The following is a 91,228-nucleotide window of genomic DNA, read 5'->3' on the forward strand; positions in this document are numbered from 1 at the left end:
TATAGTTTATTTTCTCTATATTAGAATAAATATTCTAATCTAAATTTTCTGATTTGTCACTATTTTACTTTCTTTTAGAATTCAATTACTACATTTGAAAACGCTTATTATCTTGTTTTCAGGGAAAAATACAGTAACGGTTGAAGAAAAATAGATTTTTTCAGAAATTTTCTTGCTATTTCCATATAATTCTATTGACTTCTAAATATTTTGTGAATTAAAATAATTACATAAATATCCGTTATACAGGATTAGGGGGAAACAAACATGGATGCAGCTTTAAAATTAGACAAAGCTGGAGAGCAACAATCACCAAAAAAACATCCACCAGGATTATATTTGTTGTTCTTTACAGAAGCATGGGAAAGATTTAGTTATTACGGAATGCGTGGCTTATTAGTTCTTTATTTAACAACGAGCTTAGTAAGTGGCGGTTTAGGATTTGATAAAGCAGTTGCAGTTCAAATTTACGGTATTTTCACAATGCTTGTATATTTCACACCGATTATTGGTGGCTGGTTAACTGACCATTTCATTACGAAACGACATGCCATTACCATCGGCGGTATCATTATGGCGATTGGTAACTTCGTACTATTTTCAATGAATACGAAAACTGGACTATTTTTAGGATTAGGATTATTAGTTATCGGTAACGGATTCTTCAAACCAAACATCTCGACTTTACTAGGTCAATTATATAGCGACAACGATTCTCGTCGTGATAGTGCCTTCACTATCTTCTACATGGGAATTAACTTAGGAGCTCTTATCGCTCCATTCATTTGTGGTTACTTCACAGATTATAGATACGGTTTCTTAACAGCTTGTATCGGTATGATTATTGGACAGATTGCCTTTAATTTCTTAGCACCTCGTTACTTAGGGTCTATCGGAACAACTGTTGTCGGTAAAAAATCTAAAGAACAAAATGCAAAACCTATTGAGAAAAAACCTTTAACAACACAAGAGAAAAAGCGTACAACTGCAATTTTAATTTTAACTTGTTTCGTTGTATTCTTCTGGGCAGGATTTGAACAAGCTGGTAGTTCTTTAACACTTTACACAGATAAGTTCGTGGATCGTACAATTGGTGGATTTACAATTCCAACACCTTGGTTCCAATCTGTAAACCCACTATTCATTATCTTACTAGCATTACCAGTTTCTGCATTATGGATTAAACTTTCAAAAACAAAAAATGGTGATTTAAAAATCCCTACAAAAATGGCTTTTGGTATGATTTTACTAGGAATCGGATACTTAGTTTTAACTTTAGCCGTTCTAAAAACTGGTAGCGATGAAGGTAACATTACAATGAAAGCAAACTTACTATTCATTGTATTCACTTACATGTTCCACACAATCGGTGAATTATTCTTATCACCAATCGGATTATCTATGGTAAGTGCAATCGCACCTCTTAAATTAGCATCTTTATTAATGGGTGTATGGTTAGCTGGTACTGGCTTTGCAAACTTATTAGCAGGACAATTAGCTGCTTTCACTCAATCTTTAGGATATTTAGAAGTATTCGCAAGCATCGGTGTTATCGTAATCGTGCTAGGATTAGTACTTCTTATGTTCTCTAAGAAAATTGCACATATGATGGAATAGTAAATAAAAAAGACGCTTCTACAATTAGAAGCGTCTTTTCTATTACATCTCTTCTAAAGCCGTGACATCCACGTGAACGCTCTCTCCTGGGTTGGATACGTCATACACTTGAGCACTACCCTTCTGCTCATCACAGCTCTCAATCCATACGGGGACTCCCTCGTATGTAACATCAATTCTACTTGAAGAAGATAATATCTGTTTCACACGTTTTACATCCATTATATTATTCCTCCTTTGGCTTACAACACTCCTTTCTATCTTTTCATATCCCTTCAGAATATATTCCGTCAATTTAGCACTTCAACCGATAGTTTGTTTCTTTCTAACGCGCTAATATATACGCTCTCAAATCTTCCTATTATTAGATCCTTTCCAAATAAAAAAAGACGTATATTTCACACGTCTTCTTTCCATAATATTCAAAAATTAAGAAAATAATGTTTTTACTACTTCACTTACTTTATCGTTATGAATTTGATAGTACACTTCTAACCCGCGTCTCTCAAAGCGTACTACTTTATTTTGTTTTAATTTCGTTAAATGCTGCGAAACAGTTGATTGCGGAATTTCTAATACCTCTTGTAATTGTGTTACATTACATGTTCCACGCTGCATCAGTTCCATTACTAAACGTAGACGCAATGGATGAGCTAATGCTCTTAACATCTGTACGTCTTCTTCTGAAATACGACAGTCAAATTGGTTTTGGTTCATAAAATTCCCCTCATTTTCATTTTTTATTTTCTCTTTATTTATTTATATATCTGTTCTTATATTTCCTGTTACGACATAACTTTATCAACCTATAATGCTGAGAAAATTTTCCGACTTTTATCAGCACACAGTTCAAGAAAAAATCCCACCTGATTTTGAATATTATACTATATGATACAATAAAAAAGCAAAACAAAGGGCTAGCAATACTTTGCTTACAAACGTTGTTTTATCAGGCTTTTTGTTATATTTTCACCTTACTGAAATGTACAGTAATGATATTGTAAAATATCGTCCATAATTGATAACCTATCGTAAAGTAATTTGACCATATTTAACCACTTTGTTACGATAAAAAGGAAATTTAAGTAAGGAGGATGATGTAATATTAAAAAATGGTTTATTTTTGCGTTAATTAGCATTGCGGTTGGCTGGACTATTATCAATCACTTCCTATTAGAAAAAAAAGAAGATATAGCTTCAAAATCAAACATCCCCATTGGAACTGAAGTTGGCAATGCTGCCCTCGATTTCCTTCTGGAAACAACCACTGGTCAAGAAGTTCGCCTTACAGACTATAAAGGAAAAAAAGTAATATTGAATTTTTGGGCAAGCTGGTGTGGTCCATGCAAAATAGAAATGCCTGATATGGAAAAGTTTTATCACGATACTAAAGATATGGGGATTGAAATTGTCGCTATAAATGCGACAGCTACTGAAAAAGACCCGAATAATGTAAAACAATTTCTTGAAGAAAACAAATATACCTTCCCCGTCCTATTAGATCAGAAAGGCCAGGCAAGTGCCGCATATCAAATCATCAGCATTCCAACATCTTTTGTCATCGATACAAACGGTGTCATTCAATATAAGCATGTAGGACCAATGACATATGAAAAAATGAAAGAATATGTAAATAATTTATAGAAGCGTAATCAAATCAATTTGATTACGCTTTTTGTCTACTTTATGAACAAAATGTTACTTTTAATACTATTATGGAATAATTATACTTTTTCACGTTGACAATAGTGTTGAAGGAGAATATACTAAGCATGTAAGTTGATTGTGAATAGTTTCACAAATAATGTGAATTTCTTCACATATAATAGATAGGAGTTGTCATTATTATGAGTACTTGGACACAAATTTATGACCCATTAAACAATATTTGGTTATCTGCACTAATCGCAGCGCTCCCAATTTTTTGCTTCATTATTTGTTTAGTGGGATTCAAAATGAAAGGTTACATGGCTGGGCTTTATAGTGTGATCGTCGCTATTATTCTTGCTATATTTGTTTATAAAATGCCCGCAACTGTAGCTGTAGCATCTGCCGGATTCGGTGTTTTATCTGGATTTTATCCAATTTGTACTATCGTTATCGCAGCTATCTTCCTTTACAAATTAACTGTTAAAACAGAACAATTCAATGTCATTCGTGATAGCATTTCAAGTATTACAAATGATCAGCGTTTACAAGTATTATTAATCGCTTATTCTTTCGGTGCTTTCTTAGAAGGCGCAGCTGGTTTCGGTGTTCCAGTTGCTATTACAGCTGCATTACTTGTAGGTATGGGCTTTAATCCATTAAAAGCAGCAGGTATTTGCTTAGTAGCTAATATCGCTGGTGGTGCTATGGGTGCTATGGGTATTCCAGTTACAGTACCTGCACAATTAACTGGGCTAGATGCATTAACTGTCGGTCGTCAAGCTGTTTACATTTTGCCATTCATTAGCATTGTTTTACCGTTCTTACTTGTTTCAATGGTAGATGGTTTTAAAGGCATTAAAGAAACTTGGCAAGGTATTCTTGTAAGTGGTGTTTCTTTCGCAATTACTCAGTTCCTTGTGACTTACTTCTTAGGCGCTGAACTTACTAATATTTTCGCAGCAGTCGTAAGTATGGTCGCTCTTACATTATTCTTACGTGTTTGGCAACCAAAATCTTCTGCTAAAGAAGAAAAACAAGAAGAAAAAGAATCTCATACATTCAATCAAATTTTATATGCTTGGTCCCCATTCGTATTCTTAACTGCATTTGTAACAATCTTTAATTTAAAACCAATTAAAGCTTTATTTGCTCCGGATGGTCCATTGGCAAACCTAGTATTTAACATTCAATTCCCTGGTCTTCATAATGCGGTTATGAAAACTGCACCAATTACAAAGGCTGATACACCTTTCGCAGCGATTTTCAAACTAGATGTATTCTCTTCTACAACTACTGCGATTGTATTAGCAATCATCGTTTCACTTATCGTCTACCGTGTAAACGGCAAAATGATTAAAGAATTAATGATCGAAACAATAAAAGAACTAAAAGTTCCAGTATATACAATTTGTAGCGTTATCGCTTTAGCTTACGTAGAAAACTACTCTGGTATGTCATCTACACTTGGACTTGCATTCTCTTCTACAGGAAATGCATTCCCAGTTCTTTCTCCAATCTTAGGATGGATTGGCGTATTCATTACAGGTTCAGTCGTATCAAGTGGTTCATTATTCGCACCACTTCAAGCAGTAACTGCCGATCAGTTAAACATCGTACCATCTACTCTCGTTTCATTAAACGTAGTTGGTGGTACAATCGCAAAAATGGTTTCACCACAATCTGTAGCAGTTGCTTGTGCAGCAGTTGGACTAGTTGGTCAAGAATCTGCTCTATTTAAAATAGTAATGAAATATAGTTTAATCTTCTTAGCTATTATTAGCTTACTTCAACTTAACTCTGTATTTAATATCTTCTAAAAAAAGCACCGATCCAAATGGATCGGTGCTTTTTACATTACATTTTTTTAGTCTTTAATAAAGAAGCACCAGCAATTTCAGGATGCGTCATTTCGTATGGATCCAAAATAATATCAAGCTCTTCTGCTGTAAGTACACCATGTTCTAAACATAGCTCCCTAACAGATTTTCCTGTCGCAATTGCTTCACGTGCAATGCGAGAAGCTGCTTCATAACCAATATGAGGATTCACTGCTGTAATAACTCCAACACTTTTTTCAACATATTGCTTAAGCAACTCTTCATTCGCTGTAATTCCCTTTATACAGTATTCACGGAATACACGGAAACCGTTATTCATAATACTGATGGATTGAATTAAATTAAATACTAATACCGGCTCCATTACATTTAACTCTAATTGTCCAGCTTCTGACGCTAAGCAAATTGTATGGTCATTTCCAATTACTTGGAAAGCAACTTGGTTAATTACTTCTGCCATAACTGGATTTACTTTCCCCGGCATAATAGATGAACCTGGTTGACGAGCTGGTAATTGAATTTCCGCCAACCCAACACGTGGACCAGACGCCATAATACGAAGGTCATTTGCAATTTTAGACATATTCATCATACATACTTTTAGTGCTGCAGATACTTCTGTATATGCATCTGTGTTTTGCGTCGCATCAACTAAGTGCTCTGCACCAACAAGAGGGAAACCACTAAAAGTTCGTAAATGCTTCACAACTTGTTCTATATAAGTAGGGTTTGCATTTAATCCCGTACCGACAGCTGTCGCACCCATATTAACTTCGTATAAATGTTGACGAGACTGTTTAATTCTTTTTATATCACGCTCTAGCACTCTGCTATATGCTTCAAATTCTTGTCCAAGGCGAATTGGAACTGCATCTTGCAAATGCGTACGCCCCATTTTAATAACGTGATCGAACTCTTTTGCTTTATCATGAAAAGCAGAGTGAAGTTCTTCCATTGTAACAAGAAGTTCTTCCAGCATCATAAGAGTTGCTATATGAATCCCAGTTGGAAACGCATCATTTGTTGATTGGGCCATGTTCACATGAGTGTTTGGGCTAATTTTCGCATATTCACCTTTTTCGTATCCCATACGTTCTAGCGCTCTATTAGCAATTACTTCATTAGTATTCATATTAATTGAAGTACCTGCTCCGCCTTGAATCGGGTCTACGATAAATTGCTCATGGAACTTTCCATCAACAATCTCTTGTGCCGCTTCTGCAATTTCTTGTCCGATATCTTTAGCTAAGTAACCTGTATCTATATTCGCAAGCGCTGCCGCTTTTTTTACAATTGCCATTGCCGTAATGAGTGACGGATGAATGCGGTATCCTGTAATAGGAAAGTTTTCTACGGCACGTAATGTTTGTACACCATAATAAGCTACACTCGGTACTTCCTTTTCACCTAAAAAATCTTTTTCTATACGTATATCCTTCGTTGCTATCATTTTTCATCACCTATACTTTTCATTCTAAATCCTTATCTAAAGAATTCGCCCTATAAAATACGAGTATCATTAAATGAATTCTTCAGTATCCACTTTCACTATATAGCACCTTTTTTGAAAGCGCAAACATTTATTTTTCTATATATACTTTTTATTAAAGTTTATATAATAGAAAATCCATTCATTCTTCTACTTTCTTTATTTCAACTCGCTTAATTTGATGCATATCCTTTTCAAGAACTTTAAAAGAAAAGCCGTGTTTTTCAATAATATCTCCTTCAGCAACGATTTGCTTTTGTACCATAATCCAGCCACCAATTGTATCTACATCATCAGCGATTAAGTGTATGCCAAATAAATCATTTACTTCACTAATAAGCACTTTTCCCTCTACGATTTTACACCCTTCACTTATATGCTCTATAGGCGGGTGTTCATCTTCATCGTATTCATCTCGGATTTCTCCAACAATTTCTTCTAAAATATCTTCTAGTGTAACGATCCCCGCTGTACCACCATATTCATCATATAATACAGCTAATGGAATTCGTTTTCTTTGCATTTGTAATAGCAAATCATGAATAGGGATATTTTCTAACACTTCAATAACTGGTCTTGTATATGGCGTAATCGAGCACCCCTCGTCTCGATTACCATCCATATAACGAATAAATAAATCCTTTACATTAACCATCCCAATAATTTCATCTTTATCTTCACCAAATACGGGATATCTCGTGTACTTTTCTTGTGCGATTATTTTAATATGTGTTTCAAATGGTTCGTCCTCATATAAACCTACAACTTCCGTACGAGGTACCATAATTTCCTTTGCGACTCTATTATCGAATTCAAAAATATTATTTACATATTTAAATTCCCTTTGATTAATCTCTCCACTCTCATAACTCTCAGATAAGATTAATCGTAATTCTTCCTCCGAATGAGCTACTTCATGTTCAGAAGCCGGATGTAATCCGAATAACCCTGTTACAAGCCTTGCAGAACCATTTAAAGCCCAAATAAACGGATACATTACTCGGTAAAAGTAAATAATTGGCTTCGATAATAATAAGCTAACTTGCTCTGCCCTTTGTATAGCGAGCGTCTTCGGAGCAAGTTCACCAATGACAACATGTAAAAACGTAATAACTGCAAAGGCAATAATAAATGAAACTGTACTTGCAATTGCAGGAGATAAGTGTAGTTTTAAAAACAACGGCTCGAGTATATGTTTTATAGTGGGCTCTCCTAACCACCCAAGCCCTAAAGCAGTAATTGTAATACCTAACTGACATGCTGATAAATACTCATCTAAATTCGAAGTTACTTTTTTAGCTGCCAATGCTCCTCGTCGTTTTTCACTGACGAGTTGATCAATACGACTGCTACGCACCTTAATAATTGCAAACTCAACAGCCACAAAAAATGCTGTTAACGCAATAAGGATGGCTACCATCAGTAATTTTAAAATATCCACATATGTCCTTTAGCTTTCTTAGCTAAAGTTACACCTCCTTTAAAAAAGAAGTTTCACTTTAGTTTCTTCATTTATTTGAAAGCAACCCTATATAAAATTCACCAATTTCAAGCCTCATACAATTCTAAAGGCAAGCCATCAGGATCTTGGAAAAAGACAAATTTTTTATCCGTAATTTCATCCATACGTATCGCTTCAGTCTCCACACCGCATTGTTTTAAATGGTTTACAGCTTCTTCTATATTTGTAACAGCAAATGCTAAATGTCTAAGTCCAGCTGCTTCTGGAAAACTTGGGCGCTCAGGTGGACTAGGAAATGAAAATAATTCAATTTGATACTCTTCCCCTACACATAAATCTAACTTATAAGAATCTCGTTCTTCTCTATATACTTCATTTATCGCTTTAAAACCTAATATCCGAGTATAAAAATCCTTTGACAGTTCATAATTCGAACAAATAATTGCAACGTGGTGCACTCTACATATATTCATGCTCTCTCTATTCCTTTCTTTACCAAAGATGCATATTCTCCCTTGAAATGAAAAACATATATAGCAGAATATCTCTTTTAGGGGGCTTACTATGAAATTTATTACTTTTTTCGTGGGACTTATCGTTGTTTTCTTCCTTGCTTATATTGCTAGCAACAATAAGAAACATATTAAATTTAAACCAATTTTTATCATGCTTATTATACAATTAATTTTAACCTATTTATTATTAAATACAGAAATTGGTCTCATACTTATTACGGTAATTTCTAGCCTGTTTACGAGGCTACTTGAGTATGCTGCCAGTGGTATAAACTTTGTATTTGGCGGTCTTGCAAATAAAGGGGAAATGCCATTTTTCCTTAACGTATTATTACCGATTGTCTTTATCTCCGTCTTAATTGGTATATTGCAACATTTCAAAATACTACCATTCTTTATTCGTTGGATTGGTTTCTTTCTTAGTAAAATAAACGGTCTTGGGAAATTAGAATCTTACAACGCCATCGCTTCCGCTATTGTCGGCCAATCAGAAGTTTTTATTACGGTTAAAAAACAATTAGCCCAAATTCCAAAACATCGACTATATACACTTTGCGCCTCTGCTATGTCAACAGTGTCTATGTCCATTGTCGGTGCCTATATGACAATGATTGAACCAAAATATGTAGTAACCGCACTCGTTCTCAATTTATTTAGTGGTTTTATTATCGTACTCATTATTAACCCTTACGACGTTAACGATGATGAAGACATTTTGGTAATAAAAGGGGAAAAACAAAGTTTCTTTGAAATGCTTGGAGAATACATTCTTGATGGTTTTCGTGTAGCAATTGTCGTCGGTGCTATGCTCATTGGATTCGTCGCATTAATGAGTTGCATTAATGACCTATTCCTCATTATATTCGGCATTACTTTCCAACAATTAATAGGCTATGTATTCGCCCCTATTGCATTTCTTATCGGCGTACCAAGTTCTGAAGTTGTCACAGCGGGTAGCATTATGGCAACAAAGCTTGTAACAAATGAATTTGTAGCAATGATGGATCTTAGTAAACTTTCCAGCACTCTCTCTATCCGTACAGTTGGTATTATTTCTGTCTTCCTCGTTTCTTTTGCCAACTTTTCTTCCATTGGAATTATTTCCGGTGCGGTAAAAGGGTTAAACGAAGAACAAGGAAATGTTGTTGCCCGCTTCGGCCTAAAATTACTATACGGCGCTACTCTTGTTAGTATTTTATCTGCGATTATTGTAAGTATTATGCTTTAATTAGGTAAAATTTTATCATTTTCTTATCCCTGTCTTTTGTATACAATAACGAATAGATGTCTTATAAATAATCAATACATCTATTTTTTATACATGTACAATACCTTTTATTTAGCGTAAAATATTTTTTATGTGTTTTAATACGCTTCTAGATGTATACACTTTGATTGTTTTAAAGGAGAAAAAATGATGAAATCCGACATTAACAACGAAACTCGAGCCAAAAAAGGACGTTCAAAGAAAAAGCGCCTACTTTGGTTCATTCTTATTCCCTTACTTATTGTAGCAATGGGAGCAGGAGGCTATTCCTTCCATATATACAGTAAAGCAAAATCCGTCTTAAGCAACGCTTATTCTGAACTCGGCCGAGGAGATAAATCCAGCAAACGTGAAAAAGCTGTTAAACCTATGACTGATAATATTTCTGTCCTGATCATGGGTGTTGATGAAAGTGATATCAGGGAAAAAGGTTACGGAAAAGCGACTCGTACAGATGCATTACTACTTGCAACAATTAATAAAAATGATAAATCTGTTAAACTAGTTAGCATTCCACGTGATTCACGCGTCTTCATTAAATCACGTGATAAATATGATAAAATTACACATGCACATGTATTTGGTGGTGTAGACAGCACAATTGATACAGTAGAAAAATTTTTAGATGTACCAGTTGATTACTATGTAAAATTCAATTTCAAATCCTTTATCAAGATTGTTGATTCTCTAGGTGGTATAACTGTCGACGTTCCAGTTGAGTTTACAGAACAAAATAGTAGCGACGAAGCAGATGCAATTCACCTAAAAAAAGGGCGTCAACATTTAAATGGAGAAGAAGCACTTGCACTAGCTAGAACGCGTCATATTGATAGTGATTATATGCGTGGTCAACGACAACAACTTGTTTTAGAGGCTATTGCTGAAAAAGCCCTATCTCTCAATTCCATTAATAAAATCGGAAGCCTATTAGATGCTGTCGATACAGACTTAAAAACAAATTTAACTTTTGATGATATGATGACTATTGCAAAAAATTCAATGGATTCAAATTTAAAAATGGATAAATTGCAAGTGGAAGGTACTGATAAATATATAGGTGGTATTTATTATTACGTTCCAAACGAAAAGAGTGTTAATGATATATCGACAACACTTCAAGAACATCTCGGTGTTACGAATAAAAATGAGCATAAAAAATTATAATAAAAAGGCTGCTAGATTTTTCTAAGCAGCCTTTTTATTATAATTTTCAACATATTTCTCATGCATATTGTGACAAAAAGAGACAATTATTACAGCAGTGTAACATTTTTTATGAAAACATTACACACGTAGTGAAAATAATAGTATACTAGGACGTACATAATGTTATTTTCATCATTTTTATACAAAAAATGTAATACATATATTTATAAAAATTTTTCTGGGGGGAAATAAATGAAGCTAAGCAAAATACTGATTGGTTCCGCTATTGCTGGTGGCATATTACTTTGTGTTGGTGGTATTGGTGGATATCAATATGTATCCAAATTAAATAATCAACTAAATACAACTGCACTACCAAACACTACATTTGAAGGTATTTCTCTTGATGGAAAAAATAAAGCAGATATTCAAGCCCTTGTTAATCAAAAGATGAATGAATTAAATCAAAAATCTCTTAACTACGTATTCCAAAATGATAAGCAAAATTACACGTGGAAAGATTTAGGAGTAGATTATAAAGAGAAGGATATTGTCGACAATATCTTTAAAGAACAAGAAGGGAACGTAATGAATCGTTACAACATGCGTAAGCAAGCTGAAAACGGTGAAGTAAAACGTGACTATAAATTAACACCACAATTAAATACAACAACTTATGAAACCTTTATAAAGGATAAATATAATGAAGCATTAAAAAATCCTGTCAACGCCGAATTAAGTGTTGAAGGCTCTACAGTAAATATTAGCCAAAGTCAAAATGGGGAAAAAATTGATAAAGGAAAATTAACCGATTTAACAAGCGCAGCTATTACTTCTGGCACACCCGATGTTGTATTACCAGTTACACTAATAAAACCTGAACGTTCTACAGAAGATATACAACAAATGGGGATTAAAGAAGTGATTGCTGAATACTCTACCCCAATGGCTGGCCGTAATGGAAATCAGTCCTATAACGTAAATAAGTCAGCTAATACTTTAAGTGGAGTTATTGTAGCACCTGATGAAACGTTTAGTTTTAATGGCCGTGTTGGCGTAACTGATGCTGCACATGGTTATAAATCCGCAGCAGTATATTCACAAGGTAAAGTTATACAAAGTGCAGGCGGAGGCGTTTGCCAAGTAAGTAGTACTTTATACAGCGCAGCTTTAAGGGCAGATTTAGGAATTGTTTCTCGAAGCAATCATTCTATGCCCGTAAATTATTTACCACTTGGGCAGGATGCAGCAGTGGCAGATTATGGTCCGGATTTAAAATTTAAAAACAATACAGGTAAGCATATTTACATTCAAGCATTTTCAAATGGCGGTAGTATTACTACACGTATTTTCGGTACAAATACTGGTAAAAATGTTGAAGTTTCTTCTCAAGTAATTAGTAATACTGGTGATAAAATAACAGCGGTTACGTATAAAAAAGTAACACAGAACGGTGAAGTACTCTCAAACGGACAAATTTCAAAAAGCGTATATAAAAGTGCCCCAAAACAATGAGATAATATCAAACGGACAAATTTCAAAAAGCGTATACAAAAAGGCGTGATCCACTCACGCCTTTTTCTTTTGCAATAATAGTAAAAAAATTTCCAGATGATCTTTCGTTTCTTCTAAAGACCACACACGATTGCCTTGCTTCGCAGCTAATACGCACGCTTCTTCCCACGCGTTCTTTTTCTTCATATTTACTAATTCATCGCGTAATTTCAAAACAATCTCTTCGTCCTCTTGCTCTATAAACTCTTCCATCACGCTTACTATTTCATCCTCATGAATACTTAACGTACAGTATGATTTAAGAAAGTATTGTAATGTTGGATACATATATACTCCCCCCTTTATTTATCTGATGGATAAGAAGTAATAATCTTAAATCCTAGATTTCCTGATTTATCTCTCGCTAAAACAGTAACAGTCTTTACTAGTTTGTCTTTTACAATCATATTTTTCTTTATTACTGTTTTTCCAACTGGGAATGAATGAGTTGTATTCAATACAAGACGAGCCTCTTTAGAGTTTTTCAACCAATCCTGAATTTCTTTATCATGTTGTTTTAAACTATCTTTCACAGCCTTTGTCGCTGTTTCCTTATCATAGTATGTACTTGCCGCTGAAACTTTATCTGTCTTCAAACGATTCTTCAAATCCTCTTCTGATTTGCCTACATGCCTTTCAATCGTATGACCATTTTTAGGTGGCCCTTCCATTTCATCTAAAATATTATCACTAATTTTTTCTACTGATGTAGAATGATCCTCTTTTGGTTTTTCTGTTTTTTGTTCTTTTCCTGCACATCCACTTAAAATCAGCATTAGTGCCAATAAACTACTCAAGAAAAGACTACTTAATCGTTTCATCGTATCACCTCTTCCATGATTATTATCGTAACTCCACTAAAAGTCAATTTCACAAAGAAAAAATGTATACAGTTTTAAAATCCTCATTCATTTTGCTATATTTTCCACCCCCCTTTCATCAAATCACTGTTTTTCGCTCTTCTTAAAATATACCCCCATGTTTTTATAATTATTTCCCAGATGAAAACACCAATCGAAACACTCCATAAACCCTTTAAATACAGGATTTATGGAGTGTTTTTTAAACAAAATAAATATACCCCTACTTCCATATACCCAATACCTATATACGGTATACAAATCCCTTTCTATCAACAGTTTCCTACATTATGTAAATTTGCACTTGCCTACACAATAGAAATATGGTGTAATGCAAAAAAAGATAAAGGATTTTAAACAATGGCTGAAACAATTCAAAACTTCTTAACAGACTATTATTCAATCGCAATTCCACTTAGTATCTTAATTAACATCATCATCAGTCTTTTAGGTTTTATCCCTAGTATTTTTTTGACCGCTATTAACATACAGCTCTTTGGTGTAACAAACGGAACCATTATTTCGATCGCAGGTGAGGCATTAGGGGCTATTATCTCGTTTTATATTTATCGTATAGGCCTTCAGAAATTCACTCACAACAAAGTAAATAAGTATCCAAAGGTAGAACGCCTACTTTATGTAGAAGGTAGAGAGGCCTTTCTACTCGTTCTATCGTTTCGATTCATACCTTTCATCCCATCAAGTATCGTTACTTTATTTGCAGCTCTAGGCAAAATGTCATTACTCTCTTTCAGTATTGCTAGCACAATAGGGAAAATACCGGCCTTATTGATCGAAGTATATTCTGCATATCATGTCATAAACGGAACAAATGAAGCGAAATGGATTATTACAATCGCAGGTTGTGTTGGATTATTTTATTTGTGGAAAAAATGGAGAAAAAAATAAAGAAGGAGCATAGGCTCCTTCTTTATTTTTGAAGTATTTTATTAATAACTATCCCTTAAAGCCTTAGTTTACACCAACAGCACTAAATGATTGCTTAACTGCTGCTACTTCTGCAGAGCTAGCACCATATAAATCAGCTGCAGCTTGTACTGCACCAGCACGAGCTTGACTAAATGTAGTAGATTGCGTGAAATACTGTGTATTTGCACGGTAGTAAATCGCACCTAATTTATCTTTACCGATACCAGTTACAGTTACACCAGAATGCGTACCACCATTTGCTAATAAATAAGCTTGTTTGTTAATAATACCACTGTTTGTATGAACGCCACCGTTATCACTTGAACCAGTGTAACGCTTAGAATAATGGTCTGGATCACCATATTTCGTTGGATCACTCATAGAACGCAGTGCATCTCCTGCTTTACCAGGCGTGTAAATATCTTCACCAATCTCCCAATCCGGGTTACGGTTATCATAGAATTCTACTAACGTACCAAAGATATCAGAAATTGCTTCATTTAATGCTCCTGATTCATTTTGATAAATTAAATTCGAGCTATTTTCCGTAACCGCATGCGTTAATTCGTGACCAATTACGTCAATACCACCAGATAATGAAGTGAATGTTACACCATCACCATCTCCGTATACCATTTGTGAACCGTTCCAGAATGCATTATTATACTTACTTCCGTAATGAACAGTTGATTTTAATGGTGCTCCTGCATCATTAATAGAATTTCGGTTAAATGTATCTTTATAGTAATCATATGTTTTACCTGCATAGTAATGAGCATCTACTGCTGCTGCATCATACGCTGCATTGAAAACATTATCTACATCTGCCCATAATGTTCCTGGTAACGTCGAACGATTTTTCGCATCATATGTGAAAATTGTTGCTCCGCGCATATTATCTTGCAAGTAGTAAGATGATCCAGATAACGTTGTATTAAGCGATTTCGTATCTCCTAATACACCTTTACCAGTTCCTACTTTATTCGTTCCTGTTACAGGCTTTATAACCGCTTTCGCATCCTGTTTAGGAGCATCTTGTTTAACAGGAGACTTATCATCATTTGTTACATGATCAATTGTATTAAACTTATTTAATACTTTACCGCTTTCCGCCTCAATGAAATAGTAGTAATTTCCTGGGCTTGGATCTAAGAAGTTTAGATTTACAACGTATGCATATGTCGTTTCTTCACCGTTTTGATATACATATAAGTCCGCTTTTGGTTCTACCTCATATTTAGGTGTTACTCCTAAATCTTGCTGCGCGATTTCAATTGCTTTTGCGCCTTCAATCTTATTTTTGTTTTTTAACTTTTCCTTTTTGTCTAAATCAGGCGCAACTGTTCCAGACAATACCTTTAAAGAACCATCTTTACTTACGTGAGCTACTTGAGTAGACCCCCATACAGGTACTCCCTCGTAAACTTGTTGCATACGTACTACTGTTGAATCAGTTACAGCATCTTTTTTCACTTGTTTTACTTTGAAAGAATCTTGCGCACTCTTTTCCCCTAACTTATAATCACCTTTTGCCGCGTTTAAGTAATCAAACACAACAGATTCCGCTTTCTTACCAGTCGCTCCAGTTAGATCACCAGAAATAAACTCAGGTGACTGTACCGTCTCATTGTACTTCTTAGTAGAGAGCACATTTTTAGAATCCGCAAATGCAGAGCCTGTCCCTCCGAACGTAGTAACTGCCATTCCTGCCGCTAACACTAACGCTAAACTCTTCTTTTTCATCTAACATTCCCCCTAATAAAAAATTTTTGAAAAAGAGTAGTTTCATATTATCATTATGTTTCCACTATTAATATACTAAAAATTCAATTAATTTCTTTCTCAAGTGTTGTAGAATTTTGAGGAACAAATATTGAAAAAAAACCCTTTCCGTTGGGAAAGGGTTTTTTTTTATAAATTAATTTGTTCAACTGTTTTAGCTTCTTGCCCTAGAGTATCCGGCTTCCAAGCATACTGAATATCCAATACTACAGCTGCAATTGCCATAACCACAAATGTTCCTGCAATTAACTTTTTCATACTATCCCTCCTCTTTACTCTTCTAATAAAGTAATCGCTAATTTATAATAGCGATTACTTTCTTTAAAATCTGAGCATTCTTCTAAGTATTCAGCAAGTTCTAAGTATACTTTCTTTAAATCTTTTATATTTTCCTCTGTTTTAAAGAAAGGAACTACTTCTGTTTCTAGAAATTTTTTATAGAGGTCTCTTTCTTCAAAATATTTATATCTTAAATTTAACAATAAATATAACATCCCTTTGTATCTATCATCTTTCCTTGCAGCAAGGATACCTTTTTCAATCCATTCAGCCGCTTCCTCAAGTTCTCCTAATTGAATACACTGTAACGAGAGCTCATACATGGCATCAATATAATTCATATCCTCTTCTTTTTTATACTTTAAGCATTCTATATAATACTCTTTCGCCTTGGCATAATTTTTTTGTCGGTAGTACAGATAACCAATATTATTTAAAGCAATAGAAAGAATATTATCTTTATCAGCAAAAGAAGTTGCTTCTCTTATGATATGATTATAGATTTCCATAGCTTCATTATATTGTTTTTTTCTAGTATAACTAAACGCAATTAAAAACTTACAATTAATTATATTTCTAAATTTATATTCACTTTTAAAACCTTCTAATGCCACATTAGCAAAATATAATGTCATATGGTCTATTTCCATCTGACTATATGTCAATGCCAAATTATAATATATTCCTGTTTCATAATATCCTAACTCTTTCGCCATCGATTCCGTCTTTAACAGATATTCCAATGCCTGCGTATATTTGTACTGCACAGAATATAATAATGCCTTATTATACGTATATAACATCTTCTGAAAAGGCGAGTATTTCTTATACACTTTCTTCAATCCATCCAATTCTTCTTCAACAGCAGGGAGATCCCGCTTCATCATTAAATAACGTGTATACAGCAGTTTATAATAATTTATAATTTCAAAATCCAACACATGCTTCATTTCACCTTGCAACTCTTCGTATATGCGCTCTACTTGTTGCTTGTCCAAATGAACTAATGCATTCAACCACTCGTCCAACTTCACCTTCACATCTTCTTCTACATCTCTCAAATCCGTCACAGCAATTTCTAGTCTTGTGCAGAGCAATTGTAGAATTTCTTCTGATGCTTCAATCTTTCCATTTTCGATCTTACTTAAGTATGAGACAGAACAAATGCCCTGACATAATTCTTCTTGTGTCATTTTTTGCTGTAGCCGTTTATAAAAAACTTGCTTGCCTATTTTTTCTAATGTTTGTTGCATTGTCCTCCTCCATTCTCATTACCCCCATTACTCTAATAATACATAAAATCTAGAGAAATATAAATTGATAAATGTAAATTTTCTAAAAAATATGCATTATTTCATTTTTTTCTCTCTTGACTTCAATCCCCTATTACTTCTTTGCTACGAAAGGGGAAAAATTGGTATACTATAACCAAATTACGGAGGTGTTTTCGCAATGAATCATTATAAAGACGATAGTTACGCCTTACATACAGATTTATATCAAATCAACATGGCTTATACATATTGGAAAGATGGTATTCATACTCGCCGTTCTGTTTTTGATCTATACTTTCGAAAGCTTCCATTCGAAAACGGCTATGCTGTTTTTGCTGGTCTTGAAAAAATTGTAGAGTACATAGAAAATTTCAGCTTTACCGAAAGTGACATCGCTTATTTAGCTGAGCTGCAATTTGAAGAAGACTTCCTCCATTATTTACAAAACATGAAATTTACTGGCACGATTCGTAGTATGCAAGAAGGCGAAGTTGTTTTTAATAACGAACCATTATTACGTGTTGATGCACCGCTTGGCGAGGCACAAATAATTGAAACCGCCCTCTTAAATATTGTAAATTACCAAACATTAATTGCTACAAAAGCTGCACGTATGAAGCACGCTGCAAATAATGATGAGCTTTTAGAGTTCGGTACAAGACGCGCTCATGAGTTTGATGCTGCCCTTTGGGGAACACGAGCTGCCTTTATTGGTGGTTTTTCATCTACAAGTAACGTTCGCGCAGGGAAACGATTTGGCATCCCTGTAGCTGGCACACATGCCCATTCTTTCGTACAAGCATATCGCGATGAATATGTTGCATTTAAAAAATATGCTGAAACACATAAAAAATGTGTATTTCTTGTCGATACATACGACACATTAAAATCTGGTGTTCCAAATGCGATTCGTGTTGCAAAAGAGTTCGGGGATCGTATCGATTTTTATGGCATGCGCCTTGATAGTGGTGATATGGCATATTTATCAAAGGAGGCCAGAAAACAACTTGATGCAGCTGGATTTACAAACACAAAAATTATCGCTTCTAGCGATTTAGATGAATATACGATTATGCACTTGAAATCTCAAGGGGCAAAAATTGATGTATGGGGTGTTGGTACAAAGCTGATTACATCCTTTGAGCAGCCAGCATTAGGGGCTGTCTATAAACTAGTCGCTATTGAAGATACTGACGGAAAATTAAATGATACGATTAAGATTTCATCTAATCCTGAAAAAATTACAACCCCAGGACTTAAACGAATTTATCGTATTATTAACCGTGTTAACGATCATGCAGAGGGCGATTATATTGCTTTAGAGTCAGAAGAACCCGGAAAAGAAGAGCGTTTAAAAATGTTTCATCCAGTTCATACATATATAAGTAAATTCGTAACAAGCTTTGAAGCACGGGAACTGCATCAAGATATTTTCATTAACGGTAAAAGAGCGTATGAATTACCTAATATATTAGATATTCAAAAGTATAATGAACGCAGCCTCTCACTATTTTGGGAAGAGTATATGCGAACTTTAAACCCAGAAGAGTACCCTGTCGATTTAAGCCAAGAATGTTGGGATCATAAAATGAATTATATTCAAACTGTTCGAGAACAGGTTGAAAAAAATATACAAAAATAAAGTGAAGCTTTAATCAGTGGGGTTTTGTCCCTCCCCCACTTCTCCATTTTTCAATACTATATGGATATTTGTAAAAAATATATTAAAATAATAAGAAGAATATTATATTTTTGTAAATTTATATATTAAATTATTTAAAAACAAAATAATATTTGATATTATTTTCTTGAGTCAATTTCAACAAAATAACCAATAAAAAAGAGGACGCAATTGCGTCCTCTTTTTTATAAATCTTTTACTCGTAGTACACGCATTGCATTTAATACTGCAAGTAACGTCACACCAACATCTGAGAAGACTGCTTCCCACATTGTTGCAATACCAAAGGCGCCGAGTAATAACACTAACCCTTTTACCCCTAATGCAAATATAATATTTTGCCATACGATGCTACGTGTACGTTTTGCAATTTTTACTGCTGTCGCAATTTTTGAAGGCTCATCAGTCATAATAACGATGTCAGCAGCTTCAATTGCTGCATCTGACCCTAAGCCGCCCATCGCAATACCAACGTCTGCCCTTGCTAGTACTGGCGTATCATTAATACCATCACCGACGAATGCAATCTTTTCTTTACCGCGTTTTGCTGCATCAATTTTTTCGATTTCTTCTACTTTTTGGTGTGGTAATAATTCGGCATGAACTTCATCTAAACCTAATTCTTTACCAACAGCTTCCCCGACTGATTTTGCATCACCAGTTAACATGACTGTCTTCTTAATACCTAGTTCTTTTAACTTTTGAATTGCTTGTTTTGAATCCTCTTTTACCTCATCAGAGATAACAATATACCCTGCATATTTACCATCTACAGCAACATGAACTAGTGTACCTACTGTATTTGGTTGCTTAAATGTAATGTTTTCTTTGCTCATTAATTTAGCGTTACCTACGAAAATTTCTTTTCCTTGTACTTTTACAACCGTACCATGACCAGAAATTTCACTATAGTCTTCAATAGCATTTTCATCGATTGATTTTCCATATGCATTTCGAATAGATTGTGCAATCGGATGATTTGAATATACTTCTGCAAATGCTGCATATTCTAATAGCTCTTCAGCTGTGATACCTTCACTAGGCTCCATCCTCGTAACTTTAAAGACACCTTTTGTTAATGTTCCTGTTTTATCAAAAACGATATATTTCACATCATTCAATGCTTCTAAATAGTTACTTCCTTTTACTAAAATACCACTTTTAGATGCCCCACCAATACCGCCAAAGAATCCAAGAGGAATCGATACAACGAGCGCACATGGACAAGAGATTACTAAGAACACTAAAGCTCTATAAATCCAATCGGAGAATGTAGCACCCTCTAAAATAAGTGGTGGAATAAATGCCATTATTGCTGCTGTTATAACTACAACAGGAGTATAATAACGTGCAAACTTTGTAATAAAGTTTTCTGTTGGCGCTTTTTTGCTACTTGCATTTTGTACTAGGTCTAAAATTTTCGATACAGTGGATTCACCGAACTCTTTTGTAACTTCGACAATTAATACACCATTTTGGTTTACAAAACCACTTAATACGTCATTACCAACTTCTACTTCCCTCGGTACAGACTCACCTGTTAACGCTGAAGTATCCATCATTGATGTTCCCTCAACTACTTTCCCGTCTAACGGTACTTTTTCACCTGGTTTTACGATAATATACTCACCAATTTGCACATCTTCTGGTGATACTTGTTTCGTTTCGTTTCCAACTTTCACATTCGCATAGTCAGGACGAATATCCATTAATGACGTAATTGATTTTCGAGAACGATTTACTGCAATACTTTGGAACAGTTCCCCTACTTGGTAAAATAGCATAACTGCTACCGCTTCTGGATATTGTTGAATCGCGAAAGCTCCTAAAGTTGCAATTGCCATTAAAAAGTTTTCATCGAACACTTGGCCGCGAGTTATGTTTCTTACCGCTCTCCAAACGATATCTCCACCTATTAATAAATAAGCAAGGACGAATAATGGAATTGTTATCATTTGCGGTAATCCGGCTAACGCAGCAATTCCTGTCAAAATTCCACCGACTACTAATCGTCCTATCATCTTTTTCACATTTCCATCACCATGATCATGGTCGTGTCCTTTTTCCTCTTCACGAACAACTTTTACATCAGGCTCTAACTTTTGAACAACATTTTTTATATTTTGTACAGTCGATTCAAGTTCTCGTTTATTTGCAACTTCTACTCGTAATTTCTTTGATACGAAATCAACAGTCGCTTCTGAAACTGTTGGCATTTCCTTTACCTTATTTTCAATCTTCATTGCACAATTTGCACAGTCTAAGCCTTCTAATACAAATACTTCTTTTACTGATTTTGTTTTTTGCTCTTCTTGCACTTTAATATGTGGCTCTAATTTTGTAACAAGTTGCTTCGCTTCCGTAACAACTTGATTTTCTTTATTTTGCGGTGTTTCTAAAAGCATCGTTTTTGTTGCAAAGTTTACGGAACAAGATGTTACCCCTTCTATATTCCCAACACCTTTTTCAATTTTCATTGCACAATTTGCACAATCTAAACCTTCTAGCATAAGTTTCTTTTTCACTAATGCTTCTGCCATCGTTCTCCCTCCTCGCTTTTTTATTCTTCCTCGTTTACGTGTTCAAACGCTTGCTCGAAGATATGAATTACGTGTTGATCAGCTAATGAGTAATAAACTACCTTTCCTTCTTTACGGTTCTTTACAAGCTTCGCTTGCTTTAATACACGAAGCTGATGTGAGATTGAAGATTGCGTCATTCCTAATAAATAAGCTAAATCACAAACACACATTTCAGCTTCAAATAATGCATGTAATATTCTCGTACGTGTACGGTCACCTAATACTTTAAATAATTCTGCTACTTTACTTAAACTTTCATCAGTCGGAATTGTTTGTTTTACTTGATCCACGATTTCCTCGTGAATTACCGTTTGAGAACATGCTTCCTGTTGCGTTTCTACTTTATTTTCAGCCATCACAGCTCACCTCTTTATTTGAACATATGAACAACTATTCATATGTCTTATATCTTTATTATATGAGCGTCCATTCATATGTGTCAATGAATTCTCATACATTTTTTAAAACATTTCGTTTATATTTCAAAATAAATATATAAATATTCTCCGCATCTATCATGCCCTTCATACAAAAAGGATGCACGAAAACTACCGTGCATCCCTTCTTATTTATCCCGCATTAACAGGCAGTAAGACTCCCACCTCAAAATGCAGCTGGAACAAAGAAGTTAGGTGGGAGATTAACTGCCCGTAAAAGCCCGATTGGTGAGGGCTAATAATCAGTGGGGGATGAAGCCCCCCACTGATTAAAGTTTCACTGCATCCACAATTAACGAAGCGAATCCTAACTTTCCATCCTGATTTCTATGATCAAAGCGTTTCGAACGATAAATAAGTCCACCGTTCTCTTTCCAATCACTATAATGAAACTGGCCATTCTCATCACAGTATTCTAAAAGCTTTACTTGAAAACCTACTGCTTCAAACATAGATATAATCGTTTTGTAGTTATGTACAATTTTATGACTTGCAGCTGGATGATCTAACGGGCCAGGTCCTCCCACTTGTACACCACGCTGATATTCTTCATTGGGGAAAAATGCATCCGGCACTGCACAACGAATATAACCATCATCTTGTAAAAACTCAAAGCATATTTTAGCTGCTTCTATACCTTCTTCATACGATAAATGCTCCCATACATGTTCAGCTAAAATTACCGATAAAGAATTAGGCTGAAATTTATTAAGCCACGTTTCTCTTTTTAATAAATTTAATTCATCCTCATTTGTATGTAACCAACCTGGGTTATTATTATATCTCTCTGCTCCAACGACAACTTTCGTCTCCATCTTTCCACCCCTTCTTATATTCCGACATAAAAATTCGACAACATAACATTGGTCTCCTTTATTTCCCCAAAAGAAAAAGCCTTGCGCGCTCCCTAGACGCACAAGGCTTACTAACTTTATATCCCTTTAATTAGCTTTTTCTAAACTATCTTGCGAACTTCCATCGTCTTTTAAATGACTATGTTTTTTCGAATAAACAAAGTATACAACCACTCCGATTGCTAACCAAACACCGAAGTATATCCATGTTTTTAACGGTAGATTTACCATTAAGAATAGACAGCTTGCAACTGAAATAATCGGTAAGATTGGTACAAGTGGTACCATAAATCCACGTTGTAATTTCGGGTGCGTTTTACGAAGAATGATGACAGTTACACCAACCATCGCAAATGTTAATAACGCTCCAATATTCGCTAAATTCGACAATTCTTTTAAATCGATAAATCCGGCAATTAAAGCACTACCAATTCCTGTTAACCAAACTGAAAATGTTGGTGCTTCTGTCTTCTTGTTAATTTTCGCAAAAGATTTTGGCAATAAACCGTCACGGCTCATAGCGAAGAATACACGTGTCGTAGCGTAGATGTATGCGAAAATTACAGCCATAATACCAATTACAGCTCCAATAGCGATTACACCAGCCACTTTATCTTGTCCTACAACTTCTAATACATAGGCCATCGCTTCAGGTACATCTAATTCCTTATAAGAAACCATACCTGTCATAACGAGACAAACTACAACATAAATGATTGTACAAATGACTAATGAAGCAATAATACCAATCGGCAAATCACGTTGTGGATTTTTCACTTCTTCAGCAGAAGTTGCTAATGCATCAAATCCTAAGAAAGCGAAGAATACTGCTGCTCCTCCGGCAAAGACTCCACTTAAGCCGTACGGTGCAAATGGTATCCAGTTTTCTGGTTTCACGTAGAATACACCAACTGCAATGAATAAAACAACAATACCAATTTTAATTAATACCATTATGTTATTCACACGCTTACTTTCTTTTGTACCTCGTGATAATAACCAAGTTATCACCAACGTAACGATAACTGCGGGTAAGTTCACCATACCACCTTGCGATGGAATCGTTAACAACGCTTTTGGAATTTCAAGTCCCAATCCACTCACTAAATTATTGAAATAACCTGTCCATCCGCCAGCTACTGCGGCAGTCGTTACGACATATACGGATAGCAATGTCCATCCCATTAAATGGGCAATAAACTCACCAATTGTTGCATATGAATATGTGTACACACTACCTGAAACAGGAAGTGCAGATGCAACCTCTGCATAACATAAAGCTGCAAATCCACAAACAATTGCTGCAATCATAAATGAAAAAATAACTGCTGGACCAGCATCTCTTGCTGCTACTAATCCAGTTAATACTAGAACTCCTGTACCAATTATCGCACCAATCCCTAGCATTGTTAGGTCAAATGCCCCTAGCGTTTTCGTCAAAGTTTTACTTTTACTTTCCCCTAACAATTGCGTAACGGATTTCTTTTTAAATAGGTTGGCCACGATGAATGCCCCCTTTTACCAAGAAGAGCTAAGAGGTATTATCTCTTAGCTCTTATCATGTTGTTTTATATATTGTTCGATTTTGTTTTGTATAATGCTTCTATTAGCAAGATACTGTTTCTGCTTCTAATAATTCTTTAGCACCTTTGTACTCTACACCGTGAGCTTCTGCAACTGCTTCGAATGTTACATAGCCTTCTAATGTATTAATACCTTTTAATAATGCAGTGTTGCCTAGGCAAGCTTCTTTGTAGCCTTTGTTAGCAATTTGTACTGCATATGGTACTGTTACGTTTGTTAATGCAAGAGTTGATGTACGCGGAACCGCACCTGGCATGTTTGCAACTGCATAATGCACAACGCCGTGTTTTTCATAAGTTGGGTTATCATGAGTTGTAATACGGTCAGTTGTTTCGAAAATACCACCTTGGTCAATCGCGATATCTACAACAACAGAACCTGGTTCCATTGATTTAATCATTTCTTCTGTTACAAGTTTTGGCGCTTTTGCACCTGGGATTAATACTGCACCGATTACAAGATCAGATTCTTTTACAGCTTCTGCAATATTGTAAGGATTAGACATTAAAGTTTTTACTTGGTTTCCGAAAATGTCATCTAATTGACGAAGACGTTCTGCACTTAAGTCGATGATTGTTACATCCGCACCTAGTCCAACTGCAATTTTAGCAGCATTTGTACCAGCTTGTCCACCACCGATAATTGTTACTTTACCACGTTTAACTCCTGGAACACCTGCAAGTAAGATACCTTTACCGCCTTTGTTTTTCTCAAGGAATTGCGCACCGATTTGTGCAGCCATACGACCAGCTACTTCACTCATAGGTGCAAGTAATGGTAATGAACGGTTTTCTAATTGTACTGTTTCATATGCGATAGCAACAACTTTCTTCTCGATTAACGCTTTTGTTAATTCTGGTTCTGGAGCTAAGTGTAAGTATGTGAATAAGATTAAACCTTCACTGAAGTGTTTGTATTCGCTTTCAACTGGTTCCTTAACTTTCATAACCATTTCCATGTTCCAAGCTTCTTCAGCTGTATCAACAATTTTTGCTCCCGCTTCAACATACTGAGCATCTGTGAAACCAGATCCTACACCTGCATCCTTTTGAATGAATACTTCGTGATTGTTACGAATTAAATGTACAACACCTGCTGGTGTCATTGCCACACGGTTTTCGTTGTTTTTAATTTCTGCTGGTACCCCAATACGCATAATGAAATGCCCCCTTATAATTAACAGAAAAAAGGAATTCTTTTTTCTTTTTGTAATAATTAATAACTTATGTCCTTATTCTAGCATAACTTAAAAATTATGAAAACGCTAACATACCATTTTTTAAAAGTTTATATATTTAGAATAGTGTAAATATAATAAACATTGATTCTATTGGGTTATTCGTACCATCGCATTATCTATCACTCTATTTACATTATATCCACTCAAAACGCATAGCAATTATTTATTATTTGACAATAATGTAACAATGCAAAAAACTAAGTAGTTACGTATACATATACACTTATTACTTTGTACAATACTTTAGAAATATATTCTTTTCATAAAAAAAACAGCTACTAGCATTTAGCCAGCAGCTGGATGGATCATAAATAACTTTGAAAGTAAATCTTCTGTCGTTTCAGTAATTTTATCAAATATATCACTTTCACGATCTTCTTGCTCTTTTAACATCTTAATTGTTTCACGTGCGTCTTCAGGGTAATCGGTAATGATACCATCCACGTTCAACTTATAATATGCCTTTAAACTTTCCATATCATTTACTGTCCACACGTAAATTGGCTTGTTTAACTTCCTTGCTTCTTTTACTAATTTCTTATTTAACATGTATTCTTCTGCTACATAAAAATCAGCCTTCACATTCTTTAAGTTAGCTCTACTCGCATACAGTATATATCCTACTTTTATATTTGGATTTACACGTTTAAACTCTTTAATAAGCGGATAGTGTAACGTTTGAATGACACATTGCTTCTCAAATTCATTATCTTTAATCACTTTTAATACTTTGTTTACGAAATCTTTTTCGCCACCATGAAGCTTCACTTCAATATTAAGTTTGATTTTTCCTTTTGCCAGCTTAATGATCTCATCAAGTGTACTTATTTGTCCTGAAAAACCATCTTGACTAAGGGTAAGCTGTCTTAACTCCTCCATCGTTAAATCTGACACATGTACATTAGCATTAGCAAGACGTTTTAGCTTCAAATCATGTATAACTGCTAGTTCACCGTCTTTTGTTTGCAGTACATCAATTTCAGCGTAGTCTGCTTTGGCATCAATAGCCCCCTGCACAGCTTCTTTCGTATTCTCAACACCTTTTGAAATATAACCACGATGAGCCATAATAATTGGTTCTTTATATGAATTTGAAATAAACGTTACAATGAAGGCAACGACCATTCCGGCGGTAATAATTCCTACAATATATACACCAATAAATTTCCAACGATGTTTTTGGAAGAAACATTTATCTGCTTTTGTTTTCGAATAATCTAATCCTTCTTCTAATAAAACATCTTCAACCGGAACCTTTTGTAAATACAATCGTGTTATTCCCATAATATAAAATGGCGTCACGATAAAACTAAATAAATACAATGTACTCGTTAAAAATACAGACATTGTTGATTCCGCTAATAATGCAAATGTTCCCTGTGGATTTGTAAATTCATACATGCCCCATAGACACAATAAATACATTCCCAAAAATACACCGTACACAATCCCTATTGAAATAAAAAATCCTACTAAAAAGAATAGTACTTTAAAAAAACTTTCTTTTACTAACGTTGCACTTTTACGTGCTGCTGTGCGAAACGGCTTTTGCTCTAAAACAACAATAGGTAGAACAAAAATCCAGCGAAGGTTCAAATACGCAACTACAGCAAAGAACGTGTAATAACCAACTTGTCCCATCGTTGTCTTAAACAGTTCTCCTGTAATAAAGTTAGGAATTTGAATTTGCGGAATTAATGCCGTTTCATATCCAAGATTTAAAAGAGGTAACAATACGACAGCATATAAAATAAATCCTGGTAAGCAATATGTGAAAAGAGTAGGTAAATACGTTACGGTTTTATATAAAATCGGACGTAATTTCACCTTTTGTCTTTTATGAGCGAAGTACGAAATGATAATAAGCACCGCAAATTCCGTAAAGATAAGAAACAGTGCTAACAATGATAAAATTACGATTGCCAAAATGCCGTATGGTGTCTTTAAAAACGCTAATAATTCATCATTCGTCGCATTTGCATAACCACCAAAATACAATAACTTATTAAAAATGATCCCAAATAGCGGGACAAATACAATCGCTGCTAATAATTTATAAGCAAGTTGAAAGGTTAATACATTCCAAAAAGCAAATCTAACTGTTTGAAAGGAATGTCCCATTACCCCTGGTATAGATAGTCTTTTACGGTGTTGCATATATTCCTCCACATTCTAAAACGATATTTGAGATGGATTCCACATTTCCAATTTCAATCCATCTTTTTAATAATAATAATATATTCCGCTTAACATGAACACTCTTATACATATAATGAAAAAAGTGATGGCTAATCCCATCACTTTTTTCACTCGCTCTATTTTTTCTCTAGTCCTTGTCCAAATGCTTTTAAGAAACTAAAACCAAATGTTATCGCCCTGTTGATATCTGGATCTTTTAATACCTTAAAGAAATCCATCACTTTTGTTTTCTTTCCATTTTTCAGCTCATCCGTTGCAAATTGTAATCCAGTGACTAAACTAGATGTTATTTGTTTCGTTATTTCTGGGTCCACTGAAGATAATGCCTCTCCTGCCCCCATCATATTGTTTAATGCGTTTTTTACTGGTTCACGATTTAATTGTTCAACAGCTATTTTGGAAACATCTTCTTTTGCGGCAAGTAAACTAATTGCTGCATCTAAAATTCCAGCTTTTTGCAACTGCGCTAATAGCTGCATCGTCTCTTCTACTGCTTCTCTATTTTCAGCTAGCTCATTTAGCAGTTCATCTGTTACTTGCTGTTTTTTTTCTTCTTCTGTTACAATCTTCTTTTTAATTAAAGTAATCTCTTTTGCCATTATCTCCGCCCCCTAATTCTGGTCCACAAGTGATACGTATTGTTTTCTTTGCCACTTTCGCTCGATTTCAACACCATTTTGCGGATGACGTTTTTTATCTCTCGGGTTTGAAGATGGTAACGGACGATTTCCTTTTTCACGTAATACGCGCAGTTTCACCATTGTTTGTTTATAAGCTGGTGTACACGTATAAATGTCTGTTGCTGTTCCTGTTAAAATATTGATTGCCTCTTCATTTACTGTCGCATGCATCGGCAAATATAACTCATTTCCAGTTACACGATCTGTAACAAGCGCTTGTACTTTGATTTTTCCAAATGGTGATGCTAACTCTACAAGACCACCATCTTTCACATTGCGTTCTTTAGCAAGTTCAGGTGAAATTTCAACAAATACTTCAGACACTTTAGATAAAATACCAGCCGACTTATTCGTCATATTCCCTTCATGGAAATGCTCTAGCATACGGCCATTATTTAATAGTAAATCATACTCATCTGGTGCTATAACTGGCGGAACCCATTCATCTAGTGATAAACGTGCTAGTTTGTCTGGGAAGTTAAATCCATCTACATATAATAATGGTGTATCACTACCATCATGGCTACCCCAACATAAACTATTCCAGCCTTCTAGACGGTCGTACGTCGCTTGAGAGTATAACGGTGCAAGCGATGCAATTTCATCCATAATTTCACTTGGACTTCCATAATTCCAGTCTCCGCCCAGTGCACGAGCTACTTTTTGTAAAATCCACCAATCTGGTTTTGAATCACCAAGCGGTTTCAATACTTCGTATAATCTTTGAATACGGCGCTCTGTATTCGTAAACGTTCCTTCTTTTTCTAAGCTTGGTGCTGCTGGTAAAATAACATCGGCGAAACGAGCTGTTTTCGATAAGAACATATCTTGAACAACAAGAAAGTCTAAATTCGCTAAAATATGTTGTACATGGTTGGCATTTGAATCTACTAAAGCCATTTCTTCTCCCATAACATACATACCACGCAGTTTTCCTTCTTCGGCCGCAAGTAACATTGCGATATTATTTAATCCCGGTTCTTTCGGAATGGTAGTACCGTATGCTTTTTCAAATTTCGCACGATGCACATCATCTGAAACAGCTTGGTAACCCGGAAGCCAGTTCGGTAATGTCGCCATATCACAAGCACCTTGTACGTTATTATGCCCGCGTAACGGATACGCACCGGCACCAGGACGACGGTAGTTACCTGTAACGAGAAGTAAATTTGAAATTGCTGCTGACGTTGTACTTCCTCCTGTATTTTGAGTTACACCCATTCCCCAAAGTACACAAGTACCATCTGCTTCATATACCATACGAGCCATTTCTTTTAACTGATCTTTAGAAACCCCTGTAATTCCCACAGTATAATCAAGCGTATATTTTTCTAGCATTTTGCTATATTCATCAAAATTCTTTACATTTTCAGCTATGAACTTTTTATCGTGCCAATCTTGATCGATAATGTATTTCGTTATCCCAGCAAGCCATACGTAATCCGTCCCTTGACTCGGGTGAACAAATATATCAGCACGCTCCGCCATTTCATGTTTACGAAGGTCTGCGACAATTAGTTTTTGTTCATGTAATTTATGAGCACGCTTCACTCTAGTTGCAAGTACAGGATGTCCTTCTGTTGGATTTGCCCCAACAATAATAACAAGACCTGCCTCAGCAATATCTTTCACTGTTCCAGCATCTCCGCCCATACCGACAGTTTTAAATAAACCGTCTGTTGCTGGAGATTGGCAATAACGGGAACAGTTATCTACATTATTTGTTCCATATATTTGACGAGCTAGTTTTTGCATAAGATAGTTTTCTTCATTTGTTACTTTCGAAGAAGAAATAAACCCAAACGCATCGCTACCATACTCTGATTTAATATGTTGCATATTAGATGCAACAACTTCAAGAGCCTCTTCCCATGAAGCCTCAACAAACATATCCCCTTGGCGAATTAACGGCTTTGTAATACGCTCTTCACTGTTCACAAAGTCCCATCCGAATTTTCCTTTTACACATGTGGAAATACCATTAACCGGTGCATCTGAAACAGGTTGCACTTTTAAAATTTGACGATCTTTCGTCCATACTTCAAATGAACAACCTACACCACAAAATGTACAAACTGTTTTTGTCTTATTAATTTTCGTCTTACGCATCGCGGACTCTACTTCTGAAACTGCTAAAATACTGCTATATCCAGGCTCTACATCTTTTACAAAATCAATCATTGGATTTAGCACATCTGGTTTTAAACCAGTCATAAATCCAGCTTCTCCTAGCATCGTTTTTTCCATTAATGCATTACAAGGACAAACTGTTACACATTGCCCACAGCTAACACAAGACGAGTCATTTATACTCACACCATTGTCCCAAATAACACGTGGACGGTCTAAACTCCAATCAATCGATAAAGTTTCATTTACTTGTAAATTTTGGCATACTTCTACACACTGCCCACAAGCAATACATTGATTTGGATCGTATCGATAGAATGGATGCGACGTATCCACTTCGCATGCACTTACTTTCGGTTCATATGGATATTTCTGTTCTTCAATCTCCATCATATGTACTGTATTATGGACTTTACAGTTACCATTATTGTTATCACATACTGTACAATACAATAAATGATTCTCTAATATTCGATCCATCGCTTCAGTTTGTGCTTCCTTTGCACGTTCCGATTGCCTCTCAATATGCATGCCATCTTCCAACTTCGTCGAACAGGCACGTAGTAAACTTCCATTCACTTCTACAATACATGTATCACAAGTTTGAATAGGATCTACCTCTGGTACATGACAAATTTGAGGATGTTCTAAATTACTTTCGTTAAACAATTGGAGTATCGTCTTTTCACCTGATACGAAAAATTCTTTACCATCAACGGTTACACGGACTGTCTGTTCTGTCATAGTTTCCCCTCTCCTTACAACTAACTGTACAACACAACTATGAATCCGTTTTCATAATTGTGTTGTACATATTTTTGAAGCGCCCTGTTGAAATACTTTCCTTTGGAAGTCGATTCTAGATGTTATAAGGTATAACTACGAAAGCTTGAAAATGTCGCTATTCTACAAATCTATTATATCGTACATATACAATAATAACCAAAATAATCTGCCATCTTCTTGTTAGTAGATGCTTTTGTTTTTTCGATGTTTTATGATAAATATGGAGAAAAATACATATAAAGGGGAATTTAATATGGGGCCTATTCAAGAAACATATACAATTGTACGTTATCAATCTGGTACATTTTCAAAACAAACCGATGAGGTTGTTACGGAATCTCCTATTACAATTAAATTAAATAGCGAAGAATACGTAACAGTTGTATGCACTCCTAATTACATTGAAGATATGGTAACCGGTTTTTTAATTTCTGAAGGAATTATTTCTTCTTATAAAGATATTGAAGAATTATGGATCCAAAAAGAAAACGGAATTGTCCATGTAAAATCATCAAAAATTAATCCGCTCTATCAAACTTTATATAATAAACGGTACGTAACTTCTTGTTGCGGGAAAAGTAGACAAGGTTTTGTTTTCGTCAACGATGCAGCAAAAGCAAAAAAGTTACATGATATACATATAACTATTACTCCGGAAGAATGTTTTCACCTAATGACTTCCTTACAACAATCTTCAACTACATTTCGCCAAACGGGTGGTGTGCATAATACCGCTTTATGTGATCGAAATAACATTCTTTTATCAAGAATGGATATCGGAAGACATAATGCGCTAGATAAAATATACGGTCATTGTTTACGAAACAATATCTCTGTTCAAGGGAAAATCATTGCGTTTAGCGGACGCATCTCATCTGAAATTTTGTTAAAGGTTTCAAAAATAGGTTGCGAAATTGTTCTATCTAAATCAGCTCCAACTAAACTAGCTCTGCAACTCGCCCACGATTTAGGTATTACCATAGTAGGATTTATTCGAAATGGATCTTGCAATATTTATACACATCCGGAACGAATCGATGGCTACAAAATAAACGATTGAATACGTAAAAAAAAGTGAAAATTTAATCAGTGGAGGATTTTTCCCTCCTCACTGATTATTAGCCCAACCAATCGGGCTTTTACGGGCAATCCGACTCCCACGAATATTTGGATAAAAATGACTCCTTTACAAAGCGGGAATTTTAGTTATAAAAATGTAACATATTAAAACCTTGAATAGTTAATGAAGTTAATATATAATTTCATTACATAAAGTGAAACTATAATCAGTGGGGGGTGTTCATCCCCCACTGATTATTAGCCTTCACCAATCGGGCTTTTACGGGCAGCAGGGCTCCCACCTAACTTCTTTGCTCCAGCCGAATTTTAAGGTAGGGGTTTTACTGCCCACAAATAGCGGGATAAATAAAATGAAAACATAGTAGCATAATCTTTTCATTCTTTTACAAATTAAGAAAGAATAGTCACAGAATACATTTAACTAAACTTAATCTTGCAAAGTTAATGAATTAAATCTGAATCAATCTAGGAGGTTACAACTATGGAAATTCGCTTATTAACAACAGAGGATGCAGAAATTTATTTGAAAGTGTGTATGGAAGGTTTAATGAAAAACCCTGAGGCTTTTAGCTCTTCTTATGAAGATGTTCTTAAACAGGAAAACCCTGTCGCTGCTATGGCAAAGCGATTAAGCAATCCGGATAAGTATACTCTAGGTGTCTTCAAAGATAATGATTTAATCGGTATTGCTACTCTAGAAACAAAGCCATTTATTAAGCAAGAGCATAAGGCAAAAATCGGCTCAGTTTTTGTTTCTCCAAAAGCGCGTGGCCTCGGTGCAGGACGAGCTTTAATTAAAGCGATTATTGAAAATGCCGATAAATTACATGTAGAACAGCTTATGCTTGATGTTGTCGCTGATAACACTGCTGCAAAAAAATTATATGAGTCCCTCGGCTTCCAAACTTACGGTGTGCAAGAACGGTCCTTAAAACATAATGGCCAATATTGGGACGAAGAGCATATGGTTTTATTCTTAAATAATTAACATTTTAATATAATTTTTCAAAAGCATCTTCTTATTAATTAAGATGCTTTTTTCATTACAACAATGTAATCTTCATGTCACCTTTATCGATCGTTCCAATCCTTTCCATTCGTTATACTAAAAATATAAAGTGAAACTTCACTCAGCGAGGAGGATCCGTCTCCCGCTAATTATTAAATGAACGTATAGCATGCAATTGATATGTAGAGGAGAATGTAACATGAAACAAAACAAACAAGCTATCTTTTTAATATTTGCTACAGCAATTGTAACTTCTGGACTGGCAATTCTACCCTGGTTTATTATATAGAACACATTAAAAAAGCTTATTGCTTCTTAAGAAGCAATAAGCTTTTTTTCTATTATAAAATCCCGAAAAATTTATTTACACAACTTATCATAATAAGCATAGATACCGCAACACACATTACAACCGCATTACGATCTTGCTTTTCTTTTTGTAAATGCTCTACTTTTTTACTCATGTGTACAATCCCCTTTTAAAAAAAGTGTGAGATAGGAAATTTTTCTTATCCGATGCGAGGTGAATACGAAAACCCTCTCTATCTCACATACACAATAGAATGGAATTGTCATTTTATAAATAAAATGACATGACGTTATGTCGCAACATAGGGTATTTGTGTCGCTACGTTTTCTATTATAAAAAATAGTTGTGCAAAACTAGTGCATTTTTTATGTCAATTGCCCTGATTGAAAAAATCAGCCATCCATTCAATCACATAAAAAGAGTTTTTTATTATTTTCATGTAAACTATACAAGTAGAATGAATAGTTTGGGGTGCACAAGATTATGGTGAAAATTTTATTAGTAGACGATGAAGAACGTATGTTACGATTGTTAGATCTGTTCTTAAGCCCTCGTGGCTATTTTTGTATGAAAGCTACTTCTGGCCTTGAAGCGCTAGAATTAATCGAACAAAAGGACTTCGATATTATTTTATTAGATGTTATGATGCCGAATATGGATGGGTGGGATACTTGCTATCAAATCCGTCAAATTTCCAACGTTCCAATTATTATGCTAACAGCTCGCAACCAAAATTATGATATGGTCAAAGGCCTGACCATGGGAGCAGATGACTATATTACAAAACCATTTGATGAGCATGTATTAGTCGCACGAATTGAGGCCATATTACGCCGTACGAAGAAAGACGGATTTGTTAGCTTCAATGGTATTGAGTGGGATAAAACGAAACATACTGTTACAGTTTATGGTGAAAGAATCTCACTAACTCCTATTGAATTCTCGTTACTTGGACTCTTTTTACAAAATACAAACCGTGCTTACAGCCGTGATGATTTAATTGAAAAAATTTGGGGATATCAAACAGACATCGAATACAGAACTATCGATTCACATATTCGTAATATCCGTGATAAATTACGCAAAAAAGAATTTCCAGTTGAAGATTACTTAGAAACCGTCTATAAAGTCGGATATAAATGGAAAAGTGAATAATTACTTTAATCAGTGGGGATGGATAAAACCCCACTGATTAAAGTTTCACTCTATATGAAATAAGGTATGGTGAGAAAATGAGCAAACTTTCCCTTAAAGTTGGGACATACTTTTTAATATTAGCTTTATGTATTGAGACAATTGCTTTCGTATCTTTTTATAAAAGTCTTTCAAAAATGCGGGTTGAAGAGGAAACCGTTGCTCTATTAGAGAAAGGCAATCGGTATCGTGACAAAATTGTAAACCGAGCAAAATGGAATGAACATTCTAAACAAACTCCAAACACCGAACGTCCTAAACGCCCTTGGTATCAAGAGTTCACTATCGAGCATGCAGCTGAAGAATTAATTGGATCAGAATTAATTGCTAATACCGATATCACTATCATTATAACTGACAATAACGGCAAAATCATTTCCACCTCAGAACCCGTAACGAAAGAAATGCAAAAACAACTTACTTGTAAAACGGAAACTATTCCTAAAAGTGGGTTGATTGTAGAAAAAAACTGGAAAAAATCGAAATTCATCTCAACAGTAAGCCCACTTGAAATAAATGGATTTCAAGGTAACTTACATATGTTATTAAAAACATCCTTCTTAGAAAATATGCTACTTAAACTCATGGATCAATTCATTATCGTGAGTATTTTAACACTTATTTTAACAACTATTTCTGTCTTTGTTTTTTCTCGTGTTATTACAGAACCGCTTATAAAAATGAAGCGGGCGACAGAAAAAATGTCGAAATTAAATAAGCCGATTCAATTAGGAATTAAACGAAATGATGAACTTGGAAGCTTAGCAAAAACGATTGAAGATTTATCTAGTGAACTTACGTATATGAAAAAAGAACGAAACGAATTTCTCGCTAGTGTAGCCCATGAATTACTAACTCCATTAACCTATATGAAAGGTTATGCAAAGGTAGCAAAAAGAGATTCTCTAACGAAAGAAGAACGTGAAGAATACTTACAAATCATTGAAGACGAAACGGATAGTGTAACTGATCTCGTACAAGATTTATTTATGCTCGTACAATTAGAGCAACATCAATTCGTTATTAAAAAACAAAAAATGCTCCTGAGGCCATTTTTAGAACGCATGGTTGAAAAAACAAAAACAACATTAACGAACAAACAAATGCAAATTCATGTATACTGTAAAAATGATTTAGAAGTTTGTATAGATGAAAGGCGTATGGAACAAGTGATGTTAAATTTATTGCATAATGCTTATCAACATTCGCTAGAAAACACTTCTATAACAATACGTGTACTAGCAGCCAGTGCGAATACTTTTACAATAAGTATACAAGATGAAGGTGAAGGTATTCCTGAAGAAGATATCCCACACATTTTCGATCGCTTTTATCGTGTCGATAAATCTAGAACACGAGCTACAGGTGGAAAAGGTATCGGACTGGCTGTTGCAAAAGAAATTGTAGAACTTCATAATGGTTCTATTGAAGTTAAAAGTGAAGTAGAAGTCGGAACAGAATTTATAATTGAATTACCATTTGAATAATATATGCGTGAAATCACCAGTAGTAGTCAACACTACTGGTGCTATTTTATTTATAAAACCAGCTCATATAAGCTAAGCTTTTGAAATTATTCTTATTTCAATATAAAATATAGGTATAACTGTCAAAGATTTGGAGGGTGATACAATTGGATATCCATGTATTAACAAAAGACGAAGCAGAAATTTACTTAGAACTTCGAGTAGAAGGATTAAAACAAAATCCGGAAGCTTTCAGCTCTTCTTATGAAGATATTATTAATAAAGAGTGTGCTATTGAATATAAAGCCCAAAAATTAGCACAAGATGAGAACTATACGCTAGGTGCATTTAAAGATGGCACTTTAATCGGAGTTGCAACACTGGAAACGAAACCATATGTAAAACAAGAACATAAAGCAAAAATCGGTTCAGTATACGTGTCTCCAAAAGCACGCGGACTTGGAGCGGGAAAAGCACTTATTAAAGAATGTCTTGAGCTTGCTAAATCTTTAGAAGTAGAGCAAGTTATGCTTGATGTTGTTGTCGGAAACGATGGTGCAAAAAAACTTTATGAGTCATTAGGCTTTAAGACATTTGGTGTGCAAGAACGTTCATTAAAATATAACGGACAATATTGGGATGAAGAGCATATGGTTCTTTTCCTAGATGAAGAAAAATAATAAAAAAACATCCTCCATTTATGAGGATGTTTTTTTACTTTCTTGTAAACCATGCTGTATATAATAATTGAATGGCCTCTTCAATTTCTTCCTCTAATAAAGTCGCAAATCCAAGCAATACTGTACTTTTGGGAGAAGTCCCTTCCTTATAATATATCGAAGCAGGATACACTTTAATACTCCTTTCAGCTGCAGCTTCCATTAATTCTTTCTCTTCCATCCCATTATGCACTTTTAATAAAATATGTAGGCCGGAATCTTCCCCTATTACTTCAATGCGATTAGAAAAATATTTTTCTAATACCGAAACAAGACGGTCTCTCTTCTTTCGGTACACAACACGCATTTTATGAATATGTTTTTCCCAATGCCCGTCATTTAAAAATTTCCTAATGATCTCTTGATCCATTCTTGAAACGCTTTGTGTGTAAAATAAATATTGCTCTTGATACTGCTTAATAAGGGATTTTGGTAACACCATGTAACTCATCCGTAATGATGGCAATAGCGCTTTAGACAGCGTCCCCATATAAATAACTTTCCCATCTCTATCTAAACCTTGCAGCGCCGGAATTGGCTTTCCTGAATAGCGAAATTCACTATCATAATCATCTTCAATAATATATCTTCCTTCTTCTTTTTTCGCCCATTGCAAAAGCTGCATTCTTCTCGTGATAGGCATAATCATCCCATATGGAAACTGATGAGAAGGTGTAACAAACACAATATTAGCTGAACTATTTTCTAACTCTGAAATACAAATACCATCTTTATCTAAAGATAACATTTGAACATTTTGTTCACCCTGTTCAAAAACAACCATCTTTCGGTGGTAGCCTGGATTTTCAACTGCATAACCACTTCCTTTTAACAATTGAAATAACAACTTCACTAATATTTGCGTACCAGCTCCGATTACAATTTGACTAGCCGAACATCGCACACCTCTAGATTCATACAAATAGCTCGCGATTGCTTCTCGTAAACTTACCTCCCCTTGCGGATGTCCAATAAAAAGTAAATCTTTATTTTCAAATTGCCATACCTCGTTCGTAATTTTTCGATATACATGAAACGGAAAAGTGCTAGTATCCACACCCGTTTGAGTGAAGTCAAATTTATACACCTGCTCTTGAAAAGGTATTTCCCCTATTACCTCTTCGCTACCTTCCGCATGAATCATTTGCTCGATTTCACATACAAAATAACCTTTTCTAGAAATCGACTCAATATATCCTTCGGCAAGAAGTTGCTCATAAGCTGCCTCTACTGTATTTTTACTTACTTGTAAATATGTTGCTAGCTTCCTCTTAGCCGGTAATTTCGTAAAAGATAGAATCGTTCCATCTTTAATTTCTTTTTTTATATACTCATACAACTGCACATACAATGCCTTCTTACTATTCATATTTAAATTAGGCGTTAATTCTAACATAATATCTGACCCCTTAATAAAACTAAAATCTGATACTTTTTACAGTACCAGATTTTATATATAATTCCTTTTATCATGTCACACATAAAAAATCAAATACTAAAGAGGAGATGCATGATCATGAACAAAAGTAGACGTATCGGACTCATTATGATTATTACAGGAGCCACATTATGGGGATTATCTGGACCGATGATTCAATGGCTATTTCAACATACGAACGTATCATCAATTGATTTTTTAACAATTCGCTTGTTGCTTGCAGGAGTATTTATTTTGTCTTTCTTACTAATAAAGAAACAAAACATATTTCAAATTTGGAGACACCCTAGACATTCTATACAGCTTATTATTTTCTCTATTCTTGGCATGCTTGGTGCGCAGTACGCTTTTATCGAAACAGTTCATATTAGTAATGCCGTAACGGCAACGCTATTTCAATTTCTAGGCCCTGTTCTTATTACCATTTACGTTGCGTTTGAGCAAAAGAAATTCCCTGCTTCTATGCAAATACTCGCAATTATAACTGCGCTAACAGGAACATACTTTATTATTACAAATGGCTCAATCGAAAATATTGTTTTATCTAAAGCAGCTATTACTTTCGGCCTATTAACAGCGATTGGTTTTGCGTTTTATACCCTTCATCCGGCTTCCCTTATTAAAGAATGCGGAACAACTATAGTAATTGGCTGGGGGATGTTAATTGGAGGGATTGCACTGCTTATTTGTAATCGTTCTTTTGGATGGAATCAGATTTCGCAAACTTTCACACTTCAAACTTTTTCTATGCTTATTCTTATCATTATAAGTGGCACTCTTTCTTTCCTTCTTTATATCGGGAGTCTTAAATATTTAGCAGCAACAGAAACAAGTATTTTATCTAGCATTGAACCACTTGTAGCTGCCATCGTTTCAATCGCTTGGCTTAATGAATCTTTTGGAGCATATCAATTATTAGGCGGAGTATGTATCGTCCTTTCTGTTATTTTCTTAACAATGCCTCAAAAAGAGAGAGAACCAACCATTTCAACTGAACAAATATAAAGTGAAACTTTAATCAGTGAGGGGTTCCATCCCCCACTGATTATTAGCCCTCACCAATTGGGATAGAAAATGTCAAAAGAGGTCGTACAAAACTTACGACCTCTTTTTATGATTTAAAGGAATTGTCTCGTCTTCTAGCAAATACAATTACACTAACAATAAAAATTAGGAGTGTGGCACCATGAAAAAAATCGGAACTATGCTACTTTTCTCCTTCCTCATTACTGGCTGCGCGCAATCGCAACCCGATTCAACAGCACCTAAAAAAGAAGTAATAGAAACGGCATCCTCTCAAATTAACGCACCTTCCTTTTTTCACCTTAGTGTCTTAAAAGATGTAAATTGGGAAGAAGCACCATCATTCGTAGAAGGAAAAATACCGTTAAAAGGCATTGAAAGAAAAATTGCAATGGCTGATAGCTCTATTATCGCAAATGAGCAAAATGAAATAATGTGGTTCTTCCTGGATCCTGAAATGCCAACTGGAAAACTATCTATTATCGCGTTAAAACAAGGAACTACAACTCCAACACCAGTACTCTTTCAAAAAGAAACCTCCAAACAAACTTGGACTACTTCAAATACAGTCGATACAACCGTAAAGGAACTCCCTCTCGTAATGTCACTACCTTCATCTGGATTATGGGTATTAAACATATATGTGAATGAAAGATATTATGATCAATTTGTAATCAATGCCGAATAAAGTGACAAAACTGAAACACTTTCTTACAACAATGTAATTTCTACGTCACGTACTTCGATAGGTGGATTATCTCTCTTCTCATATACTTAAAGTAAGAAATGACGCGAGGAGAGATGAGAGATGAAAAAAATGATAGAAGTGATCGTAGCAGTAACTGAGGTTTTAATAAATGGTAAACAAGTTGCAATGGAGTTAAATAAATAATGAAAGGAGCTTGAATAAATTTACACTTCTTCATTATTTTGATTTCTTATCTCAAAAAAAGCAGTGCCTTTTTAAGGCGCTGCTTTTGACTATTTATAACTTGGCATTTTCGTAATCTGTGCCACACCTGAATCAATGGCTGCTTTCGCTACTACTTCTGCAACACTTGGAACAACTCTTTTATCTAATGGATTTGGAATTACATAATTCGCATTACGCTCTTCGTCCGTAATTATGTTAGCGATCCCATATGCTGCTGCTAATTTCATCTCTTCTGTAATATCAGTCGCGCGTACGTCTAATGCACCACGGAATATACCAGGGAACGCTAATACATTATTTACTTGATTTGAATAATCAGAACGACCAGTTCCAACTACAGCAGCTCCAGCTTCTAATGCATCTTCTGGGAATATTTCTGGAATTGGATTCGCCATTGCAAACACAATCGCTTTCTCATTCATCGTCTGTACAAGTTCTTTCGTTAATACGTTAGGCGCCGATACACCAATGAAAATATCAGCCTGATGAATTGCTTCTTTTAATGTTCCACGTACGTATTCTCGATTTGTCTTCTTTGAAACTTCGATTTGTGCTCCATTCATCCATGTTTCACCTTCACAAACAATACCTTCTAAGCTAACTAACGTAATGTGCTTTGCACCAGCTTTTAATAACAATTTTCCAATTGCAATTCCTGCCGAGCCCGCACCGTTAATAACAATTTTCACATCATTCATTTGTTTACTTACAACTTTTAGTGCATTAATAACAGCTGCTAAAACGACAATAGCCGTCCCATGCTGATCATCATGAAATACAGGAATATTCGTTTCTTCTTTTAATCGTCTTTCAATTTCAAAGCAACGTGGTGCTGCAATATCTTCTAAATTAATTCCTGCAAATGTAGGCTCTAGATTTTTCACAAGGGTAACGATTTCATCCACATCAGTCGTACCTAAACATAGCGGGAAAGCATCTACATTCGCAAAATTCTTAAATAAAATACTTTTCCCTTCCATAACAGGCATAGCTGCTTTCGGTCCAATGTTCCCTAAACCAAGTACTGCAGTTCCATCTGAAACAACTGCAACCATATTACCACGTGCTGTATAGTCATAAGCTGTTTCCTCATCTGCCGCAATTGCTTTACAAGACTCTGCTACCCCCGGTGTATAAGTCAAACTTAAATCGTCCGCTGTATTCACTTCTACTTTACTTGTAATTTCAATTTTCCCTACTAATTCTTTATGCAATAACAATGATCTTTCATTAATTTGTTTTTCTAACATACTTATAATCTCCCCTTAATTTGACAAGCTAGCTATATGAATATAGCTAGCTTGTTTGATCATGAAAACATTTTTAATAAAATTGTCGCTGTTACGACCATTGCTGCCCCGCCTAAACGCGTTGAAATTTGTGCGAACGGCATTAATTCCATACGATTTGAAGCTGATAAAATAGCAACATCTCCAGTTCCACCTAAACCACTATGACATCCAGTTACAATCGCTGATTCAACTGGATACATTTTCATCACTTTCCCTACAAGAAAACCTGACGCTACCATTGTAAGAACAACCGATGCGCACACAACAACATATCCTACCGAAAGAACTGCTGCTACGTCTTTTAAAGGAATATATAGCAATCCTAAACCGACCATTAATGGCCATGTTAAATTCTTTGAAATGAATTTATATAAATGGAATGCTCCTTGCTCCATTTTTGCTGGCATTAGATTAAAGTACTTCACAATTGCCGCTGAAAAAATCATAATGATTGCTCCTGGAATACCGATAAACTTAGAAGCGAATCCTCCGAAAATAAAGAATGTACATGCAATCAATAATCCTGCTCCCATTAATGAGAAATCAATTGGTTTTTCTGTATTTTGCTCCTTTAATAAATCTGCTTGATTGTCTGTTTTTACTAATACACCATTCCCACTAAGCTCCGGTTTCTTCTCACCTAAACGCTTCATATACCCTGCACTCACGATTGCAAACATATTTCCAATAATAGCTGCCGGAATAAGCTGTGATACAAATGTTGCTGATGATTCATTTAAAATATCACTATAAGCTAGCGACAATGGTAAAATTCCTTCCCCGATACCACCACTCACAATTGGTACGATGATAAAGAAGAATGTCTGCTTCATTTCAAATCCAAATAGTGAACCGACTAATAAGCCTACTGCTACAGAAGCTAACGTCCCTACTACTAAAGGAATAAACATACGAACGAAACCTTGTACTAATACTTTACGGTTCATTCCTAAAATACTTCCAACTACTAAACAAGAAATATATAAATATAAAAAGTTCGATTTTTTCATTAACATAGTCGCAGCTTCCATTGAAGCTGGATTCATCCAGTTAAAAAATACAAGTAACGATGGAATAAATAATGAGAGAATTGCTGGACCACCGATATTTTTTAATATTGGAATTCTCATCCCAATGTCACCTAAGAAAATACCCATGATCATAATAACTGCAAAACCACCAATCATATCTGCTGGTAATTTATTATATACAGATGCTCCATAAATAATAGCAGCCAATACTACATATAACGGTAAAGGTATAACACCGATTTTAACGTTCATAATTTTAGAAGCGAAAGATTCATTTTTCAATTCATTGCCTTCAGAAAATGATACCGCTTCCACATTTTTTTGAATTCCCATATGGCACCCCCTTGTTTTCTTAATAACAATATTAAAACGCTTTCAATAGTAAAAATAGTTTTTGTAAGTTTTGTAATTGGTTTTGTAATTAAAAAAAGTATAAGCGACTTATAATAAGCCGCTTATACGTAAAAGTCTATTTTATTCCGGTCAATACACCTTAATTTACTCACCGGTCTTCCCACATTTTGATACACCATTTCATTCTCTAATACTCCGATTTCAGTCAAAAACATTACATACTTTCGAATAGAAACTCTCGAAACCCCTACTAATTGCGCCATTTCATCAGTTGTAAATGCTTGTCCATTAAGCGATTCGATTTTCTGCCAAATGAGTTGCAATGTTTGCTTTGTTAATCCTTTCGGAAGCTCTTTATAGTCAAAGGACTCTCTTTTTTCTTTTTGTAAAATTAACGAATCTAATTCCGATTGACTAATTTTTTGTTGTTCTTTCATGAAAGTAAATTTTTCTCGATACACCGTTAATGCTTCCTTAAAGCGTTCAAATGTAAATGGTTTAATTAGATAGTCTACAACTCCATATTGTAATGCTTTTTTAATACTTCCCATATCATGTACAGCTGAAATCATCATAATATCAATTTCTTTTTCTTGATTTCGAATATACATTAAAAGCTCAAATCCAGTCTCCTCAGGCATAAAAATATCAAGTAATATGAAGTCTACTCGTGACCTCTCTATCACTTCTATCGCTTCTTTAACTGAGTTAACTACATGGACAAGTTCAAACCCTCCCACTTGCTCTAAATAATGCTTATTTAACATCGCAACCATCGGATCATCTTCTACAATCAAAACTTTGATCATCTTATCTCTCATCCCTACTTTTAGGTATTTCAATCGTTATTGTCGTTCCGGTTCCTAACGATGAATGAACATAAATTTCCCCATCTATTCGCTGTATGCTTTCCTTTACAAGATGCAAACCATACCCCCGATTATCACCCTTTGTAGAATAACCTTTTATAAATAATGCATCAATTTTATCTTCTTGTATGCCTTTCCCCGTATCTTGTACTGTAATTATTAATGTATCCCCATATTGTATTCCAACTTCAACCTGCTTCTTCTCACAATTCGTCACTGCGTCTAATGCATTATTAATTAAATTTCCGACAATGGTAATCAGTTCATGAATGATACGTTCATCATATATTTCTGGTAAGTAAGAATCCTCTTTTATAACTAACTTTATATTTTTCTCTCTAGCATAGCTAAGTTTACCTAGTAAAAAACCAGCAAATACTGGACTTTTTATTCTTTTCATAACCCCGCCAATTTCATATTGATGCTCTGATACCATACTACTTACATATTTCTGCAATTCTTCATACTGTTTCATATGTGTTAGCCCTAATACGACATGCATTTTATTCATAAATTCATGAGATTGTGCCCGTAACGCTTCCGCATATAGCCTAATACCAGTTAGTTCTTCTGCTAATTTTCTAATTTCTGTTTTATCACGAAATGTTGCGATCGCGCCAACTATTTCTCCTTTTACATATAAAGGAACACGATTTGTGACAATCGTAATTCCGTAAATATTTTGTTCTTCGTTTAATTGTACCTCGCCTGTTTGCAACACTTCTTTTATACGTGAATTTGGCATATACAATTCAACATCTTTACCAATAAAGTCTTCTTCAAGTCCACTTTTCTTAAATAATCGTTTTGCCTCATTATTTATTAAAGTTACATTCGCCTCTTTATCTACAGCAATAATACCTTCTTTCACCGAAAGCAACATCGTATTTCTTTCTTCAAGAATTTTTGCTATCCTATGCGGCTCAAGACCAAATAAACTTTTCTTTATATGTCTAGCTAGCAATATTGCTCCTATAATCCCAACTAATACTCCAACTCCGACACCAATATAAATAATATGTCTACTTTGCTTAACTCTTTCTTTTACATTATCTGCTGAAATACCGACAGCTACTGCTCCAAGCTGTTCACCTGTTTCAGAAAATATTGGTACAAACACTCGCATTGAAATACCTAAAGTTCCTTCTGCTAGCGATACATGTTCCTTCCCTTTCAATGCAGGTCCTTCATCTCCCCCAATAAAATGATGACCTATTTTTTGAGGATTTGGATGAGATTTTCTTATTCCATCCATATCCATAACTACAATAAATTGAACACCTGTATTTTTTAATATCCTATTTGTATACGTTTGGATTGCTGAAGTATCTGCTTTCCCAATCAAACCATTGATTACAACTGAATCATTCGCCACAATGTGTGCAATTGTTTTCGCTTTCTCTGCTTGGCTTTCCTCCGTTGTCCGTTCTACATTATGACTAATTAATATATCTGTCACAAGTAAAGAAAAAATTACAACTGTACAAACTAACAATGTAATCGTTTTCCATAAATTCCATAGTCTTTTTCTTTTTTTCATCCCGTTAATGACTCCCCTAATTACTGAATAGAAAAATAAGTAAGGTGATATTATTTCCACCTTACTTATTTGCTGTTATTATACTTTAAATTTACTAGTCATTGCTTGTAGTTCTTCGGCCATCTCAGCTAAGTTTTGCGAAGCCGAACTAATTTCTTCCATCGAATTTACTTGTTCTTCTGTTGAAGCTGCAACACTTTGCATACTAGCTGTATTTTCTTCTGCAGCCGCTGCAATTTCATCAATAGCGTTTGTCGCTTCATTTGCATCTCCAGCGATTCTCTTCGTTGTTTCTACCATTTGATTAACTTGAGAAACAATATGAGTAGTAGAACTTAAAATTTCTGTAAAACTTACTTTCGTTTTTGTTACAACATCTAAGCCTTGTTGAACTTCCCCACTCACATTATCCATTGCCTTAACAGTATGTTCAATATCAGCCTTAATTTCTGCAATTAAATTTGCAATCTCTCCAGATGATTCTCCTGATTGCTCTGCTAATTTTCTAACTTCATCAGCTACAATAGCAAATCCTCTTCCCTGCTCACCTGCTCTTGCCGCCTCAATAGCCGCATTTAAAGCTAATAAGTTCGTTTGAGTAGCAATATTTTGAATTGCTTCAGAAATAGCTCCTACCTGCTTTGATTTCTCATCAAGAAGTTTAATAATAGCATCTGACTCGGATACCGATTTAGAAATAGACTGCATTTGTTTTGCTGTTTGTTCAACCAATTCTTCCCCTTCTTCAGCTCTTTCTCTCGCATGTAATGAGGAGATAGAAATTGATTCCGCGCTTCCAGTTACATCTTGAATTGCTGTATTTACCTGTTGTAATGTAGCCGCACCTTCTTCAACACCTTGACTTTGTGATTCAGCCCCACCTGATACTTGTTCCATTGCAATTGTAATTTGATCTGTCGCATCATTTGCTTGCTGTACGCTCGCTGTTAACTCTTCAGCCGATGCAGCGACATGTTCTGCTGAAAAACTAATTTGAGTAATCACATCTTGTAAAGAGGCAGACATTTCATTAAATGAATTCCCTAATTTCCCTATATCATCCTTGGAATGGATTGTAATTTTCTCTGTCAAATCTCCTTTACTAATTTTATGTGCCGAGTCAGCTATTTTTCTTAATGGTCTTGTAATAGACTTTGTAATGAAATAAATTAGTACACTACCAAATACAATAGCGATAGCAATGACAATCAAAGTCTTATAAAACACTGGATTCGCAGCTTGGGTAATTTCTTCGTCGAACATAACTCCAACTACTTTCCATCCTGTTTTCTCATTTGTTTCAAAGATTAAATTCTTTTTATCACCTTGTTCTGTATAAGACACGTTTCCTTGTTTTTCTTCATAAATTGGTTTAATCCACGGATCAGTAACTTTTGCACCTGGTTTTCTAGACGGATGACTAACAATTTGCTTATTTTGATCTAAAATAACTGCATAACCTTTTTCACCAATGTTAATCATTTTGGAAATTTTTAAGATGTTATCTAAATTTAAGTTAATTCCTATAACACCTTTACCATCTTTTACTTCTTTAGCAATTGTCACTACCATATTTTTAGTAGATGCTGATTGATATGGTGCAGTAACAATTACCTTTCCTTTATTTTCATGCGCTTCTTTATACCAAGATCTATCTGTTGGGTTATAGCCATCAGCCATTTGGATAAATGGTTCTCTTATAAACTTTCCTGCCTGTGTTCCAATATAAATACCTTCTACTTCTGGATGAAGTTTTATATATTGCGCTAACTTCGTTCTTACTATTTCTTCTTGTCCGTTTGGATATGTATCCTCTGTTAAAATGTCTGCAAAGTACGCCGCATCAACAAATTTCTCCTCTATATTTTGAGAAATAACAGTATTTAAAACTGAAATATTCTCCTTTGCTTTACCTGTAATTTGTTGTTCAAAATTTGTTTTGGCAGTTTGATATGAAACACCACCGATAATAAGTCCTGGTATAGTTAAAATAATAAAAAATGAAATGATTAATTTTTTCTTGATACTCATACTTTTAACCCAGCTAAATATATTTTGCATAATAAGCCTCCTTTATGTAATAGAACACTTGTGTAATTTTATACAATCAACATATATAAAACAATATATAATGATAACACGTAATTTTTTCGTCAATTATGCATTTTTACATATCCACTTCTCCTAAACATTTTAATCCTAAAAAACAAGAGAACTTTAGCATATATAATAAGCTAAAGTTCTCTTGTTTTTTAACAGCTTCTCTTCAAAAAAATCTGCAAAACTTCTCTTACAATTCCTTAAATCTTTATCCTTCACCTTATAGTTATATAGTTCATGCTCTTCCTCCTAATTTATTTGGAGTTATTTACATAGCTAATTGCCTGACTCCCCATCTGCACCCATGCCTGTTCAAATTTTCCTCTTGGCACTTTTACATCTAAGCTATCATCGAGGGGATCTCGAATATATACAGATTCCTTATCGTACCCAACAAGTACAACACAATGTTCATTATACGTAATAGAAACATCCCCACTATTTGTTTCCCATGTAGTAAATTCATCTTCATCTAAAGGAGCATATGTTGCATTCGTAATCATGACTACCGGGTGCCCTGCTTTTACACTCTTATAAATTTCTTCTATACTCTTCCCTGTTAAGTCTACAGCTTCATTCGGTAAATATTTTTTTGCTAACTGAAAAAGTGGTCCGTGATATACACCGTATCCGGATTCAGAAAAGGTATAAATATTCCCTACAAATCCTTCATTCGGATTCCCACGTACACCATCTTCCATAAAATTAACTTTTTTTATTTCATTTGCTAATTTCATCTTATCTACAGAAACACCTGCGTATTGTAACATCATCGCTAAACTTGTTACTTCGCAGCCTCTATCTAACTCTGGTAATTGTTGAATTAAAGGCACATTTGATAACATGACTTTTTCATCGTTATTACTAAACTCTATTCGTTTTTGACTTTGTACACTTGAAAATAGTAACCCCTTTACTTTCTCTACATACTTTGTAATTCCATTTGTATATGCCCCCCATACCCCTATACATAGTAAGGCCATACATATATACCACTTCCATTTTCGTATCACTCTCACGCCCTTTTTAATTCGTTAAATACGAATAAAACGCATCAGCATCTGTTTGAACCATAGGAACAAACTTAAGCTCTTTTCCCTTTTCAGGTTGTTCAAGATTTATCTTCTCCGCTAAATCTTGAATCTTCAAATTCGTTCTATCCATACCTAGCTCATCTGCTATTTCTATTACCTTTTGCTCATTTATTTCTCTTAATACTTGATATATATCTTTGCCATATAAATCAATATGATATTTTTTTGCTTCTTCCTGTACTTTTTGTTCGTACACTTCCCCTGCTAACTCTTCCATCTCTTTTCCTTGTTGAGCAATACCTAGCTTTTCTGCTTCTTCTCTAACTTTCGTTCCGTAGATTTCTTCCTCAATCTCTTCTATTTCTTTTCCTTCAGTTGAAACACCAAGCTTTTCTGCTTCATTATTAATTTTAATCTTATTAATTTGATCAATTAAACTTACAATCGACGTATTCTCTATAGATATTCCTAGTTTCAACGCTTCTTGCCTCACTTTTGTTTCATAAATTTCTTCTGAAAGAATTCCAACATCTTTCCCTTCTGCCGAGATACCTAATTGATTAGCTTCTCTTCCTACTTCCGTCTCATGAATTTCTTTTTCTAACGTAATTTGTTCTTTCCCATCCGTTTCAATGCCTAACTTTTCCGCTTTTTCTTCCGTATGCATTGCATGTATTTTCCCATCATTTAATTGTTCTTTACTACGCTGCGTATAATCTGTCTTTCCTTTTGTCATTCCAGAAGGGGAGGCACCCCCTAATATACTTACACTCATTACTCCAATAGTGAATACCGTCATCATTTTCTTTTTCAAGACTTCTTCCTCCCTCTCACGCTTTCTTTTTCCAGCTTTCCCATAAATTTTTTTATACTATACATAAACTTCATCTCTGTTAGAAATAACCTTATGATTTATCCAGTTCATTCAAAAAAACCTTACATCTTTTCTTTCCATCACAAGTTTCCATTATGTAATACATGCTACAAGTTATTCCTTAACTTTCCCTTAAAAAAGACGACCTTGTAAAAACAAGGTCGTCTTCTCACTTATAATCTTTGATTTTTAGGGAAAATCACTTCAAAACAAGTTCCTTCTCCCCATTTGCTCTCTACCGATATTTTTCCATAATGCTTTTCTACAATCCAATTAGCGATTGAAAGACCTAACCCAGCTCCTTCTGACATACTTCTTGCTTTGTCTCCTTGATAAAAACGATTAAATAAATTTGGAATATCTTCTTCTTTAACTCCTATCCCATTATCTTTCACCCGTATACGAATTGAATTACTCGTTTGTGTGCAATCAATTTGAATATGCCCATCTTCATTCGTATACTTCATCGCATTATCTAACAATATGACCATCATTTGATGGATTCTCTCTCTATCACCCATAAATGTTATATCACGTTCTACTTTTAATATCATCGCTTTTTCTTGATAAGAGGCAATTTCTTTATATGGATTTACAATTTCTTCTAACAACTTATCCAGTTCAAATGTTTTCTTATCCATCTCAATTTGATTAGAATCCGAACGTGCTAACAACAATAAATTGCTAACGAGTTTCGATAGCCGCCTACATTCTTTTGAAATTGTAGAGATATCCACGGCTTTTTCTTCTATCGTAGCGGATGGGGACTGGAATAATACATCCGTTTTTGATTGAATAACTGCAAGCGGTGTTCTTAATTCATGTGATGCATCGGAAACGAATTGCTGCTGTTTCTCCCATGAATTTTGAATAGGTATGAGTGCCCTGCCAGCTAGGAAAAAACCGATACCTATTGCACATAGACTTCCTATGCTACAACCTATTATGAGAATTAAAAATAAAGTATTTAGCATTTCTTCTTCAGCTGTTGTATCACGTACAATTTGAACTATTTTTCCATCTTCTTGAAACGCAAACGTTCTAAAATATCGTCCTTGCACTTCAATATCTTGCAAATCCCCTACCTTTTTTGGAGAAAACTTTTCCAAATCCCCTTCAAAGTTAGAGCGAAATTTATGGTTATCGCCTTCTATCTCCACTATTTTTCCATTCCAAGTTATTATAGTTATCCGTGGGTCTCGAATTTTGATATTCTCTATACGTTTTCTTGGTGGTGGCATTTTAACATCAAATTTTTCTCTATACTGAGTTATCATTTTTATAGATTGATCCACTTCATTATAAGTACGCTTGTATGTGTACGAATAAATAATACTACCTAATACACCTATTAATAGGATAAATACTAACGAATTCAATATAGTTAGACGAATACGTGTCTTTTGAAACATGCTTCCCTTTCTCATTGTTCTTTTAATATATATCCAATACCTCGAACGGTTTGAATATCTTTCTGATAACCGAATGGTTCTAATTTTTTACGTAAATGATGTACATACACTTCTACAATTGCTACTGTCGTATCTGAATCAAATCCCCAAACACGATCGAAAATTTGTTCACGCATTAAAATCTTCCCGCTATTTTGAATGAGATACTCTAGTAGCTCGTATTGTTTTAATGTCAGCTTAATACCTTGTCCATCTACTTGAATGTCTTTATCTTTTCCGAACAATTCAATTCCTTTATAACGAATGGTCTGCTGTGTTGTTAAACTACCACTTCTGCGTAGTAATGCACGAATTCTCGCTTTTAATTCAGGGGCCTGAAACGGTTTAACAATATAATCATCTCCACCAAAGTCCAATCCTTTCACTCGATCTTCTAAAGAATCTCTCGCTGTCAAAAACAGGACTGGCGTTTCAATCTTTTCATCACGTATTTTTTGAATCACTTCAAATCCGTCCATTTCTGGCATCATCACATCAAGCAAAATTGCATCATAAATGTTTTGCAGCGCCAAAAACAAGCCGTCTTCCCCATTCATTGCCGTATCCACTTCAAATTCATCACGTAAAATTTGTACGATAGACTCTAATAACGAGGCATTATCTTCTACTACAAGTAAGCGCATATTCTCACCTTCCACAATCTATTTCAACTCTCTTTATTATTGCATCTCTTCTCTTCATAACGAAATAATGTAATCATATTATGTAATTTCATTTTCAACTATTTCCTTCTAAAGTTTTGCTCGATATAAAATTTTGAACCTTTATTATAAAGGCTCTTTCTTAAATTTTGCTTAATAAAAAATTGAAAGAAATAAGATTACCCTTATCTCTTTCAATTTTTTACTACATACACCTTTTTACTCGGCAATTCTAAACAATTTAACTGACCACCATAAACCGCACCGCCATCAATTCCAATAATACGATTACTACCAAAATACACTCCGCAATTCTCACTACCATGAAGCGTTTTTGTTTCCGTATGGCCAAATACAACAACCTTTTCGCCGCTATATCCATTATGAAATTCATTACGGATCCACATTAACGTATATGGTTCAGATTCAGAAACTCGGTTCATCGGCTCAACACCAGCATGTACAAAGATATACTCTTCTGTTTCAATGTAATGATCTAATTCTTGAATAAACGTTACATGTTCCTCTAATATATGAGATTGTAAAATCGGTTTTTGGAAGTTTTCCTCATTAACCGCAATGTCTTCTTCTACAAATCCATAGCTATATAACGTTTTATCTCCACCATTCCTTTTTACCCAATGGTTCCATGAACGTTCCTCATCAGTCGTTAACGCCTTGATCATCATATCTTCATGATTGCCCTTTAGAACGAGGGCTCCCGCTTCTTTTAACTCTTTTACCTTTTCAATTACTGCACGCGCATTTGGACCACGATCTACATAATCCCCTAATAAAATCAATTGATCCTGTCTTGCATCGTATTGAGCTTCTTCCAATAACTGTTCGAACTTTTCTATTTCTCCATGAATATCACTAATAACAAGTATTCTCTTCATTTCTTCCCCTTCTTTCTAAACCATTCTCTTTCTAATTATAGATTAAAACGACAGAAATTTCTGAATTACAATCCGAAATAGCATTTATTACAAATAAAACTATTATCCTTACAACAATGTAAGTCTCTTGTCATCCAATTCGATGGTTGCAATTACTGCATTTCCTTATACTAAAAGTAAGAAATGAAACAAAAAACAAGGAGAGATGAGATATGAAAAAAGTGATGGAAGTTGTAGTAGCGGTGGCAGAGGTTTTTGTAAATGGGAAACAAGTTGCAATGGAGTTAAACAAATAATGAAAAAGACAAAATTCATTCTAGACCCTTTACTCATATAAAAGAGATAAGACTTCATCATTTCTTTGATCCCTTATCTCCCAATAAAGAAAGCCGCATCCTGAAAAAGGATGCGGCTTTCTCTTATTTTTGACTCGTACGAGCTGAAATACTAATTGCTCTATCTGTTGCTTTTGCAGCTTCATCTAAAGCTTCTTTACTATTCTTTCCGTCATACATTGCTTCTAATGCTTTTACAACTGCATCTCTTGATTCTGGGAATACACTAATTAATGCCCCTTGAGTTGCTGGAGATTGCTTCGTTGCTTGTAATTGCTCTACCGTTACTTTTAACTGCGGATACTTTTCATACTGCTCTTTTACTAACGGCTCATTATATGCATCTGGATTAATTGAGAAATATCCTGTTGCAGTATGCCATTTTGCTTGTACATCTGGCTTCGTTAAATATTTCATAAAGTCCCAAGCACCTTGCTGCGTTTCTTCTGAAACCATATTCGTCATCCATAATGATGCACCGCCAATAACAACACCATTTTGTTTCGAATCTTCTGGATACGGAATATACGAAACGCCTACATTAAACTTAGATGCATCAATTAAATCACGAACACCAGCTGAAGAATCTAAATACATAGCAACTTGTCCAGACTGGAACGCAGCACGAATATCATCCCAACTTGCTCCATACTTTCCAAGTGCACCAGCTTTATTTAATTCATCTAACATCCCAAATACTTTTTGACCTTCTTTTCCGTTAAATACCGCTTTCTTTGCAGCATCTTTACGGCCGTTTTCGTTGTCTACATATAAAGCACCTTGTGTCGCTAACAACTCTTCAAAGAACCAACCATAATTCAGCATTGAAAATCCATACTGCTTTACATTTCCGCCTTCTTTAATCGTTAACTTTTTCGCCGCTTCTTTTAACTCATCATATGTTTGCGGAGCTTTCTCTGGATCTAATCCAGCCTTCACGAAAGCATCCTTATTATAAATTAATACTGGTGTAGATGAATTAAACGGCATAGAATACATTTTTTCATCAACTGAATAATAGTTCGTAATTGCTTTTTCTAATTTTGATGTATCGTACTTATCTTTTTTAATCCAGCTATCGATAGGCGTAATCTTTTTGCTATCAATCATATACTTCGTTGTAATTTCACTCGATTGAACAAGAGCTGGCGCTTCTTTCGTTGCAGACATCGTTTTAAATTTCGTTAAAGACTCTTCGTATGTTCCTTGGAACTCTGCCTTTATCTCGTATTTATTCTGCGACTTATTATAGTCTGCAACAAGCCCATCTAGTACACCTTGTGTTTTTCCACCCATTGCATGCCAGAAACGAATTACAGTTTTATCACCATTCTTTTCAACTGGAGCTACTTTTGCCTGTGCTTCAGGTTTCCCCTCTGTTTTACTATTTGAACAAGCTGCGCCGGTTAATGCCATTGTGGCTGCCATTAAAAGAGCAGCACTTTTTTTCAATAAGCTCATCTCAATCCCACCTTTTCCTATGTATGCTTATTTAATTGCACCTTTTGTTAATCCTTTTTGTAATTGCTTTTGCCCTAAAAATAGTAAAATCAACGTTGGAATGACGATAACCGTAACACCGGCCATTACACTGCCCCAATCAGTTGCAACTTCTTGAGATTGAAGCTGCTTTACACCAATTTGAACCGTTCTTACTTTTTCATCAGTGGTTACTAAGAGCGGCCACAAATACATATTCCACGTTGTTAAAAAGCTATATACTCCAAGCGTAATAAAACTCGTTTTACAATACGGAATTACAACACTGAATAAAAACCTTACATTTCCAATCCCTTCAATAAAAGCAGCTTCTTTCAGTTCATTCGGAAGTGTCATAAAATGTTGACGTAGTAAGAAAATACCGAAAGCTGTTGCAAAAAATGGCACCGTCATCCCAGCAAAACTATTAATCCATCCGAAGTTTTGAATCGTTAAAAAGTTCGGTACCATCGTTGCTTCCCACGGAATAAGCATTGTTGAAATAAACAAGAAGAAAATTAAGTTTCTGCCTTTAAACTGAAGAAAAACAAAAGCATAAGCTGCTAAACTGGATACGATAAGTTGTCCAAGCATAACAACTGTCGATACAATTAAACTGTTATATAAGTATGTAAAAAGAGGTACTTTTTGAAAAATATTAATGAAATTATCAAAAGTAAATTGAGTTGGAAATAACCTTCTCATTTGAATATCGTCTGGTGTCATAAAGCTTATTAAAAAGGCATACAGTACAGGAAAAAACACCATTACTGCACTAATAATGAGCAGCATGTATAATAGGAAATTTTGTTTCCACTGTTTAACGATCATTTATAATGCACCTTTCTCTCAGCAAACTTAAATTGAATCAATGTAGCAATAAAAATGAAAATAAATAATACCATCGCTTGTGCACTTGCTGTTCCAAATTGATGATTCACAAATGCCTCTTTATAAATCGAGTACACAATTAAATTCGTTGCATCATTCGGTCCACCGTGCGTTAAAATATCAATTTGTCCAAAGCTTTGGAATGCACTAATTAACGTTACTGTCACGATAAAAAATAAAGTTGGTGATAGCATCGGTAATGTAACGCGGCGAAGCTTATATAAATAACTAGCACCATCTATAGATGCACTCTCATATAAAGACGTATCAATATTTTGTAAACCACCTAATATAACTAAAAATGCAAATCCTGTATTCACCCAAACCGTTGTAACCGATACAGAAAACAGTGCCCATTCTGGACTCGTTAACCATGCGATTGCAGGAAGATTCATAGAGGCTAATATATTATTAAATAACCCTACACTTGGATGAAATAAAAATAGCCAAATCACTGCACTAGCAGCTACTGATATTCCCATCGTTGAAGAAAACAGTACTCGGAATAACCCGATCCCTCTTACTTTTTCATTTGCAATTAATGCAAGAAATAAGGCGAATACAATGCTAGTAGGAACTGTATATAAAACAAATAATAAAGTTGACTTTATACTTTTGTAGAAAGCAGGATCCGAAAATAAATATTGATAATTTTCTAAGCCAACGAAAAGATTAGCTTCTCCGTGTATATCTGTTAAATAAAAGCTATAGTAGATCGTCCTAAACAATGGATAGAAAAGAAAAATTGAAAATAACAAAATAGATGGCGCCAAAAACAATAATCCTATTCTTAAATCTTTCGTTCTGCCCCATAAACTCTTCTTTTTTGACACTGTTGTTTGAACTGGTAACTTACCTACTTCAATCATTATTTCGCCACCACTTTCAACTCTTCTTCAGCCACCACTTTTAATCGTTCATTCTTATTTTGATGAAAGAAGCATAGTTTTTCTTGCGAGAATAATAATTTTACTTTGTCACCTTTGTTCAGGAGTAACTGTCCGATGACTTTCGCACTCCAAGTTGTTCCATTTACCGCAAAGTTTAATATAGATTCATTCCCTAATACTTCTACAGATTGCAGCGTCACTTCTTGTCCTTCCTCAGACAGTGCAATATGCTCAGGACGCATACCTATTCGAATAGTTCCTTCTGGTAATTGCTTTAGCTGTCCAATAGATAATGGGATTTGCAATTGCCCTATATGTAATATGCCTTTTTCTTTATCCACTTCCCCATCATTTATATTCATAGAAGGAGAACCTATAAAACTTGCAACAAATTCGTTTGCTGGTTCGTTATATATATCAAGCGGTGTTCCAACTTGTTGTATACTTCCTTTATTTAAAACCATAATACGATCTCCCATAGTCATTGCTTCTATTTGATCGTGAGTAACGTAAATCATCGTAATTCCTAATCGTTGCTGAATTTCTCTAATTTCAATCCTCATCTGTGCACGTAATTTCGCATCTAAATTCGAAAGTGGTTCATCCATTAAACAAATCGGTGCTTGACTGACGATGGCCCTAGCAAGTGCAACACGCTGTCTTTGCCCGCCTGATAATTGGCCCGGTTTCATTTTCACATACTCTTTCAGTCCTACCATTTCAATAGCTTCCATTAATCGCTTTTGTCGCTCTTCTTTTTGTACCTTCCTTACCTTAAGTCCAAATAAAATATTTTCTTCTACAGTTAGGTGTGGATATAATGCATAATTTTGAAATACCATTGATAGATTACGGTCTTTCGGCTCTAAATCATTTGCAACATGTTCATTAATAATTAAATCTCCCGAAGAAATTTCTTCTAAACCAGCCAGCATTCGTAATAATGTACTTTTTCCACATCCAGAAGGTCCAACTAAAACAAAAAATTCTCCTCTTTTAATATGAACTGATACGTCTTTAACTGCTGTCTCTTCCGCATTTTTATATACCTTTGAAACATTTTTCAATTCAATCACAAGGTTGCACTCCTTTTTTCTTCTTGTATCCACACTTCATAATGACTCGTTGAAATTGCACTTGCTCCTGCACGAATTGCGATTTCTGCATCCTCTCGCGTTTGAATCAGCCCACCTGCAATAATAGGGAATTTTATTTCCTCCGCTAGCTGTTTAATAATAGAAGGCATAATGCCAGGCATAATCTCTACTGCATTCGGTTTAGTCGTTTTACAATTTTCAATTGATTTTGTAAGAGATAAAGTATCAACAATAAAAATGCGTTGAATCGTTTTCAATCCAATTTTATTGGCATTTCGAATTGTCGATCCCTTTGTCGAAATAATACCTTGTGCTCCGATAACATCTTGAATATATAAAAGTGCTTCCTCTGTGTTCGTATTTAAGCCTTGTATAAAATCACAATGAAGAAATACATCGTGTCCATGTTTCTGTAGTTCATATACACGCTCTGGTAACTCCAGCATTGAACCAGTCATAAGAAAAACTGTTTTCGGTAATTTTTTGTATGTTTTGTACCCTTTCCAATCCTTTATCATCGCAATATAAGGTTCTTTAAACATTCATTCCACCTAGCTTTTCTATTTTTATCCAAACTAAAAACACCTACTTACATAGAACACCTTTCTCCTTATTTGAACTCTAGGGAATAGAGCACACTTAAGAAAGCGGCACGTTATATGTAAGCGGGTGTTCTCAAATGTTCTCTACCCTAGTTATTTTGTTACCTTTACTATATTACGCATTTATTAAGTCAGTTTTGATAAATTGTTAATTAGATGTTAATCGAATGTTAATATTCACCATATTAATTTTACAATAATCTAGATATACGAATAAACCCCAACAGAACACAACAATGTTTAAAATTCAATCAATGTGTAAATTCATTCCATAGTTAATGAGTTTTAGTTTTCTCGCCACTGCTTGCGAAGCAAAGTTATCCCAAGAAGTACTATAAAGCGGAATGCGCTTTTCCTCTTGTATTGATAGTGCCCAGGCTGTAACGACATCAGCACCATATCCATTCCCTTGAAACTCCACTAAAGTTTCTACACTTGCCTCAGCAGCTACGGGCGTACTTCTGGCACTGCAACATATAGAAACTACCTTTTCATTTTTTACAATTGCAAAATAAGGTCGCCTCCATTCCATCTGTTCTATTAGATTAGAAAAATTTTCTCGCAAAAGCTCTTTATTCTTCTCTGTTATTTTTATTGTTCTAGTTGGCTTATGTAAATTATTAGGGAATATGAAAGCAGGACCCACCCAAATATTCTCCACCGTTCTCTCTTCATTTAATACTTTAATGATCTTTGCTATCTCAATGTGATTTGAGCATTCTCGAATTAATTTCTCAACCTTACTTATCATTTCACCATGCAGTTTATAATGATACCTCGTTATATTCCCTTCACGAGTTCTGCTAAGAAAAAAACGTGGTGCTTTCAGATTTCCATTTTCATTTACACACTTTATTCTTCCTACTTGATTATGAACAAATAAAACTTCTGCCTGAATTGCTATTAACTCAAGTTCTGAAAATCGCATTTATACCCTCCTTAACTACTATTTGTAGCCTTCTCGATATAGCATCCATCCATTTTTTCAAAACAAAAATCCCATTTAAATACACATTACTGAATCCATCATACTAAAATGACTTCTTCATTCTGTCTATCTAAATGGGATTATCTCGTGCTTTTTATTTCTTCAGCTTGTTATTCTGCCAGTTGTGGTTGTGGCTGTACTACTTCATTCGCTCCAGCTATCCTCAACATATTCGCAATATCTTTAAAACCTCTTTTTTCAGCATATTGCAGCGGCGTAATATTTTCCTTATTGGCCATATTTACATCTGCCCCGTGGTCAATAAGCATTTGAATTACTTTCTTATGACTTTCACTACCATTTCCTAATACAATTGCTTCTAATAAAGCTGTTCCACCACGTTCATTCTTATAATTCACATCAATATCTGTATGCTCTAATAATTCTTTAACAACCTCTACATGGCCACGCTCAGATGCAGAAATAAGTGCTGTTCCACCTGACTTAGTCGTTTCCTTCGTATTAACTCCTGCATTAATTAATACTTTTACAATATCCGTATATCCTTCTCTACTTGCATAAAGAAATGGATTACTTTGTTTTTCGTCTTGAATTTCAATATCAGCACCCGCATCAATTAATGCTTTAACTGTCTCTACATGATTTTGATACGTCGCTGCAAGGACAGGCGTTTCTCCGTTGTCACCTTCTACATTGATATTCGCTCCATCTTGGATCAGCTTCATAGCTGTTTCTGTGTCTCCAAGCGTCGCAGAAAGTAGCAACTGTTTGTCCATTAAATTTATACTTTTTTCTTCTTTAGATTCTTCCTGTTCTTTATGCTTTTCTTTTTTCTTTTCGTTTTTCACATGAACCGGTTTTGATTCTGGCTCCTCTTGCTTATCGCAAGCCACTACCGTCATTAAAAGTCCTAATAACATACATAATAAAATTTTTTGTTTTCTCACAACTACAGCTCCTATGAAAGATAATGTTTTCTTAACCATTCCTCCATCACATACAATAACTCTTCTTGAGTACATTTATCCATAAGCCCTTTAGATTCCTTCTTTAATCGGATTATCTTAAACTTATACTATGTTTCTCAACCTATTGGAATGATACGCCTGATGGCCTCATCATTAACATTATGAAGCAATTAGTTTAGCACGTTTTTACCGCATTTGTATATATTTCTAAAAAGTACATAAATGATTGCTTTAGGTTACTATATTCCATTGTAACCGTTCTTCTAAAATTTTTACACCTTTTCTATATTTGCACCTGAGTAATAATAGAAAAAGACAACTATATAGTTGTCTTTTTCTATTATTACTGATGCCCACCGTGATTCCCTGTTTTCGTTTTCCCCATCATCTCTTTATTCATTTCCCATTTATGCTCTGATAGCTCTTTATACGAAAGAACTTTCCCCTTATAGTTAGATACAAAACTCTCTGCATCTTTTTTATTTTTAAATGAAATGACATTATAAGCCATCGGTGTCGTTATTGTTTTATCATATACGTAAGTAGCATCTTCCAACGAAACCCAATCTTTCGAATCATAATCTCGAACAAATTTTTCTTTCGTCTTTTCACCTGAATTGATCTCCATCCATTTATACATGCAACCAATATCATCAAACTTTAATGCTTTTCCATTTTCTAAAATAATTTCGGTTGCGAATTGATTATCGATTACCCCAATTTGGCAAATGTCACACTTATCATTTTTCTCATTAATCGCAACAGCTGTTAGTTCTTTTTTCCCACATCCTACTATCGTAAATATGAAACATAAACATATAGCAAGTACGACATATTTTACTTTCATCAATATTCCTCCCTAGAAACCGTATACTCCACGAAAAGAATACCAAAAGGTTGTGTGAGATTTGTGAAAAAACAATGTTCTTTTTGTAATATATGGAACAAAAAAGAGATGTGCAGTTACTTCTACACATCTCTCATCATTCACAACCAGTAATTAACAAATCATCTTCTAACTTAACTAATAATGTATCCGTATCAATTTCCTGTCCAACTTCTACATTTACTAATCTTATATTTCCACTGATCCCTACCCCGATTTTCTCAAGCTCACCATCGTACTTTCGAATCATCATTAATTTTTCCCATTCATATACGTAAGAGGATTCATTAATAAAAATCTCCTCTACTTTGCCTTTACATGAACTATAAATTTCTTCTATTCTTGTTTCCATTCAAAATCTACTCCCTACTTCACGCGCTTCTCGTTTTCACCTTATTCTACCATTCTTGTACGAAGGCATTTATCTTTTTAAAAATTCAAAATTACCTCATGAACAAAATGATCAAAATAAAGATTATGTTTCTAATGATGTTATTTCTTTAATTATTTACCATTCGAATTGAACCTTTTATTATAAATAAAAAACCTTTTATCTGAATTTCCGTTTTATATTGAAAGCGCAATCATTTTTTGAGGGGGAGATTACATGGTAGCATTACTTGGATTTGCAATGGTATTCGTCTTTATGTTTTTGATTATGACTAAACGTATGTCAGCCTTAGTAGCATTAATATTAGTTCCAATTATTTTCGCATTAATTGGTGGCTTTTATGCCAATATGGGCCCGATGATGTTAGAAGGAATTCAAAAGCTAGCACCTACTGGTATTATGCTTATGTTCGCCATTTTATATTTCGGAATTATGATTGATAGCGGTTTATTCGATCCTGTTATTAGTAAAATTTTAAAATTTGTAAAAGGTGATCCTTTAAAAATTGTTGTTGGTACAGCTATTCTTACTATTATCGTTTCATTAGATGGTGACGGAACAACAACATATATGATTACAGTTTCCGCAATGTATCCACTATATAAACGTCTTGGAATGAATCCACTTATATTAGCTGGGGTTGTTATGTTAGGGGCAGGTGTTACAAATCTTACACCTTGGGGTGGACCAACTGCTCGGGTTATGAGTGCTCTTGGACTTGATGCATCAGAGCTCTTCACACCACTTATACCAGGAATGATTGCTGGTGCAATTTGGGTAGTTTTCGTTGCCTATTATCTTGGAAAAAAAGAAAGAAAACGTTTAGGAATTATGGATGTACAATATTTAAAACAAATGCAAACAATGGATGAGCAAGCTGCGACAATCGAAGCTGCCGTGCATAAACGCCCGAAACTGCTATGGATTAACTTTTTATTAACTGCTTCCCTCCTCGTTTGTCTCATACTAGAGATTATGCCGTTACCTGTTTTATTTACAGTCGCTTTTGCTATTGCCGTTATGATTAACTATCCAAACTTAGAGCAACAAAAAGAGCGTATTGCGTCTCACGCTGGAAACGTATTAGCGGTTGTTTCTCTCGTCTTTGCTGCTGGAATTTTCACAGGTATTCTATCTGGAACAAAAATGGTAGATGCAATGGCTCAAAGTGTTGTTACTCTTATACCAGATGCACTTGGCCCACAGCTTCCAATTATTACAGCTTTACTAAGTATGCCGTTCACATTTTTCATGTCTAATGATGCTTTTTACTTCGGCGTATTACCTATTTTAACGAAAGCTGCTGCCGCTTACGGAATTAGTGCAGCAGAAATGGGACGTGCTTCGTTACTCGGTCAACCTGTTCACTTACTGAGTCCCCTCGTGGCTTCCACTTATTTATTAGTCGGAATGGCCAAGGTTGATTTTGGTGAACACCAACGATTCACTTTACTTTGGGCTGTTGGAACGACAATGGTTATGTTGATTACTGGAATTGTAATTGGAATTATTCCAATATAAGATGAAACTAGAAAAAACAGTAGAGGAAATGTAATAATCCTCTACTGTTTTTATTGTTGTAAAAATCCCCTATGAAGAAACGCGGAAATACCTTCTTTCTGGCCTTCCTACACTTCCATATATAAGCTCCGCATGCACTTTCTTTCCAGAGATCAAATACTCTAAATAGCGCCTCGCAGTTGATCGGCTTACACCTACCATTGAACTTAGTATCTCTGCAGTAATTCCCTCTTCATTAATAGTTAGCATATGCTTTTTTATTTTTGCTAACGTTAAAGGATCGATTCCTTTTGGCGCATATTCTATTGGATTTGCCTGCACCCCTCTTTGGGACCATAGATGTTCAATCTGTTCTGAAGATAATTGAGCATTTTTCTTTAACTTCGTAATCTTCTTTTGATAACCTTCTAAACTTGTTTTAAACCGATCAAATGTAAGTGGCTTTACGATATAATCTGTTACCCCGCCTCGTAAAGCATGCCACACTACATCCGTCTCTGATGCGGCTGTAATCATAATAATATCTGTATCATGCAAATTATGCCTAATATATGTGACGAGTTCTGTCCCTTGCATGTCAGGTAAATATACATCTAGTAAAACGAGTTGTGGCTTTACAAACTCTAACCATTCTTTCGCCTGTTCCCCAGTCGTTGCTGTTCCAATTACTTTAAACCCTTCAATTTTTTCAGTAAAACGACGATGAATTTCCGCAATCCGAATATCATCTTCTACAATCAATACTTCAATCCCCTCATTCATTACAATTCGCCTCTCTCTTTCGGTAATGCAATGATAAATAAAGCACCACCTAAATCCCCTTTTTCAATCGCAATACTCCCATTTAAATCTTCCACTAACTCTTTCACTTTCGCTAATCCATATCCACGTTTTTCGCCCGCCTTCGTCGAAAAACCTTTATAGAATATACTTGTAATTATTTCATCATGAACACCTTGTCCTGAATCTTCCACTTCAATTAATATTTCTTCGCCAATGTCTGTTACAAACATTCTTACTTTCTTATTATGCCCGTGATTTCTTTCAATTGCTTCAAATGCATTCGTAATCAAATTCCCTAAAATAGAAACAACGTAATTACTCTCAATATGCGGACTTAACTCTTCTAAACTACTTTCCCGATCTAACATAAAATCAATCTTCAACTCTCGCGCCCTATTATAAAATCCAATTAAAATCCCACCTAACCATGGATTTTGAATTCGTTTCATAATAAATTGAACGAACTCTTGATATACTGCCGTTTCCTTATGAATAAGCTCTAAAGCATCTTCATAAGACTCTAATTGAATAAGACCTGAAAGCGTATACAACAAATTGTTATATTCGTGTGTTTGCGCCCGTAATGCCTCTGTATATTGCCGTGTTTGAGATAATTCCGCTGTTAATTGATCCATCTCAGATTTCAAGCGCAAGCTGGATACTACACCAGTTACTTTATGATTAACTTTAATAGGTAGACGATTAGCAATAACATCCTGCCCCTTTATATTTAATTGGCGATCAAATTGTTCTTCTCCGGTTTGAAGTACATCCAGTATCGATGAATTAGGAATAACATCTAAAATAAATTTCCCTATTATATTTTGTTGTTTATCTAAAGAAAGGATATCGTATGCCGCTTGATTTACTAAACTAACCATACCATTTTTATCGATTACTACAATTCCTTCACGTACAGATTGAATAACTGTACTATGCTCCTCGTATAAAGATGAAATTTCTTCTGGCTCCATTCCAAACATCATCCGCTTAATACTTTTAGCTAAATATACAGAGCCAATTATCCCAATTAACAGACCTGTTATTGTAATCCAAAACACACGCTTTCCATACACTTCTATCGCTCCATGAATATCATCCATGGAAAAACCAACAGATACTACACCAATAATTTCATTATCCTGATTACGAATTGGGACTTTTCCACGTAATGAAGGCCCTAATGATCCCGTTGCTTTCGAAACGTAAGATTTCCCTTCTAATAGAACCCCTTTGTTATCTCCGCCCACCATAGCTTCTCCTATTTTATCTCGCTTAGGATGTGCATAACGAATACCATCTTTATTTCCAACTACAATAAAGTCAGCATCTGTTTCGATTCGAATTTTTTCTGCAATTGGCTGAATAATAGAAGCTGGATTTTCTTTTTGAAAAGCTTCCTGGATTTCCGGTATAGCAGCAACTGTTTTCGCAACATGCAACGCTCTTTTTCCGATTTGGTCTTCTACCGTTTCAGATAATATGTAGTAAAATAAATAACTCGTTAACAGAAGCACAGCAAGAATAAGTGTACTAATAGTTAATGTAATTCTCGGTTGTAGTTTCAATTTCTTCAATTTCAACATCATTCCCCTAACATCAATGAAGATAGAATTTAAAGAAAATACAGTCTTTTGTTTTCGTATTTAATCATAACACGATTACTATATATTTCTTCACTTTATCTCATTACCGTTGCCATAAAAAAGAAACGAAGTAAAATGATTACCTCGTTTCTTAACACTTGCCTCTTATACTTTAAACTTGCCAATCATCCCTTGTAATTCTTCCGCCATTTGCGATAGATGAACTGCTGCTGCATTTATTTCATCTACTGAAGCTAATTGCTCTTCAGAAGAGCCCGCGATATTTTGGACGCTTGCTGCGTTTTCTTCAATCGTTGCTGCAATTTCATTAATAGATGCACTTACTTGTTTTGCATCTACCGTCATTTGCTTCGCTACTTCTACCATACTATCAATTTGTACTACTGTATCATTTGTAGATTTCAATATTTCTACAAAGCTTTTCTTCGTTTCATTTGCAACTACAAGCCCTGATTGTACCTCTGTCCCAACTTGATTCATAGAGCTTACTGTTTCTTTTATATCAAATTGTATCTCTTTCACTAGCTTATCAATTTCCGTAGAAGATTGTCCCGATTGTTCTGCTAATTTCCGTACTTCATCGGCTACAATTGCAAAACCTCTTCCTTGTTCCCCAGCTCTTGCAGCCTCAATTGCAGCATTTAATGCTAATAAGTTTGTCTGCTCTGCAATATGTTGAATCACTTCAAGGATTGCTCCAATTTGTTTCGACTTATCATCTAATAAAACAATGACTTTATCTGACTTTGAAACAGACTCATGAATTAATTGCATTTGATTCACAGTTTGCTCAACTAACTTTCCACCATCTTCGGCTTTTTTCTTCGTATACATAGAGGCTGTAGATACTAATGAAGAACTATCTGCAACACGCTGAACTCCTTCTGTAACTTCTTCTAATAATGTTGCTCCTTCTTCAACTTCTCTCGTTTGTATTTCAGCCCCACTCGATACTTGCTCTATCGCCTGTGTAATTTGTTCCGTCGCTTCACTTGTCTGCTTCATGCTAGCTGTTAATTCTTCTGAAGATGCTGCTACATGACTTGCTGAAATATTTATATTTGAAATGACATTATGTAATGATAATGCCATCTCGTTAAAGCTTTCTCCTAACTGCCCAATTTCATCTTTAGAATGAACTGTAATTGATTCTGTTAAATCACCTTCACTAATTTTTTTCGATGATATTACAAGTTGTTTTAACGGTTTAATAATAGAAGCAATTATAAAGTAAATTAAAACCCCGCCGATCATTAATGAAATACCAATAACAGTTATCGTTTTATAGAAAATAGGCTCCGCCGCTTGAATAATTTCTTTTGAAGGCATAATTCCTGCTATTTTCCATCCAGTTTTCTTACTCGTTTTAAAAGTAATATTACGATCTTCACCATCTAATGAATAATGAAAATCACCAGCTTCCTGTTTATAAAATTCCTTACTAAGTTTCTCTTCTAATTTCTCTCCTGGCTTCAGTGTCGGGTGTGCGACTACATTTTTATCTTGATCAAATATCGCTACATACCCTTCCTTACCGATATTAACCATCTTAGAAGTAGTTACAATATCATTGATAATTAAGTCAATCCCGAGAACACCACTTTTATCTTCGTTTTGTTTTGCTAGTGTAATAACAATATTCCCTGTCGTTTTTGACTTATATGGAGCAGTTACAATCACTTCTCCGCTTTTTTTCACTGCCTCTTTATACCAATCTCTTTCTGTAGGATTATATCCTTCGGGCATTTGAATAGCTGGTGATTGAATAAATTGTCCATTACTAGATCCTGTATAGATCGCTTCCATTTCTGGATGTAATTTATTATATTCTTCTAGTTTATTTTGGATGTTTTGAATTTGATCCGCTTGGTAACTTGATTGTGTAAATAATTTCGTAAAATAAGTTGCATCTACTTTTTTACTATCCAATTCCTTATTAATTACATTATCCAAAATTTTTATATTATCTTTCGCCGATTTTAAAATCGTTTCATTAAAATTTGTTTTCGCCTGCTGATAAGACGTCCAACCAATTACAATACTTGGAAGAATTAAAATAATAATAAATGACACAAGTAACTTTGTTTTTAAACTACTACTCCTTAATTTCCTTTGAAACATATTCCTACCCCTTCATACCGTTTTACATGCAATAACTTACAATTAATCTATTTATAAAAATCATAAGATATAAATACCTTAATGAGACTCTTTATTTCTCTTTACTCATCTTTCTAAATTTAAAAGATTATTGCATACATACTTCATTCTATAAAAATTTAATAATTAAAACAATGTATAAAAATGTATATTATTCGAAATATTATAATTCACAGAAGAACCTCTAGTATCCCACTTACTAGAGGTTCTTTCCATCTTACTATTCTTTAGTTTTTTCTACTTCTTTTTCCTTATCTTCTACTACAGATACAACAGGTTTATCATTTGCTAATTGTTGTACTGCCCCTTTTCCTGCAAACCCTTCTAATAACTCTTTTAAATCAATACCAGAAGAAGCTTTTAGTGTTTCCTGCATTGTTGCCATTAAATCAGTCGCATACCCTGCAACTTTTCCGGCACCGCTATTCTTTCCACCACCGCCTGTATCAACGACTGTAATTTTATCAATGTTGCTAAGCGGACTCGCAATTTCTTTCGCATAACTTGGAAGCATTTTAAGAACCATATCCATAATCGCGGCTTGCCCATATAATTCAAATGCTTCTGCAATTTTTTGTTTCGCTTCTGCTTCTGCTAAACCTTTTAACCTAATAACATCTGCTTCCGCTGTACCTTGCGCCTTTTGTACTTCTGCCTTTGCCTGACCTTGTGCTTTTTCAATTTCTGCTTTTGCTAAACCTTCTACACGAACTTCTTCTGCACGTGCTCTTGCTTCTGCTTCAATTTTATATTGATCCGCATCTGCTTTTTTCATTTGTTTTACTTTTTCCGCTTCAGCTGATTGTTCAACAGCATAGCGATCTGCATCTGCCTTTTTCTTTACTTCTGCATCGTATTGCTTTTCACGACGCGCAATCTCTTTTTCTTCTAACTCAATTTGCTTTTCACGCTCAATGATTTTAACTCGCATTTGCTCTTCTGTAACACCTTGTTGCGCTTTCGCTTGTTGTAATTCGTAAGAAAGATCTGCATCTGCACGAGCTTGTTCTTGGTCCCTCTTATAAGATTGTACTTTTAATTCCTTATGTTTTTCAGCTTCAGCGATTTGTGCATCACGTTGATATTCTGCTTCTTTTGCTTCTTTCTCAGCACGAGCTTTTTCAATTCGTGCCTCTTTTTCACGCTCTGCATTCGCAACTGTTGCATCACGCTTAACCATTGCAATTTGCGGCTGACCAAGTGCATCTAAGTAACCGTTTTTATCCATTATTTCTTTAATTGTAAAGGAAACGATGCGAAGTCCCATCTTCTTCAAATCAGTAGAAGCCACTTCATGCACCTTTTGTGCGAATTGCTCTCTATTACTATAAGCATCTTCTACTGTCATAGAAGATAAAATAGCACGTAGATGCCCTTCTAAAACTTCTTTTGCTTCTACTTTTAACTCTTCCGTTTCTTTTCCTAAATATTGTTCAGCCGCTGTAGAAACTTCTTCAATTGTCGATCCTACTTTAATAATAGAAACACCGTTTACTGTAATCGGTACACCTTGTTTCGTATAGGTATCACGTGTTCCAACTTCTAATTTGTAGTTTAATAAGCTAAGAAGTTCTGCCCGTTGCATAATTGGAACAACGAAAGTACCACCACCGCGGATAATCTTAATCTTCTTTCCATCATCAGTGGTAACGACATTCTTTCCACCACCAAGCCAGTTCCCTGTTACAATTAATGCTTCATCTGGACCAACTGTACGATACTTCGTAATGAATACTAAAATGAGTAGAAGTAAAATTGCGAGTAAAACTCCACCGATAATTAATGGAATCGTCATGTAAATTCCCCCTTATAATTTTGGTTTCTTTAAAGAATAAGCGATGTTTTGTACAAGTAAAACACCATCTTGAACTCCTTCAATAATGACCTCGGTTCCTTGTGAAATATCTTTTTTCCCAATTGTTTTCGCTGGTATTGCATTACTTCCAAATTGGGATGAGATTAATACTTCTCCAAATCCTTCTTTCGGAATCGATATAATTACTTCTCCTTTTCGTCCAATAAATTCATCCATGCGGTGCATTGTATTTTGCTCTGCCTCTGCAATCGGTTTTAAAATTAATATTTTCATTATGAAAACACCGATAAAGGATATAGCAAATGAGCCACCAAAAGTAATAATGCTATTAAAGGAAAATAAATATTCTCCTATATAACTAAGTCCACATAACATTGCAAAAAAACTAAGTAATAAAGTTACAACGGATACAGATCCGCCCCCAAAACTAAATATTGATTCAAATATATCTCCAAAGAAAATATAAATAACAGTGAGTATAGTAGCAATAATAAATCCATATAAATAAATTGTTTCAAGTGGATAACCAAACAAGACCATTTCTTATCCCCCTTTCTTAAACAATCCCTTTTTTTGTTATATGTATGCCCCACCTCTTTCAAAGATTATCGTTCTTAATTTTCAGTTATTTATCTTTTAAAGAAAAGCCTGTAAGACAGGCCTCTAAAAAAGAACAGGAGAAACCTATTGTGACAGGCTCCTCCTAGTAAATAACCGATATATTGTATATCTATATAATATACTATTTTCCACAAAAAGTAAAGTTAAACATACATTGGAAGAGTACTTATTTTATCTCGCTATTTGTGGGCAGTAAAACTCCCACTTCAAAATTCGGCGAATGCGAGGAAGTTAGGTGGGAGATAACTGCCCATAAAAGCCCGATTGGTGTGGGCTAATAACCAGTGGGGGATGAACAGAACCCCCGCTGATTAAAGTTTCACTTTACTGATAATGTGTATGTTCCATCACCATTATCATATTTATATACATACAAGTAATACTTACCTGGTTTTGCATTAAATTTTGCTTCTATATGATTTCCATTAGCTTGACCGTAAGCTGCGTAATTTTGCATATCTGATTCATGGTGAAGTACCCATGTCATCCCGATTCCATGCTCATTTAAAACAGAAATATCGATATCTTTCGCTGATGCGACATTAAATGTATAAACATCGGTATGATCCCCACCGATAAGGCTACCTTTTATAGTAGTGTTTAACCCAATACGATTTGCTTCCTCTGAACGATTATTTGGTTCAGATTCTGTTAAACTCCCATCTTTAATCGTAACAGTTGTTTCATTTCTGCTCTCTTTACCTTTATCATCTTTTACTCTTAACGCTACTTTATAAGTTCCTTCTCTTTCATATGCATGTACTGGATTAACTTCTGTACTTGTACTTCCATCCCCGAAGTCCCATAAATAAGAAACGATTTTTCCATCTTCATCGTTTGACCCATCACTTTTGAATTGAATTCCTTCTTTTACAAGCCCGTTATAAGGTCCGTTTACATTAATCGTCGGAGCTTTATTTTCTCCGTCATCTTTTGCGATACCGTGGAAGACTACATCATATTCAAATTGATTAGAGCTATTCACACGGTAATTGACGAAATATGCTGTAACCGTTTTGTAGCCACTCCATTCTTTTTGCGTCAATTGTTCTAAAGCCTCATTTACTCTTTTACTCATTGCTTTCCAGTCTTCTGACTCACCTTTTGTTACACTACCTGTAAATGTGCCTTCTAATGTAAATGTATTAAAGAATTGAGATGTATGCTTTGTCATTTTTGTATCTTTCATAGACAACGTTTCACTAATTTCTTTCTTCACTTCTGTTAGTGCTTTTGGTGCATGTTCAGCTAAATAATCATCTGCTACTTCCGGCACATTGTACTTATCTTGATTATCAATTAACTGCTGCATATACTCTTGATACTCTTTATTTAACTTAGAATCTTTACTTAAAGTCTCACGATACGTATCATAATTTCCCACATCATTCGCACGAATTAAATCTTGAATTTTATCAAACGTTTCAAATTGATGAGTATATAAGTAAGACTGCAATGCGAACGAGTAGTTATAGAAATCCCAAGAACCATATTTAGCAAATAGTGTACGCTCTGCTGTATAACGACTTGCAGGATCAGATGATAATCCACTAATGATGCTCTTTCTTGGTACAACGTTATTTGTACGAGTAGATCCTGCGAAAAATTCTGCATTCCCTTCTTGGAACCAAGTTAATCTTTCATTTTGATACATATCTCCTCTTCCAAATAAACCGGGAACTTCATATCTCCCTTGAAGATAATGAGTAAACTCATGACGGAATAACTCTTCTAAACTATAAATGCTTTGCTCTGGCGTACGCTCATATGTAAAGAATGTCCCTGTCTCTTCAATATAAATTCCACCGTTGTTTGTTTCATATCCATACAATTGTCTATTTAACTGGTATTCGTCTGGAGTGTTATAGATTACTATCGTTAATACGTCGTCTGCATTACCTTGTTCTAAAGCTTTGTCATTTCCGATCACACGGTGATATTGCGCTTTTACTTCCTTCGCAGCCCAATATAATCTCTTGATTTTTTCTTCTGACACTTTATCCCCAGTTTTAAATACAATAGATCCATCATCGAATGTATACGTTTTTGGTAAGTATTGCTCTTTTCCTTCTTTACGTATCTTCTCTAAATCTACCGTATTCCCGCTATAATCTTTCCCATTATAGTTTGTTGTAATTTGTTCTACTGCAACAAAATACGGCTCACTTAAACGCGGGTACATATGCATTGCCTGTGTAACAACCTCTAATCCTTTATTTGGATTACTATGAAACTTACCTAAACGACTAGCAAAATAAATTCCATTATTAACGAGCCATTTATTTTCTGGCGTTACTTCATTTAGAAGAGCAATACGATTTATTTCATTAATAAACCCATCTACTTTTCCATACCACATCGTTTCATTCGCTTCTTTACGAGCCTCATTTAAGTAAGATTGTATATCATAATCAATGCCTTGCATCATATCGTATACAGCTTGTCCTTTCATACGATCGTCTACATATGCATTAAAATTATCATTATATTGTTTTAAAATATTCGATGCGTATTGCACCGTTTCAACATCACTTGATGCATTACTAATTAATTTTCCATATGCAGATACGACTGTATCTTGCTCATTTGTTCCAAGCTTAAAGTTGGGATTTTTCGCAATAGCTTTTAACGCTGGTAAACATTTGTCCTGGAAGCTTCTTTCATTTAAGTCGCTTAATTCATTATTATAAAATGCAAGATAAAAAGCTGAACGTAACACTTCAGTAAACGTTTGAATTCCTTTTGAATCATCTTTCGTAAATGTACTACCTCTATGAGCTAATTCGTCTATAATTACTTGCATTTTTCCGTTATCTTTATAAAAGGCTTTTGCATCTTCATTAAACTGGAATAAGTCTGTAATTTGGTGCCACTTAATACTGCCTAACGTTTCAATTAATTCTTGATCATTCATTTTGTTTAAATCAGCCATTGAATAGCTTTCTTTAGCTTGCTTTACTGCCGAGTTCTTCGTAATAGATGCTGGTCGCTGTGAAAAATCTCCTACTTTTAAACGTTCTTGAAATGATAATGTTTCCTCGGCTTTAGAAGCGTGTCCGATCTCATCTACTGGTTTTTCAATTCCAACTGGTTTCGAATGCAATACATTATACGGTACCTTTTCTTCTGCTGATACATTCGTTTGAATTGCTCCGAGCGATAGCGCCATTGTACTAATACTAAGCAACACTTTATTGATCTTTGATTGCTTGTTCATATTATTGCCCCCTATTTATATATTCCATTCAAGAAATTAACATATTATCTGGATGAAATGATATAAAATGCAATATTTCATATTATTTCTTCATACATTTTGAACATATAGTGAACGAAAGGGACTTACAGTTGCCACTACAGTTGCTCCATTATTTAAGCAATCGAAACATCCTCGTATTAATATCCTTCCCCTATTCAAAAAGCCCTTATCATAAGCATATTTCAACATGAAATTGCTATAATAAGGGCTTCTCAAAAACTTATATAATTATTTTATATAATAATAAGATAAAACGTTATTTATTTCTTAAATAATCTCTTTCTAAATACAAACATACTTAATGCTGAAAGAACAAGTGCTAATCCAGAAAGTAAGGTCGGTGTGTTAGCTTGACCACCAGTTGCTGCTAAAGACTTCTGATTTTCCTCTTGCTTATTAGCATGTTGTTTATTTGAATCTTTTTCTTTCGCACTCTCTTGTCCTACCACTTTTACTGGACCAACTTGATTATTCCCTTTTGGCTCTTGATCCAATCCAGTTGCTGATTCTTTTACCTCTTCTTTTGTACCTGCAACTTCTTTCGCCGGCTCTTTTACTTCTTCTTTTGTTTCTTCAATTTCTTTTACCGGCTCTTTTACTTCTTCTTTTGTTTCTTCAACTTCTTTTATCGGCTCTTTTACTTCTTCTTTTATTTCTTCAACTTCTTTTGTTGGTTCTGTCACTTCTTCTTTTTTAACTATATTCTGGATAACTGTTCCGTTAAAGCTTATACTAGTTTCATCCGAATCTAAATCAAATTTATATACCTTTTCACCTGGAGTACTCCATTTCATTACTCCGTTATTAAACGTTCCACCCTCACTTGTTAGTTTAATATTCTCAATAGTTTCTCCTTCTAAGTCATATACCGGAACTTGAATTTCTTCATTTACTTTCGCTTCATTTAAAATGATTTTTTGTCTTCCGGCATCAATTGAAAACCATTGACCTAATTGTATTAACGGCCTTACATCACGAATCTCATTTCCAGCTAATTTTAAACTGAGTAGGTCTAACATTGAACCAAGAACTGATACATCTTTAATATGATTATCCGCAAGGTTTAACCACTGTAAATTTTCCAGTGAAGATAACGGCGTTATATCTTCAATTTTATTATGAGATACATTCACGTCTTTCAATTGTTTCAAGTTTGAAATGAACTCAATATTTTTCAACCCTACTCCTTCTAAAGTGAGGTTTTCTAAGTTCGTCATGTATTCTAAACCAGTTAGATTTTTTATCTCTTTTCCTTTTTCTTTAAGTATCTCTAATGTTTTAATCTGTAATAAATCTTCTTTTGTTATAGGGGCATTTAGATTCTCTCTACCAAAATTCTTTTTATTAATATGTTGTTGTAAATTTTTATCAAGAATTACATTTTTACTTTCTGTTTGTTTTTCAACTATACTTTGTATAACCGTCCCATTAAATCTTATTTTACTTTCAGCAGGATTCGTATCTAGTTTAAATTCATATATTTTTTCTCCAGGACTATTCCATTTTATAAATCCGTTACTCAGCGTAGCCCCCTCACTTTTCAATTTAATATTTTGAAGTGGCTCTCCTTTAAAATTGTATACTGGAATTTTTATTTCTTCATCTACGCTTGCTTCATCTAAAAAGATTTTTTGTCTTTGAATATCTATTGAAGTTCGCTTACCCAATTCCTCAACGGACTTTATGTCAGAAATTTCATTCGCTCCAAGATTTATCTCATGTAAATTTGTTAAATTACTCAGTGGAGATATATCAGAGATATAATTCTCTTCTAAATTCAATACTTGTATTTTTACTAATTTAGATAATGATGATATATCTTTTATTTCACTATCAGCAATTTCTAGTTCAATAAGATTACTCATTTTACTAATAGGCTCAACATCACTAATTTTATTATTTCCTATCCATAATAGATTCACATTCTTTAACTTCTCAATACCCGAAAGATTACTAATTTGATTATTTGCTAAGTATACTTCTTCTAACGATAACACTGTAAATAATGGTGTAAGATCCTTTATATTATTACCAATTAAATCTAATATTTTAATCTTTTTCATTTGACTTAACGGTGTAAGATCTGCAATTTTGTTTTCTCTTAAAAAGAGCATGTCAAGATTCTCTAGCTTAGAAACGGGTTGAATGCTTTCAATTGGATTAGAGGATAAATCTAAATATTTCAAATGTCTCAATCCCGAGATAACAGATATGTCTGTTACATTAGACTCTCTTAATGTCAACTTCTCTAAGTTTGTCATATATTCTAAACCAGCTATTTCATTTATCCCCTCACCTGAGTATATGGATAATGTTTTAATTTGTAATAAATCTTCCTTCGTTATAGGTTCATTTATATTTTTTCTCTCTAAATTATATTTATTAATATGCTGTTGTAATTTCTTATCAACTATTACATTTGCACTTTCATCTTGTTGATCCACTTTATCCTCTTTATTTTCCTTTTGATCTTTTGGAACATTGTTTTCTAGATTTAACGCATTTACTTCAAACTGCACCTGGTACTTATTATCATAGGCCATTGTCGGAATATAAATATGCATTTGCATATTATATCTTTTTCCTAATTCTCCGACTTCAAATTGAATAACCTTCGTCCCATTTTTCTTTTTATCCTCTGATATGACTTTTACATCATGGAATACACCAGGAGTATCAATATCCTCTGTTTTCAAGTATTCGAAGAAATCACTATCACTTAACGTTGCCGTTACAATTTTCTTCCCATTCTCAATGGTTAATTTAGGATTTTTTATATAAACAGCTGCCATAGACTCTTCATTCGTTTTATCTTTATACGCTTTAATAACAGCATCATATGTACCATCTTCTAAAGCATATCCCTTTTTATTAGCCTCAATTGCTACTGCCGCTAAAGCAGGCGTTGAATACGTAGCAAATGGAAGCGATAACGCCGCAGCGATAATCATCGCATTTATATGTTTTCTTTTATTTCTTTCCAACTTTACATCTCCTCCAAAATATATAAATCAAAATATAATCATTTCTCGAATAAATGATAATGATTTTCATTATCATTGTCAACTAAAAAAATAAAAAGTTTACAAAAAAATAACCCCTTTACAAGGGGTTATGCCATTCTTTCTCCTGATTCTTCTTTAAAAAAGCTCTTCATCGCATGAAATACATCTGCTTTTTGCTTTAAAATATAATATCTGAAATTCTCGTCTTTAATATTTTTATATGCTGACATAAGCGTACTGTGGCGGTTGTACTGATTCACTTCCCCATACCCAAACATATTACACTTCTTCATCAACTCTTCCACAAGCTTTACGCATCTAGCATTATCCGAAGTTAAATTATCACCGTCTGAAAAATGGAATGGATAAATATTATAACGGTCTGGTGAATATTTATTATCGATTAACTCAAGTGCTTTTTTGTATACGGAAGAACAGATCGTTCCGCCACTTTCCCCTTTTGAGAAAAACTCTTCTTCTGTGACGACCTTCGCTTCCGTATGGTGAGCAATAAACTCAATGTCTACGGTTTCATACTTTGTGCGTAAAAATCTTGTCATCCAGAAAAAGAAGCTACGTGCCATATACTTCTCCCATATCCCCATCGATCCACTCGTATCCATCATCGCTAATACAACAGCTTTTGAATCTGGCTTTAACACTTCATTCCAAGTACGGAACTTTAAATCTTCTTGGTGAATTGGATGGAAAGATGCTTTACCACGCATTGCATTTCGTTTATATGCAGATATCATCGTCCGTTTCTTATCAATATTTCCCCATAATCCTGTTTTTCTAATATCATTAAATTCAATATGTTCAATCCGGTTTTCATCTATTTCTTTTCTCTTTAAATTAGGCAGCTCTAACTCTTTGAAAAACGCTTGCTCCAATTCTAAAATTGAGACTTCTGCTTCATAATAATCTTCTCCAGCTGTATCTCCTGCCCCTTGCCCTTTTCCTGGTCCCTTCTGCTTTTGACCACCTGATCCATCTCTTGCAACAACATCACCAACTTTACTGTCACCGTTTCCTTGCCCAACGTGTTTGTTTTTATCATAATTGTATCTAATCTTATATTCATCTAAAGAACGAATCGGTATTTTCACAACATCCTTACCATTAGACATAACTATACTTTCTTCTGTTACAAGGTCTGGTAAATTATTTTTGATTGCCTCCTGCACTTTTTCTTGATGGCGTTGTTGGTCGTCATATCCTTTGCGATGGAGGGACCAGTTTTCCTGTGAAATCGTGTAATTTGGTTGGTTTTCTTCGCTCATTCCTTTCCCTCCTTACTGTAATTGTCTTCCCCTATGAACAGCAATCTATAATTTTGTTTTCTAGTGTGCATAACTAGAATATTTGAAAAATAACTGTTCATCGAAAATCATCCCATAAACATATATAGCGTTTTTCATACAATACTCCGAGCATCCTAAACAAAATTTTGCCACTCACATAATAGAAAGAAACATTCAGCCGTTGATAAGAAAGAAACACAATGCATTGTTGCACACATTTTCGTTTTGCAACATATTGTATTGTGTTGGCTTTTTTGTATGAATGGTTGGTTACTCTATCATATGCATATTGTAAAAATAATTGACAAGAAATTCATAAAATCGCATCTTAATTTATTATATTCGGACAAGCTATGACATTTTTTACAAATATCAATAGATAACAAAACGCCGCCCCAAGAATAAGAGACAGCGTTTTGTTATCAAACTATCGATTTAACAAACTACCTACATATCGTAACAATTCATTCGCAGATGAAGAATTATAGCCATGCTCATCAATTAAGCGTGCAACAACATCATTGATTTTCTTAAGCTGATTTTCGTCTGGTGTTTTCGTTGATGTTGTAATTTTCACTATATCTTTTAAATCGGCAAATAGTTTTTTCTGAATCGCTTCACGAAGACGTTCGTGTGAATTATAATCAAAGCGTTTTCCTTTACGTGCATAAGCAGAAATGCGAATTAAAATTTCTTCACGGAATGCCTTTTTAGCATTTTCTGAAATTCCAATTTGCTCTTCAATCGAACGCATAAGTTTTTCATCTGGGCTCATTTCTTCACCAGTTAACGGATCACGTAATTTTGATTTATTGCAGTATGCTTCGACGTTATCTAAGTAATTATCCATAAGTGTCTTAGCTGATTCTTCGTATGAATAAACAAATGCTTTTTGTACTTCTTTCTTAGCAATTTCATCGTATTCTTTTCTCGCTAATGAGATGAAATTCATATAGCGCTCTCGGTCCTCACTACTAATTGACGGGTGCTGATCCAATCCGTCTTTTAACGATCTCAGTACATCTAGTGCATTAATAGATGGTACCTCTTTTCGAATAATTGTAGAAGAAATTCGGTTAATGACATAACGAGGGTCAATCCCCTTCATACCTTCATCTTGATATTCGCGTTGCAGTTCCTCTACATCAATCGTATTATATCCTTCTACCGTTTCTCCATCATATAAACGCATCTTTTTAATTAAATCAATATCTGGACGCTTCGGATCTTTTAAACGAGTTAAAATAGTGAACATTGCTGCAACGCGAAGTGTATGCGGTGCAATATGAACATTGGACACATCACTTTCACGAATCATTTTTTCATAAATATGTTCTTCTTCACTAACCCGTAAATTATATGGAACCGGCATTACAATAATTCGTGAATGCAATGCTTCATTTTTCTTATTTGCTATGAAGGAACGATACTCTGTTTCATTTGTATGCGCTACAATTAATTCATCTGCTGAAATAAGCGCAAATCTTCCTGCTTTAAAATTCCCTTCTTGTGTAAGCGATAGTAAATGCCATAAAAATTTCTCATCACATTTTAACATCTCTTGGAATTCCATCATGCCGCGGTTCGCCTTATTTAATTCTCCATCAAATCGATATGCACGAGGATCTGATTCCGAACCGTATTCTGCAATTGTAGAAAAGTCTAGACTACCTGTTAAATCGGCAATATCTTGTGATTTTGGATCAGAAGGACTAAATGTACCAATTCCTGTACGGCGATCTTCAGAGAAGAAAATACGCTCTACAACTACATCCTCAATTCTTGACCCATATTCTTGCTCTAGACGCATAACATTTAATGGTGATAAATTCCCTTCAATCCTTACTCCATATTCATCAAAGAAATCATTCCGTAAATGTTGCGGAATTAAATGAAGTGGATCTTCATGCATTGGGCATCCTTTTATTGCAAAAATCGCTCCACGATCTGTTCGTGAATATGTTTCTAATCCTCGTTTCAACATCGTAACTAATGTTGATTTCCCCCCACTAACAGGCCCCATTAATAACAAAATACGTTTCCTAACATCTAATCGTTTTGCAGATGGATGAAAATATTCTTCCACAAGGCGTTCTAAAGCATCCTCTAATCCAAATAGCTGATTACTAAAGAAGTTATATTTTCTTCTACCATCAACTTCTTCAATTCCAGCATCTTTTATCATATTGTAAATGCGAGAGTGTGCTGTTTGAGCCACCCATGGTCTTTCTTTCACAAGCTCCAAATACTCCGCAAACGTACCTTCCCATTGTAAACGTTCTTCTGCTTCCCGATATTGTTCAATTTTCTTTAGAATATCCATTATAGCTCCTCCCCCATCTCCTTGTTCAATCGGATTATTATAAAAGGTATGCTAGGATGTCCTTAAACATTCTTTAAATCAAAACGAAATATATAATAGCGCGATAAAATTCTCTCCAAAATTCAAAGAAAATTCTGTATAATAAAGGTATTAAAGTTTTCACGCTGCTATTCATTGTAAATAAATTCTTTTCTTCTGGGAACCTTACATACATTTCGATTCACAAATAGGATTCGTAAACCGAAAAAGTAAGGGGGAAATTAGTATGAAGTTATTATTAATTTTAGGTGTATCACTCACATTTCTTACAGCTATTTTCACATCTGGTTATAACGATAAACCAGGTACACAAAAAAAGTAATGTGCTGAAAAGCACATCACTTTTTTTCTTGTTTTTTATACACTATTTAAAATAAATATTTTCCACATCGTATATCGATAAAGGGCGATTATAAAAATAACCTTGTACGATTTTCACATTCTTTTCCTTTAAGAACTGTATTTGTTCCGCCTTTTCTACTCCTTCTGCAATTACATTTAACCCTAGAGTATGTGCTAAATGAATAATTGCAGCCGTAATATTCGTATCTCTTTCATCTTTATATATACCTTCCATAAAAGAACGATCAATTTTTAACGTATCAATCGGATATGTTTTTAAATAACTTAAAGATGAATATCCCGTTCCAAAGTCATCTAAATGAATCTTTAAATTTTGTTCTTTTAACTGCAATAACACTCTTTTTGATACATCTTTATGTATAAGAGCCCCTTCTGTAACTTCTATTGCTAATAAATGAGGGGGAACGTTGTACTTATTTAAAGCACGTGTAATCATCTCTATTAATGTAATAGAACGAAAATGTCTAGCTGAAATATTAACTGCGATTGGTACAACCTCATATCCTTTATTTAACCATTCACGCATCTGTTCACAAACTTGATGTACTACCCATTCATCAAGTTTAATAATAAACCCTGTTCTTTCAGCAAGTGGGATAAATTGATTTGGCGAGACAAAACCTAGCTCCTTATTCTCCCACCTTATTAAGGCTTCCATACTGGCCATCTTTCCCGTTTCAATATTAATTTGAGGTTGATAATAGAGGGAAAATTCATTTTTCTCTATAGCACGATGTAACTGATTTTCTATTATAAACCTTTGTTCACGTTCACAATCTAATCCACTACAATAAAAATGATAATACCCTTTTCCTTTTTCCTTTGCTTTTTCCAAAGCTGCGTCGACTCTTTGGAAAAGCATTTTTTCATCCATTCCATCTTCTGGGGCCATTACAATCCCAATTGATGCGCTCAAATAAACATCCTCTTCTTCTATTACAAAATGCCCACTAATTTTCTTTAATATTGTTTGTGCAACTTCCTCTACGTATTCTCTCGTTATATTTTCTATTAACATAACAAATTGATCATCATGTTCTCTAAATAAATGCATATCTTCTATTTTTAGGTCTCGTAAGCATTCAGTAACTTTTTTTAAGACTTGATCCCCTTCTTTATGACCAAATGTATCATTAATAAGGTGAAATTCATCCAAATCTATAAAAACCAATGCGAATTCTTTATTCTCAGCTAAAAATTCATTTAGCTTATTTGTACATGATATTCTATTCATTAACCCCGTTAACTGATCAAAGTAAGCCGAATATTCTGTTTTCATCTCATTTAATACTTGCCTCGTAACATCCCTCGTAACAATGTACACCCCGACGATTTCACTATTCACAATAATGGGGATTGTCCTCACGGAAATATAAAGTTCATATCCTTCTTTATGAATATATTTCTTTGCAACAATTTGTTTTGCGCTTCCCTGTAAAGCATTTTTAAATATAATTTGAAAAGTTTTTTCATATTCTTTATTTATAAACTGAAAAATAAATTGGTCCTTTAACTCTTCATATCGATACCCAAAAATTTCATAAGTCGCTGGATTTGCATATGTAATTCTTCCAATAGAATCTACAGATATAATGGAATCATTATTATATTCTAGTAATGACTTAAATAACATTTGTTTTTCTTCTATTTCCACTTTTTTCTTAACCTGTACTGTAATATCTCTAGTAATACAAATAATAAACTGACATGTTCCATTTACATCGCATACTGGATTAAGTGAAGATTCATAATGTATATCACCAGTTGGCAAACTAATTACATCACAAAATGTAATTGCTCTCGCTTCTCTCATTACTTTTGCATAGTGTCCTTGCAATAACCTTGCCGTATCTTCTGGTAATACTTCTGCAAAAGTTTTCCCATAACATTCTTTCCCTAGCCTGGCGTGATTCATTCCTATTTTATTCACATAAATATATTTAAAAGTTTCATCATCAATAACTTTCACAATAAACACTAAATCTTGAATAGCATGTAGCAATCCCTGTCTTACTAAATCCATATCTATCATACTTAAAAAGGTATTTTGATTATTATATTGTTCCTTCATATTTATCTCAACCCGTCTTATCTATTTTTATTCATATATCTCATTCTATATGAATAGGTACCTTTTTTAAAATGTATGATTACATATTTTTTAAAAAAATAAAAAAGCCGCCAAATGGCGACTTTTAATACACGATTTCTAAATCTAATCCTGGATAATTTTGTTGACGGAACGCTTCATAAATTAAAATTGCTGCTGTATTAGATAAATTTAATGAACGTACTTTATCCGTCATTGGAATACGTAAACAATGATCGAAGTTTTCTTCAATTACATTAGCTGGTAATCCATTTGTTTCTCTTCCAAATACGAAATAGTAATCCTTCTCACGTTTGCTATAATTAAATGCTGTATGAGCTTTCTCGCCATACTTTGTTAAATAAAAGAATTCACCATCTTTATTTTTCTCATAAAATTCTTCGATTGAATCATAATACGTAACTTTTACGTGCTGCCAATAATCTAATCCTGCACGCTTTAACATTTTGTCATCCGTTGAAAATCCAAGCGGTCTAATCAAATGTAATTCTGTTCCAGTTGCTGCACAAGTACGTGCAATATTTCCTGTATTTGCTGGAATTTCTGGTTGATATAAAACAACATGTACTCCCACGCGATATTCACCTCTATTTTTTATCTACTACGTATTATACCACTTGAACGAAAAATCTCTACCCATTAATAATATGAAAGAATTTATATTTCATTTGTGGTGTATATTTACTAGAATCTTCATAGTTCCAATAACGCCTGCGGCTATTCGCTGAATGTGCATTTACAAGCGGCATACCATCTGCGTCTTTTGCTACTACAATTGTCGTATGATTCCACCTACCATCATCCTCAAAATCATACGCAATTACATCGCCAAGAATAAGGTCTTCTGGCCTTTCTACTGCTTCTGCTCGAAGCCCTGTTGTAGCACCTGACAAATACCAATAAAAAGAGTGTGCTACAGCCCAGCTCCAACTCCACTGGTTTCCCCTTTGCCACCACCCTTTACGAATGTTAGGATGTCCATTCATTGGTACTTCTCCAGTATGCAGACATTGTGAAATGAAATTTGTACAATTATCCGGAAAATTACGGTATGCAGAATTGCGATCATCCCACCAACGCTCTGCATATTTCACTGCCTCTAAACGATTATATTGATATGAACCGTATTTTTCTTTCGTGACTTCCCGTTCTAACGTTTCACCTATTCCTATTTCTTCTGACACTTCGAGAGCATAATCATCTATTATACAACTATTTTTTAAACAAACTCGTCGTTTTAATTGTTCCTCTTCGATATAAAATAATTCTTTATGCTTAATTAAATATTTCAAGTGTATTTGATAATCAATTTCTTGATGCTCATTACTATTTAATTGTCTAACGAAAGAAATATCTGCAGTTGCTTTCACTATATGTGCACTACGCTTTTGAAACAATTGTTTCTTTCTCTGTACCATTTGTAACAAATCTACTGCAATACCATCTACATCTGTTCGTTTCTCTGTTATATATGCTAAAAACTGTTGCACTTGCTTTTCAATATTCGCTTTTACAACCATTTCGTCTCCCTCCCATATTACAATATGAAAAAGGGAGATATTATCTACTCTTTTTTCTGTGCTAACAATTCAAGTCCACGATTCATTTCATGAAGAACCTCTTCATCTTTCTCACGTTCCATCGCTTTTTCAATCGCTTCTCCTACTCCATCTCCACCAATTTTCCCAAGTGCCCATGCTGCTGTTCCCCGAAGGACTGGTCTTGGATCATCTTTCATAACACCGATTAAATCAGGAATTGCTGCTGTTTCTTTAAAATGCGCAAGTGCTAAAATAGCATTTCGTTGCAATGGTTTTTTACCTCTCCATGAACCAGACATAATTCCATACTTCTCTTTAAAATCACGATTACTAATTGTTAAAAGTGGTGTTAATAACGGTTTAACTAACTCAGGGTCAGGCTCCATTTCAGGATGGTTATGAAAATCCATTCCTTTATTTTTCGGACAAACAGTCTGACACGTATCACATCCATATATACGGTTTCCTATTTTATCGCGATATTCTTCAGGCAGAAACCCTTTTGTCTGTGTTAAAAATGCAATACATTTCTTCGAGTCCAACTGCCCGCCTTGTACTAAAGCACCTGTAGGACAAATATCAATACATTTCGTACAACTTCCACATTGATCTTCTATTGGCCGATCAGGGGGGAATGGAACATTCGTAATCATTTCTCCTAAGTATACATACGAACCAAATTCCGGTGTAATAATAGCGCAGTTCTTACCACTCCATCCAATACCGGCACGCTCTGAAACAGCTCGATCACTTAGCTCCCCTGTATCAACCATTGATTTCACTTCTATATCCGGCAGCTTTTCGATTAAATACGCCTCTAACTTTTGCAAACGATCTCGTAGAACAAGGTGATAATCTTGGCCCCAAGAAGCACGGCAAAAAATCCCACGTCGTTCCCCACGTTTACTTAATGGTGCATTTTTTAATTTTGAAGGGTATGCTAAAGCAATCGCAATAATTGATTTCGCACCAGGTAACAATAGCTGTGGATTCGTTCTCTTCTCTATATCAGGCTCTTCGAATCCAGACTGATAATTCAATTGTTGTTGCTGGATTAGACGCTGCTTTAATTCCTCAAATGGTGAAGCACTGGCAAAACCTATTTTATCTATACCAATCGTTTTACTATACGCAATTACATCTTGCTTTAATTGTTCAAAGTCCATTTTCAATCGCCTCCACCGATGAATCCATCCCTTATGTAACGACTATACTGGTTATCAATTCACTTTTGGATAATATTCTTCACTTCTATTTTCGCATACAATTATGATTTTCAAACATTAAAAAACGCAATGCTTCGTTTATCTTAGAAACGAAACACTGCGTTGATCACAATTTATTAGAAAAACATTAAATAAAATTTGGAGCGGGTGAAGAGAATCGAACTCTCGACCAGAGCTTGGAAGGCTCTTGTTTTACCACTAAACTACACCCGCAAATATGAAAAAAATATAAGATATTGAAATAACTTATGTAAAGTAGTATAGCATGTAAAAAAAATCGAAGCAAGAAATTTATCGAAAAAAGTCGAAAAAGTGATGAGATACCTCATCACTTTTTCAATTCTTTATCAATCGCCTTCTTCATACTATCGAAATCAGGGTTTGCAAGATTCCCATTTATATATACTGAAGGAGCACCTTGAACTTTTAATTTTTGAGCACGATCTGAATCTTTACGTACTTTGTCTTTCATTTCTTTACTGTGTAAATCTTTTTTAAACTGCTCTACATTAATTTTCGGAAGCTTTTCTTTCACAATATTAAGAAGTAATTCTTCTGTAATCCATTCTTCCGTATCTTTCTTTTGATTTTGATAAATCTCATCATAGAAAATCCAGAATGAATCTTGATCTTGTTTATAAATTGCTTCACCGGCAGCTGCACCTAAATCAGAGTCTTTTCCGATAAACGGGAAGTTAATAAAATATAACTGCACTTTACCTTTATCAATATACTCTTCTTTTAATCGTGGTAATACTGTTACATCCCAAGTACGACAAGCTGGACATTTAAAGTCTCCAAATTCAACTACCTTAACTGGAGCATCATCTTTTCCTAAAGATTGTTGCGTAGAATAAGCAAACATCTCATTCCCTTTATCTTTCTTGTCATTTATGATGCTATACACAATCGTCCCGATTACAATCAATACTGCGATAGAAAAAACTATACCAAGAGCCATGAGTTTGTTTGATGATTTCATATACATTCCTCTTTAATTTCATATTCTGTATACATCATTGTACACAATACACATAATATCAATACTTACATAGGTCACGCAATGAACACGCTCACATAAATTACAAAAATACAACGTTTGTGACAATATTGTGTCGCCTTTTGTCACAAATTATTAAAAAAAGAAGCTCCTATGTAGGAACTTCTTTTAACTTACTGCTTTTTCACGGGCATTTTTTAACATGGATTGCTCTGTTTTTATATCATGGCGAATTACTAATTTCTCACTAACTGCTTGCACATATTCATCATGATTTATATACCCTTCTTTCTCCATTAGCCTTAAAACTACATTCCGTCTCTCAACTGCTTTATCATAATTTTGTGCAGGTGAGTAATAAGCCGGTGCTTTTACTATAGCAGCCATCATTGCACTTTCAGCCAGTGTTAATTGATCCACTTTTTTACCGAAGTAAAGGTTTGCTGCTTTTTCAATCCCCCATGCGCCTTCTCCGTAGTAAATATTACTTACATACAATTTTAATATCTCATCCTTTGTGAATGTACGTTCAATCTTTTTCGTATAAAAAATTTCTTTCCACTTACGGGAAAATGTACGTTCATTAGATAAGAAAGCATTTTTAGATAACTGCTGTGTAATCGTGCTTCCTCCTTGCACAACACCACCAGCTTTTATATTCTCAATAGACGCCCTGATAATCGCTATATAGTCTAAACCGTTATGATGATAAAATCTTTTATCTTCCGTCGCAATAAATGCGTGTGTTAATGATTCTGGCACCTCTAAATTAGCAGGTACATGTAATTTACCAATATCACTTCGCTCAATCATTACATTTCCAACGAATAATAATGCAAAACTTAACAATAATAATAATATAATGGCTTTATAAAGAAATTTAGTTAATGGATTTAATGCAACTTTTTGATGATAGTTCACTCTAGATAATACTCGTTCTTTCATCTCGAACACCTCTTTTCCACACAGCATTTAACTCTTAATTTAAGAATACCTTGTTATAAAAGAATATCCCATCGATTTCTCTTACACCTACCTTACAACATTGTAAGGTGTAAAAATGTATTGTATCACAGTCCCTTTTTATCTACTATTCATATGAAATATTGAATATACATTTATTTATCACACTATTCATAGGAAGTAGGACTCTCCTTAATTTCACTTTATTCTTTTATTATATCAGTTTATACATTTATGCTTTTAAACATCTAGCAATCTAATTATATACGATATATCACCATTATACAGAACGAACGTTCTATAAATCAATACTAGCTTTCGGATTATCTCGCTATTTGTGTGCAGTAAGAATTCTCCCTCAAAACTTGGCTAAAACTAGGAAATTAGGTGGTAGTCCTGCTTCCTCCACCAATTATTAGCCTACACTTTATTATTGTGACCTTTTTCTGAAACGGTATACATAAAGAAAAGGTTAGCAATTTGAGCTGTCCTCAAATAACTAACCTTTTCTTTACAACCTTCCTATAAGATTATATGGCTGAACTTCCCATGTTTCGTATGGAATAAAATGCATTGCTTTCATCGCATCAAGTGTCCTTGATTTCATATGAGGACGCGTTATATACTCATCAATGTTCTCTTCGTTTAAAGCAACAAATTTAGCCTCTTGTATTTCTTCAGATTGAATTTTTATTTCACCACTAACATATGCTACTTTAAAAACAACAGCTACAATATGCATAGAAGCATTATAATAAATCCCTGTAACTCCGATAGGCTTCACAGTTAATCCTGTTTCCTCCATTATTTCTCTGCAAACAGCTTGATCGAGCGCTTCCCCTTCTTCTACCTGTCCTCCAGGCATTTCCCACGTATCTGCTCGCCAGTGCACTTTCGTTAAAAGCACCTCATTCTTTTCATTTTTTAAATAACCTGCTACGGCAACAATATGCTTTGGTGTTTTATGCTCCACAGAAATACCTCCTAGAAATATGATTATTTAAAATACAAACCTATAACCATATTCCCTAGCAGCTACAAAATACCTTTAATACTTTACCACCTTAATTAACTCCATAAAAAAAGACCCTATCCGTTAAAGGAAAGGGTCTTCTGTCTTATATTATTCCCCTAAGTCTACGTTGTGGTAAACTTGCTGTACATCTTCTAAATCTTCTAATGCATCAACCATTTTTTCAAATTGCACTTGAGCATCTTCAGGAAGTTCTACATCACTTTGTGCAAGCATTGTTAATTCTGCAACTGTAAATTCTTCAACACCAGCACCTTTAAGTGCAGATTGTACTGAATGGAACTGATCAGGTTCAGCATAAACGATAACAGAATCTTCTTCTTCTAGAATGTCACGTGCATCTACATCTGCTTCCATTAAAATTTCAAGAACTTCATCTGATGTTTTACCTTCAAGACCGATAACAGCTGTCGCATCAAACATGTAAGCGACAGAACCGTTTACACCCATGTTACCACTGTTTTTGCTAAATGCAGCTCGTACATCTGCTGCAGTACGGTTTACGTTATTTGTCAGTGTATCTACAATTACCATAGATCCGTTTGGTCCAAAGCCTTCATAACGAAGCTCGTCATAGTTTTCTTCTGAACCGCCTTTTGCCTTTTCAATCGCACGGTCAATAATTGTTCTTGGCACGTTGTATGTTTTCGCACGTTCTAATACAACTCTTAACGTTTGGTTTGATTCTGGATCTGGCTCGCCTTGTTTTGCTGCCACATAAATTTCACGTCCAAATTTCGCGTATATACGGCTTGTATTTGCATCTTTTGATGCTTTTTTTTCTTTAATATTGTTCCATTTACGGCCCATACTTTCCACTCTCTTTCCCATTTTAAATCTACATAAAAATATTAATATGAAATATAATGTGTATTCAACACATTTTTAAAAGAAATATAAAAAGTTCATTTTTGATTCATATTACAGACATAATATAAATCACTATCATTTTGTTCTTTCGACAAGTTATATTATACATGAATTCCTAAGTTTATTACGAATTTTAGAATCACATAGCATAATTTAACAAAAAAAACCTAACATTTCTGTTAGGGTCTTTTTAGGTGACATTTATATAGAGTGCTACCCTTAAAATCCTTTATTTTAAACCATTTTAAAAATTTTGAGCTTCTTTAAACATGATAAATTAAAATGAAACGGAGCCAAAATGGAATCATATTAAATAACTAACACCTTTTACTTTCATTTCTCTCCCTTGATTAAATTTATCATATTTCATTTATTACTGTGATGATTTATTTTATTATTTCTCGCTAAACAATAAGAAACAGGGCAAAGCTGCCATGTCCTTTTAAATATTTGTTATGTAGTATGTTATGAACTATTCATTATCAAACTAAAGTTATTCCTTTTCATTCCTCTACTAATCCCATAATATTTCCTTAATTACTTTCTATTGCTGTATAATTAAAATAGGAAAAAATTTGAAGAAAAGATAGGGGGGAGAATTATGACACATTCAAATGAGAAAAAATCATATGGTTTTAAAGGAATAGGAGAGAAGTTAAACCCAACTATCTATCAAGTGAGATTCATAAAATTGGATGGTCCAATTCAATTTGATTCGTTCCCTAAATTAAAGGAATTAGGGGACTGGTTAAGTACTTCAACGCAAATATGGTCGTGTCACTCAACTATGTACAAGTACAACAGAGAAGAGTTTGAAAAGAAGTTTTTCGAAATTACGAAATTACCAGCTGATAATGTGGTAATTTCAACTGGTGGTATCGGATTTAACTTCATGTCACCAGGGTGGAGAGATTCTCTCTAGAGTGCTCGAAAAAATTCTTGTATATGTAATATTCTACTGAAATTTTATCCTTTTAATACTTCATAGTTTCTTCCAACTGTATCTAAAGTTCATCACTTACTCACCGCACACTACAAAATAAGCACTATTAGTGCTTATTTTGTAGTGTGAAGAAAACACAAAAAAACTCTACACAATTAGTGTAGAGCCTTGATGTTACGCCGTTCGTGATACCGATGGTCGGGGTCGAACCGACACTCCCGAAGGAACACGATTTTGAGTCGTGCGCGTCTGCCAATTCCGCCACATCGGCATAAAAGAAAGGCGGCAACCGGATTTGAACCGGTGGTAAAGGTTTTGCAGACCTCTGCCTTACCACTTGGCTATGCCGCCATATGAAGTTAAAATGGAGCGGAAGACGGGATTCGAACCCGCGACCCCAACCTTGGCAAGGTTGTATTCTACCACTGAACTACTTCCGCAAAAATGGCTGGGCTAGCTGGATTCGAACCAGCGCATGACGGAGTCAAAGTCCGTTGCCTTACCGCTTGGCTATAGCCCACCGAAGTTTTACTTAATTATATGTAAGTATCCATTAATTTATTTGTAATTTTTAAAAAAAATAAAAATGGGGCGACTGATGGGAATTGAACCCACGAATGCCGGAGCCACAATCCGGTGCGTTAACCACTTCGCCACAACCGCCATGTTGTGTTTATATATTTGGCAGGGGCAGTAGGAATTGAACCCACACTGGAGGTTTTGGAGACCTCAGTTCTACCTTTAAACTATGCCCCTATGTAAAATGGTGGAGGGGGGCAGATTCGAACTGCCGAACCCGAAGGAGCGGATTTACAGTCCGCCGCGTTTAGCCACTTCGCTACCCCTCCGAAACTTACATGGTGCCGGCTAGAGGACTTGAACCCCCAACCTACTGATTACAAGTCAGTTGCTCTACCAATTGAGCTAAGCCGGCATATTTTATTAAAATGGTGGCTCGGGACGGAATCGAACCGCCGACACGAGGATTTTCAGTCCTCTGCTCTACCGACTGAGCTACCGAGCCTTATTAAAATGGCGGTCCCGACCGGGGTCGAACCGGCGATCTCCTGCGTGACAGGCAGGCATGTTAACCACTACACCACGGGACCATTTGGTTGCGGGGACAGGATTTGAACCT

The 91,228-nt window shown here is 34.7% G+C and carries 73 protein-coding genes, 11 tRNA genes and 2 pseudogenes; 17 read left to right on the plus strand and 69 right to left on the minus strand.

Annotated features, from left to right (window positions below):
- Window positions 1-267 precede the first annotated feature (267 nt).
- Complete coding sequence (locus MR066_RS19765; protein ID WP_061674012.1) at window positions 268-1,617, plus strand: peptide MFS transporter; 1,350 nt, start codon at window positions 268-270, stop codon at window positions 1,615-1,617.
- 42 nt (window positions 1,618-1,659) lie between these two features.
- Here MR066_RS19765 and MR066_RS19770 read toward each other — a convergent pair whose 3' ends face one another.
- Together MR066_RS19770 and MR066_RS19775 are read right to left on the minus strand one after the other, a co-directional pair.
- Window positions 1,660-1,839 carry an acid-soluble spore protein H gene (locus MR066_RS19770; protein ID WP_002010492.1) on the minus strand — a complete coding sequence of 60 codons (180 nt, stop codon included), beginning with the start codon at window positions 1,837-1,839 and terminating at the stop codon, window positions 1,660-1,662.
- Window positions 1,840-2,046: 207 nt separating this feature from the next.
- Window positions 2,047-2,334, minus strand: coding sequence for an ArsR/SmtB family transcription factor (locus tag MR066_RS19775; RefSeq protein ID WP_001075217.1), 288 nt, complete (start codon window positions 2,332-2,334; stop codon window positions 2,047-2,049).
- A 498-nt stretch (window positions 2,335-2,832) separates the two neighbouring features.
- Between MR066_RS19775 and MR066_RS19780 the strand changes: the two genes are divergently transcribed.
- Window positions 2,833-3,261, plus strand: coding sequence for a TlpA disulfide reductase family protein (locus MR066_RS19780; protein ID WP_080683317.1), 429 nt, complete (start codon window positions 2,833-2,835; stop codon window positions 3,259-3,261).
- Between the two features lie 203 nt (window positions 3,262-3,464).
- Window positions 3,465-5,084 (plus strand): lactate permease LctP family transporter, encoded by a 1,620-nt coding sequence (locus MR066_RS19785; protein ID WP_002029741.1) that lies wholly within the window; start codon window positions 3,465-3,467, stop codon window positions 5,082-5,084.
- 37 nt (window positions 5,085-5,121) lie between these two features.
- On the opposite strand, the gene aspA is transcribed toward MR066_RS19785, so the two are convergent.
- The 3 genes from aspA to gloA2 form a co-directional block, all read right to left on the minus strand.
- Window positions 5,122-6,555 carry an aspartate ammonia-lyase gene (gene aspA, locus MR066_RS19790; RefSeq protein WP_242248280.1) on the minus strand — a complete coding sequence of 478 codons (1,434 nt, stop codon included), beginning with the start codon at window positions 6,553-6,555 and terminating at the stop codon, window positions 5,122-5,124.
- A 181-nt stretch (window positions 6,556-6,736) separates the two neighbouring features.
- The gene (locus tag MR066_RS19795) at window positions 6,737-8,035 is read right to left on the minus strand and encodes a hemolysin family protein (protein ID WP_016093357.1); all 1,299 of its coding nucleotides are present in this window, start codon (window positions 8,033-8,035) and stop codon (window positions 6,737-6,739) included.
- 107 nt (window positions 8,036-8,142) lie between these two features.
- Entirely contained in the window at window positions 8,143-8,529 is a 387-nt protein-coding gene (gene gloA2 / locus MR066_RS19800; RefSeq protein WP_242248281.1) for an SMU1112c/YaeR family gloxylase I-like metalloprotein, read from the minus strand.
- A gap of 91 nt (window positions 8,530-8,620) precedes the next feature.
- On the opposite strand from gloA2, the gene MR066_RS19805 reads away from it, so the two are divergent.
- The 3 genes from MR066_RS19805 to MR066_RS19815 all read left to right on the plus strand — a co-directional run bounded on the left by MR066_RS19805 (window position 8,621) and on the right by MR066_RS19815 (window position 12,499).
- Window positions 8,621-9,799, plus strand: coding sequence for a NupC/NupG family nucleoside CNT transporter (locus MR066_RS19805; protein WP_242248282.1), 1,179 nt, complete (start codon window positions 8,621-8,623; stop codon window positions 9,797-9,799).
- A gap of 186 nt (window positions 9,800-9,985) precedes the next feature.
- Window positions 9,986-11,002: an LCP family glycopolymer transferase gene (locus MR066_RS19810; protein ID WP_002029713.1), complete on the plus strand. Its 1,017-nt coding sequence runs from the start codon at window positions 9,986-9,988 to the stop codon at window positions 11,000-11,002.
- A 234-nt stretch (window positions 11,003-11,236) separates the two neighbouring features.
- Window positions 11,237-12,499 (plus strand): VanW family protein, encoded by a 1,263-nt coding sequence (locus MR066_RS19815; RefSeq protein WP_242248283.1) that lies wholly within the window; start codon window positions 11,237-11,239, stop codon window positions 12,497-12,499.
- 54 nt (window positions 12,500-12,553) lie between these two features.
- Here MR066_RS19815 and MR066_RS19820 read toward each other — a convergent pair whose 3' ends face one another.
- Window positions 12,554-12,826: a hypothetical protein gene (locus MR066_RS19820; protein WP_002091014.1), complete on the minus strand. Its 273-nt coding sequence runs from the start codon at window positions 12,824-12,826 to the stop codon at window positions 12,554-12,556.
- A 14-nt stretch (window positions 12,827-12,840) separates the two neighbouring features.
- Window positions 12,841-13,359, minus strand: a complete 519-nt coding sequence (locus tag MR066_RS19825) for an RNase A-like domain-containing lipoprotein (protein WP_002091018.1) — start codon at window positions 13,357-13,359, stop codon at window positions 12,841-12,843.
- Window positions 13,360-13,758: 399 nt separating this feature from the next.
- Here MR066_RS19825 and MR066_RS19830 point away from each other — a divergent pair, with 399 nt between their 5' ends.
- The gene (locus MR066_RS19830) at window positions 13,759-14,307 is read left to right on the plus strand and encodes a TVP38/TMEM64 family protein (RefSeq protein WP_002029716.1); all 549 of its coding nucleotides are present in this window, start codon (window positions 13,759-13,761) and stop codon (window positions 14,305-14,307) included.
- Between the two features lie 63 nt (window positions 14,308-14,370).
- On the opposite strand, the gene MR066_RS19835 is transcribed toward MR066_RS19830, so the two are convergent.
- From MR066_RS19835 to MR066_RS19845, 3 genes are all read right to left on the minus strand, one after another.
- On the minus strand, window positions 14,371-16,071 hold the full coding sequence (locus MR066_RS19835; RefSeq protein WP_242248285.1) for a M4 family metallopeptidase: 1,701 nt from the start codon (window positions 16,069-16,071) through the stop codon (window positions 14,371-14,373).
- A 168-nt stretch (window positions 16,072-16,239) separates the two neighbouring features.
- Window positions 16,240-16,368 (minus strand): NprX family peptide pheromone, encoded by a 129-nt coding sequence (locus MR066_RS19840; protein ID WP_000733136.1) that lies wholly within the window; start codon window positions 16,366-16,368, stop codon window positions 16,240-16,242.
- Between the two features lie 14 nt (window positions 16,369-16,382).
- A complete protein-coding gene (locus tag MR066_RS19845; RefSeq protein ID WP_002010467.1) occupies window positions 16,383-17,642 on the minus strand; it encodes a tetratricopeptide repeat protein in 1,260 nt (419 codons plus the stop codon).
- Window positions 17,643-17,841: 199 nt separating this feature from the next.
- Between MR066_RS19845 and MR066_RS19850 the strand changes: the two genes are divergently transcribed.
- Window positions 17,842-19,305 (plus strand): nicotinate phosphoribosyltransferase, encoded by a 1,464-nt coding sequence (locus MR066_RS19850; protein WP_242248287.1) that lies wholly within the window; start codon window positions 17,842-17,844, stop codon window positions 19,303-19,305.
- A gap of 224 nt (window positions 19,306-19,529) precedes the next feature.
- Here MR066_RS19850 and MR066_RS19855 read toward each other — a convergent pair whose 3' ends face one another.
- The 8 genes from MR066_RS19855 to fdhF all read right to left on the minus strand — a co-directional run bounded on the left by MR066_RS19855 (window position 19,530) and on the right by fdhF (window position 31,794).
- The gene (locus tag MR066_RS19855) at window positions 19,530-21,884 is read right to left on the minus strand and encodes a heavy metal translocating P-type ATPase (RefSeq protein WP_242248289.1); all 2,355 of its coding nucleotides are present in this window, start codon (window positions 21,882-21,884) and stop codon (window positions 19,530-19,532) included.
- A gap of 20 nt (window positions 21,885-21,904) precedes the next feature.
- Window positions 21,905-22,282, minus strand: a complete 378-nt coding sequence (locus MR066_RS19860) for an ArsR/SmtB family transcription factor (RefSeq protein ID WP_002010461.1) — start codon at window positions 22,280-22,282, stop codon at window positions 21,905-21,907.
- Window positions 22,283-22,632: 350 nt separating this feature from the next.
- Complete coding sequence (locus tag MR066_RS19865; protein ID WP_242248290.1) at window positions 22,633-23,178, minus strand: class I SAM-dependent methyltransferase; 546 nt, start codon at window positions 23,176-23,178, stop codon at window positions 22,633-22,635.
- A 126-nt stretch (window positions 23,179-23,304) separates the two neighbouring features.
- Entirely contained in the window at window positions 23,305-24,720 is a 1,416-nt protein-coding gene (locus MR066_RS19870) for an amino acid permease (RefSeq protein ID WP_016101851.1), read from the minus strand.
- 103 nt (window positions 24,721-24,823) lie between these two features.
- Window positions 24,824-25,957, minus strand: a complete 1,134-nt coding sequence (gene ald, locus MR066_RS19875) for an alanine dehydrogenase (RefSeq protein ID WP_128855923.1) — start codon at window positions 25,955-25,957, stop codon at window positions 24,824-24,826.
- Between the two features lie 369 nt (window positions 25,958-26,326).
- Window positions 26,327-28,198, minus strand: coding sequence for a glycerophosphoryl diester phosphodiesterase membrane domain-containing protein (locus MR066_RS19880; RefSeq protein ID WP_242248291.1), 1,872 nt, complete (start codon window positions 28,196-28,198; stop codon window positions 26,327-26,329).
- A gap of 158 nt (window positions 28,199-28,356) precedes the next feature.
- Window positions 28,357-28,839, minus strand: a complete 483-nt coding sequence (locus MR066_RS19885) for a helical membrane plugin domain-containing protein (protein ID WP_242248292.1) — start codon at window positions 28,837-28,839, stop codon at window positions 28,357-28,359.
- Window positions 28,840-28,851: 12 nt separating this feature from the next.
- A complete protein-coding gene (gene fdhF / locus MR066_RS19890) occupies window positions 28,852-31,794 on the minus strand; it encodes a formate dehydrogenase subunit alpha (RefSeq protein WP_242248293.1) in 2,943 nt (980 codons plus the stop codon).
- Between the two features lie 295 nt (window positions 31,795-32,089).
- Here fdhF and fdhD point away from each other — a divergent pair, with 295 nt between their 5' ends.
- A complete protein-coding gene (gene fdhD, locus MR066_RS19895; protein ID WP_242248294.1) occupies window positions 32,090-32,896 on the plus strand; it encodes a formate dehydrogenase accessory sulfurtransferase FdhD in 807 nt (268 codons plus the stop codon).
- Window positions 32,897-33,397: 501 nt separating this feature from the next.
- Entirely contained in the window at window positions 33,398-33,904 is a 507-nt protein-coding gene (locus MR066_RS19900; protein ID WP_002010444.1) for a GNAT family N-acetyltransferase, read from the plus strand.
- Window positions 33,905-34,266: 362 nt separating this feature from the next.
- Here the strand turns inward: MR066_RS19900 and MR066_RS27235 are convergent, their stop codons facing one another.
- Window positions 34,267-34,389, minus strand: coding sequence for a hypothetical protein (locus MR066_RS27235; protein WP_002125145.1), 123 nt, complete (start codon window positions 34,387-34,389; stop codon window positions 34,267-34,269).
- A gap of 329 nt (window positions 34,390-34,718) precedes the next feature.
- Between MR066_RS27235 and MR066_RS19905 the strand changes: the two genes are divergently transcribed.
- The 3 genes from MR066_RS19905 to MR066_RS19915 all read left to right on the plus strand — a co-directional run bounded on the left by MR066_RS19905 (window position 34,719) and on the right by MR066_RS19915 (window position 37,575).
- Window positions 34,719-35,390, plus strand: coding sequence for a response regulator transcription factor (locus tag MR066_RS19905; RefSeq protein WP_002010439.1), 672 nt, complete (start codon window positions 34,719-34,721; stop codon window positions 35,388-35,390).
- Window positions 35,391-35,467: 77 nt separating this feature from the next.
- Window positions 35,468-36,916, plus strand: a complete 1,449-nt coding sequence (locus MR066_RS19910) for a sensor histidine kinase (protein WP_002134322.1) — start codon at window positions 35,468-35,470, stop codon at window positions 36,914-36,916.
- 146 nt (window positions 36,917-37,062) lie between these two features.
- On the plus strand, window positions 37,063-37,575 hold the full coding sequence (locus MR066_RS19915) for a GNAT family N-acetyltransferase (protein WP_002029700.1): 513 nt from the start codon (window positions 37,063-37,065) through the stop codon (window positions 37,573-37,575).
- Between the two features lie 34 nt (window positions 37,576-37,609).
- On the opposite strand, the gene pdxR is transcribed toward MR066_RS19915, so the two are convergent.
- Complete coding sequence (gene pdxR, locus MR066_RS19920) at window positions 37,610-39,010, minus strand: MocR-like pyridoxine biosynthesis transcription factor PdxR (protein ID WP_242248295.1); 1,401 nt, start codon at window positions 39,008-39,010, stop codon at window positions 37,610-37,612.
- Window positions 39,011-39,130: 120 nt separating this feature from the next.
- On the opposite strand from pdxR, the gene MR066_RS19925 reads away from it, so the two are divergent.
- Both MR066_RS19925 and MR066_RS19930 read left to right on the plus strand, forming a co-directional pair.
- Complete coding sequence (locus MR066_RS19925; protein WP_242248296.1) at window positions 39,131-40,057, plus strand: DMT family transporter; 927 nt, start codon at window positions 39,131-39,133, stop codon at window positions 40,055-40,057.
- Between the two features lie 181 nt (window positions 40,058-40,238).
- A complete protein-coding gene (locus tag MR066_RS19930; RefSeq protein WP_242248298.1) occupies window positions 40,239-40,763 on the plus strand; it encodes a DUF4871 domain-containing protein in 525 nt (174 codons plus the stop codon).
- Window positions 40,764-41,056: 293 nt separating this feature from the next.
- On the opposite strand, the gene MR066_RS19935 is transcribed toward MR066_RS19930, so the two are convergent.
- The 20 genes and pseudogenes from MR066_RS19935 to MR066_RS20025 all read right to left on the minus strand — a co-directional run bounded on the left by MR066_RS19935 (window position 41,057) and on the right by MR066_RS20025 (window position 61,564).
- Window positions 41,057-42,259 (minus strand): NAD(P)-dependent malic enzyme, encoded by a 1,203-nt coding sequence (locus tag MR066_RS19935; protein WP_002029693.1) that lies wholly within the window; start codon window positions 42,257-42,259, stop codon window positions 41,057-41,059.
- Between the two features lie 59 nt (window positions 42,260-42,318).
- The gene (locus tag MR066_RS19940; protein WP_242248300.1) at window positions 42,319-43,665 is read right to left on the minus strand and encodes a 2-hydroxycarboxylate transporter family protein; all 1,347 of its coding nucleotides are present in this window, start codon (window positions 43,663-43,665) and stop codon (window positions 42,319-42,321) included.
- A 122-nt stretch (window positions 43,666-43,787) separates the two neighbouring features.
- Entirely contained in the window at window positions 43,788-44,495 is a 708-nt protein-coding gene (locus MR066_RS19945) for a response regulator (protein WP_242248302.1), read from the minus strand.
- A 1-nt stretch (window position 44,496) separates the two neighbouring features.
- Window positions 44,497-46,095 carry a sensor histidine kinase gene (locus MR066_RS19950; RefSeq protein ID WP_242248304.1) on the minus strand — a complete coding sequence of 533 codons (1,599 nt, stop codon included), beginning with the start codon at window positions 46,093-46,095 and terminating at the stop codon, window positions 44,497-44,499.
- A gap of 78 nt (window positions 46,096-46,173) precedes the next feature.
- Window positions 46,174-47,121 carry a methyl-accepting chemotaxis protein gene (locus MR066_RS27495; protein ID WP_472927093.1) on the minus strand — a complete coding sequence of 316 codons (948 nt, stop codon included), beginning with the start codon at window positions 47,119-47,121 and terminating at the stop codon, window positions 46,174-46,176.
- Window positions 47,113-48,156 (minus strand): annotated as a pseudogene (locus tag MR066_RS27500) (HAMP domain-containing protein); the annotation flags it as partial. The gene MR066_RS27495 and the pseudogene MR066_RS27500, both read right to left, overlap by 9 nt.
- 293 nt (window positions 48,157-48,449) lie before the next feature.
- Window positions 48,450-49,178, minus strand: coding sequence for a C39 family peptidase (locus tag MR066_RS19960; RefSeq protein ID WP_061673958.1), 729 nt, complete (start codon window positions 49,176-49,178; stop codon window positions 48,450-48,452).
- A 43-nt stretch (window positions 49,179-49,221) separates the two neighbouring features.
- Complete coding sequence (locus MR066_RS19965; protein ID WP_242248308.1) at window positions 49,222-50,043, minus strand: transporter; 822 nt, start codon at window positions 50,041-50,043, stop codon at window positions 49,222-49,224.
- A 233-nt stretch (window positions 50,044-50,276) separates the two neighbouring features.
- Window positions 50,277-51,515 (minus strand): sensor histidine kinase, encoded by a 1,239-nt coding sequence (locus MR066_RS19970; protein WP_242248309.1) that lies wholly within the window; start codon window positions 51,513-51,515, stop codon window positions 50,277-50,279.
- 11 nt (window positions 51,516-51,526) lie between these two features.
- The gene (locus tag MR066_RS19975) at window positions 51,527-52,198 is read right to left on the minus strand and encodes a response regulator transcription factor (protein WP_002091066.1); all 672 of its coding nucleotides are present in this window, start codon (window positions 52,196-52,198) and stop codon (window positions 51,527-51,529) included.
- A 212-nt stretch (window positions 52,199-52,410) separates the two neighbouring features.
- Window positions 52,411-53,115, minus strand: coding sequence for a metallophosphoesterase family protein (locus MR066_RS19980; RefSeq protein ID WP_002029682.1), 705 nt, complete (start codon window positions 53,113-53,115; stop codon window positions 52,411-52,413).
- Window positions 53,116-53,534: 419 nt separating this feature from the next.
- Window positions 53,535-54,911, minus strand: a complete 1,377-nt coding sequence (locus MR066_RS19985) for an ABC transporter substrate-binding protein (RefSeq protein WP_061689363.1) — start codon at window positions 54,909-54,911, stop codon at window positions 53,535-53,537.
- Window positions 54,912-54,938: 27 nt separating this feature from the next.
- Complete coding sequence (locus MR066_RS19990; RefSeq protein ID WP_002125118.1) at window positions 54,939-55,760, minus strand: carbohydrate ABC transporter permease; 822 nt, start codon at window positions 55,758-55,760, stop codon at window positions 54,939-54,941.
- On the minus strand, window positions 55,757-56,689 hold the full coding sequence (locus MR066_RS19995) for a carbohydrate ABC transporter permease (RefSeq protein WP_000573576.1): 933 nt from the start codon (window positions 56,687-56,689) through the stop codon (window positions 55,757-55,759). Before MR066_RS19995 ends, MR066_RS19990 begins: the two co-directional genes overlap by 4 nt.
- The gene (locus tag MR066_RS20000) at window positions 56,689-57,786 is read right to left on the minus strand and encodes an ABC transporter ATP-binding protein (RefSeq protein ID WP_113708913.1); all 1,098 of its coding nucleotides are present in this window, start codon (window positions 57,784-57,786) and stop codon (window positions 56,689-56,691) included. The genes MR066_RS19995 and MR066_RS20000 overlap by 1 nt, the downstream gene beginning before the upstream one ends.
- Window positions 57,783-58,349 carry a glycerol-3-phosphate responsive antiterminator gene (locus MR066_RS20005; protein WP_002010401.1) on the minus strand — a complete coding sequence of 189 codons (567 nt, stop codon included), beginning with the start codon at window positions 58,347-58,349 and terminating at the stop codon, window positions 57,783-57,785. Before MR066_RS20005 ends, MR066_RS20000 begins: the two co-directional genes overlap by 4 nt.
- A gap of 307 nt (window positions 58,350-58,656) precedes the next feature.
- Window positions 58,657-59,337 (minus strand): GNAT family N-acetyltransferase, encoded by a 681-nt coding sequence (locus tag MR066_RS20010; protein ID WP_242248310.1) that lies wholly within the window; start codon window positions 59,335-59,337, stop codon window positions 58,657-58,659.
- Window positions 59,338-59,507: 170 nt separating this feature from the next.
- Window positions 59,508-60,380: an ankyrin repeat domain-containing protein gene (locus tag MR066_RS20015; RefSeq protein WP_002029673.1), complete on the minus strand. Its 873-nt coding sequence runs from the start codon at window positions 60,378-60,380 to the stop codon at window positions 59,508-59,510.
- 289 nt (window positions 60,381-60,669) lie between these two features.
- On the minus strand, window positions 60,670-61,173 hold the full coding sequence (locus MR066_RS20020; RefSeq protein ID WP_242248311.1) for a nitrous oxide reductase accessory protein NosL: 504 nt from the start codon (window positions 61,171-61,173) through the stop codon (window positions 60,670-60,672).
- 136 nt (window positions 61,174-61,309) lie between these two features.
- The gene (locus MR066_RS20025; protein ID WP_060750498.1) at window positions 61,310-61,564 is read right to left on the minus strand and encodes a hypothetical protein; all 255 of its coding nucleotides are present in this window, start codon (window positions 61,562-61,564) and stop codon (window positions 61,310-61,312) included.
- Between the two features lie 255 nt (window positions 61,565-61,819).
- On the opposite strand from MR066_RS20025, the gene MR066_RS20030 reads away from it, so the two are divergent.
- A complete protein-coding gene (locus tag MR066_RS20030) occupies window positions 61,820-63,124 on the plus strand; it encodes a CitMHS family transporter (protein WP_242248312.1) in 1,305 nt (434 codons plus the stop codon).
- Window positions 63,125-63,193: 69 nt separating this feature from the next.
- Here MR066_RS20030 and MR066_RS20035 read toward each other — a convergent pair whose 3' ends face one another.
- From MR066_RS20035 to MR066_RS20120, 19 genes and pseudogenes are all read right to left on the minus strand, one after another.
- Window positions 63,194-63,886, minus strand: coding sequence for a response regulator (locus tag MR066_RS20035; protein ID WP_016101865.1), 693 nt, complete (start codon window positions 63,884-63,886; stop codon window positions 63,194-63,196).
- The gene (locus MR066_RS20040) at window positions 63,886-65,496 is read right to left on the minus strand and encodes an ATP-binding protein (RefSeq protein ID WP_242248313.1); all 1,611 of its coding nucleotides are present in this window, start codon (window positions 65,494-65,496) and stop codon (window positions 63,886-63,888) included. The genes MR066_RS20035 and MR066_RS20040 overlap by 1 nt, the downstream gene beginning before the upstream one ends.
- Before the next feature lie 162 nt (window positions 65,497-65,658).
- Entirely contained in the window at window positions 65,659-66,606 is a 948-nt protein-coding gene (locus MR066_RS27410; protein WP_372584076.1) for a methyl-accepting chemotaxis protein, read from the minus strand.
- Window positions 66,601-67,635: pseudogene (locus MR066_RS27415) on the minus strand (HAMP domain-containing protein); the annotation flags it as partial. The pseudogene MR066_RS27415 and the gene MR066_RS27410, both read right to left, overlap by 6 nt.
- 259 nt (window positions 67,636-67,894) lie before the next feature.
- Window positions 67,895-69,469 (minus strand): flotillin family protein, encoded by a 1,575-nt coding sequence (locus MR066_RS20050; RefSeq protein WP_002125100.1) that lies wholly within the window; start codon window positions 69,467-69,469, stop codon window positions 67,895-67,897.
- Between the two features lie 12 nt (window positions 69,470-69,481).
- On the minus strand, window positions 69,482-70,030 hold the full coding sequence (locus MR066_RS20055; protein ID WP_242248314.1) for an NfeD family protein: 549 nt from the start codon (window positions 70,028-70,030) through the stop codon (window positions 69,482-69,484).
- Window positions 70,031-70,430: 400 nt separating this feature from the next.
- Window positions 70,431-73,328 carry a collagenase ColA gene (colA, locus tag MR066_RS20060; protein ID WP_242248315.1) on the minus strand — a complete coding sequence of 966 codons (2,898 nt, stop codon included), beginning with the start codon at window positions 73,326-73,328 and terminating at the stop codon, window positions 70,431-70,433.
- Window positions 73,329-73,630: 302 nt separating this feature from the next.
- On the minus strand, window positions 73,631-76,354 hold the full coding sequence (locus MR066_RS20065; RefSeq protein ID WP_242248317.1) for a leucine-rich repeat domain-containing protein: 2,724 nt from the start codon (window positions 76,352-76,354) through the stop codon (window positions 73,631-73,633).
- Between the two features lie 128 nt (window positions 76,355-76,482).
- Window positions 76,483-77,658 carry a sporulation protein YhbH gene (gene yhbH / locus MR066_RS20070; protein ID WP_242248319.1) on the minus strand — a complete coding sequence of 392 codons (1,176 nt, stop codon included), beginning with the start codon at window positions 77,656-77,658 and terminating at the stop codon, window positions 76,483-76,485.
- 448 nt (window positions 77,659-78,106) lie between these two features.
- Complete coding sequence (locus MR066_RS20075) at window positions 78,107-80,002, minus strand: PrkA family serine protein kinase (RefSeq protein WP_002029658.1); 1,896 nt, start codon at window positions 80,000-80,002, stop codon at window positions 78,107-78,109.
- Window positions 80,003-80,405: 403 nt separating this feature from the next.
- Entirely contained in the window at window positions 80,406-82,475 is a 2,070-nt protein-coding gene (locus tag MR066_RS20080; RefSeq protein WP_242248320.1) for a sensor domain-containing protein, read from the minus strand.
- Between the two features lie 124 nt (window positions 82,476-82,599).
- Complete coding sequence (gene trmL / locus MR066_RS20085) at window positions 82,600-83,088, minus strand: tRNA (uridine(34)/cytosine(34)/5-carboxymethylaminomethyluridine(34)-2'-O)-methyltransferase TrmL (RefSeq protein WP_002029656.1); 489 nt, start codon at window positions 83,086-83,088, stop codon at window positions 82,600-82,602.
- Window positions 83,089-83,146: 58 nt separating this feature from the next.
- Window positions 83,147-84,034 (minus strand): amidase domain-containing protein, encoded by an 888-nt coding sequence (locus MR066_RS20090; protein ID WP_002029655.1) that lies wholly within the window; start codon window positions 84,032-84,034, stop codon window positions 83,147-83,149.
- Window positions 84,035-84,078: 44 nt separating this feature from the next.
- Window positions 84,079-85,221, minus strand: a complete 1,143-nt coding sequence (gene queG / locus MR066_RS20095; RefSeq protein ID WP_002115986.1) for a tRNA epoxyqueuosine(34) reductase QueG — start codon at window positions 85,219-85,221, stop codon at window positions 84,079-84,081.
- 199 nt (window positions 85,222-85,420) lie between these two features.
- A tRNA-Gly gene (locus tag MR066_RS20100) sits at window positions 85,421-85,494 on the minus strand.
- Between the two features lie 115 nt (window positions 85,495-85,609).
- Complete coding sequence (locus MR066_RS20105) at window positions 85,610-86,263, minus strand: DsbA family protein (protein WP_002091101.1); 654 nt, start codon at window positions 86,261-86,263, stop codon at window positions 85,610-85,612.
- A gap of 186 nt (window positions 86,264-86,449) precedes the next feature.
- Window positions 86,450-87,226, minus strand: a complete 777-nt coding sequence (locus tag MR066_RS20110) for a transglycosylase domain-containing protein (protein ID WP_088038372.1) — start codon at window positions 87,224-87,226, stop codon at window positions 86,450-86,452.
- A 529-nt stretch (window positions 87,227-87,755) separates the two neighbouring features.
- Window positions 87,756-88,217: an NUDIX hydrolase gene (locus tag MR066_RS20115; RefSeq protein ID WP_215553000.1), complete on the minus strand. Its 462-nt coding sequence runs from the start codon at window positions 88,215-88,217 to the stop codon at window positions 87,756-87,758.
- 150 nt (window positions 88,218-88,367) lie between these two features.
- Window positions 88,368-89,087, minus strand: a complete 720-nt coding sequence (locus MR066_RS20120) for a YebC/PmpR family DNA-binding transcriptional regulator (RefSeq protein ID WP_002113875.1) — start codon at window positions 89,085-89,087, stop codon at window positions 88,368-88,370.
- 661 nt (window positions 89,088-89,748) lie between these two features.
- Here MR066_RS20120 and MR066_RS20125 point away from each other — a divergent pair.
- Window positions 89,749-90,069, plus strand: coding sequence for a DUF3884 family protein (locus tag MR066_RS20125; protein WP_242248322.1), 321 nt, complete (start codon window positions 89,749-89,751; stop codon window positions 90,067-90,069).
- Between the two features lie 210 nt (window positions 90,070-90,279).
- Here MR066_RS20125 and MR066_RS20130 read toward each other — a convergent pair.
- From MR066_RS20130 to MR066_RS20175, 10 genes are all read right to left on the minus strand, one after another.
- Window positions 90,280-90,361: transfer RNA gene (locus tag MR066_RS20130), tRNA-Leu, on the minus strand.
- Between the two features lie 9 nt (window positions 90,362-90,370).
- Window positions 90,371-90,441 (minus strand) — tRNA-Cys (locus tag MR066_RS20135).
- A 14-nt stretch (window positions 90,442-90,455) separates the two neighbouring features.
- Window positions 90,456-90,530: transfer RNA gene (locus MR066_RS20140), tRNA-Gly, on the minus strand.
- A 5-nt stretch (window positions 90,531-90,535) separates the two neighbouring features.
- Window positions 90,536-90,610 (minus strand) — tRNA-Gln (locus MR066_RS20145).
- 67 nt (window positions 90,611-90,677) lie between these two features.
- A tRNA-His gene (locus MR066_RS20150) sits at window positions 90,678-90,753 on the minus strand.
- Between the two features lie 19 nt (window positions 90,754-90,772).
- Window positions 90,773-90,846 (minus strand) — tRNA-Trp (locus MR066_RS20155).
- An 8-nt stretch (window positions 90,847-90,854) separates the two neighbouring features.
- Window positions 90,855-90,938, minus strand: a tRNA-Tyr gene (locus tag MR066_RS20160).
- A 10-nt stretch (window positions 90,939-90,948) separates the two neighbouring features.
- Window positions 90,949-91,024, minus strand: a tRNA-Thr gene (locus tag MR066_RS20165).
- A gap of 14 nt (window positions 91,025-91,038) precedes the next feature.
- Window positions 91,039-91,114: transfer RNA gene (locus tag MR066_RS20170), tRNA-Phe, on the minus strand.
- 9 nt (window positions 91,115-91,123) lie between these two features.
- Window positions 91,124-91,199 (minus strand) — tRNA-Asp (locus tag MR066_RS20175).
- Window positions 91,200-91,228: the final 29 nt, after the last annotated feature.

It is taken from the genome of Bacillus cereus group sp. BfR-BA-01523 (assembly GCF_022662615.1).
GTDB classification, from domain to species: Bacteria; Bacillota; Bacilli; order Bacillales; family Bacillaceae_G; genus Bacillus_A; species Bacillus_A mycoides.

Coding starts and splice junctions, on each gene's coding strand:
- MR066_RS19765 (WP_061674012.1), top strand. CDS start 268: ATGGATGCAGCTTTAAAATTAGACAAAGCTGGAGAGCAACAATCACCA.
- MR066_RS19770 (WP_002010492.1), bottom strand. CDS start 1,839: ATGGATGTAAAACGTGTGAAACAGATATTATCTTCTTCAAGTAGAATT.
- MR066_RS19775 (WP_001075217.1), bottom strand. CDS start 2,334: ATGAACCAAAACCAATTTGACTGTCGTATTTCAGAAGAAGACGTACAG.
- MR066_RS19785 (WP_002029741.1), top strand. CDS start 3,465: ATGAGTACTTGGACACAAATTTATGACCCATTAAACAATATTTGGTTA.
- aspA (WP_242248280.1), bottom strand. CDS start 6,555: ATGATAGCAACGAAGGATATACGTATAGAAAAAGATTTTTTAGGTGAA.
- gloA2 (WP_242248281.1), bottom strand. CDS start 8,529: ATGAATATATGTAGAGTGCACCACGTTGCAATTATTTGTTCGAATTAT.
- MR066_RS19805 (WP_242248282.1), top strand. CDS start 8,621: ATGAAATTTATTACTTTTTTCGTGGGACTTATCGTTGTTTTCTTCCTT.
- MR066_RS19810 (WP_002029713.1), top strand. CDS start 9,986: ATGATGAAATCCGACATTAACAACGAAACTCGAGCCAAAAAAGGACGT.
- MR066_RS19815 (WP_242248283.1), top strand. CDS start 11,237: ATGAAGCTAAGCAAAATACTGATTGGTTCCGCTATTGCTGGTGGCATA.
- MR066_RS19820 (WP_002091014.1), bottom strand. CDS start 12,826: ATGTATCCAACATTACAATACTTTCTTAAATCATACTGTACGTTAAGT.
- MR066_RS19825 (WP_002091018.1), bottom strand. CDS start 13,359: ATGAAACGATTAAGTAGTCTTTTCTTGAGTAGTTTATTGGCACTAATG.
- MR066_RS19830 (WP_002029716.1), top strand. CDS start 13,759: ATGGCTGAAACAATTCAAAACTTCTTAACAGACTATTATTCAATCGCA.
- MR066_RS19835 (WP_242248285.1), bottom strand. CDS start 16,071: ATGAAAAAGAAGAGTTTAGCGTTAGTGTTAGCGGCAGGAATGGCAGTT.
- MR066_RS19840 (WP_000733136.1), bottom strand. CDS start 16,368: ATGAAAAAGTTAATTGCAGGAACATTTGTGGTTATGGCAATTGCAGCT.
- MR066_RS19845 (WP_002010467.1), bottom strand. CDS start 17,642: ATGCAACAAACATTAGAAAAAATAGGCAAGCAAGTTTTTTATAAACGG.
- MR066_RS19850 (WP_242248287.1), top strand. CDS start 17,842: ATGAATCATTATAAAGACGATAGTTACGCCTTACATACAGATTTATAT.
- MR066_RS19855 (WP_242248289.1), bottom strand. CDS start 21,884: ATGGCAGAAGCATTAGTGAAAAAGAAACTTATGCTAGAAGGTTTAGAT.
- MR066_RS19860 (WP_002010461.1), bottom strand. CDS start 22,282: ATGGCTGAAAATAAAGTAGAAACGCAACAGGAAGCATGTTCTCAAACG.
- MR066_RS19865 (WP_242248290.1), bottom strand. CDS start 23,178: ATGGAGACGAAAGTTGTCGTTGGAGCAGAGAGATATAATAATAACCCA.
- ald (WP_128855923.1), bottom strand. CDS start 25,957: ATGCGTATTGGGGTACCAGCAGAAATTAAAAACAACGAAAACCGTGTG.
- MR066_RS19880 (WP_242248291.1), bottom strand. CDS start 28,198: ATGCAACACCGTAAAAGACTATCTATACCAGGGGTAATGGGACATTCC.
- MR066_RS19885 (WP_242248292.1), bottom strand. CDS start 28,839: ATGGCAAAAGAGATTACTTTAATTAAAAAGAAGATTGTAACAGAAGAA.
- fdhF (WP_242248293.1), bottom strand. CDS start 31,794: ATGACAGAACAGACAGTCCGTGTAACCGTTGATGGTAAAGAATTTTTC.
- fdhD (WP_242248294.1), top strand. CDS start 32,090: ATGGGGCCTATTCAAGAAACATATACAATTGTACGTTATCAATCTGGT.
- MR066_RS19900 (WP_002010444.1), top strand. CDS start 33,398: ATGGAAATTCGCTTATTAACAACAGAGGATGCAGAAATTTATTTGAAA.
- MR066_RS27235 (WP_002125145.1), bottom strand. CDS start 34,389: ATGAGTAAAAAAGTAGAGCATTTACAAAAAGAAAAGCAAGATCGTAAT.
- MR066_RS19905 (WP_002010439.1), top strand. CDS start 34,719: ATGGTGAAAATTTTATTAGTAGACGATGAAGAACGTATGTTACGATTG.
- MR066_RS19910 (WP_002134322.1), top strand. CDS start 35,468: ATGAGCAAACTTTCCCTTAAAGTTGGGACATACTTTTTAATATTAGCT.
- pdxR (WP_242248295.1), bottom strand. CDS start 39,010: ATGTTAGAATTAACGCCTAATTTAAATATGAATAGTAAGAAGGCATTG.
- MR066_RS19925 (WP_242248296.1), top strand. CDS start 39,131: ATGAACAAAAGTAGACGTATCGGACTCATTATGATTATTACAGGAGCC.
- MR066_RS19930 (WP_242248298.1), top strand. CDS start 40,239: ATGAAAAAAATCGGAACTATGCTACTTTTCTCCTTCCTCATTACTGGC.
- MR066_RS19935 (WP_002029693.1), bottom strand. CDS start 42,259: ATGTTAGAAAAACAAATTAATGAAAGATCATTGTTATTGCATAAAGAA.
- MR066_RS19940 (WP_242248300.1), bottom strand. CDS start 43,665: ATGGGAATTCAAAAAAATGTGGAAGCGGTATCATTTTCTGAAGGCAAT.
- MR066_RS19945 (WP_242248302.1), bottom strand. CDS start 44,495: ATGATCAAAGTTTTGATTGTAGAAGATGATCCGATGGTTGCGATGTTA.
- MR066_RS19950 (WP_242248304.1), bottom strand. CDS start 46,095: ATGAAAAAAAGAAAAAGACTATGGAATTTATGGAAAACGATTACATTG.
- MR066_RS27495 (WP_472927093.1), bottom strand. CDS start 47,121: ATGTCTGCCTCTTTACAAGATGTGATTACTCAAATTAGTTTTTCAGCA.
- MR066_RS19960 (WP_061673958.1), bottom strand. CDS start 49,178: ATGGCCTTACTATGTATAGGGGTATGGGGGGCATATACAAATGGAATT.
- MR066_RS19970 (WP_242248309.1), bottom strand. CDS start 51,515: ATGTTTCAAAAGACACGTATTCGTCTAACTATATTGAATTCGTTAGTA.
- MR066_RS19975 (WP_002091066.1), bottom strand. CDS start 52,198: ATGCGCTTACTTGTAGTAGAAGATAATGCCTCGTTATTAGAGTCTATC.
- MR066_RS19980 (WP_002029682.1), bottom strand. CDS start 53,115: ATGAAGAGAATACTTGTTATTAGTGATATTCATGGAGAAATAGAAAAG.
- MR066_RS19985 (WP_061689363.1), bottom strand. CDS start 54,911: ATGAGCTTATTGAAAAAAAGTGCTGCTCTTTTAATGGCAGCCACAATG.
- MR066_RS19990 (WP_002125118.1), bottom strand. CDS start 55,760: ATGATCGTTAAACAGTGGAAACAAAATTTCCTATTATACATGCTGCTC.
- MR066_RS19995 (WP_000573576.1), bottom strand. CDS start 56,689: ATGATTGAAGTAGGTAAGTTACCAGTTCAAACAACAGTGTCAAAAAAG.
- MR066_RS20005 (WP_002010401.1), bottom strand. CDS start 58,349: ATGTTTAAAGAACCTTATATTGCGATGATAAAGGATTGGAAAGGGTAC.
- MR066_RS20010 (WP_242248310.1), bottom strand. CDS start 59,337: ATGCGATTTTCAGAACTTGAGTTAATAGCAATTCAGGCAGAAGTTTTA.
- MR066_RS20015 (WP_002029673.1), bottom strand. CDS start 60,380: ATGTACTCAAGAAGAGTTATTGTATGTGATGGAGGAATGGTTAAGAAA.
- MR066_RS20020 (WP_242248311.1), bottom strand. CDS start 61,173: ATGAAAGTAAAATATGTCGTACTTGCTATATGTTTATGTTTCATATTT.
- MR066_RS20025 (WP_060750498.1), bottom strand. CDS start 61,564: ATGGAAACAAGAATAGAAGAAATTTATAGTTCATGTAAAGGCAAAGTA.
- MR066_RS20030 (WP_242248312.1), top strand. CDS start 61,820: ATGGTAGCATTACTTGGATTTGCAATGGTATTCGTCTTTATGTTTTTG.
- MR066_RS20035 (WP_016101865.1), bottom strand. CDS start 63,886: ATGAATGAGGGGATTGAAGTATTGATTGTAGAAGATGATATTCGGATT.
- MR066_RS20040 (WP_242248313.1), bottom strand. CDS start 65,496: ATGATGTTGAAATTGAAGAAATTGAAACTACAACCGAGAATTACATTA.
- MR066_RS27410 (WP_372584076.1), bottom strand. CDS start 66,606: ATGGCATTATCATTACATAATGTCATTTCAAATATAAATATTTCAGCA.
- MR066_RS20050 (WP_002125100.1), bottom strand. CDS start 69,469: ATGACGATTCCATTAATTATCGGTGGAGTTTTACTCGCAATTTTACTT.
- MR066_RS20055 (WP_242248314.1), bottom strand. CDS start 70,030: ATGGTCTTGTTTGGTTATCCACTTGAAACAATTTATTTATATGGATTT.
- colA (WP_242248315.1), bottom strand. CDS start 73,328: ATGAACAAGCAATCAAAGATCAATAAAGTGTTGCTTAGTATTAGTACA.
- yhbH (WP_242248319.1), bottom strand. CDS start 77,658: ATGAGCGAAGAAAACCAACCAAATTACACGATTTCACAGGAAAACTGG.
- MR066_RS20075 (WP_002029658.1), bottom strand. CDS start 80,002: ATGGATATTCTAAAGAAAATTGAACAATATCGGGAAGCAGAAGAACGT.
- MR066_RS20080 (WP_242248320.1), bottom strand. CDS start 82,475: ATGAAGGAACAATATAATAATCAAAATACCTTTTTAAGTATGATAGAT.
- MR066_RS20090 (WP_002029655.1), bottom strand. CDS start 84,034: ATGGTTGTAAAAGCGAATATTGAAAAGCAAGTGCAACAGTTTTTAGCA.
- queG (WP_002115986.1), bottom strand. CDS start 85,221: ATGGACTTTGAACAATTAAAGCAAGATGTAATTGCGTATAGTAAAACG.
- MR066_RS20105 (WP_002091101.1), bottom strand. CDS start 86,263: ATGAAATCATCAAACAAACTCATGGCTCTTGGTATAGTTTTTTCTATC.
- MR066_RS20110 (WP_088038372.1), bottom strand. CDS start 87,226: ATGAAAGAACGAGTATTATCTAGAGTGAACTATCATCAAAAAGTTGCA.
- MR066_RS20120 (WP_002113875.1), bottom strand. CDS start 89,087: ATGGGCCGTAAATGGAACAATATTAAAGAAAAAAAAGCATCAAAAGAT.
- MR066_RS20125 (WP_242248322.1), top strand. CDS start 89,749: ATGACACATTCAAATGAGAAAAAATCATATGGTTTTAAAGGAATAGGA.